The organism is Rhodobium orientis (genome assembly GCF_003258835.1).
GTDB lineage: Bacteria > Pseudomonadota > Alphaproteobacteria > Rhizobiales > Rhodobiaceae > Rhodobium > Rhodobium orientis.
Genome location: NZ_NPEV01000005.1, coordinates 57,672 through 141,696, shown reverse-complemented (window position 1 = coordinate 141,696; position 84,025 = coordinate 57,672). Strand labels below are relative to the sequence as shown.

Genomic DNA, 84,025 nt, shown 5'->3' with positions numbered 1-84,025 from the left:
AGTCGTTTGGTTGGGCGTTGGTCACGATCCTGGTTCTGGCGGCAGCCGGCTATCTGGTCGTCGACCGGCTGAGGAAACGGATGAAGACCCGGCGCGAGGTGGTGCTGGGCGAAATGATGGACCGGCACGGCCTTGAGATGAAGCGCATCGTCGACGGCGGCCTCGAAGAGGAACTCGTCGCCTGCGCCCGTCAATGCATGAACTGCCAGCACTACGACACCTGCCTGGAGCGCATGGAGACGGAGGAAAAGCCGGCCTATTGCGACATTTGCCCCAATGCCGATTTCCTCGACGGCCTGAAGGGCCAGCAGGCCTGAGCGGCGTCCCTCACCCGCCGAAGGCCGGCTCCGGCCGCGGTGCCGCCCGCTCCTGCACGACCAGATGGGCGATGGCCGAGAGCACGCCGAGGGCGATCGCCAGGTACCAGACCTGGTCGTAGCTGCCAGTGCGCTCGAAGAACACGCCACCGAGCCAGACCCCGGCGAAACTGCCGAGCTGGTGGGACAGGAACACGAAGCCGAACAGCGTTCCCATCGCCCGCGGCCCGAACATCGTCAGCACCAGGGCACTGGTCAGCGGCACGGTGGAAAGCCACAACACCCCCATGACGAGCGCAAAGATCATCACCGAGGCCGGCGTCACCGGCAGCGTGATGAAGGCGAGGATGACGACGGCCCTCAGTGCATAGATTGCGGCCAGCACATAGGGTTTTGGGAACCGCGTGCCGAGCCGCGAGGCGAAGAGCGTGCCGAAGATGTTGGCAAGCCCGGCGAGCGCCAGCGCCCGTAAGCCCAGCGCCCGCAACTCCGCGGCCGAGGCCGTCGACATACAAAAATTCTGCACATAGTTCGGCAGATGCGCGGTGATGAAGGCGAGGTGGAAGCCGCAGACGAAGAACCCGGCGGCCAGCAGCAGATAGCTTGAATGCCCGAAGGCCTGGCGGATGGTCCGCGTCATCTTCTCCGCATCGGCGGGTGCCGCCGCCGGACCCGTCCTGACCTTCAGGAACGGGATGCAAAGCGCCATCGGCGCCAGCATCGCGGTGATGACGATGAGCGTCATCCGCCAGTCGAGGAACTCGATCAACCAGGCGACCATGAGCGGCAGGGCGACCTGGCCGGCCGATCCGATGGCCGATGCAATGCCGAGATAGCTGGCGCGCTTTTCCTCCGGCGCCGAGCGACCAACGACGGCAAGGACTGTGCCGAATGCGGTTCCGGAAATCCCCATGCCGACGAGGACGCCCGCCCCCATGTGCTGGGCGAACGGCGTCGTGCCGATAACGCAGATCAGCATGCCCGCCACATAGCAGCCAAATCCGAGCCACAGCGCGCGCCGGTCGCCGAACCTGTCGGCGACGATGCCGAACGCCGGCTGGGCGAGCCCCCAGACAAGGTTCTGGATCGCGATCGACAGCGAAAAGACGTCGATCCGGCCGCCGAAGAGATCGTTGGACAGGGGCTCGACAATGCCGCCGAAGACCGATCGCACGCCGAAGGCGAGCGCCAGCACGATGCCGCCCGCAACGACGATCGTCATGGCGTCCCGGTTGTTGTCCGCTGCAGTCCCCGACGTCGTCGCCATGTCCTTGGTGCCGCTCCTCGCCTTGCCCGGGCCGGAGCACCCGAAGGCCGCTCCGCGATATTGACCGCAAGGCTAGCAACATCATAGACTTTCGAATAGCGAAAATGATTGAACTCAGACATTCGGTTTCCTGAAGTGAACTCCACCTTCGACATCGACGCCCTGCGCACCATGGTCGCCGGCATCGAGCTCGGCAGCTTCGCCCGGGCGGCCATACAGCTCGGCCGGTCGCAGTCGGCGATCAGCATGCAGTTGAAGAAGCTGGAGCAGCAGGCCGGCACGCGCCTCTTCGAGCGCAAGGGGCGAGGCCTCGTTCCCACCGAGGCCGGCGAGGCGCTCGCCGCCTATGCACGGCGGATCGTCGCCCTCAACGACGAAGCGGCCCGCGCCCTCGGTGCCGCGGCCGTGCCGGCGACGGTGCGCCTCGGCCTGCCGCAGGATTTCTTCGACGACATCATGCCGGCAACGCTCGCGGCATTCGCCGAGCGCCATCCGGGGGTCCATGTGGACGTCCGCGCCGGCCCGAACCACCTCCTGCAGGACCACGTCCGCGCCGGCCGCCTCGACGGCGCCATCGCCTTTTTCGCCGAAGGCGCAGCCGGCGACGGCGAGCGCCTCGGCACGATGCCGATGCGTTGGCTCGCCCATGAGACATACGCTCCGGCGGCCCCCCCTGTCCCCCTCGTCCTCTTCGACCACCCCTGCCTGTTCCGCCAGGCGGCCCTTGCGGCCCTCGACCGGGCGGCAACGCGCTGGCGTGCCGCGGTGACGACGCCAAGCCTGCCCGGCATCTGGGGTGCGCTTCGCTCCAGCCTCGGCATCGCCGTGCGCACCGGCCACGGCCTGCCGGACGATATGATCTGCCTTGGCAAGGATGCCGGCCTGCCGCCCCTTCCCGCTATAGACCTCAGGATGCTCCGCTCCGACAACCCGCAGGAACCGGCCGGCGACCTCTGCACGCTGCTGAAAGCCGAGACGCTGGCGCGGGTCATTCCGGCCTGACCTCTCCGAAAGAAACCGAAAAGACCCGCATGCCCGATATCGCGACCACAAGCCCTCATCCCTACCCCATTCCGGCGACCATCGCCGCCGTCTGGCACGAGGACCGCATCCTCCTCGTGCGCCGCGCCAATCCGCCCGATGCCGGCCGCTGGGGCTTTCCCGGCGGCAAGATCGAGGCCGGCGAGCCGATCGAACGCGCCGCCGTCCGCGAACTCTTAGAAGAGACCGGGATTGAGGGCCGCGCGCGCCAGGTCTTCACCGCCGTCGACGCCTTCGACAAGGACGACGACGGACGGCTGCGCCGGCACTACGTGCTGATCGCGGTCCTGTGCGATTTCGTTGCCGGAACGCCGGTCGCCGGCGACGACGCGCTGGAGGCGCGCTGGTTCCAACTCGACGATCTGGAGGACGCCGGCCTCGCGCTCAGCCTCGACGTCGCCGACGTGGCGCGCCAGGCCGCCGCCCTCGCCGGCGCCTAGCGGCGTCGCCGTCGTCCCGCGGCGTCAACACAATCGCAACCAGTTCGCCCCTCACACTGGCCGCATCGAAACATTGCCAGGGAGAATCGCCCATGTCTTTCGCCACGCCCACTCGTGTCCTCGCCCTCGCCGCCGTGCTCGGCACCGCCATTGCCATTCAGCCGGCCCCGTCCTTCGCCGGCAACAATCAACAGGTGTTCATGGAGCGCGCCATCCAGCACCTGCTCGAGGCCCGCAGGGAGCTGGAAAAGGCCAGCCGCAACAAGGGCGGCCACCGCGTCAAGGCGATCCAGTTGACCGACATGGCGATCGACGAGGTCAAGCGCGGCATGCGCTTCGCCAAGAATCACTAGCCGGAACAATCGGCGGGCCAACGGGCCGGCGAAAAGCGCCGGCCCGTTGGCCCGTTGTCATGCGCGCGGGCCGTCCGCCTTCGCCCCCGCGTAAAGCCGGCCGAGGATCAGCGGCGTCAGGTACATCGGGATCTGGTAGCAGCCGATGAAGAGGAGCAGCGGATCGGTGATGGCGGCCGGCAGCGCGGTCAGGAAGAGCGCGATGTTGCGATTGCCGGCGACGATGGAAAACGCCACCCGCTCGCGGCTGACACCCAGCGCGCCGAGGACGACGAAGGCGGCGATCTGAAGTCCGAAATTGGCGGCAAAGGCAAAGGCGAGCGTGCCGACGAGGCGCAAGGGCTCTTCGCGCAGCGCCGGACCGACGGCCGCCATCAGGCCGATGACGGCGACCGCCAGTGCCAGCGCCGAAATGCCATCGACGACCTGCAGCGCCTCCGGCGTCGGGGTTTTGAGGATCAGCCGGCGCAGGACAAAGGCGGCCGCACCGGCCCCGACGATCAGGATGAGAAGCCTCAGGGCGGCCGCTGCGACGACCCCGGCATCGCCGAGCGCCGGCGTCGCCCAGAAGACGGGCACGACCGTCAGAGGCACGGCAGCGGTGCCCATCAGCAGGAGCCGCAGGGCCGGCGCCGGATCGCTGCCGGCAAGCAGCGTCAGGTTCGGGCTGCCGGAGATCGAGGGCGCTGCCGCCATCAGCACGAGGCCCGCGGCGAGCGGCGCGGAAATCCCAAGGAACAGAAAACCGAGGGCAAGGCCGAGCGGCAGCAGGAGTTGGTAGAGCCCGACGATGCCGGCGCCGGAACCGAGGTCGCGCAGCTTTCCCGCCGCCTCGCGCGGGCCGATCCGGAACGCGGCGATGAAGAGGAGCCCGGCGACGATTTCCGGCAGGTACGGTTTCATCGCCGCGGCAAGGCCGGGAAAGGCGACGCCGCAAACCAGCCCGGCGACCAGCACCAGGCGCCCGTTCGCCGCCACAAGGCGCAAGAGACGGGCGATCATTGCCGGCCGCGCCGACAAACAGCCCCGTTCATGTGCCGTGCCCCCATCGTACTAGCCGCCCGGCCGCGTGCGCATATTGTCCGGCAGCCAGGTGGCGAGATCCGGAAAGGCGATCAGCACGAAGACCATCACCACCATGATCAGGAACATCGGAAAGGCGGCGCGGGCGATGACGTTCATTTCGTGGTCGGTCATGCCCTGCAGGACGAAGAGGTTGAAACCGATCGGCGGCGTGATCTGCGCCATCTCCACGACGACGACGATGAAGATGCCGAACCAGATGACGTCGATGCCGGCGGCGCGGATCATCGGCTCGATGACGGCCATGGTAAGGACGACGGAGGAGATGCCGTCGAGGAAGCAGCCGAGTACGATGTAGAAGACGAGCAGCGCCATCAGCAGTTCGAACCGCGTCAGCTCCATGGAGCCGATGAAGGCGGCGAGCCCGCGCGGCAGCCCGGTAAAGCCCATGGACAGCGACAGGAAGGCGGCGCCGGCGAGAATGAGCGCGATCATCGCCGAGGTTCGGGTCGCACCCATCAGGCTCTCGATGAAGGTCGAGAACGTCAGCGAGCGCTGGCCCGCGGCAAGGGTCAGGGAACCGATGACGCCGAAGGCGGCCGCTTCCGTCGCCGTGGCAAAGCCCAGATACATGGAACCGATGACGAGCAGGATGAGGCAGATGACCGGGATCAGGAAGCGCGAGTTCTTCAGCTTCTCCCAGAGGCTCATCTCCGGGTCGGGCGTCGGGTCGAAGTTGCGCGCCACTTTGGAGTAGACCGCCACATAGGTCATGAACATCGCCGCCAGCACGATGCCGGGAAGAACGCCGGCCATGAACAGCTTGGTGACGGATTCGTTGATCGAGACGCCGTAGACGATGAGCGTCAGCGAGGGCGGGATCATCAGCCCGAGCGTGGCGGCGCCGGCCAGCGTGCCGATGATCATGTGTTCGGGATAGTTGCGCTGGCGCAGCTCCGGGATCGACATCTTGCCGACGGTGGTCAGCGTCGCCGCCGACGAGCCGGAGACCGCGGCAAACACCGTGCAGCCGACGATGTTGGTGTGGATCAGCCCGCCCGGCAGCCGCGCCATCCATGGCGACAGGCCGCGGAACATGTCCTCCGACAGGCGCGTGCGGTAGAGGATCTCGCCCATCCAGATGAACAGCGGCAGCGCCGTAAGCGTCCACGACGAGGACGACGTCCAGATCGTCGTGATCATGGCATCGCCGGGACCGCGGCTGGTGAAGAGCTCCATGCCGACGAACGCGACGCCGAGCAGCGCCAGCCCGACCCAGATGCCGGTACCGAGAAGCAGGAAGAGGACGAAAAGGAAGACGGCAATCGGCGCAAGCTGTTCCATAGGTCCGCCCCTATTCGCCGTGGCTCTGGTCGACCGTGTCGGCCGTGATGCCGTGCTGGCCGGTGAGGATGAGGCGGATCAGGTGGTCCCAGAACGCGACCGCCAGAAGCACCGTTCCGGCCGCCATGGAGAGCTGCGGGATCCAGACCGGCGTCGCGTCGAGCCCCTGGCTGATGTCGTTCAGCTTGTGCGACCAGTAGGTGCCGCGGACGGCGAACCAGGCGAAATAGCTGGCCGTCGCCGCGCCGATGGCAAAGCACCAGATCTCCAGCCAGCGCCTATGCTTGCCGAGCGCGTTGAGAAGGATCGAGACGCGGATATGGGCGCCGTGGTTGAGCGCATAGGCAAAGGCGAAGAACGACGCCCCGGCCATGCAGTAGCCGGCATAGTCGGTGGCTCCGGGAAAGACGTGGCCGGTCCAGCGCGCCAGCATCTGCAGGACGATGATGACGAGGATGGCGATCATGAAGAGCGCCGCGATGACGCCGCCGCCGAGATAGAGAAGGTCGAGAACGCGCCTCAACGTCCGGCCGATCGCCGCCATGAAACCCCCGTCCGGTTTGAGATGGTGTCCGCCCAAAACGGGGCCGGCGGCAAAGCGCCGGCCCCGAAAAAAGCTGCGCGGTCACATGGCCTTGTAGGCGTCGATGACGGCCTTGCCTTCGTCGCCGGCGCTTTCCAGCCATTCGTTGGTCATGGTATCGCCGATCGCCTTGAGATCCTTGACGAGCTGGTCGCTCGCCGGACCGACGGTCATGCCGCCTTCCTTCAGGCCATCCAGCGTGAACTGGGTGTAGTCCTTGGCGCGCTGCAGGCCGTTGGCCTTGGCCGTCGCGGCGCAGTCGGTGAACACGGTCTTTGTCGCCTCGTCGAGACCGTCCCAGCTATCCTTGTTGACGAAGATGGCGTTGCGCGGCAGCCAGGCGTCGACCTCGTAGAAGTGCGACAGGTGCTCCCAGACCTTGCGGTCGTAGCCGGTGGCACCGGACGAGATGAAGGCCTCGGCAACGCCGGTGGCGAGCGCCTGGCTGAGTTCGGCCGCTTCCACCTGCACCGGCAGCATGCCGGTCAGCTCGGCCATGCGGGCGGTGGCGGTGGAATAGGAGCGGAACTTGATGCCCTTGAGGTCTTCCACCGAGTCCACCGCCTTGTTGACGTAGAGCCCCTGGGGCGGCCACGGCACGGAATAGAGATAGACGAGGTTCTGCTCTTCCAGGGCCTTCTTGACGGTGTCCTGGGCCGCCTTCCAGAGCTTTTCGTGGGCGTCGAACGAAGTCGCCAGGAACGGAATGGAATCGACGCCGAAGATCGGGTTCTCGTTCTGGTGGGCGGACAGGAGGCGCTCGCCGATGGGCGCCTGGCCGGTCTGCACCGCGCGCTTGATCTCGTTGCCCTTGAACAGCGAGCCGGACGGATGGGTGACGACCTCGATCGCGCCATCGGTGCCCTTGGTCACGCAGGCGGCGAATTCGGCGGCGTTCTCCGAGTGGTAATTGGTTGCCGCATAGGCGAGCGGCATGTCCCACTTCTCCGCCAGGGCGGACGTGGCGCCGACCGCGACGAGTGCTGTCGTCGCAAGAAGCGTTGCGAGTCGTTTCATCGGTGTTCTCCCTCTGTTGGACGGCATACTGGTCCGCCTGATCCTATTGAAATCGCGAAGGCGCATAGGGTGCAAGGTCGATATTCGGCGTCTTGCCGGAAATCATCTGCGAAATCAGCCGTCCGGTCTTCGGCCCGCCGGTCAGGCCCACATGGTGGTGGCCGTAGCCGAGATAGGCGTTTTCAACGCCCGGAACCGGGCCGATCAGCGGGATGGAGTCCGACGGCGCCGGCCTGTGGCCCATCCATTCCTCGGTCTTTTTCCAGGTCAGGCCGGGGATCGCCGCCGTGATGTTGCGCATCAGGAGATCGAACGGAGCGCGCGAGGGCGAGGCCTCAAGGCCGCCGAATTCGACGATACCGGCAAGCCGGAGCCGGCCTTCCATGGGCGTTGCGACGAACTTGCCGGACGCAATCATCGACGGCGACTTCGGCATCATGCTCGGCTCGAAGAGCTCGATGTGGTAGCCGCGCTCGCTTTCCAGCGGCACGGTAAGGCCGAGCTTGCCCGTCAGGTCCTTCGACCAGGAGCCGGTCGCCAGCACGGCGGCCTCGCACGGGATCGTCTCGCCGCCGGCGCGGACACCCGTCACCCTGCCGTTCTCACGGGAAAAATCGGTGACCTCGGCGGTGATCCGCCGCCCGCCATTGGCGACGAAATGGGCGGCGAGGTCCTTCACATAGCGACCCGGATCGGCGATCCGCCCGTGGTTCTTCAAGACCGCGGCAAAGCCGATTTCCTTTGCGAACACCGGGTCGTAGGCCTGGAATTCCGGTCCTTCCAGTTCGTCCCATTCGAAGCGGTGGACCTTCCGGACCGACCAGCCGAAGGCGTCTTCCTCGAAATGGGCGCGGTCGCGGTAGAGGTAGAGATAGTCGCTCGGCACCAGCCATTTTTCCGCCGGCGTGCCGGCGGCAAGCGCCTGGTGGTCGGCAAGGCTGTCGCCGATGATGGGGCATAGCGCCTCGGCGATGCGCTTGGTGTCCTTGGCGTTGGCGTGGCTGATGTAGCGCAGCAGCCAGGGCATCAGCTTCGGCAGGTACGACCACTTCAGGAACAGCGGCTCGTTGGGGCTGAACAGCATCTTCGGGGCCTTCAGGAACAGCCCCGGCACGGTCACCGGCACGACGGCGCAGGACGCCAGAATGCCGCCATTGCCGTAGCTGGTGCCGTCGCCCGGTTCGCCCCTGTCGATCAGCACCACGTCGTGGCCGTCGCGCTGCAGCCACAGCGCGCTCGCCACCCCGACGATCCCCGCACCGACGACCGCAACGGTCTTGCGGCCGGTTTCCCGGTCTTGTCCACCCTCAGCCATGTTGTTCCCCTGGCGCTTTTGCGCCTATTGCGGTCATGGTATCACCGATCGGTATTTTAACAACAAATCATCGACATATTATCGATGAATACTGTCGCACCGGATCACGCCACCCATTCCGAGACCGGCGCCGCCGCTTCGTGCAGCGGCTGGGAAATCACGTCGACGAGCGTCGGCCCGTCATGGGCGAGTGCCTCGCGAAGGACGCCGGAAAGCTCGGCCGGATCCTCGACCCGCCAGGACTTGATGCCGTAGGCGGCCGCCACCGCGGCATGGTCGGTGCTCGAAAAGTCGACATTGTAGAAGCGCTGGCCGAAGCCGGAATTCTGGCCGGCCTTGATCCAGCCGAAGACCGAATTGGAAAAGACGATCGAGGTGATCGGCATCCGGTAGCGCGTGATCGTCTCGAACTCGCCGACGCAGAAGCCGAACGAGCCGTCGCCCATCACCGCCACCGTCCTGACGTCCGGCCGGCCCACATGGGCGCCCATGGCGGCCCCGAGGGCATAGCCCAGTCCGCCGTGGCCGCGGTTGGTGATGAAGTGGCGCCCGGCCTTGCGCCAGCGGTAATGGGCCGAGAAATAGGGGCACGGCGTTCCCGGATCGGCGACGATGATGGCATCGTCGTCAAGGAGCTCGGAAAGCGCCTGGATGACCCGCTCCGGGCGGATCGGCGTCTCGGTGCTTGCCGCCAGCGGCGCGAAATCGGCCAGCTTCGCCTTCCAGGCGGCGGCGGCCCGTGCCCGCCCGTCCTGCGGCTCTGCTGCGCCCATCGCCTCCAGTTCGGCGTTGAGGGCGGCCAGCGCCAGCCTGGCATCGGCGGCGATGGCGACCTCGGTGGGGTAGTTGGCGCCGATCACCATCGGATCGCTGTCGATATGGATGACCGGGCGGCCCGGCGGCGGCGAGCGCCAGCGCTCCGTCGTCACCGAACCGGTGCGGCAGCCGACGAAGACGACGAGGTCGGCGGCATCGACGACGGCGCGGGTCGCCGCCACCCCGCCATTGGAGCCGACGACGCCGAGCGCCTGGGGATCGGTTTCGGCGATCGCCCCCTGGCCGGACACCGATGTGGCGACCGCCAGGTCCAGCCGGTGGGCAAGCGCCTTCAGTTCGGCCTCGGCACCCGAAATCACGGGGCCGCCGCCGCAGACGAGGACGGCGGAGCGGGCATTGGCGAGAAGCTTCGCCGCCTCCCGGATGGCCGCCGGATCGGGCGCTGCGGGTTCCGCCGGAAAGGTCCTGTGCCGTTCGTCGACCCAGATCTCCTCCCCGTCGACCGGCCCCTTCTGGGTGTCGAACGGAAACGCCAGATGCGCCGTTCCGGGCCGCCCGGTGGTCATCGCCCGGAACGCGGCGCGCACCATCGCCGGCAGCCGGCCGGCATCGTCCAGCGAGGCGTTCCACTTGGTCAGCGGCCGGAACAGCGCCGTCTGGTCGAGTTCGGTCAGCGGATAGCGGCCGCGCGCCGTCGTCGAGACGTCCGTGGTGATGGCAAGGATCGGGATCGAGCTTTCATTGGCTTCCACGACGCCGGGAAGGATGTAGGTCGCCCCGCCCCCGGACGGGCCCTCGCAGACGCCCGGCCGTCCGGTGACCCGGGCATAGCCGTCGGCCATATAGGCGGCATGGCGTTCGTCGCGGGTCAGGAAATGGGTAATGCCGTGGTCGAGCCGGGAAAGCGCATCGTAGAACGGCAGCGTGGTGTCGCCGCACAGTCCGAACATGTGCTTCACGCCGTGGCGCTGGAGCATGAGGACCATCGCCTCCGCCCCGGTCAACTGATTGGAAAAGGCCTGGCCCATGTGACGCTGGAACTCCTTATGTCCTGACCTTTTGGTGGTATCGTTAAGCTGGACCATTGAGAGTAGGCACGGCCTTGGCCATGGGGTCAAGCAACTGAAAGGAGTTCCCATGAGGGTAACGGGTGGCAAATCGATCTATGGCGCTTCCGTCGGCATCCTGATGCTGGATGCCAAATTTCCGCGCATCCCCGGGGACATGGGCAATGCCGAGACGTGGCCCTTCCCCGTGCTCTACCGGGTCGTGCGCGAGGCCTCGCCGGACCGGGTGGTGCGCAAGCGGGCGGAGGGCCTGCTCGATGCCTTCATCCGGGCGGCCCGCGACCTGGTTGCCGACGGCGTCGACGGCATCACCACCAATTGCGGCTTCCTGTCGCTGTTCCAGCAGGAGCTCGCCGATGCCGTGGAGGTGCCCGTTGCCACCTCGTCGCTGATGCAGGTCAACCTCGTCAACCAGCTCCTGCCGAAAGGCCGGCGCGCCGGCATCCTGACGATTTCCGGCTCGACGCTGACGGAGGAGCATCTGTCAAAGGCCAATGTGCCGCTCGACACGCCGATCGGCTCGACCGAGCGCGGCCGGGAGTTCAGCCGGGTCGTCTTGTCCGACGAAATGGAAATGGACGTGGAGGCCGCCCGCCGCGACAATGTGGAGGCCGCCCGCGACCTGCAGGCGGGAAATCCCGACCTCGGCGCCATCGTGCTGGAATGCACCAACATGATGCCCTATGCCGACGACATCCGGGTCACCACCGGGCTGCCGGTGTTTTCGATCGAGAGTTTCGTGACCTGGTTCCAGGGCGGGCTGCGGCCGCGCCGCTATCCGCTCAACCACCTGTAAGAGCGCTCGACACGACACGTCAGGGCCGGGCGGCGGCAGCCACCCTCCCGTCGCCGCATCGGCCCTTCCGTCACGATATCCGATAAGAGATGGGACCGCAGCGGGACCCGGCGCTTGGCGTCAGGCCGGTTCCTTCTTCTTGGCGAGGATGTAGTCGCGGTACTTCATGTCCTCGGTCATGATGTGGTTGCGCAGCCATTCCACCAGGAAGTCGTTGACCACCTCGCCGACCTGGAACGGGCTTTCCGCCGCCCGCCGATAGGTCTTCTTGATGGTCTCAAGCCATTCCACGAACGCCTTGTGCTCCTCGATGTGGTGCTTGAGGTCGGGGAAGCCCTCGTCGCGCATATAGATCTCTTCGCGCGCGAAGTGCTCTTCCGCGTAATCCTCCAGCTCGGCGATGATTTCGGCCATGTCGATCTCGCTGCGATCGGCATGCTGCAGCATGTCGATGAGCTGGAACAGACCCTTGTGGTCGTCGTCGATGGCCTCATCGCCGACGCTGTATTCCTGTGACCATTTGGATTCGATCATATGATGAAATCCTAGAGCAATCCGAGCGCGAGCCAAGGGAAGAGGATGAGAAGACCGAGCCGAACCATGTCGGAAAGGACGAACGGGAAGACGCCCTTGAAGATTTCGCGGATCGGGACTTCCGGTGCAACCGTCTTGATGACGAAGACATTCATGCCGACAGGCGGCGTGATCAGGCCGAGTTCCACGGTGATGACGGAGATGACGCCGAACCAGATCGGATCGAAGCCCGCCGCCGTCACGATCGGGAACACGACCGGCACCGTCAGGAGCAGCATGGCGATGCTGTCCATGACACAGCCGAGCAGCATGTAGAGCAGCAGGACCGCCAGCAGGATGGCATAGGGCGGCAGGCCGAGGCTGCCGACGAACTCGACCAGCGTGAAGGAGATGCGCGACACCGTCAGGAAGGTGCCGAAGATCTCCGCGCCGATGATCATGAAGAAGATCATGGCGGACAGGAACAGCGTCTCCTCGATCGCCTCGCGGAACTGGACCAGCGACAGGCCGCGGACAAGGGCGATGAGGAAGGTGCCGGCGGCGCCGACGGCGGCAGCCTCGGTCGGCGTGAAGAAGCCGCCATAGATGCCGCCGATGATGAAGGCGAAGATGCCGCCGAACGGGGCAAGGCCCTTGAGGCCGACGATCTTTTCCTTGAGCGTCGTCGGATCGCCGGGGGTCGCAAGGTTCGGCCGGACGGCGACGAGGATGGCGATCGCCACGCAGTAAAGGATGAGGCCGAGGATGCCCGGCATGATGCCGGCAATGAACATCTGGCCGACCGACTGTTCGGTGATCAGCGCGTAGAGCAAGAGCGCGATCGAGGGCGGGATCATGATGCCGAGGGTGCCGCCGGCGGCAAGCGTTCCGGTCGCCAACGACGAGGCATAGCCGCGCTTTCGCATCTCCGGCAGCGCGACCCGGGCCATGCTGGCGGCAGTCGCCAGCGACGAGCCGGAAATCGCGGAAAAGACGCCGCAGGAGGTAACCGCGGCAAGCGCCATGCCGCCCCGCCAGCCGCCGAACAGCGTTCGCGCCCCGGAGAACAGCTCCGCCGACATCTTCGCCTTGGAGGCAAACACCCCCATCAGGATGAACATCGGGATCGGACTGAAATCGAAATTGGTGAGCGTTTCGAACGGCCCGGTATCGAGGATCGAAAAGGCCGGCGGGAACGCCACGATGAGGCCGAAACCGACGAAGCCGGTTGCCGCCATGGCCAGCGAGACCGGGCAGCGGACCGCGATCAGCGCCAGCATGCCGGCGATACAGATATATCCAATCACCGACGCACTCATGAGGTCTTCAGCCCTTTGCCGATCTCATCGATGGCGACGAACAGCCCGCGCAAGCCGAGCATGAAGGTCGCAAACGCGCTGATCGCATAGATGTAGGTGAGCGGGATCAGCAGGTCCTGGGTGGTCTCGCCGGTCATGGCGACCCGTTCGACGCTCTCGTAGAAGCGGGTGGCCATTGCGAACCCCAGGAAGCTGAACCCGAGCGTATAGATGCCGGCGAGCAGCATCTTCAGCCGCTCGCTCATGTTTTCGGTAAAGAGGTCGACGATGACCTGGCCGCGGCTGACCGAATAGGGCAGTGCAAACAGCACCATGAACAGGAGGCTGTAGCTGACGATCTCCACGCCGCCGCGGATGGTCAGATCGAGGCCGCCGTCCGTCATCCCGAACAGGGCGCGGGTAACGACCTCGATCAAGACCGTCACGGCCATGACGATGAGGAGAACGCCGGCCACCATGTGCATGGCGTGCGCAATACGGCGGATGACGTTCGTCAGGAGGCGCACGATCGCTTAACTCCCCTCGTCCGGCTGCCTAGCGGCAGCTCTGGGCCAGTTCCAGGGCCCGGTCGTAGACCTTCTGGCCGGGCAGGCCCTTGTCTTCGAGCTCCTTGATGTAGGCCTCGGTCGCACCGGTCAGCGCCGGCTTCCAGTCCGGATTGTCGATGCCGCCCTCGATCTCGATGATCTCGTGGCCGGCCTCCTCGGCCTGCTTGCGGCCCTTGACGTCGAGCGCGTCGAAGACCGCGCCGCCCTTCTCGGACCATTCCTTGCCGCTGTTGGCGTCGATGATCTTCTTCAGGTCGTCCGGCAGGCCGTCATAGACGCTCTTGTTCATGGCGACGACGAAGGAGAGCGTATAGAGGCCACCGACCTCGGTGTGATGCTTTGCCAGTTCGTTGAGGCGGAACGCCAGCGCGCCCTCCCAGGGCAGCGCCACGCCGTCGATGACGCCGCGCTGCATCGACTGGTAGGAAGCCGGGGCCGGCATGCCGACCGGCTGGGCACCGAAGTCCTCCAGCAGCTTGGCGACGACCGTGGTCGGCCGGCGGATGCGCAGGCCGGCGAGATCGGCCGGCACCTTGACGGCCTTGTCGGCGGTATGGATCAGGCCGGGGCCGTGCGTCATCAGGAACAGCGGATGGGTGTCGGCATATTCGTCGGCGAGTAGGCCTTCGTCGTACAGGCCCTGCAGGATGCAGGAGCCGTGCTTGCCGTTCTTGGCAAGGCCCGGCAGCTCCACGATCTGGGTCAGCGGAAAGCGGTTCGCCGAATAGCCCTGGATGGTCATTGTGGCATCCATGATGCCGGTCTTCACCGATTCGTACTGAGCCGGCGGCTTGGCCAGGGTCGACGAGGGATAGATCTCTACCGAGATACGGCCCTCGGAGTCGGCCTCGACCTTCTCGCCCCATTTCGCCAGGAGATCCTTGTGGATGCCGGCGACCGACGGCCACAGATGGCCGAGGCGGAGCGTGACGTCGGCGGCACTGGCCGGCGCGAAGCTGGCGAGCGCAACGGCCGTGGCCGCTGCGGCAGTCATCAGGATTTTCTTCATCGTGCTCTCCCTTTGGGTTTCCTTGATGTCATCCGGCCGGTTTTTTTCTTGGCGCGTCCGACCGGTCGTATGGGATCGTCAGACTTCGCTTTGCGCGAACTCCTCCGTATCGATTTCCTTTTGCGTTCCGGCCGGATAGCGCGGACCGTGCACCGTCTTTTCGTTGATGAGCGCCTCGCAGCGGGCAATCGTCTCCGGCGAGAGCGTCACGTCCGCCGCGCCTGCATTCTCGGCCAGATGGTCGAGGCGGGTGGTGCCGGGCAGCGCGATGATGTGGTCGCCCTTGGCCAGCACCCAGGCAAGCGCCAGCTCGGCCATGGAACAGCCCGCGTCTTTCGCGATCTCCGCGAACCCGTCGAGCAGCGCAAGGTTCCTGGCATAGGTGTCCGGCTGGAACCGCGGCATGCCCTTGCGCAAATCCTTGTCCTCAAGCACGGCGACGTCCCGCAGCGTGCCGGTGAGGAACTTGCGGGCCAGCGGCGAGAACGCGACGAAGGCCGCGCCGATTTCCGCGCAAGCCTCGATGACGCCGATTTCCGGGTTCCGCGTCCACAGCGAGTATTCGGACTGCACCGCGGTGACGGGGTGGACGGCATGGGCCTTCTTCACGGTGGCGGCCGAGACCTCCGACAGGCCGATCGTCCTGATCTTGCCTTCGCCCACCATGTCGGCGAGCGCACCGATGCTCTCCTCGACCGGCACGGACTTGTCCCAGCGGTGCAGGTAGCAAAGGTCGAGGACGTCGGTCTTGAGGTTCCTCAGCGAGTTCTCCACCGTCCGGCGCAGCACGTCCGGCCGGCCATTGATCTCGCGCTTTCCCTCCGCGTTCTTGTCCATGCCGCACTTGCTGGCGAGCAGGAACGCGTCGCGCCGCGCCGACAGCGTCCTGCCGACCAGCTTCTCGTTCTCGCCGAAGCCGTAGAGCGCGGCCGTGTCGAACAGCGTGTAGCCGAGATCGAGCGCCTTCAGCAGCAGCTCGGACCCCGCCTCCTCGCCCGGCGGCGTGCCGTAGGCGTGGGACAGGTTCATGCAGCCGACGGCGACCGCGGAACTGTCGAAGGGGCCGAGTTTGCGCTGTTGCAAGGCTGTCTCCGCTGTTTCGCTGCGACTGGCTCGCCTAGGACTGGAACGACTTCTCGATCTTGTCCAGAGTTTCCATCGCCGGCAGGCACTGGGCAACCGAGCCATTCGGCTCACACCCCTCGGCGATGGCGGAGACGAATTCCCGGTCGATCAGCTCGATGCCGTTGTTGGAGACGGCGACGCCGGAAAGGTCGATCTGTTCTTCCTTGCCGTTGAAGAGGTCGTCGTAGCGGGCGATGTAGGTGCCGTTGTTGCAGATATAGCGGAAATAGGTGCCGAGCGGGCCGTCATTGTTGAAGGACAGCGACAGGGTGCAGAGCGCCCCCGACGGCACCTTCATGACGATGCCCATGTCCATGGTGATGCCGAGCTCCGGATGCACCGGCCCCTGCACGCCCATGGCCTCGGAAGCCGTCTCGCCGGTCTGGTACTGGAAGAGGTCGACCGTGTGGCAGGCGTGGTGCCACAGCAGGTGGTCGGTCCAGGTGCGCGGCTCGCCGAGCGCATTGAGGTTGGAGCGGCGGAAGAAGAAGGTCTGCACGTCCATTTGCAGCACCTTGATCTCGCCGGCCTCGATCTTGTTGTGGATCCACTGGTGGCTCGGATTGAAGCGCCGCACATGGCCGGCCATGGCGGTCAGGCCCGTTTCCTGCTGGACCTTCACGACTTCCCGGGAGTCCGCCAGGTTGTCGGCCATCGGGATCTCGACCAGCACATGCTTGCCGGCCTTCATGCACTGGATCGCCTGGGCGGCGTGGATCTGGGTCGGGGTGGCGAGGATCACGGCCTCGACGTCGTCGCGCGCAAGGCTATCGGCGAGATCCTTGGTGGCGTGCGGAATGCCGCGCTCGGCCGCGAAGGCGTCGATGTCGTCCGGTCCGCCGCCGACGACGGAGACGACCTCGACCTCGTCGATCTTGGCCAGCGCATCCAGATGCTTTCGCCCGAAGGCTCCGGCGGCGCCTGCAACACAGATTTTCATCGAAAAGACTCCACTTGAATTCTTTGACTTATTTCGGTTCCAGCACCAGGTGCCCGACGGCCGTGTTGGAGGCCGGGACGTGATAGTGCCGGTGCAGCTCCTTGACGTCATCGCCGAGCGCGCCGCGCATCACCAGCCACATGACCAGTTCGATGCCCTCCGAGCCGGCATCGCGCAGATAATCCACATGGGGGATCGCGGCCGCCGCGTCCGGATCGTTGACGAGCAAGTCCAGAAAACGCTGGTCGAATTCCGGGTTGATGAGGCCGGCGCGCTGGGCCTGGAGCTGGTGCGACATGCCGCCGGTGCCGAAGACGACGACCCGCATGTCGTGCGGGAAGCTCTCGATCGCCTTACGGATCGCCTTGCCGAACTGCAGGCAGCGGTTGCCCGTCGGGGGCGGATACTGCACCACGTTGACGGCGAGCGGAATGACCGCGCAGGGCCAGGCATGCGGCTGGCCGAAGGCGAGCGACAGCGGCACGGTGAGCCCGTGGTCGACCTCCATGTCGTTGACGATGGTGATGTCGAACTCATCGAGGATGACCGACTGGGCGATGTGCCAGGCAAGCTCCGGATGGCCGTGCACCGTCGGCACCGGCCGCGCGCCCCAGCCCTCGTCGGCGGGGGCGTATTCCGCCGCGCAGCCGAGCGCAAAGGTCGGGATCAGTTCCAGCGAGAACGCCGTCGCATGGTCGTTGTAGACGACGAAGACGACGTCCGGCTTCACCTCCTCGATCCACTTGCGCGACCACTCGTAGCCGGCAAACACCGGCTGCCAGTACGGCTCCTCGGTCTTGGCCTGGTCGATGGCAACGCCGATCGCCGGCACATGGGAGGTGGCGTATCCGCCGACAATCTTAGCCATTGTCCCAGTCCCCCTTCGTCCGGTTGCCCTCGATGGGCCGCCCGCCGGCAAGCATCATCTCGCGATAGGCGTCGCGGTCCATGCCGGTCATGATCGCGGCGAGGTCCTGGAAGGTGATGCCGTCGGTCGCCGCCAGCTTCGAGGTGTAATAGATGTTGCCGCCGAGCCGCAGCATCTCGTTCCAGTCGCGGCTCAGCACCGCCTGGCGCTGCTCGGCCGTCATCGGATAGCGGTCGAGATAGGCCGCCTCGTCGGCTAGGAACGCCTCGCGGTTCTTCGCCTGCCTCAACGACATGCAGAACATGTTGAGGTGATAGCCCTGCCGGGACTGTTCGGCGTCGAACACGAAGGTCCCCGGGATGTCGTGGTAGTCGTTGCCGCTCATGCCGCGTCCTCCCTGGATATCAGCTTGGCGATCAGCGCATCGGCGAGCGCCTGGTAGTCCCCCTGCCCGTCGGCTTTTATTCCGAGCTCGCCGACCTGCTGTTGCCAGTCGACGGTCGCCCGGGCCATCCGGCCGGTCAGCCCCAGCTCGTCGACGGTCAGCGCCACCTCGCGCATTTCGGCAGCCCGGCGAAGCCCGTGCGTCGCCGACCGCTCCAGCATGTAGGCCGCGCGGCGCGCGAACCCGAAATCGGGGAACGTGTCATCGAGCGAGGCCAGAACCACCTCGTCGACGCCTGCACGCCGTCCGGACAGGACGCACTCCAGAAACAGCGCCTCCAGCCCCTTCATCATGACGGAACGGATCATCTTGATCGACGAGGCCGCCCCGACATCGCCGTCGACGACGGTCGCCGCCATGCCGAGATCGGAAAGCACGGCAAGTCCGGCCTCGGCATGCGGGCCGCTGATCAGCATCGGTGCCTTGTGGCGCTTCGGATAGACCGGTGCCACCACAGCCGTGTCCACATAGCGACCGCCGGCCGCCTCGATCGCCTCCGCCGCCTTCCTCTTGGCGCCCGGCGAGCAGGAATTGCAGTCGAAATAAAGAGCGCCCCCGGCGATATGCGCCGCGGCGCCCTCCGCGACGATCAGCGCCTGGTCGGCGGTCACGGTGGAAAAGACGAGCGCCGCGCCGGAGAGCGCTTCTGCGGCGCTGTCGCATCCGACGATGCCGACGCGGGCATAGTCGGCGCGCTTGCCCTCGGCAACGGCCGCCTCGCTGCTGTCGGTCTTGATGTCATAGGCGCGAACGGCGCCCGCATCGACGCCCTCGTCCGACAGCCAGCCGGAAGCGAAGGCCTCGCCCGCTTCGCCGAACCCTATGAATGCCGCTGGATGTGTCGTCGTCGGGGCCTGTCGCACCGCTGTCTCTCTGGTTGTGGAACGCGATCCGCCAAAAAACTTTTAGGACTTTCCGGGACGTTCCTATCAGTCTTTTAGCATTCAAACTTTCAAGATCGAAATTGATTAGGTTTCCTCGCTATTCAAATTTTGAATAGAGAAAATGTTATCTGCCGTATCTTTTTGCAGCCCTTTGCAGGCTTTGGCAACCCTCACGCGACCTCCGCTCCGCCGCTGAGACGCCCCGCCTCGCGCAGGCAGTCGAGGAACCGGCTCTGGGTCACCGTCGGCCGCCAGCCGCGCCTCAGCGTGACGCCGATCGGCCGCCACATCCCCGCCGGTAGGTCGACATTGAGCGGGGATAAGAGCCCCATGCTGCGCTCGTGGCGGATCTGGTGGGCGGAGGTCAGGGTCAGCCGGTCGCTTTTCAACAGGAGCTCACGGATCAGCACCATGGAGCTCGATTCCACGATCGATGCCGGCATCGGCCGGCCGGAAAAGAGCCGGTCGAAATAGGCTCTGGTCGGCGTGTTTTCCCGCGGCACGGCCCAGGGGTAGGCGGCGAGATCGTCGAGCGTGATCTTCGCCTTGCCGGCCAGCGGATGGTCAGTGCGCGCGACCACCAGCAGCGGATCGGAGAACAGCGCCTCCTGCGAGACGTCGTCGATTGGCACGGGATCGCGCAGGGCCCCGACGAGAAGGTCGATCTCGCCATGCCGGAGATCGTGCAGGAGGTCATTGTAGGGCCCGTCGACGACACTTACCCGCACCTCTGGCCGTTCCTGCGTCAGAAGGTTGATCGCCGCCGGCAGCACATAGGCACGCGGCAGCGGCAGCGCGCCGACGACGATGGTCGCAGCATCGATGCCGAGCGTTTCCTCGATTTCCGAGAAACCCTGCTCCAGCTCGGCAAAGGCGAGCTTGACGGCCTGGGAGAGCGCCACGGCGGCCGGCGTCAGCTCGATGCCCTGGCTGGTCTTTGAGAACAGCGTCAGGCCGGAGAGCCGCTCCAGGTCCCGCGCGGCGCGGTGCAGCGTCGGCTGGGAGATGCCCACATTGCGCGCGGCAAGGCTGAAATTGCCGGCCCGCGAGACGGCGACGAGTGCGCGAAGCTGCGCCGTCGTCAGCAACTGGTCGAAATTGGCAAAGCCGCGCCCGCCCTTCTTGGCGCCGATCCTGACCGCTTCGCGCGCGCCGGTGCGAATAAGTCCGAGCGCCCGTTCCGAACGTCCCAGAAACATCTCACCCGTCTCGGTCGGGATCATGCCGTCGCTACGCCGCTCGAACAGGGCCGTACCGAGCTGTTCCTCAAGCTTGGCGATCGCCTGGGTGATCGCCGGCTGCGACAGGTGCACGCGGCCGGCCGCGCCGCTGACGCTTCTTGTGGCGGCAACCTCGCGAAACGCGCGCAGGTGCCGGAAATTGGGAACCCTCATATTCATTTTTTCTTGAGTGCCTAAAAAGTGCCAACTCCGTATTCACTCGTATATAGCAGTTTCTTATAGCGGATGAAAAACAATCAAATAGCTTTTCCGCCCCGATTGCGGATGATAGCGATCGCAAAAACCCCGCCGGCCGCAACCGCCGGGGATAAATGCAGGGACGATCCGGACCCTGCCCCGCAAAACAGAAGAGGCGTCGATGACCGACAAAAAAACCGCCCTCGTAATCAGTGCCCACGCCGCCGACTTCGTCTGGCGCTGCGGCGGCGCAATCGCGCTCCACCAGGAAAAAGGCTACGAGGTCACCATTGCGTGCCTCTCCTTCGGCGAGCGCGGCGAGTCGGCAAAGCTGTGGAAGCAGGACGGCATGACGCTGGATCAGGTGAAGGTCGCCCGCAAGGGCGAGGCCGAAGCCGCCGCCGCCGCCCTCGGCGCCCACGACATCCAGTTCCTCGATGCCGGCGACTATCCGCTGGACCTTGATCGCGACCAGAAGTTCAAGCTCGTCGACCTGATCCGCAAGGTCCAACCGAGCTTCATGATGAGCCACTCGCTCTACGATCCCTACAACACCGACCACATGTACGCGACCAACGTCGCCATGGAGTGCCGGATGATCGCCCAGGCCTGGGGCCACAATCCGGGCGAGAAGGTGCTGGGCGCGCCGCAGCTCTACCTGTTCGAGCCGCACCAGACCGAGCAGATGGGCTGGAAGCCCGACGTCTTCCTCGACATCACCCCGGTCTGGGACAAGAAGCGCGCGGCCATCGAATGCATGCAGGGCCAGGAGCACCTGTGGACCTACTACACGAACGTCGCCGAAAATCGCGGCAACCACTTCCGTCGCAATTCCGGCGGCCAGGCGGGCGGGCGCGCGGCGAAATACGCCGAAGGCTTCCAGTCGATCTATCCGCGCACCGTGGACGAGCTGTGATGGGTGGCGTCGTCGTTCAGAACGTGCCCCGTGCGCCCCGCGAGATCGTTGAGGCGCTCGGCAAATGCGGTGTCGCCACCGTCCATGAGGCGCAGGGCCGCAAGGGCCTCCTCGCCCCCTACATGACGCCGATCTATGCCGGTGCCCGGCTCGGCGCCTCGGCCGTCACCATCTCCGCGCCCCCGGGCGACAACTGGATGGTCCATGTGGCCATCGAGCAGGTCAAGGACGGCGACATCCTCGTCCTTGCCCCGACCTCGCCCTGCGAGGACGGCTATTTCGGCGATCTGCTCGCCACCTCCATGCGCGCCCGCGGCGGCCTCGGCCTCGTCATCGATGCCGGCGTGCGCGATGTGCGCGACCTCACCGAGATGGGCTTTCCGGTCTGGTCGAAGGCGGTCCATGCACAGGGCACGGTCAAGGAGACCGTCGGTTCGGTTAACATTCCGGTCGTGTGCGCCGGTGCGCTGGTCAATCCCGGCGACATCGTCGTCGCCGACGACGACGGCGTCTGCGTCGTTGCCCTTGCCGAGGCCGAAGAGGTCCTGAAGAAGGCCCAGGACCGTGAGGCCAAGGAAGAGGACAAGAGAAAGCGGCTGGCGGCCGGCGAACTCGGCCTCGACATCTACGGCATGCGCGAGCGGCTCGCCGAAAAGGGCCTCAAATATGTCTGATGGCATTCGCTGCATGTGGATGCGCGGCGGCACGTCCAAGGGTGGCTACTTCCTGGCCGACGAACTACCCGCCGACCTTGCCGCCCGCGATGCGTTCCTGCTCGGCGTCATGGGCTCGCCCGACCCGCGCCAGATCGACGGCATGGGCGGCGCCGATCCCCTCACCTCCAAGGTCGGCGTGGTCAGGAAATCGACGCGCGACGGCGTTGATGTCGACTATCTGTTCCTGCAGGTTTTTGTCGACCAGGCCATCGTCACCGACACCCAGAACTGCGGCAACATCCTTGCCGGCATCGCCCCCTTCGCCATCGAGCGCGGCCTCGTTGACGCCGAGGACGGCGAGACGCCGGTCACCATCTATATGGAAAACACCGGCCAGATCGCCGTCGCCAGGGTCCAGACCCCCGGCGGCACTGTCACCTACAAGGGCGATGCCTGCATCGACGGCGTGCCGGGAACGGCAGCCCCCGTTCCGGTCTCCTTCCGGGACACCGCCGGCTCCACCTGCGGCGCGCTGCTGCCGACCGGCAATGCGGTCGATGTGGTCGAGGGCGTCGAGGTCACCATGATCGACAACGGCATGCCCGTCGTCGTCATGCGCGCCGCCGACCTCGGCATCACCGGCACGGAAAGCCGGGCCAAGCTCGACGACGACGAGGCCCTGAAGGCGCGGCTGGAGAAAATCCGCCTTGCCGCCGGGCACCTGATGAATCTCGGCGACGTGACGGAAAAGTCGGTGCCGAAGATGACCATGGTCTCCAAGGCGACCAAGGGCGGGGTTCTCTCCACCCGGACCTTCATCCCCCATCGTTGCCACGCCTCCATCGGCGTCCTCGGCGCGGTCAGCGTCGCCACCGCCTGCATGCTGCCGGGAAGCCCGGCGGCAGAGATCGCCGAGATCCCGGAGGGCACACGCAAGACGCTCGAGATAGAGCACCCCATCGGCGCGATGTCCGTCGTCGTCGAGGTCGACGGCGACGGTGCCATCCTCGATGCCGCGATCCTGCGCACGGCGCGAAAATTGTTCGACGGCGAAGTTTTTGCGCCCTGAGCGCGACGGAGTTTCTTGATGAGCTACATGCCCTTTCACCCGAACCCGTCGAAACCGGCCTTCACGCCGCCCGTCGGCGCGGTCGATGCCCACTGCCACGTCTTCGGGCCGGCGGACAAATTCCCGTTCGCGCCGGAGCGCAAATACACGCCCTGCGATGCATCCAAGGACCAGCTTTTTGCACTCCGCGACCATCTCGGCTTTTCGCGCAACGTCATCGTCCAGGCGACCTGCCACGGCAAGGACAACCGCGCCCTCGTCGATGCCCTGAAGAGCGCCGGCGAACTTGCCCGCGGCGTTGCCTCGGTCGGACCGGACGTCACAGACGCTGAATTGCAGGCTATGCACCGCGCGGGCGTGCGCGGCGTGCGCTTCAATTTCGTCAAGCGCCTGGTCGATGCCACCCCGAAGGAAGTGTTCCTTGGGATCGCCTCGCGGATCGCCGAGCTCGGCTGGCACGTGGTGGTCTATTTCGAGGCCGAGAATCTGGAAGAGTTGATCCCGTTCCTCAAGGAAATCCCGACGACCATCGTCGTGGATCACATGGGCCGGCCGGACGTCGCAAAGGGCGTCGACCATCCCGATTTCCAGCGCTTCGTCGACCTGATGGCCGATGAGCAAAAAATCTGGACCAAGGTGAGCTGCCCGGAGCGTCTCAGCGTCGAGGGCCCGCCCGACTACAGCGACGTCGTGCCGTTCTCGCGGCTCCTGGTCGGACGCTTCACCGACCGGGTGCTTTGGGGCACCGACTGGCCGCACCCCAACATGAAGAGCCACATGCCGGACGACGGCAAGCTGGTCGACGTCATCCCGAACATTGCGCCGGAAAAAGACCAACAACAGGCGCTGCTCGTCGACAACCCGATGCGCCTTTACTGGAGCTGATGAGGATCAAACGGAGAGGAACCGCCATGACCCACAACAAGGAGCCGATCCCGGGCACCGTCATGTTCGACGGAACCCAGGCCATGAAGGGCTATGCCCTCAACAAGATGTGCTACTCGTTCAACAACAAGCAGAACCGTGAGGAATTCCTCGCCGACGAGGAGGCCTACATGGACAAGTACGGCCTCAACGATGAGCAGAAGCAGGCCGTCCGCGACAAGGTCGTGCTCGACCTGATCGCCGCCGGCGGTAACATCTACTACCTCGCCAAATTCGCCGGCATGTACGGCCTCAACGTCCAGGACGTCGGAGCCCAGCAGACCGGCATGTCGGTCGAGGATTTCAAGGAAAAACTGCGGCGCGCAGGGGAGTAACGACCATGGCACGTATCGTCGGTGGACTGACCACCTCCCACATCCCGGCAATCGGCAACGCCATTGCCCGCAAGATGTTCGAAGACCCGTACTGGAAGCCGTTCTTCGACGGCTACCCGCCGGTGCGCGAATGGCTCGACGAGGTCAAGCCGGACGTCGCCGTCGTCATCTACAACGACCACGGCCTCAACTTCTTCCTCGACAAGCAGCCGACCTTCGCGATCGGTGCGGCGCCCGAATACCGCAACGACGACGAGGGCTGGGGCATCCCGACGATCGCCCCCTTCAAGGGCGACCCGGCATTCTCCTGGCACCTGATCGACAATCTCGTCCATGACGATTTCGACCTGGTGACCTGCCAGGAAATGCTGGTCGACCACGGCTTCACCGTGCCGATGCAGCTTTTCTGGCCGAACTATGCCGACATCGGCATCAAGACCGTGCCGCTGGTCATCAACACCGTGCAGCACCCCCTGCCCTCGCCGCGCCGCTGCTACAATCTCGGCAAGTCGCTCGGCAAGGCGATCGAGTCCTATCCTGAGGACCTGAAGGTCGTGATCCTCGGCACCGGCGGGCTGTCGCACCAGCTCGACGGCCAGCGGGCCGGCTTCATCAACAAGACCTTCGACCGGATGTGCATGGAAAAGATCGTCGACGATCCGGAGCACTTCCTCGACATGTCGATCCGGGACCTGGTCGTGGAAGCCGGCGCGCAAGGCGCCGAGTTTATCCTCTGGCTGGCCATGCGCGGCGCGCTGACCGGCAAGGTCACGGCCCGGCACAGCAACTACCACATCCCGATCTCCAATACGGCGTCCGGCCTCCTCTGCCTGGAAAACGCCGCCTGAGCGGACCGTTGCCGCACATTTTTCCGCCGGGCGGTCCGTAACGGGCGCGCCCGGCGTTTTTGTTTTGAAAAAACCGATGGAGACGCCGCCATGGTCACTCGCAGCCACATGATCGAGAGCATGACGCTTGAGGCTGCCCAGATGTTTGCCGACACCGCCGTCGACGTCGCCCTTGAAAAGGGCCTCAAGATCCACGTCACGGTGGTCGATGCGGCCGGCCACGTGCTGGTCTACCAGCGCATGGTCGGCGCGCCGTTCCCGGCCCGGGAGTTTTCAGAGAAGAAGGCCTACACCGCCGTCAGCTTCAAGAAGCCGACCTCGGCCTGGAAAGACCGCCTCAACGACAACCCGCATCTGGCCGCCGGCCTTTCCCAGCACCCGAAGGTGGCAATGATCGGCGGCGGCGCCCCGGTGTTCTACGGCGACGAGTGCATCGGCGCCGTCGGCATCGCCGGAGGCCTTGAAGGCGACGACATCGAGGTCGTCAAGGAAACGCTGAAGCGCACCGGTCACGAGACCTGACCGATCTCGCCCGTCACCGGTGCAGGATCGCCGGCGCAGACCGCCCGCACCACGTCGCGAAACCAGCGATGGGCCGGATCGGCATCGAGCCGCGGATGCCAGAGCATGGAGATCGTGAACTCCCTTGACGCTACGGGAAGCGGGAAACTCGCCATCCCGGCGCGGAGCGTCTCGGTGTGGCGTTCCGGAACACAGGCGACAAGGTCGGTGGCACGGGCAAGGCTGAGGGCGGTGGCAAAGCCGCCGACGACGATCGCGGCCTTGCGGGCAAGGCCGAGGGGCTCCAGCGCCGTGTCGATGTCGTCTGTCTTGCGCCGGCGCCGGGCGACCAGGATGTGGCCGGCGGCGGCGAAACGCTCCGCCGTGACGACGCCTGAAGAGAGCGGATGGCCGCTTCTGACGACCCCGATGAAACGGTCTCGGAACAACGCCCTTGCGCGCAGCTCCGGCCCCATGTCGGAGCCGATGACGCCGATTTCCAGATCGATGATGCCATCGCGCAAGAGCGAACTGTCCTTGTCCGGCTTCGGCTGCAGCCACAGGCGCACGCCCGGCGCCTCAAGGCCGATGCGCGCGATCAGTGCCGGCCCGAAGGTCTCGGCGAACCCCTCCCGGCTGCGCATGCTGAAGGTGCGCTCCAGCCGCGCCGGGTCGAGCCTTTCTGCCGGCCGCAGCGCGGCCAGGGCGCTGTCGACCAGCGGCCCGACCCGTTCCTTCAGCTCCAGCGCCCGCGGCGTCGGCACCAGGCCGCGCCCCGCCCGCACCAGAAGCGGATCGCCGGTCGCGGCGCGAAGCCGGGCGAGCGAGCGGCTCATCGCCGACGGGCTGAGCCGCAGCCGCCGCGCGGCGCCGGCAACGCTGCCCTCGGCAAGGAGCGCGTCAAGGGTGACGAGGAGGTTGAGATCGGGATGGTCCATGGGACCAGACTACCACGGCAGGCCGCAAATGACATGGCGCTCCATGCACTGATTGAATGCAAACGATGCGCCTTCCGCAATTGAGGATGTGTCCATAGCTTCCAGGAGTCCTGATCCTTTCCAAGATGGAGACCTCCTTGAAGCCGATACCCGCCGAACAGACCATGGCGACGGACGGCGACACGTCCGTCCCGACCCGATGGGCGCTCGCCAGCCTGGCGCTTGCCATGCTGATGTCCTCGCTCAGCATCAGCAGCGCCAATGTCGCCCTGCCGACCATCGCCCAGGCCTTCGCCGCCTCCTTCGGCACCGTGCAATGGGTGGTCCTGGCCTATCTCCTGGCGGTCACCGTCTTCAGCGTCGGCGCCGGACGGCTCGCCGACATCGTCGGCCCGCGGCGGGTGCTCCTTGCCGGCATCCTGGTCTTCACGGCGGCCTCGGCCGCTTGCGCGGCCGCCCCCACCCTCGCTGTCCTCGTCGTCGCCCGCGGGCTCCAAGGCCTCGGCGGCGCCGTCCTTCTGGCGCTGACCGTCGCAATGGTCCGCGCAACGGTCCCGCGGCAGCGAACCGGTAGTGCCATGGGCCTGCTCGGAACGATGTCGGCGGTCGGCACGGCGCTCGGCCCCTCCCTCGGCGGCGCCCTCATCGCCGGTGCCGGATGGCGGTCCATCTTCCTCGTCATGGTGCCGATGGGATGTCTCGCGGCCGTCCTTTGCCTCAGACATCTGCCGCGCGACCGGCAGGCGGGCCGGCCGGACCGGAAGGCCTTTGACGCAACCGGCACCCTCGTTCTGACGCTGACCCTCGTCGCCTATGCCCTGTCGACCACGACGGGGATCGACATCGGCGGCGGCACGACCGTGCTTGTCGCCGCCTCCATCGCCGGTGCCATCCTGTTCCTGCGCATCGAAGCGCGCGCGGCCTCGCCGCTGATCGATCCGAAGACCTTTGCCGACCCGGCGCTCCGGTCCGGCCTTGCGGCCAATCTGCTGGTGTCCGCCGTCATGATGGCAACGTTCCTGGTCGGCCCGTTCTACCTGTCGCGCAGCCTCGGGCTGGGCGAGGCCACGGTCGGCCTCGTCATGTCGGTCGGCCCGACGGTCTCGGCGCTGACCGGCATTCCCGCCGGACGCATCGTCGACCGCTTCGGCGCGCCGCGGGTGGTCGTCTTCGGGCTTGTCGAGATGGCAACCGGCGCCCTGTTGCTGGCCCTGTTGCCGGGGATCGCCGGCGTTGCCGGCTACGTCACGGCGCTTGCCGTCCTGACGCCGGGCTACCAGCTCTTCCTGGCCGCCAACAACACAGCCGTCATGACCGGCGGTGCGGAGGATCGCCGCGGCGTCGTCTCGGGAATGCTCAGCCTGTCGCGCAATCTGGGCTTCATCACCGGCGCCTCGGTTCTCGGCGCCGTCTTCGCCTTCGGGGCGGCAGCACCGGTCGCCTCGGCCTCGGGCGAGGCTGTCGCCGCGGGCTTGCGGCTGACGTTCCTGGTCGCGGCAGGTCTGATGGCTATCGCCTTGGTGCTCATGCTCCGCAGCCGGGGTGTGGATCGCCGCGCGACATCGGCGCCGGAAGACGCCTGATCCCGGCCGGCGGCCGCCCTCTCAGCTCAGCTCTTCCGGAAGGCAGACGACGAAGACTGTCGCCTGAAGAGCCGTCGGACAAGGGCGGCATCACGCCGCTAGCGCGATACGTTGCCCAAGACGTGTTCCCGCTAGTTGTTTTTCTGAACGCAATCCCAGACGCCCAGCAGCGCATTCTTCATGGCGCCATTGGGAAACTTCCAGGTCATCGTCCGCTTGCCCTGCTTGATCCGGATCGCCCTCTTGGTGTTCAGAAAGGCCGAGGTCTCCTTGTCGAAGACGACCATCGTTAACTTCTCGTCATTGAACAGCATCGGCACGGAGTGCTTGCGAAAGACCAGGCGCTGCTTGCCATCGAGGATCACGGTGACCGGAAAGGGTGCCACGCCGGTAAAAGACGCGTTCCCCGTTCCCCTCGGGCTCTTGAAATGGAAGCTCTTGCTGCCCCCTTTCTGCAATTGGAAGCGCAATTGCCCGGACTTTGAGCGGATCGTTGCGCTGCACCCGGTGAAGCCATTTCCCAAATAGTCCTTGTTGACCTTAAAGGGGCCGAAGGACTTGTAGTAGAGGTGGCCGACCTGGGCGCTCGCCGTCGTGGCAGCAAGCGTGGTTGCGAGACAGCCGAGTAGCACGACGCATTTTTTCAACATCGATATTCCCCCCTTCAGCGCATCTCCTTGCGAAACAATCGCGGACCGATTGGAGACGGCGCAGATGAAACATGTCCGCATTTCTCCGACCGGGCCGAAGAAACGGGATGAGTTTTATTGGGACCGCGTCTTGATGAGACCGCGTTCGGATGATCTGCCGTGGCAGGCACAAGAGGACAGCGGAATGTGGATGGTCATCGTTGAAATCTTCGAGTCATCGCGGAGCGGATCGGCCGGAAATTTCGACCGCCACAACCAGACCACAAAAGCCTATGGGCACTGGAAGCTTTTCACAAGTGGAATTGTAATAATACCGGTTCCAGTTGACACCCCTCGCACGGGATCTCACCCGGATCCGTCGCAAATCAGCTCTGCTCTTCCGGCAGGCGCACGACGAGGCCGTCGAGGTCCGGCGTCATCTTGATCTGGCAGCCGAGGCGGGAATTCGCCTCGCGCTGGGCCACGGTGCAATCGAGCATCTCGTCTTCCGCCTCGGCAATCTCCGGCAGCCGGTCGACGAACGCCTCGTCGACATAGAGATGGCAGGTGGCGCAGCCGCAGGAGCCGCCGCACTCGCCCTCGATGCCGGTGACGCCGTTCAGCAGCGCCCCCTGCATCAGGCTCCAGCCCTCCGGCAGGTCGACCTCGAACCGGCGGCCGTCATGTTCGATATAGGTTACCTTCGGCATCGATCGGTCTCCGAAATAAGCGGATCGCTCCGGGCGACGGCGACCGCCGCCCGGCGCATCGATCCGCCGTCGCTGCCTCAGGCGGCGGCAAGATCCAGCTTCATCGGGCTGCGGAAGTTGGAGGACGGCACCCACTTGGTGGTCTCGCCGACGCGCTCGAACTCCGGATAGCGGCCGAGGAACTCCTCGAACGCGATCTTCGTCGCCACCCGCGCCAAGGCCCCACCGAGGCAGGCATGCACCCCGCCGCCGAAGCCGAGATGGCCACGCGGCTTGCGGGCGATATCGAAGACGTCCGGGTTCGCAAAGCGCCGCTCGTCCCGGTTTCCAGAACCGTAGACCAGCATGATGAAGTCGCCCTCTTTCATGATCTGGCCGTGGTTTTCCACGTCTCGCGTCAGGCAGCGGCGGAAGCGCTGGGCCGAGGTGTTGAAGCGCAGCGACTCCTCGATGGCATCGGGGATCAGCGACGGGTCGGCGACCAGCGCCCGGCGCGCATCGTGCTGTTCCGCCAGATTGTAGGCCATCATGCTGAGGAAGCCGGAGAGCGACTCCACGCCGGCCATGATCAGCGTCGTCACCGTCATCTGGATTTCCCGGTCGGCAAGGCTCTCGCCGTCGATTTCCGCGGTGATGAAGTTGGACAGGAGATCCTCGCCCGGCGCCTTCTTGCGCTCGGCAATCAGCTCGTTGGCGTATTTCGCCATCCACTCATAGGCACCGATGTGCTCCGGCCCCTTCTGGCGGGTCACCGGATCGGTCTGCACCATCAGTACGGCGTTGTCGCGCACGGTCTGGCGGCCGGATTCCGGCATCGCGAAGAGGTCGAACAGGAGATCGACCGTCACCTTGGAGGAATATTCGGCAACGAAGTCGAAGCTCTTCCTGCCGTCCAGCGCATCGAGGTGCTTCTTGCACATGCCGCGCGTCGGCTCGACGATGACGTCGAGGGCACGCTTGGTCATCGCCTTCTGGATCAGCGCGCGCAGCCGGTCGTGGCGCGGCGGATCGGTGGTGCCGAGCGTCGCGCCAGCGCGGTTCGGCAATTCGTCGACGAGATTGCCCTTGGCCGAGGAATAGGTCTGCCAGTCGTTCAACGCCGCGATGATGTCGTCATAGCGCGAATAGACCCACATGCCGGCCTCCTCGCACCAGAAGGCGGGATATTCGTCGCGCAGCGTCTTGTAGGCATCGAACGGATCGGCATCGTTTGCCGGAGAATAGGGATCGAAGCGGAACACGCGTGTTTCCTCCCGGGATCGTTGTGCAATTTCTTCTTGTTCCACTTTGAACGTTATGGACGAACGGGCCGCCGTGGAATGGACGAAATGGAATATGTCTTGTACTTTTCGAACGTTTTAGCAAAAGGCGATCCGCCATGGCCCGACACGATCCGGCGCTAGCGACCATTTCCCATTATGTGCTTTTCGGCGACGAGCAGCCGGACGACGATCCCCAGTTCATCCATATCGAGGACATCCGTACCCGCTCGCGGCTCTATGAGTGGCAGATCACGCCGCACACCCACCGGCGGATGTTCCAGATCGTCTTTCTGACTACCGGATCGGCGGGCGTCTGGATCGACGACCGCATGGAGACGGCCGACGCGCCCGCCGTCGTCTGCGTCCCCGCAGGCGTCGTCCACGGCTTTTCCTTCGAGCCCGAAACGGTCGGCTGGGTGCTGACGATGTCGGAGCTCCTCCTGATCGATGCCCGCTACCGACGCAGCCGCAAGCTCTTCGAGCCGCTGTTCGGCGAGCCGACGATCCTGTCCTTCGCCGACAACGAGGACGGCGCAAGGCTGATCTCGGCGACCCTCGACGAGATGCTGCGCGAGTTCCAGTGGCCGCAGCTCGGCCGCGGCTCCATGTTCGAATGGATGGTCCGCATCGTGCTGATGGCGATCCGGCGCGAGCACGATCGCCAGCAGCCGCTGCGCCAGCCGGTGGAGGAGCGGCGCGAGCTCTTCACCCGCTTCCGCCACCTGCTTGAGGACAACTACAAGCACCACTGGCCGGTCGCCGACTACGCCTCTTCCCTCGGCGTCAGCCAGGCCCGTCTCAACCGGATGTGCCGGTCCTTCGCCGGCAAAGGACCGAGCGATCTGATCCAGGACCGGCTGGTGCTGGAGGCCCAGAGGCACCTGATCTACACCTCGGCAACAGCCTCCATGATCGCCTACGAACTCGGCTTCCAGGACCCGGCTTACTTTTCGAGGCTGTTCAAGCGGCGCACCGGGCTCGCCCCCGGCCGGTTCCGCGAGGAAAAGATGGCCGAGCCCTTCCCGCACTGAAGGACCGGCTTACCAGCCTTCGAAGCCTTTCAGCTTGGCGTCGTCTACCCGTCCGGCCGCGGCATCCGAAATGGCTTGCGAAATGATTGCGACCGCCTCGTCGGCCTCCGCCGCCGACAGCGTCAGCGGCGGCGTCAGCTCCAGGACGTTGGAGTTCATGCCCACATAGTAGACGACGAGGCCGAGCTCGAAGGCGCGGTAGACGACCTTGGCGGCAAGCTCTTTCGCCGGTTCCTTGGTCGCCCGGTCGGTGACGAGTTCGACGCCGATAGCAAGCCCCCGTCCCCGCACCTCGCCGATCTCGGCGTGTTTTTCTTTCAAGGCTTCCAGCGAGGACAAGAGACGCGCGCCAATGGTGGCGGCGTTGTCGATCAGCTTCTCGTTCTCGATGGTGTCGAGCACCGCATGGGCCGCGCCGCAGCAAATGGCGTTGCCGTGCAGGGTCTGCATGGAAAAGCAGACGGCGAAGTCGAGGATTCTTGCGGGCCCGATGACCGCGGAAATCGGCACGCCGCCGCCGAGACCCTTGCCGCAGACGACGATGTCGGGCGTGAAGTCTTCATGCATGTAGCAGTGCAGCCGCCCGGTCCGGCCCATGCCGACCTTGACCTCGTCGCTGACGGTCAGGATGCCGTAGCGCGCACAGATCTCCGCGAGCCGCTTGAAGAAGCCCGGCGGCGGCACGATCAGCCCGCCGTCCGACTGGATCGGCTCGATGAAGAAGGCCGCCGTCTCCTCACCGGGACAGGGGCCGGCTAGCAACTCCTCGATCTGGTCGAGGAGCGCCGCACCGCTCGGATCGTCGGCGAATGGCCGGTAGGGATCGGGAAACGGCACCAGCGTCAGGCCATCCGCCTTGTCGGACCCTTCCTGCGCCGAATGGCCGGAGACCGCCATGGAGCCGGCCGTGCCGCCGTGATAGGCCCCCGTGAACGACATCAGTCGCCTGCGGCCGGTGGCGGCGACGACGGCGCGCGCCACGGTCTCGTTGGCGTCGGACCCGGAATGGCCGAGCCAGACCCGGCGCTCGCCCGCACCCGCCGTCAGGGCAAGCAGGCGCTCGCCGAGCCGGATCGCCGGCGCGCTCGCCGCCGACAGGATGCTGGCGCCGGCCGGGTTGGACGCCGCCGCGGTGATGGCTGCCACATAGGCCGGATGGCCGTGCCCCAGGCTCGCCGCGCCCCAGGAGGCGGAAAGGTCGAGCAGCTTGCGGCCGTCCTCGGCCGTCACGTAAGACCCCTTGCCGCCGGTCACGGCAAGCGGAAAGAAACGCAGGTTCTGCAGCTTGGAGAGCGTTTTCTGGTCTTTTTCGTAGAGCGGAAAAGACATATCAGTAGACTTCCTCATAGGCGGCGCAGACGTCGCCCTCCTTGCGGCCCTTGAGGTAGTCGATTTCGCCCTTCTTGTGCTTGGCGTAGACCTCGGCGAACCGACCCGGGAACCAGCCGGTCACTGTCTCATCGCCGGAAAAACGCTCAAGTGCTTCTTCAAGAGATTGCGGCAAGCGTATGAATCCACGCTTGTTGAGCTCTTCCGTCGACAGCAGAGAGAGGTCCTCTTCGGTGGCCGCCGGGGGCGTCAGCCCCTCCTCGATGCCCTGGACGCCGGCATGGACGATGGCGGCCAGCGCCAGATAGGGGCTTGCCGCCGCGTCGCCCGCCCGGAACTCGAAATTGAACTGCTCGGCAACCGCGATATCGCTCATGCCGGAGACCGGGCAGATGCGCACCGAGGCCTCGCGGTCGCGATAGCCGAGATTGTTGAAGGCCGCGCTCCAGCGGTGCGGCGTCAGCCGCGTGTAGGAGATGACGCTCGGCGCGGTGATGGCGACGATGCGGTCGAGATAGGCGAGCACGCCGGCGACGAACTGGCCGGCGACCTTGGACAGCCCGTGCGGGCCGTCGGGATCGTAGGTGGCGGGTGTGCCGTCCGCGTGGCGCATGCTCATATGGATGTGCACGCCGTTGCCGACGCCGGCCGGATCGCGCAGCGGCGTGAAGCTCGCCTGCCGGCCGACGCGGTCGGCGGTGATCCGCACCAGTTCGCGCAGGATCACGGCATGGTCGGCCCCGGAGATGCCGGCCGCCGGCTTCATGGTCACCTCATACTGGTCGACGCCATATTCCTTCATGATGGTGTCCGGCCCCAGATGCGCCGTGCGCATCGCCGCCGTCAACGCCTCGGCAAAGTCCCGTTCGGCGCGAAAGCCGGAGGCGCTGTAGGCGGAGCCGAGCGGGCAGTTGCCGCCCTTGAAGTGGAACTCGTGCTCGAAGGCCGAGACCAGCGAGACGCCGGCGACCCGCTCCAGCCGCTCCAGCGCCCCCTTCAGGATCGAGCGGGTGCAGCACTCCCAGGCATCGCCGGTCGTCTCGCGGATATCGCCGAGGACGAACCGCTCCGGAGGGCGCTCGTCCATATAGTCGGCGACCACCATGGTGTCGGGATCCGGGATCATGACGAGGTCGCCGAGCGCGCCATAGGGGCTGTCGGCGATCGCATCGAAGCAGGTGATCTGCACATTGGTCGGCGTCCAGCCGATGCCGCGCTTCAGGCGCTTTTCGAAATCGCTTTCGGGAAACGCCTTGCCGCGCACCTTGCCGGCGATGTCGCTGGTGCACAGAAAAACCAGGGATTCCTGCTTCACGGATCAATCTCCTCAATGTCCATGTCCGGTCCGGGCGGCCCGAGCGTGATGCGGGCGTCGTCCCATTGTTCGATGCGTTTGCGCGTCGCCTCCCAGTCGCGCTCCGAGATCGCGACGATCATCGCCTCGATCAGCGTGACGGCGGCGGCCTGGCCGTCCCAGGCGGTGCCGGTCTCCGTCGGCACGACGAGCACATGGCCGGCATGGCGCGAGGCCGGCGCCAGCCATTTGTCGGTGACGACGACAACCTGCGCCTGGCGGCGCTCCGAGACGAGCCGGGCAAGCTCGGTCAGGCTCGGCTGGTAGCGGCGGAAGTCGAAAAGGATGAAGACGTCCTGGCGTCGGATGCGCAGGACGTAGTCGGGCCAGATTTCCGGGTCGAGCGGCAGGTGGTGGATGCGCCCGCGGATCTGCCTGAGATGCATGGAGAGCATCCGCGCGATGGTGTCGGAGATGCGCCCGCCGATGAGGAAGATGTTGCGGGACGGGTCGGCGATGAGGTCGCAGACGGCGTCGAACTGCTGCTGCGGGATCGCGGCCGCCATGTCCTTGATGAGAGTTGCCAGGCGATCGGCATAGTCGGCGAGGAACCGGTCCGGCGTCGCCGGGTTTTCCTCCGGTTTCAGATCGACCGGCGAGCGGTGGCTTTCCTTCAGCTCCGCGATCAGCCCGCGCTGGAACGCCTGGTAGCCATGGTAGCCGAGCTTGGCGACGAAGCGCGTGATCGACGGCGCGGAGACCTTTGCGCGGTCGGCGAGTTCCTGGATGGTCTGCAGCCCGGCGAACGGATAATCCGCCAGAATGACGGTTGCCACCTTCCGCTCGCTGGAGGTCAATTCGGGGACCATTTCCTCGATCCTGCCGCGCACACTCACCAACATCTACCCTCCCCGATGCCGTTTTTCATCGTGTTTTTAAGCGTTTCGCACCGCCGCATTGCATTATTGAAAATGAAAATTTTTTGTCAATGCGCACTAAACTATTGACTTTGAAATTTTCCTTTTGCTGAAATGTGACGGTAATTCCGGCGGTCTGACGCCCCCTCCCAGGCGAAACGGCGAGCCCAAGAGATGATGGCCAACGAGATGGTGGCATGACGGTACTCCCCTGGCGCTTTCTGGCGATCGCCGTTCTCGTGCCGGTCCTCCTGGTGATCGCGGCCGCAATGGTCGGCGCCAATGTCGGCGGCGGCGTCGAGCGCACCCTGATCGTCTTCTTCATCAACCTGGCCGCTGTTGCCGGCATGGGGCTCTACTGCGGCAATTCCGGCATTCTCAGCTTCGGTCACCTCTCCTTCATGGGCATTGCGGCCTACACCTCGGCGATCCTGTCGCTGCCGGTGGCCATGAAGAACATGACGCTGCCGAACCTGCCGCCGGTCCTCGCCGCCATCCACCTCGATTTCGTGCTGGCCCTACTCGTCGCCATCGCCTTCTCCATGCTCGTCGCTTATGTCGCCGGCCTGGTCATCGCCCGGCTCGAAGGCGCGGCGGCAACCATCGCGACGCTTGCTCTCCTCATCATCGTCCACGGCGTCATCATCGGCGCCCGCGACATCACCCGCGGCAGCCAGTCCTTCTTCGGCGTGCCGCGCGAGACCGACATCTGGGTCGCCGCCGCCGTCTGCGCCGTCGCCCTCGTCATCGTCCGCCTGTTCCGGGATTCCGTACCCGGCCTGAAGCTGAGGGCCGCCCGCGAGGACCTGATCGCGGCCAAGGCAAACGGCATCGGCGTCAAGCACGAGCGGATGCTCGCCTGGGTGCTCAGCGCCGGCCTCGTCGCGCTCGCCGGCGTCGCGCTCGGGCACTTCCTCGGCGCCTTCTCGCCGAAGAAATTCTATTTCCACGACACCTTCGCGCTGCTCGCCATGCTCATCGTCGGCGGCATGACGACGATGACCGGAGCCGTCGTTGGCGCCGTCTCCATTACGCTGGTCTCGGAGATCCTGCGGCGACTGGAAGGCGGCATCGACCTCTTCGGCTACCAGCTCCCGGAGGTCTTCGGCACCACCCAGATCGGCATCGGCCTCATCATCCTCCTCGTCATGTTCCGCCGCTCTGACGGCCTTGCCGGCCTCGACGAATGGGACGAACGGCTGCTGCCGTGGCTGTTCCGACGAAAGATGCCGGAAGGCGACGACGCGCCAAAACTGGCGGCGACGAAGAACGAGGACACCCTTGTCGCAGACACCGTGACCAAGCGCTTCGCCGGCCTCATCGCCGTCGACAAGGTCTCCCTGTCCCTCGCGCCCGGCGAGATCGTCGGCCTGATCGGTCCGAACGGCTCCGGCAAGACGACGCTCCTCAACCTCATCTCCGGCGTCCTTCCGGCAACCAGCGGCGTCGTCACAAAGGGCGACACCGTCATCACCGACATGCCGGCGCACAGGATCGCCGGCCTCGGCATCGCCCGCACCTTCCAGAATATCCGCCTGTTCCGGACCCTGAGCGTGCGCCAGAACGTGCTGGCCGCCGCCCTCAACGCCTGGCCGAAGCGCAGCGTCGCCGAGGCGGAAGCCGCAAGCGCCGCCGCCCTCGACTGGATGGGCATCGCCGACAAGGCGGAATCGAAGGCCAACACCCTTTCCTATGGCGACCAGCGCCGGGTGGAGATCGCCCGCGCCCTGGCGCTGGAACCCGACTTCCTGTTCCTCGACGAGCCGGCCGCCGGCATGAACCGCGAAGAGACCGATGCGCTGATGGAGACCCTGCGCAAGCTCCGCGACACGCTCGGCCTCGGCCTTCTCGTCGTCGACCACGACCTGCCGCTGATCGTGCGGCTGTGCGACCGCGTCGTCGTCCTCAACGAGGGCAAGCTCATCGCCGAGGGCGCTCCCGGCGACGTGCAGAAGAACCCCGATGTGATCACCGCCTATCTGGGCCGCAAACGCCAGGACGACATCGCGGCCTGACCGGAAAAGAGACACCACCTCCGCCCAAAAGAAGGGAACCGACATGAAGAAGTTTCTGACACCGCTCATCCTCGGCACGGCGCTGGCATTGCCCGCGTTCGGTGCCGCTTCGGCTGCCGATGACACGCTGACCATCGGCGTCGCCACCGCCCAGACCGGCAGCCTCGCCCCGTTCGACGGCCCGGTCATCGAGGGCTTCAAGATCGCCGTCGACGAGATCAACGAGGCCGGCGGCATCGACGGCAAGATCAAGATCGAGACCATCGACAAGGACGTGCGGTCCGACGCCGCCCAGACCTCGATCGCCACCCAGGAACTGGTCGATGCCGGCGTCGACGTGCTGGTGCTGCCCTGCGACGCCGATCCGGCATTTGCCGCCGCCTCGATCTCCGGTGCCGCCCAGATCCCGGCCTTCTCCACCTGCGCCTCCTCGCCGACGCTGCCGGTAATGGGCGGCGACTACATGTTCGCCAACTTCCCCGGCGACAACGTCCAGGCGACCGTCTCGGCCAAATGGGCCTTCGACCAGGGCCACCGCTCCGCCTACCTGCTCTATTCGCCGGACACCCAGTACACCACCCTGCCGCTCTATTTCGGCGACGTCTTCGAAGCGCTTGGCGGAAAAATCCTCGGCAAGGCCACCTACAAGCTCGACCAGCAGGACTTCTCCGCCGAGGTCACCAAGATCAAGGCGCTCGATCCCCAGCCGGACGTCATCATGACGTCGGCCTATGAGCCGAACTTCCCGGCTTTCATCAAGCAGCTCCGCGCCGCCGGCGTGAGATCCCAGGTGATCGGCTCCGACGGCATCGATTCGCCCACCACCTTCTCGCTCGGCGAAGCGGCCGAGGGCGTCGTCTTCTCCACCGCCGGCCACCCGACGGCAGGCAGCCCGCTGGAGAAGTTCAACAAGCTCTACGAGGAGAAGATGGGCAAGAAGTCCGAGACCGTCTTCAACGCCATCGGCTACGACCTCGTGAAGGTCATCGCCGCCGCCGTCAAGGAAGCCGGCACCACCGATTCCGTCGCGCTGCGCGATGCCATCGCCAACCTTGAGAACGTCCAGGGCGCGACCAGCCTGATCACCTACAAGGGCACCATGGGCATGCCGGTGCGGGAAGTCTCGCTCGTGCGCGTCAAGGACGGCAAGCGCGAACTCGTCGGCCAGCCCTCGCCGGATGCGGACCTCATCCCCGCCCCCCGGATGCAATAAGCGACAACGGAAAGTCCCCGGCATGCCGCTCCTGACCGTCTCCGATCTGAAAGTCCGCTACGGCCCCGTCGAAGCGGTCAGGGGCGTATCGCTCAACGTCGAGGAAGGCGAACTCGTCGCCCTCCTCGGCGCCAACGGCGCCGGCAAGTCGTCGACGCTGAACGCCATCGTCAGCCTGGTGCCGGCGGCGGAAGGATCGATTTCCTTTCGCGGCAAGGACGTCACCAAGCTGCCGACGGAAATGCTGGTGCGCCGCGGCATCACGCTCTGCCCGGAAGGCCGGCGCGTCTTCTCCGGCCTGACGGTCGCGGAGAACCTGCGCCTCGGCTCCTACGGCCGCGCCGACACCTCGACCTTGTCCGACAGCTACGACCAGGTCTTCGAGCTGTTCCCGATCCTGAAGGAGCGCGAGCACCAGTTCGCCGGCACCCTTTCCGGCGGCCAGCAGCAGATGCTGGCGATCGCCCGCGCGCTGATGATCGATCCCAAGCTCCTGCTCCTCGACGAGCCCTCGCTCGGCCTTGCGCCGCAGATCGTGGAATCGATCTTCGAGCTGATCGCCAAGCTCAGGGCCCAAGGCATCACCATCCTCTTGGTGGAACAGAACGTCGCCATGTCGCTGGACATCATCGACCGGGGCTACCTGGTCGCCGGCGGCGCCGTCGTCGCCTCCGGCACCGCGGAGGAGCTGAAATCCTCCAACATCGTCGAAGAAGCCTATCTGGGAGCCCACTGACCCCATGGAACTGTTCCTGCAGCAGACGGTCAACGCGGTGGCGCTCGGCGGCACATACGCGCTTCTCGCCCTCGGCCTTGCCATCGTCTTTTCCGTCATGGGGATGATCAACTTCGCCCATGGCGAGCTGATGACCATTTCCGGCTACACGCTGATGTATTGCGGCATTGCGGGCGTGCCCTTCGTCATCTCCGTGCCGCTGGCGATCCTGGCCGCCATCCTTGCCGCCGTGCTGATGGAGCGCATCGCCTTCCGGCCCGTGCGCAATGCCTCCGGCGCGACCATGCTGGTCACCAGCTTTGCCGTCGCCACCATCCTGCAGATCCTGTTCCAGAACCTCATCGCCACCCGCTCCAAGCCGGTGGCGCTGCCGGAAGGCCTTGCCCAGAGCGTCGCCTTCGGCGACTTCCTCATCGGCGTCAACAAGCTGGCGGCGATCGGCGCGACCATCGTCATGCTGATCTTCCTCAACTGGTTCCTGAAGCGCACGTCGGTGGGCATCGCCATGCGCGCCGCCGCCGAGGACTTTCCCGTCGCCCGCCTGATGGGCGTGAGGGCCAACGCCGTCATCGCCGGCGCCTTCGCGCTCTCCGGGCTGCTTGCAGGTGTCGCCTCCGTGCTGTGGGTCTCCCAACGCGCCTCGGTCGACCCGCTGATGGGCTTCGTGCCGGTGCTGAAGGCCTTCATCGCCTCCATCCTCGGCGGCCTCGGATCGCTCACCGGCGCCGTTGCCGGCGGCTTCCTGCTCGGCTTCATCGAGATCTATTCCACGGCCTTCCTCCCGGAGAGCCTGCAGGAGTTCAAGGAGCCGATCGGCCTTGCCGTTGTCGTGCTGGTGCTGCTGTGGCGGCCGAACGGCCTCATTCCCTCGGCCAATTTCGGCACGGAAAAGGTCTGACCGATGGGAGAAGCTTCGCGCAATGCCGGCGCGGTCGCCACCGCGCCCCTTCTCGGCCCTGACGAGCCGAGGCCCTTCGAGGTGGCCAATCCGACCGGCGCTTCGCCGGTGTTCCTGACCTGCGAGCACGCCGGGCGCCGTATCCCGCGCGCCCTCGGCGATCTCGGCATCGCGCGCCAAGAGATGGACCGGCACATCGCCTACGACATCGGCGCGGAGGACCTGGCGCGGCGGCTCTCGGCCCGGCTCGATGCCCCGCTCGTCCTGCAGCCCTACAGCCGCCTCGTCGTCGACTGCAACCGCCCGCCGGAAAGCCCGCAATGCGTGCCGGAGGTGAGCGACGGAACGGCCATCCCGGCCAACCGGGGCATCTCGCCCCTCGCCCACCGCCGGCGCGTGGAGGAGGTCCATACGCCCTTCCACGGCACGGTCGCGAGCCTCCTCGACGAACGGCGGGCCGCCGGACAGCCGGCCCTCCTCGTCGCCGTCCATTCCTTCACTGCCGAGCTTGCCGCCAAGCCCGAGCCGCGGCCCTGGCATGTCGGCCTTCTCTACAATCGCGACGACCGGCTGGCGCGGCACCTGATGGCGGGGCTCGACGTCCACGCCTCGGCGTACCTTTCCACCTTCAACGAGCCCTATACGGTCGAGGACGACAGCGACTTCACGATCCCCGTCCATGGCGAGAAGCGCGGCATCCCGCACGTCCTCCTGGAAGTGCGCAACGACGAGATCGCAACACCGAAGGGCCGCGAGACCTGGACGGAGGTCCTTGCCGCCGTCATCGACCACGTGCTTGCCAACCAGAAGGGACTCCTATGACCGCTGCCGAAGGCCTGACCCGCGAGGTCCCGCTCGTTGCCGCAGAGGCGGCGCTCCTCTTCATCGACGTCCAGAACTTCGCGGTGAAACGCGACGGCGCGGAGTTCAAGGACATCCCCGACGCGGAGATCGCGACCAAATACGCCTATTATTTCGAGCGCCTGAAGTCGCTCGCCATCCCCAACATGCAGAAGCTCCAGGCAGCGTTCCGCCAGGCCGGCATCGAGGTCCTCTATACGACCATCGAGAGCCTGACCAAGGACGGCCGCGACCGCAGCCTCGACTACAAGATCTCCGGCTTCAACGTCCCCAAGGGTTCCTGGGACGGCAAGGTCATCGACGAGCTCGAACCGACCGACGACGAGATCTGGCTGCCGAAGAGCTCGTCCTCCGTCTTCGTCTCCACCCACATCGACTACATCCTGCGCAATCTCGGCGTGAAGCAGCTCGTCATCGCCGGCCTAGTGACCGATCAGTGCGTGGAAAGCGCGATCCGCGACGCCTGCGACCTCGGCTATCTGGTGACGGAGGTGACCGACGCCTGCGCCACCTACACCCAGGAACGCCACGACTTCTCGCTGCGCGCCATCAAGGGCTATTGCCGCCAGGTGACGACCGAGGAGTTGATTGCGGAGATTTCGTGAGACGGCGCTGTCGCCGGGGTTCGAAAGGCGGTCCTCTGCGAAACCGCCCCATGGATTGCCGCGTCGGCCTGACGGCCTCCTCGCAATGACGTTGATAGGCCTCAGGAATCTCCGCCGTCATTGCGAGCGCAGCGAAGCAATCCAGTTCGGCTTTGCAGACCAATACTTTAGATAGTGCGAACACTCGGCCCAAGCCGTGAACGGCGTCGGAGGGCCGAGCGCCCCCACTCACCCGCCCTAGAGCCGCATCACCCGCGGATCATCCGAATAGAGCAACTCCACGAGGTCGGCGCGGTTGTCGATGGCCGCGCGCTGGTTGATGTAGCCCTTGTCGGTGATCTCGTTTTTGTCGATCGACGGCGGCGTCGTCATGATCAGCACCCGGGCGATGCGCAGGCTGGAGCCGGCATGGGTCTGGTTGTAATGGCCGATCCCGCGCCGCAGCTTGTCGCGCACCGCTTCGGCGACGACCAGTTCGTCGAGCGGGGTGCTCGGCTCCCGGCCAGAAAGCTTGGCACAGCCGGCAACGTTGGGAAAGACGAGGATGCCGACCTCGTCCCGGTCGTGGCCGGTGACGACGCAGTCCTGGATCACCGGCGCACCGGCGGCAATGGCGGCAACGCGGATGTTGCCGACGCTGACCCAGGAGCCCGACATCAGCTTGAAGTCCTCCGCGACCCGCCCGTCGAAGACGACGCCTGCTTCCGGATTATCCGGATCGGCCAGCCGGCCCGCATCGCCGATGCGATAAAACCCGTCGTCGTCGAAGGCCGCCTTGGTCAGGTCGTCGCGCAAATAGTAGCCGGGCGTCACCAGCGGCCCGCGCACACGCATTTCCAGCTTGTCGCCGTTCGGGGTGAATTTGAGGTCGACCCCCGGCAGCGGCAGACCGATCACCCCGGCCCGCTCGATCGGAAAATGGGCGTTGGTGACGGCCGGCGCCGTTTCGGTCGCGCCCCAGGACGAGGTCATCGGGATTTTCGAGCCGCGCGCGGCGACGGAGAGCTGTTCCAGCCGCTCCCAAAGATTCTGCGGCAGGGCGGCCGCCGCATAGAAGATGAGATCGAGCTCGGAGAAGAAATAGTCGCGCAGCCGCTCGTCCTCTTCCAGGTACGGCAGCACCATGTCGAAGCCGCGCGGCACGTTGAAATAGAGCGTCGGGGCGACGTCGCTGAGATTGGCGATGGTGCGGTCGATGAGGCCCGGCACCGGCTTGCCGTGGTCGATGAACAGCGTGCCGCCATTATAGAGCATCATGTTGAAGTTGTGATTGCCGCCGAAGGTATGGTGCCAGGGCAGCCAGTCGAGGATGACCGGCGGGCGCCGCTCCAGGAACGGCCAGACCTGCAGCATCATCTGCTGGTTGGAGACCATCATCCGGTGGGTGTTGATGACGCCCTTCGGCTGGCCGGTCGAGCCCGACGTAAAGAGGATTTTTGTTGGCGCGTCCGGCCCGGCGGACCGGTAGGCGGAATCGACGGCAGCGCCGGGCACGGCCTCCAGAAGCTCCGAGAAGTGCGTTGCCGGCCGCGCCTCGTTGGCGGCGATGACCAGTTCCACACCGGTCAGGTCGAGGCTCGACAGCGCCTTTTCAAAGCGCGCGCCGTCGGCGGCAAAGATCAGCTTCGGCCCGACCAGGTCATAGATATAGTTGAGCTTTTCGTGGTCCTCCGACATCAGCGAATAGGCCGGCGAGACCGGCGTTGCCGGAATGCCGGCATAGATCGATCCGAGCTGTAAGAGCCCGTTCTCGATGGAATTGTCGGAAAGCAGCATCACCGGCGTGTCGGCCGTGATGCCGCGGGCAAGGAGCGCGGCCGCAATCGCCCTGACGCTGTGCAGCGCCTCGGCATAACTCACCCGCCGCCAGGCGCCCTCGCCGTCCCGTTCGGCAAGGAAGGTGCGGTCCGGAACCCTTTCCGCCCAGTGGTGCAGGCAGGCGCAGACGTGGTCGGGATAGGAGGCGAGCGGCATCGGCGAGGACAACACGAAGCCGCCATCGGCAAGCTCGGTGCGCTCCACACGGGCGGGCGCGAATTCCAGGCTGCCGCGCTCAACGATTGCCATTCTTGGTCCCCTCGAATGCCCGATCGGCGCAACCTTCGGCGGCCGCCCCGATCAGCGTTGCGGGCAACTATGGCAAGCCGAACCGGCCCTGTGAAGGGGCTGGATACAATCGCCAGTGCACGACTCGCCGCCCGTTCAAAAAGGCCGAAAAGGCTGGCCGGACCGGCCAGTCAGCGGCTCTCGACCTTGAGGACGACGGCCATCGCCGTATCGCCGGCCGCGCAGCCCTCAAAGAGCCCGTAGCCGCCGCCCCGGATCACCAGTTCCTCAATCAGCTCGACGATGGAGCGGAGCCCCGTCGGCGCCTGGGGATGGCCCCAGATCAGCGACGAGCCGTAATTGTTCATGGTCGAAAGGTCGCAGCCGGTCTCGCGGGCAAAGACGATGTCGTTGACGGCAAAGGGGTTGTGAGACTTGATGGCCGCCATTTCGGAGATACCCAACCCTGCCTGGTCGAGCGCGCGCCGTGCGGCCGGAATGGTCGCCTCGGGCATATGGGCAAGCTCCGTGCGCGCCTGGCCGAAACCGAGAAGCGAAATCCGGATGGACGGATCGCGGGACAGCTCCCGCGCCCTCTCCGCACCGGCAACGACCACGGCAACGGAGCCGTCGGCCGGATGGGTCTGGCCGCCGAAGGTAACGGTGCCGCCGGGAACCACGGGCTTGAGGCGCGCAAGGCCTTCGGCCGTCGTCGCCGCGATCCCCTCGTCGCCGGCGATGGTCGTGGCGATTTTCTTGAAGTTCGGTGCCGGCACCTCGAACGGCAGCGTCATGTAACGGCGCTGGAAGGCCCGGTCGTCGGCGGTCGCCATCGCGTATTGCTCGTGGCGGCGGAGCACGACTTCATGCTGCTCCTCCGTTGAAATCCCGTGCTTTTTCGCAACGTTCTCTGCGGTCGTCACCATGGCGTGGCCACCGAGCGGATCGCAGCCGAAATTGTCCATGACCCAGTCTTCCGAGGCCCCGGTGCCGCCGGGCCCCCGCGGGTTGGGATAGTAAAGGTGTGGGCCGTTGGAGGTCCGATCGCAGGTGGCGATGAGGCTGACGCCGGCCATGCCTGAACCGATCTCCAGGGCGCCGGCAAGCAGTGCCCGTGCGCCGGTGGCGCAGGCCTGCATGACGGTCGGGCCGCCCACATGGCCGGCGCCGATCAGCCCCATGAACCAGGGCGCGCCGTAGAAGGAATGGTGCTGCGGCACGCTGATGCCCAGCACCGCATGGTCGAAGACGCCGGGATCGATCTCGCGCCGCGCCAGCTCCTGCCGCGTCACATGGGCGCCGAATTCGACGCTGTTGAGGGACGCGAACGCTCCCTGCCACTTGGCGAACGGCGTCGACCAGTAAAGGCCGTAGGGAATTTCCGCGAGCGCTGTCACCGGCGCGTCTCCTCAAATCGATCAGTCAACGGCAATCGGCCGCCACTGTGCCGAGGCCCGCAACACAACGCAACCGGCTGAGCAGAGACTGCGCCACGCCCCCCAAAAGAAAACGGGCCGCCCCGATCGGAACGGCCCGTTTTCCCGGTGCAAGGACCCGGCTCCGCAGCGGCCCTCAGGGCCGCGCGGATCGGGCGCCAACGGTTCAGCCGTTGACGGAATCCTTGAGGCCCTTGCCGGCCTTGAACTTCGGCGTCTTGGACGCCGGAATCTTGATGGTCTCGCCCGTGCGCGGGTTGCGGCCTTCGGTGGCGGCACGCTGGGTCACGGAGAAATTGCCGAAACCGATGATGCGGACCTCGTCGCCCTTCTTCAGGGCATCGGTCACCGCAGCAAAGGTCGCATCGACGGCTTCGCCGGCAGCGGCCTTCGTCAGCCCCGTGCGCTCGGCAACGTCGGCGATGAGTTCGTTCTTGTTCATCAGAAATCCTTTCGTGTCTTGCGGGCGTGCCTGATTCGCCGCTTGCCCGCCAAGGTTCATACTTCTGGGGAAAAGCCGACGAAAGCAAGGCTGTTTCTCGCAGAAATCTGCGGTTTTTCACCATTTTCGATAAAAAACCCCCGGCCGGACGGCCGGGGGCACGTGGGTGTTGCAGCTTTGTCGCTTAATGGGCGGTTAAAGCGGCGCTGTCGTCGTCGGAAACGGCAGGATTCTGCTCCTCGTCCGCCGCGTCCCATTCGATCGGTTCGAGCTCGCCGGCAAGGGCGTTGGCCAGCACCTCGTCCATGCGACCGACCGGGATGATCTCCAGCGCGTTCTTCACGTTGTCCGGGATCTCGGTCAGGTCCTTGGCGTTCTCATCCGGGATCAGCACTGTCTTGATGCCGCCGCGCAGGGCCGCAAGGAGCTTCTCCTTCAGGCCGCCGATCGGCAGCACCCGGCCGCGCAGGGTGATCTCGCCGGTCATGGCAACGCTCTTCTTGACCGGAACCCCGGTCATCACCGAGACGATCGCGGTGACCATGGCAACGCCGGCCGACGGGCCGTCCTTCGGTGTCGCGCCTTCCGGCACGTGGACGTGGATGTCGCGCCGGTCGAAGAGGCTCGGCTTGATGCCGAAATCGACCGAACGCGAGCGCACATAGGACGCCGCCGCCGAGATCGATTCCTTCATCACGTCGCGCAAATTGCCGGTCACGGTCATCTTGCCCTTGCCGGGCATGTCGACGCCTTCGATCGTCAGGAGCTCGCCGCCGACCTCGGTCCAGGCAAGGCCGGTGACGACACCGACCCGATCCTCGTCCTCGGCCTCGCCGTAGCGGTAGCGCGGCGCACCGAGATACTCCTCGAGTTTCTTCGGCGTCACCTTGATGCTCTTCTTCCTCGACGTCAGCAGCTCCTTGATCGCCTTGCGCGACAGGGTCGCGATCTCGCGTTCCAGGTTCCGCACGCCGGCCTCGCGGGTGTAACGCCGGATCAGGGTCTTCAGCGCGGCTTCCGTGATGGAGAACTCGTCGTCGGCAAGGCCATGATCCTTCTGCGTCTTCGGCATCAGGTGGCGCTTGGCGATCTCGACCTTCTCGTCCTCGGTGTAGCCGGCGATGCGGATGATCTCCATGCGGTCCATCAGCGGCGCCGGGATGTTGAGGGTGTTGGCCGTGGTCACGAACATCACGTTTGAGAGGTCGTATTCGACCTCCAGATAGTGGTCCATGAACGAGGAGTTCTGCTCCGGATCGAGCACCTCAAGCAGCGCCGACGACGGATCGCCGCGGAAGTCCATGCCCATCTTGTCGATCTCGTCCAAGAGGAACAGCGGGTTGGACTTCTTGGCCTTTTTCATCGACTGGATGACCTTGCCGGGCATCGAGCCGATATAGGTCCGCCGGTGGCCGCGGATTTCCGCCTCGTCGCGCACGCCGCCAAGCGACATGCGCACGAACTCGCGGCCCGTGGCCCGCGCGATCGACTTGCCGAGCGAGGTCTTGCCGACGCCCGGAGGACCGACCAGGCACAGGATCGGCCCCTTCAGCTTGTTGGCCCGGCTCTGCACCGCCAGGTACTCGATGATCCGCTCCTTGACCTTTTCCAGGCCGTAGTGGTCGGTGTCGAGGACCTCCTCGGCATAGCCGAGGTCGTTCTTGACCTTGGAGCTGCGCGACCACGGAATGCCGAGCAGCCAGTCGAGGTAGTTGCGCACTACCGTCGCCTCGGCCGACATCGGGCTCATCTGGCGCAGCTTCTTGATCTCGCCGAGGGCCTTTTCCTTGGCTTCCTTGGTCAGCTTGGTCTTGGCGATCTTGTCTTCCAGTTCCTGGATCTCGTCGCGCCCGTCCTCCGAGTCGCCGAGTTCCTTCTGGATCGCCTTCATCTGCTCGTTGAGGTAATACTCGCGCTGGGTCTTCTCCATCTGGCGCTTGACCCGGCTGCGGATGCGCTTTTCGACCTGCAGCACGGAGATCTCGCTCTCCATCAGGCCGAGGATACGCTCCAGCCGGCCGCCGACGGAGACGATCGACAGGATTTCCTGCTTCTCCGGGATCTTGATGGCCAGGTGCGAGGCGACGGTGTCGGCGAGCTTGGAATAGTCGTCGATCTGGCCGATGGCGCCGAGCACCTCCGGTGACACCTTTTTGTTCAGTTTGACGTAGTTTTCGAACTCGTTGACCACGGAACGGGCAAGCGCCTCGGCCTCCACCTCGTCGCCCTCGTCCTCCGGCAGCACCTGGATGCGCGCCTCGAACAGGTCGTCGCGGTCGCTGAATTCGACGATCTCTGCCCGGTCGCCGCCTTCCACCAGCACCTTCACGGTACCGTCCGGCAGCTTCAGGAGCTGCAACACGGTGGCCAGCGTGCCGACCTCGTAGATCTGGTCGGTCGACGGGTCGTCGTCGGAGCTATTCTTCTGCGTGGCAAGGAGAATCTGGGTGTCGCCCTGCATCACTTCCTCAAGGGCGCGGATCGATTTCTCGCGGCCAACGAAGAGCGGGACGATCATGTGCGGGAATACGACGATGTCGCGCAGCGGCAGAACCGGGAACACGTTCTCGTCTTGCTTCTTTTCCGGAGAGCTCGAATCAATGGCGGACATCGGATCATCCTTTTCCTGAACGGTGACGAACGTTGCACGAGACGTGCCAACAGTCCGCGCACCCGCGGCAATGTAAGCGGTGTCGGGAGGAAATCGGCAGGCACCAGATGCCCCGGTACGGGCGCATCCGGCGTCTCCGGCACTGCCGCTTGTTCGTATTAGGTGGCGCTCGGCCCTATGGGTGTCAAGGCACGTGAACGGCGATGCCTCGACCTATCCCCGAAAGTTACGCGGACGTGGCGGAATTCTCCGCACGATCCTCGTAAATGTAGAGCGGGCGCGCCTTGCCGTCGACGACCTCGGCGGCAATCACGACTTCCTTGACGCCCTCAAGGCTCGGCAGCTCGAACATGGTGTCGAGGAGAATCGTCTCCATGATGGAGCGCAGGCCGCGGGCGCCGGTCTTGCGCTCGATCGCCTTGCGGGCGATCGCGCGAAGCGCCTCTTCCTGGAAGGTCAGCTCGACCGACTCCATCTCGAACAGCCGCTGGTACTGCTTGACCAGCGCGTTCTTCGGCTCCGAAAGGATCTCCACCAGGGCGGCCTCGTCGAGGTCCTCCAGCGTGGCGATGACCGGCAGGCGGCCGACGAATTCCGGAATGAGGCCGAACTTCAGAAGGTCTTCCGGCTCCACGCCGCGGAACAGCTCGCCCGTCCTGCGGTCTTCCGGCGCCAGCACCTGGGCCTTGAAGCCGATGGAGGTGGACCGGCCGCGGTCGGAGATGATCTTTTCAAGGCCGGCGAAGGCACCGCCGACGATGAACAGGATATTGGTGGTGTCGACCTGCAGGAATTCCTGCTGCGGGTGCTTGCGGCCGCCCTGCGGGGGAACGCTGGCCACCGTGCCTTCCATGATTTTCAGAAGCGCCTGCTGCACGCCCTCGCCCGACACGTCGCGGGTGATCGAGGGGTTGTCGGACTTGCGGCTGATCTTGTCGACCTCGTCGATATAGACGATGCCGCGCTGGGCCCGCTCGACATTGTAGTCGGCCGACTGCAGCAGCTTCAGGATGATGTTCTCGACATCCTCGCCGACATAGCCGGCCTCGGTCAGGGTCGTCGCATCGGCCATGGTGAACGGCACGTCGAGGATGCGCGCCAGCGTCTGGGCGAGCAGCGTCTTGCCGCAGCCGGTCGGGCCGATCAGCAGGATGTTGGACTTCGCCAGCTCCACGTCGTTGTTCTTGGACGCGTGGTTGAGGCGCTTGTAGTGATTGTGCACGGCAACCGACAGCACCTTCTTGGCATGGCTCTGGCCGATCACATAATCGTTCAGGACCGTCGCGATCTCGTCCGGACTCGGGATGCCGTCGCGCGACTTCACCAGCGAGGTCTTGTTCTCCTCGCGAATGATGTCCATGCACAGCTCCACGCATTCATCGCAGATGAAAACCGTCGGACCCGCGATCAGCTTGCGCACCTCATGCTGGCTCTTTCCGCAGAAAGAACAGTAGAGCGTGTTCTTGTTGTCGCCGCTGACCTTGCTCATTCAATCATCCTCACGTCGTGGGAAGGCAATGCGCCTTCCTTGTCGGAATGGAGGGCCGGACCGGGAGGCGATCCTGCTCCTTTCGTGCCATCCCACACGTCTTCGAACGTCCGCCGTCGTCGAACGCATGATGCGATGACATCATGTTAGACGGCCAACACTCAAGAGAAACTTAATGGCCCTTACGCTAAAGAATAGAGGCCTGCGGCACAACATCCGAGATTTTCCGTAAGGTGCGCCCGCAAGGGCACACCCGCTTTCGGCAATCCCGGCCCGGTACGCCGCCATTTCCGGGCCCCTGCAACGCCGTCCCGGCCGGCCGCCGGGCGATCAGCTTTCCGCACCGCCGGATATCATATCGCGGTCGGAAATCACCTGGTCGACGATGCCGAACTCCTGCGCCTTCTCCGCCGTCATGAAATTGTCGCGCTCCAGCGCCGCCTCGATCTTGTCGAGCTCCTGGCCGGTGTGCTTGCCGTAGATCTCGTTGAGGCGCTTCTTCAGCGCCAGGATCTCCTGGGCGTGCAGCATGATATCGCTGGCCTGGCCGCGGAAGCCGCCGGACGGCTGGTGCACCATGATGCGGGCGTTGGGCAGCGCAAAGCGCATGTCCTTCTCGCCGGCCGCCAGCAGGAGCGAACCCATCGAGGCGGCCTGGCCGAAGCACAGGGTCGAGACCGCCGGGCGGATGAACTGCATGGTGTCGTAGATGGCAAGGCCGGACGAGACGATGCCGCCGGGCGAATTGATGTAGAGCGCGATTTCCTTTTTCGGGTTTTCCGATTCCAGGAACAGGAGCTGGGCGCAAACCAGCGTCGCCACCGTGTCCTCGATCGGACCGGTGATGAAAATGATGCGCTCCTTCAAAAGGCGCGAGAAAATGTCGTAGGCCCGCTCGCCGCGGTTGGTCTGCTCGACCACCATGGGGACCAGGGAATTGACGGTGTAATCGACGGGGTCGCGGTCGGCCATAAACAGTCCTTGTCGTCGTCGCGGCGGGGCGGTCCCCCGCCTTGCGCGGTGCGATCGGGGATGCCCCGATTCGGATCGGTGTCTGGTCCTATTTAGTCAAACCCCGTCCGATAAAAAAGCGTCATTCGACCGCCGTGGTTAGCGGCCCGGCCGCGCGGCACCGGGAACGCCCGCAAAGAGCGCCCGGGCGAAAGCCGTTCGGGCGCCCTGCCGATGGCGGTCACTTCTTGGCGTCGTCCTCGTCCTCGGCAAAGAGCTCGTCCTTGGTGACGGTCTTTTCCTCGACCTCGGCGAGCTCCAGCAGATAGTCGATGACCTTGTCCTCGTAGATCGGCGCCCTGAGGCTGGCCATCGCGGTCGGGTTCTGCTGGTAGTACTCCACGACCTGCTTTTCCTGGCCCGGAAACTGGCTGACCTTCTCGTAGAGGGCCCGCTGCATTTCCTCTTCGGTGACCTTGATCTCGTTGCGCTCGCCGATTTCCGACAGCACCAGACCGAGGCGGACGCGGCGTTCCGCGATGGTCATATACTCCTCGCGCGCCTTTTCCTCGGTGGTGTCCTCGTCCTCGAAGCTGTGCTTGGCCTGGGCCATGTTGTCGGTGAGCTGGTTCCAGATCTGCTCGAACTCGCTCTCGAGCAGCGTCGGCGGCAGCTCGAACTTGTGCAGCGCGTCGAGCTTGTCGAGGAGCTGGCGCTTGACCTTCTGGCGGCTTTCGCCGGCGAACTCGTTCTCGATCTGCTGCTTGACGGTCTCGTTGAGCTTGTCCATCGACTCAATGCCGAAGCGCGAGGCGAAGGCATCGTCGAGCACGACCTCTTCCGGCGCCGCCACTTCCTTGATGACGATGTCGAATTCGGTTTCCTTGCCGGCCAGATGCTCGGCCGGATATTCCTCGGGGAAGGTCACCTTGATGGTCTTTTCGTCGCCCACCTTGGCGCCGACGATCTGCTCCTCGAAGCCCGGAATGAAGCGGCCGGAGCCGAGCACGATCTGCCCGTTCTCGTCGCTGCCGCCCTCGAAGGCCTCGCCGTCGAGCTTGCCGACATAGGACATGGTGACCCGGTCGCCGTCCTCCGCGCTGGCACCCTCTTCGCGCGGCGCGAAGGTCTGGTTGCCTTCCGCGATCTGGCGGACCCGGGCCTCGACCTCCTCGTCGGTGACCTCGGCCACCGGGCGCTCGATGTTGATCGACTTGAAGTCGCCGAGTTCGAACTCCGGCAGCACCTCGTACTTGATCTTGAAGGTCAGGTCGCCGTCGCCCTTCAGGACGTTGTCGAGGGTCTCGTTCTCCACGTCGACATCCGGCTGGAAGGCCGGCTTCTCGTCCTTGCCGTCGATGGAGGAGCGAATGGTTTCGGTGATCGTCTCGTTGACGATCTCCTTCATGGCCTCGGTGCCATAGACGCGCTTCAGATGGGCGAGCGGAACCTTGCCGGGCCGAAATCCCGGCAGCCGGACGCGGTCCTTCAGGTCGTCCAGGTATTTGACAAGACGGCTGTCCAGTTCGTCGGCGGGAACGACGACGGAAAGCTCCCGCTTCAGCCCCTCGTTCAGGGTCTCGTTGATCTGCATTACGTGCTCTATCCTTGCGTATCGCGCGTCTGAATGTTCGCCGAACCGCCCGACCGGCCCATGGGGCCGTGGGGTTCGCTCGGGAGCAGCTTGGGGGTACCGGCGGACAGCTTGGTGCGGGCGGAGGGATTTGAACCCCCACGGCTTGCGCCACCAGGACCTAAACCTGGCGTGTCTACCAATTCCACCACGCCCGCAACGGGCGCCCGAACCGACCGAAGCCGAGGCGCCGCCTCTATATCACCCGATGTTCGGCCATCAAAGGAAAAACGGCGCTTTTCCATCAGAAAAGGGCCGCAGGGCAGCCGCGCGGCGCACGGCAGCGGGGCTCCTGGGGCGCCAGTTCGAACGCAAAGCGTTCGCAAGCCCGAACGGGCGCCGGCCGGCCGGCCGCCCTTGTCGGAGCGGTGAGCGAAGCGAACCCGCGTGAGATCCAAAAAATACCGCGGTTCAGATCTTGGCCAGCGCCCAGATGACACCTGTGGTGGCAACCGCGAACCAGACAAGGGTCATCGGCAGCCGGTCGACGTCGAAACCCGCCTCGTAGAACAGCACCGCGCCGATGGCGACGGCGATCGCTGCAAAGAATTTCATGGTCCTCGCGCCTCCCGTTCGAAAACGGAACACTCCGTTGATGATGGGCCAGAAGCTGCAATGCCCGCGCCATCGACGGCGCTGGTCGCGGCCGGCTTCACCAAAGGACAAACGAAGCGTTGACGGGATTTTCGAAAGGTGCGGTAGCCGCTTAATCGGCGAGGCCGAGAAGGTCGGCGAACACCGCCGGAAGCGCCGGGGCAAGGTCCTCCGCGATCATGCCGGGACCGAAGCGCGAGGCCGCTTTTCCGTGCATCCAGACCGCCATGGCCGCCGCCTCGAAGGGCGGCATCTTCTGGGCAAGAAGCCCGGCAACGATGCCGGTGAGCACGTCCCCGGAGCCGGCAGTCGCCAGCCACGGCGGCGCGTTGGCGTTGATCGCGACACGCCCGTCCGGCGCGGCAATGACCGTATCGGGACCTTTGAGGACGACAACGGCGCCGCTCCTGGCCGCCGCGACGCGCGCCCTGTCCGGTTTCGAGACACCGCAAGCACCTCGGTCGCCGCCTCCCAGGTCCGGAAAAAGCCGGGAAAACTCGCCCTCGTGCGGCGTCATCGCCACGCCCGGCCCGGAGTGTCCCGCAATGGCACCGAAGAGGCCTTGTGGCTCATTCCGGTATGCCGTCAGCGCGTCGGCATCGAGCACCACGGCCCGCGTACCGACGAGGCAGGCGCCAACGAGGTCTTTGGTCCCGGACCCTGTCCCGATGCCCGGACCGATGGCAACGGCGTTAAGCCGGGCGTCGGACAGCAGCTCCGCGAGCCCCTGCGCGCCGCGGAAGGATTTGACCATCACGGCCGTCAGGTGCGCGGCGTTGACGAGCACGGCGCTCGGCGGCGAGGCGAGCGAGACGAGCCCCGCCCCTGCCCTCAGCGCCGCCATCGCCGCAAGCCGTGCGGCCCCCGTGGCGGATGCCGGCCCGGAGACGACGACGGCATGGCCGCGCGCATATTTGTGGCCCTCGGCGACCGGCGGATGCCAGCGATCGCGCCACAGCGCCGGCTCGTTGGCAAAGGTTTTTGGGCCGATCTCACCGAGGACGCTAGAAGGAATGCCGATGTCGTGGACGTCGACGGGTCCGCAAAGCCCGCGTCCGGGATAGAGCAGATGCCCGGGCTTCTTGCGGAAGAAGGTGACGGTGGCGTCGGCGCGGATGGCGGCGCCCTCGGCCAGCCCGGTCTCGCCGGAGACCCCGCTCGGCAGGTCGACGGCAAGGACGGCGGCCGGATCGGCATTGACGGCTTCGATCAACACGCCGGCGGCCCCCGTCACCGGCCGGGCGAGCCCGGCCCCGAACAGGGCGTCGATGACGAGGTCGTGGCCGGTGACGCAAGCCGGCGTCGCCGCACCGACCGCGCCGCCCCAGGCCGCCGCGGCAAGCGCCGCATCGCCCTTGAGTTTGGCCGCATCGCCGAGCTGGCAGACAGTGACGGCGCAGCCGCGCCCGGCCAGCAGCCGCGCCACGACATAACCGTCGCCGCCATTGTTGCCGGGACCTGCAAGGACGAGGACGCGGCGGGCGTCCGCGAAGCGGTTGCTGACGGTCTCTGCGATCGCCTGTCCCGCCGCCTCCATCAGCGCGATGCCGGGCGTTCCGGCGTCGATCGCCGCCGCATCGGCCCGTCCCATCTCCTCCGGCGTCAACAGCTCGATCACGGCACGGCCCTTCCCTCACCCAAAAACAAGCGCCGCCATTGTCGGAGGCACCGCCTGACTGTCAAGGCAGGTGCCAGCCGGACTGGTCGGACAAAAAAACAAAAAAATGGGCCGGAGCGCTTGCGCTCCGGCCCGGCTTTCCCCTCTGACGGCGACAGTCGTTGCTGTCGCCGGAAATGCGATGCTTAGACCGAGTAGTAGAGGTCGAACTCGATCGGATGCGGGGTCATCTCGTAGGCGAGGACCTCTTCCATCTTCAGTTCGACATAGGCATCGATCTGGTCGTCGTCGAAGACGCCGCCGGCCTTCAGGAACTCGCGGTCGGCATCGAGGCACTCGATGGCTTCGCGCAGGCTGCCGCAGACGGTCGGAATGTTCTTCAGCTCCTCCGGCGGCAGGTCGTAGAGGTTCTTGTCCATGGCATCGCCCGGATGGATCTTGTTCTTGATGCCATCGAGGCCGGCCATCAGCATGGCGGCAAAGGCGAGATACGGGTTGGCGGCCGGATCCGGGAAGCGAACCTCGACGCGCTTGGCCTTCGGCGAGGTCGCAAACGGAATCCGGCAGGAGGCCGAGCGGTTGCGGGCCGAATAAGCCAGAAGCACCGGCGCCTCATAGCCCGGGACCAGACGCTTGTAGGAGTTGGTCGACGGGTTGGTGAAGCCGTTCAGGGCCTTGGCATGCTTCAGGATGCCGCCGATGTAGAACAGGCATTCCTCGGACAGGTCGGCATACTGGTTGCCGGCGAACACCGGGGCGCCGTCCTTCCAGATCGACTGGTGGCAGTGCATGCCCGTGCCGTTGTCGCCGAACACCGGCTTCGGCATGAAGGTCGCGGTCTTGCCGTAGGCATGGGCGACCTGATGCACGACGTATTTGTACATCTGCATCTTGTCGGCGTTCATGGTCAGGGTATCGAACATGATGCCGAGCTCGTGCTGGGCGGCGCCGACCTCGTGATGGTGCTTTTCGGTCTTGATGCCCATGTCGGCCATCACCGAGATCATCTCGGAGCGCATGTCCTGGGCCGAGTCGACCGGCGGCACCGGGAAGTAGCCACCCTTGGTGCGCGGACGGTGGCCGAGGTTGCCGGCGTCGTATTCGGTGCCGGAATTGATCGGCAGCTCGCCGGAATCGATGATGAAGCCGGTGTCGTAGGGATCGCGGGAGAAGCGGACGTCGTCGAAGACGAAGAACTCGGCTTCCGGACCGAAGAAGACGGTATCGCCGATGCCGGTCGACTTCAGGTAGGCCTCGGCCTTCTTGGCCGTGGAGCGCGGATCGCGATTGTAGTCCTCGCCGGTGGACGGCTCCAGAATGTCGCAGAAGATGGCGAGCGTCGACTGGCCGAAGAACGGATCCATGTGCGCGGTCGTCGGATCCGGCATCAGGCACATGTCGGACTCGTTGATGGCCTTCCAGCCGGCGATCGACGACCCGTCGAACATGGTACCGTCGGCGAACATGTCCTCGTCGACGATGCCGACGTCCATGGTCAGGTGCTGCATCTTGCCGCGCGGATCGGAGAACCGCAGGTCAACAAATTTAATGTCTTCGTCCTTGATCTTCTTAAGGACGTCGCTGGCAGTGCTCATCTGCTACATTCCTTCACGTGTTGGATTGGTCTTGTCTGGTCCCGTGCGAAAATTGTCGGCCGGGACCGGTCAGTTGAGAAAGCAGGCGGGGTGCGCGAGCGGTATCCTAGACCGCTTCGAGGCCGGTTTCACCTGTTCTGATGCGGATAGCCTGTTCGACCTGCGAGACGAAAATCTTGCCGTCGCCGATCCGCCCGGTCTGGGCGGCGCTGCGAATGGCTTCGACGGCCTTGTCCACCAGATCGTCGGCAAGGACGATCTCCACCTTCACCTTCGGCAAAAAGTCGACCACATATTCCGCGCCCCGGTAGAGCTCGGTGTGACCCTTCTGCCGGCCAAACCCCTTGGCCTCGATTACCGTGATGCCCTGCAGGCCGACATCCTGCAGCGCTTCCTTCACCTCGTCGAGCTTGAAGGGCTTGATAATTGCTTCGATCTTCTTCATCGCCTCCGCCTTTTCCCACATCCCTTAATCGTCGCCGCGGCCGTGAGTGGGGAAACCCCGGCGCGATCGCCCCCGTCCTAGCACGCGGCATGCCAATTCGAAAAACCGCGCCCAGGTAAAAAACATCCGGCAAACCGCCGCTTTGAGCGGCGTCCCGGCGCCCGATGGAGCACTGCTGATGGCCAAATTTGTTGCAGTTGCCGAATTGTTAGTCAAACCCGTTCCGCCGGTCGGGGAAAACCGGCGCAGGACGGGTCGCAGGAGCAATCGCCAGGACCCGGATTGAGTATCTTAGTTGCTCGACTGAACTGGTCTGCGGCGAAACGCCCGACCGCAAAAGGAAACGATGCAATGGAGAAACGGGCAGGCGTCCTGATTGCCGGACTGTTCGTGTTAGCACGGCCGAGGCCCGCCGCCGAACCGGCTCGGCGCCGGGCCTGTCTTCGCCGTTTGCTTTAGTCCGTCCCTAAAACGCGGAACCGGCTCGCACAGCTCGCCGGCTATGTGGGCACGGTCGGGAACGACTGCACGCAGCCGATGACCATCTTGCCTCAGTTGTTCTCCGGATCGGTCTCGGCTTGAAAAGCCATAACGGTGGCTTTGACGAGGCCGTAAAGGCTCGGAACACCGACCAGGGTACCCAGAACGATCGTCGGCACCATCCCCAGCCCGAAGAGGCTAGAGATCGACCAAACCACGGCCGCACCGGCAGCGGCGATCTCGGAGGCCAGGAAGACAGCGACGGAGATGAAGCCCAACAGGCTCCAGAAATTAATGACACGTTTCATTGGAAATCCCCTGCACCCACGCGGGCGCGATGAGAACGGCAGCCATACAGACGGCCGACCAGGCAGGCGCGCAGCGCATTCGGCGCGCCATTTGTCTTTCCGATGATGTCGGATCTTCAGGCGAACAGCGGCGGCGCTCTCGCCCGGTGAACGGAGGAAGTGGCGGAAAAGCGGGGCTTTTCGGGACGTGCGGGCGCACGCCTCGGTTTCGACACCTGAGTCGACCGAAGGAAGGATCCGACGGGAAGCGCTACCGCGCTTCCCAAGCCGTTTTCGCTTGCCGCATCCTTGTCGCGGGACAGTGAGCCGACATGAGTGACGGCCTCCCGGAGGATCGCAGAAACGTCATGCGATCCTTGCTGGGCAAGATTGGCTTCGTCGAGGGCCGATATATTCGGCGGAGAGTAGCAGGCATCCACCCCTAGCCAGAAAACGGCCAAGAGCAGGAAGCAGGCGCGCTCGAATGGGACCGACTTCACTGAAGACTGTTCCGCAGAGTATCGCCGATTTCTACAACGGATCAGGGTGTTTGGCGAGATGGATTATCTGGCTTGCCCGCGCATTTTGAAGAATGGCATTGACCTGGACTAAGCCCCGAGACGGCCCCGCGCCTCGACCATCTTGGCGCGAAGCTGGACGAACTCCTCGCGCTTTTCGCGCTCGCCCTCGACCACCTCTTCCGGCGCCTTGGCCAGGAACTGCTCGTTGCCGAGCTTCTTGTCGATGCGGGTGATGTCGCCGTCGATCTTCTTCAGTTCCTTGTCCAGCCGGGCCCGCTCCGCATCGAGATCGACGACGCCGGCAAGCGGCAGACAGATCGTCGCAGCCCCGATGACGATCTGGGCGGATTCCGCCGGCGCCGTGTCGGCAAATGCCAGGTCGTCGACCCGGGCAAGCCGCTCGATCGCCGGCAGTTGGGTGTCGAACCGGGCCTTGAGCGCCTCATCCGCCCCGAGCACCACGAGCGGCGTGCGGGCACCGGCCGGCACGTTCATCTCCGCACGGACCGAGCGCACGGCCGAGATCACCTCGACCAGCCAGTTGAGTTCGTCTGCCGCATCGGTGTCGGCAAAGTCGAGCTCCGGCCAGGCCGTGTGGATCAACATGCCCTCGCGGGCCGGACCGTCCTCGCCGGTGCGCTGCCACAGCTCTTCCGTCACGAACGGCATGAACGGGTGCAGGAGTTGGAGGATGCGGTCGATCGCCCAGGCAGCGGTTGCCCGCACCTCGTCCTTGGCCGCCCCGTCGGGGCCGGTCAGGATCGGCTTGGCCAGTTCCAGGTACCAGTCGCAGAAGGTGTTCCAGACGAAGCGGTAGAGCGAGCCGGCCGCCTCGTTGAACTTGTAGGTCTCAAGCCCGTCGCGGACGGCGGCGGCGCAGCGCGCCGTCTCCGTCGCGATCCAGCGATTGACCGGCTCCTTGGCCGTCGCCGGATCGAAGCCGGCAACCCGGACGCAGCCGTTCATCTCGGCAAAGCGGGTGGCGTTCCACAGCTTGGTCGCGAAGTTGCGATAGCCGGCGACCCGTGTCGGCGCCAGCTTGATGTCGCGGCCCTGCGCGGCCATCGCGGCCAGCGTGAAGCGCAGGGCGTCGGCGCCGTATTCGTCGATCAGCTCCAGGGGATCGATGACGTTGCCCTTCGACTTCGACATCTTCTGGCCCTTCTCGTCGCGGACCAGGGCGTGGATGTAGACGGTGTGGAAGGGTTCTTCATCCATAAAGTGAAGACCCATCATCATCATCCTGGCAACCCAGAAGAAAATGATGTCGAAGGCAGTGATCAGAACGTCCGTCTGGTAGTAGCGCTGCAGCTCCGGCGTCTGGTCCGGCCAGCCGAGCGTGGAGAACGGCCAGAGCGCAGAGGAGAACCAGGTGTCGAGGACATCGGGATCTCTCCAATATGGATATGAGATCGGATCCGTACTGCCCGGCACATATTTTTTTGCAGTCTCCCGCAAGACCTGTTCTGCTTCAGATGGAGACGAAACCTCTATCCATTCGATCTTCCGATCACCGAAAGTCTGAGCAAACATTTTGTCCGCAGTCGACAGCGCATCCGCTTCGGTTTGTTCCACAAAAAAAACGGGATCGTGCGGGAAAAATAACAGCTTCCCGTTATCAATGCGGGGCGCAGGAGCGTACCAGGCCGGGATCTGGTGCCCCCACCAGAGCTGGCGCGAGATGCACCAGGGCTGGATGTTCTCCATCCACTCGAAATAGGTCTTTTCCCAGGTCTTTGGGACGAACGCCGTGCGCCCTTCGCGGACCGAGGCGATGGCGGGCTTGGCCAGCGTCGCCGCATCCACATACCACTGGTCCGTCAGATACGGCTCGATCGGCACGCCGCCGCGGTCGCCATGCGGGACCATGTGCGTGTGGTCCTCGATGTGGTCGAGCAGCCCGGCAGCATCCATGCGCTCCACGATGACCTTGCGCGCCTCGAAGCGGTCGACGCCATGAAGCTTCAGCGTCTCGGCAAGCTCGGCGCTCTCTTCCAGGCTGGCAAGGAAATCGCCATTGCCGTCGAGCACCAGGTTGGCCTCGATGTCGAGAATGTTGATCTGCGGCAGGTCGTGGCGCTTGCCGACCTCGAAGTCGTTGAAGTCGTGGGCGGGCGTGATCTTGACCGCGCCGGAACCGGCCTCCGGGTCGGCATGGTGGTCGCCAACGATCGGGATGCGCCGGCCGGTGAGCGGCAGGACGACGTTCTTGCCGATCAGGTCCTTGTAGCGCGGATCTTCCGGATGGACCGCAACGGCCGTGTCGCCGAGCATGGTCTCCGGACGCGTCGTCGCGACGACGATGTAGTCGCGGGTCTCGAACGCGGTCGGCGTTCCTTCCTCGTCCCAGGCGACCGGCGCCTCGTAGGTCGCGCCGCCCTCCAGCGGATAGCGCAGGTGCCAGAGATGGCCCTTCATCTCGACCTGCTGGACTTCCAGGTCCGAGATCGCCGTGTGCAGCTTCGGGTCCCAGTTGACCAGCCGCTTGTCCTTGTAGATGAGGTCGTCCTTGTGGAGCGCCACGAACACCTTGAGGACGGCCTTCGACAGGCCCTCGTCCATGGTGAAGCGCTCGCGGCTCCAGTCGCAGGAGGCGCCGAGGCGCTTGAGCTGGTTGATGATGGTGCCGCCGGAATGGGCCTTCCACTCCCAGATCCGCTCCACGAACGTTTCGCGCCCGAGAGTGCGTCGGTCCGGCTCCTGGCGCTCGGCGAGCTGGCGCTCGACGACCATCTGGGTGGCGATGCCGGCATGGTCGGTGCCCGGCTGCCACAGCACGTCCTTGCCGCGCATGCGCTCGAAGCGGATCAGCACGTCCTGCAGGGTGTTGTTGAGGGCGTGGCCCATATGCAGCGAGCCGGTGACGTTCGGCGGCGGGATGACGATGCAATAGGTGTCGTCGCCGCCCCGCGGTCCGGCGCCGGCGCGAAAGGCGCCGGTGTCTTCCCAGAGGTCGTAGATGCGCGACTCGATCGAGGCCGCGTCATAAGTTTTGTCGAGCATGAAATCCGGTCCGCGAAGAAGGTCCCTTGCCGCAAGGCCCTGACAGCGCCGCAAGGCACTGGCATTGCTGCACGGCGCTGGTAAAGCGAATGGGCGGGGCGAAGTCAACCGCCCCACCCATGCGTTCGCGTCGCGGCAGGCCCCGGCGCGGCGAAACGGACGGCAAATCCCCGACGGACGCGACCGTCCGCCGGCGGCGAATGCCTCGGATCAGCGGCCGCGCGAGACTCGTTCGATCTCCTGGCGCACGAGGCGTTCGACCAGCGCCGGCAAATTGTCGTCGAGCCAGGTCTTCAGCATCGGCCGCAGCATCTCGCCGACGAGATCCTCCAGCGTGCGGGCGTTGTTGGACAGGATCGTGTGGGCGAGATTGCCGAAGGCGGCTGAAACCGCCGCATCGGAGGTCGGCGACAGCAGCGGCTCGTCCGGCGCCTCGGCGCGCGCGGCCGAGGCAAGAGCCGCGAGATCCGGCTGCGGTTGCGGCTCCGGTTCAGGTTCGGGCTCAGGTTCCGGCTCGGCTTCTGCCTCCGGCTCTTCCGCTGCCTCGAACTCGGCGAATTCCACATCGAAGCCGCCGTCGTCCGTCTCCACCAGGTCCTCGGTCAGGTCGAGGACATCGGTCTCCGGCTCCGGCTCGGGTTCCGGCTCAGGCTCAGGCTCCGGTTCGGGCTCAGGCTCCGGTTCGGGTGCTGTCGGCGCGTCGAACAGGGCATCGAGATCGTCCTGGGAAAGCTCGGTGTCCGGCTCCGGCTCGGGTTCCGGCTCAGGCTCCGGTTCCGGAGCAGGCGTATCGAACAGGGCGTCCAGGTCGTCCTGGGACAGGTCGGCATCAGGCTCCAGATCGGGCTCCGGCGGCGATGCCTCGGCAACGGCAGCATCGCCGGGCGCAGGAGCGCTCTCGTCGTCGGAAATGATCCGGCGTATCGACGCCAGGATCTCCTCCATCGACGGCTCTTGGTCCTGATTGACTTTGGCCATTTGCCCGCTTGCTCCCGCGCTACTCTTTCCACTTACCCACCGATGCTTTCGGCGATTCGGTCAACCCACACTATAGACGCCGCACCGGCGGTAAGGAATCCCGCCGGCCGGACGGCCCACATGTATTCACCGGAATTCTTTGTTGTGGAAAAGCGCGCTTTGCGGGCCCCGCGACAGGCTCAGCGACCGTCCGGAGTGCGCAGGCCGAACCACTTGTCCTCGACCTTTTCGAAGTGCGCCTCGGGGTTGTAGGCCGTGACCTGAAGCCCGAGGCTTTCCGCCTTGAGGCGGCCGACCGTGGACAGCAGCGCATAGGCGGCGACCACCTTGTTGCGCTCCGCCGTGACCAGCGACACGCGGGCGTTGATCAGCTCGCGCTGGGCGTCGAGCACGTCGAGCGTCGTGCGCTGGCCGACCTTCTGCTCCTCGATGACGCCGTCAAGGGCGAGCTGGTTGGCGGCGACCGCTGCCCGCCCGGCGACGATGGAGGCCATGGCGGCCTGCAACTGGCCCCAGGAGGCGACGATGTTGGCCTGCACCAGATCGCGGTTGACGTCGAGCTGGATGCGGGCAACGCCGAGCTCTTCCTTGGCCTGGCGCACCCGCGCCGAGACGCCGCCGCCCTGGTAGAGCGGCACCCGGATGCGGCCGTAGATGGAGGCGGTATCGACGCGGCCGTCGAAGCTCGACGACGGCTGCCACTGGCGGCTGAGATTGCCTTCCAGCGTCATCGTCGGCAGCATTTCCGCCTCGACCACCTTCACCGCATAGAGCGCGGCGTCGATGTTCATCTCGCTGGCGCGGATCGCCGGGTGTTCCGCGCGGCCGATCTGCAGCGCGCCGTCGACCGATTTCGGCAGCGTGCCGTAGACCTTGGTGCGGCCGACGAGCCGCTGCGGCTTGATGCCGATGATCTGCTGGAACACCGCCCGGCTGGTCGTCAAATTGGCGCGCGCAAGGTTCAGCTCCGAACGGGCGCTGGCGGCGCGGGCCTGTGCCTGGGAGACGTCGGTGCGGGTGCCCTCGCCAACCTCGAAGCGGTCGCGCGAGGCGCCGACCTGCTCGTCGAGGAATTCCAGGTCGCGCTCGCGAAGCTGCACGATGGCGCCGTCGCGGATAACGTCCATATAGGCGGTGACCGCGTCGAGCAGCACCTGCTGCTCGGTGTTCTTCAGGGACTCGCGCTGGGCGAGAACCGACGCCTCGGCCTGCTTGATGCTGTTGCGGGTCCGGAAGCCCTGGAAGATCGGCTGCACGATCTGCAGCGCCACGGTCGAGGGATTGTAGTGCGAGGAATAGTGCGGCAGGCCGTTGCCCGGCGACGTCGACCAGCTCGACACATGGCCGTGTTCCAGCGATGCGGTCGCCGTCGGCCGACCCGTCGACTTGGCGATCGGCACGCCCTCGTCGGTGACCCGGAGCTGGGCCCTTGCCTGGTTCAATGTCGGGTTATTGTTGTAGGCCTCTGCCAGCGCCTGCATCAAGGTCTGGGCGCGCGCGCCCTGGCCGACGGAAAGGGCGACGGCAAGGGCGAGAAGCAATGTCAGGGTGGCCGTTTTTACGCGCAACACGGAAGCGAACCTCACGCAGACTCATTCAGCCGGGGCAAAAGCACCGCCTCCTGCCCCTTCGTCTGTCACTGGGGGATACAATAATGAAAAGCCGCAGTACCCGAAACAGGCACCTTAAGGGCATCTTAAGAAATCGTCAGGTGTGCGGCTAAAGCGCAACAGGTCGATTCGCCACAGACCGCAACCGGGCGCCCCGCCCCCGATATCGATAGGCCGAGTGTCCGGGACAACCGCAAGAAATCGCGATTACACCGTACTAGAACGTGAATTCCGGCTCTTTCTCGAAGCCCGGCAGCGACCGCAACGCCAGATTGAACCCGAGCCGTCCGCTGACCTCGTCGTCGGAGCGGGTGTAGACGATCGCCTTGCCGGCAAGGCCGTGGCCCTCCACGGCAACAAGGCGCCCGTCGTCCTTCAACTGGTCGAGCAATCCGTCGGGCAGCTTGTCCACGGCGCCGTCGACCAGGATAACGTCATAGGGTCCCTCGCCCGGCCACCCGGCCTGGAGCGGCCCGACGACGACGGCCGCATTGTCGATGCCGAGTTCGTCCAGCGTCTTGCCGGCTTCCTTGGCCAGTTCCTCGTCGCATTCCAGCGCCACCACGGCACTGACCATCTTCGCCAGAACGGCAGCGCCATAGCCGCCGCCGGCGCCGACCAGAAGCGCGACGTCGTCGGCCTCGGGCGCAACGAGCTGCACCAGCCGGGCGAACGGCGCCGGCCGCGTCAGGTAGCGCGCCGGCTCGCCGGCATCGGCGTCCTTCAAAAGCAGGTCTTCGTCGATATAGGCGAGCGAGCGCTGGGCCGCCGGCACGAAATCCTCGCGCGGCACCTCGCCCATCGCCGCCAGCACCCCGTAATGGGTGACGTTGCTGGTGCGAAGCTGGCTGTCGACCATCTTCCTGCGCGCTGTGGTGAAATCGACCATCTGGGGTCTCCGCCGCTTGCCGGAGCCGCCGGCGGTGCCGGTGACGTCCCTCGCCTCAACCGATCGTCCGGAGGAAAAGATGCCGCAGCGCCCCGTTCCGGCGATCCGGCCGTCGCCGGCCGTGCCCGATTGATTAGCCCCGCCAACGGCCGCTGGCAAGAAGAAGCCGCAATCCCGCCGGCCTCGATGCCGCCCGGCCATTTGCCGCATCGGCCGCGAAGGGTCCGTTTCTTCACCTTGTGAGTTTTTGCGATTGAGGTCGGACACAAGCTTTGATAATGACGCTGCTACCATTGCTGTTTCACGAACGTGTGAACGCGACGGCCACGTGGCGGAGTGGTGACGCAGCGGACTGCAAATCCGTATACCCCGGTTCGATTCCGGGCGTGGCCTCCAATTTTCCTTTCCGGTTTTCCAAAGCCTTTGCCGATTGTCCGGCGCCGTCGCGGCGCGCGTCCGGACTGCGGGTTTTTCCGCTTTTGCCAGGCGCGCCGATGCACTAACGAAGGGCGAAATCCTGCAAAGCCGGCCCCAGGACCTCCATGTTTCCCGAAACGCTCGCAGCCCTTCTTCTCGCCCTCATTGTCGATGCGCTTGTTGGCGATCCGGATCCGGTGTGGCGCCGCCTGCCCCACCCCGTGGTGCTGTTCGGACACCTGATCGACGTCCTCGACCGCAAGCTCAATCTGGAAGACGCCGCCGACGGCCGCCGGCGCGGCGGCGGCGTCCTTGCCGTCCTCGTTCTCCTCTGCGTCGCCGCAGGCATCGGCATCGCCCTGCAGATGGGGTTGTCCCGCCTGCCTTTCGGCGATTTCGCCATCGGCCTCCTCGCCTCGATCCTGATCGCCCAGCGCGGGCTCTACGAGCACGTCGCCATTGTCCGCGACGCGCTGTTGGCCGACGGGCTCAAGGGCGGCCGCGAGGCGGTCGCCAAGGTGGTCGGCCGCGATCCCGACCGGCTGAACGAATCGGGCATCGTGCGTGCGGCGACCGAATCGCTGGCGGAAAATTTCTCCGACGCCGTGGTGGCGCCGGCCTTCTGGTTCGCGATTTTCGGCCTGCCCGGCCTCCTTGCCTATAAGGCGCTCAACACGGCCGATTCCATGATCGGCCACCGCAACGCCCGCTATTCGGAGTTCGGCTGGGCCGCGGCCCGGCTCGACGATACCGCCAACCTCGTGCCGGCCCGGCTCTCCGCCCTCGTCATCGCCGGTGCAGCCTTGCTCGCCGACCGCGCGGCCGCGAAAAAGGCGCTCCGCACCGCGCTCCGCGATGCCAGGAAACACCGCTCGCCGAACGCCGGATGGCCGGAGGCCGCCTTTGCCGGCGCCCTCGACATCGCGCTTGCCGGCCCGCGCGTCTATGCCGGCGTCGTCATCGACGACGACTTCGTCAACGACAGCGGCAAGAAGGAACTGGCGGATGGCGACCTCAACCGGGCCCTGGGGCTTTTTGCCGCCGCCAGCGTCTTCCACGCCGGCATCTATGCGGTGCTGATGATCGGCGCCCTTGCCCTCGGCGCGACGGTGCTCATCGCGCCCTGAGGCGACATTTCGCTCAAGAGCCGTTTTCGCGCGCGGTCCAGCGGCCCTTCTCGGTCTCGCCGTTGCGGCGCCGGCGACGCTTTTCCCACCACACCTCGACGCGCCGCCGGAGCCGGCGGACCGGCGCCAGATCGATGGAAAGCACCAGGATGCCAAGCGGCAACATCCAGAACCCGACGACGGGCAGGAAGCCGAGCACGCCGCCGATGACGAGGAGCACGCCGATGACGATGCGGGCAATGCGCGATCCCGGCAGCGAGATGCTGCGATTGCCGAGGCGGACCTTCGTCATGCATTGACCTTTCGACAGCAGCCCGCCCGGCCAGAAAACCGGCGGAAGGGACGTCCGCCGTCCTTGCAGGTGGAAAACGTTTCGCTGTGAAAAAACATGGCGATTTGGGCCTTGGCAATTGCGACGGGGATTTGATATAGGACGGGCCTCGGTCGTTCGCGACCGTCTGTTCCCCGGTAGCTCAGTTGGTAGAGCAAGCGGCTGTTAACCGCTGGGTCGCTGGTTCGAGTCCGGCCCGGGGAGCCACCTTATCTCCCAGACCCTCCAGACATCTTCCGCTCGGCCCCTGCGAGCGCTTTCGCTCGGCGCCTATTTCTTGGCGTCGTAGCGGGCCTGCGCGGCCTCGATCCGGGCCATGTTGCGGAACGCCCAGGTGCCGACGGCCTCGATCGGTCCGGCGAGCGAATGGCCGAGTTCCGTCAGTTCGTAGTCGACCCGCGGCGGGATCGACGGCGTCACCGTCCGCGTCACCAGGCCGTCGCGCTCCAGATTGCGTAGCGTCAGGGTCAGCATGCGCTGGGAAATGCCCTCGATGCCCCGCTTCAGTTCGCTGAACCGGAGCGGGTGCGTCCTGAGCAGCATGATGACGAGCACGCTCCACTTTCCCGCAATGCGCGACAGCACCTGCGAGGCCTTCATGCAGTCGGCCGTGTGGCGGATGGGCATTTCGGTTCCGTGCATGTGACCCCGGTATCACCTCTGTGCCGTCTTGCGGCGCCTGATCAGAGCCTAATATCTATACCGAGTTACAAAGAAGAACCAAGTGCTGATCCGGAACGAACGCATGCCGTTCCCCGTTCACCGCACTTCCAGGAAAACGTCAGGACGAGGCAAGACATGACCGAAACGAGCAAGACAGTGGTACTCGCGGGGGCAACCGGTGACCTGGGCTCCCTGATCGCAGAGCAGCTTCTGGCAAAGCCGGAGGTGAAGCTGCGCGTCCTCGTCAGGCCCGAAAGCGTCGCCAAGGTCGCGGCCCTTCGCGAGCGCGGTGTCGAGGTCGTCGAACTCGACCTGGCGACCGCGGACCAGGGCGCCGCGCTGGAAGAGGCCGTGGGCGGCGCCTTCACGGTGATCTCGGCCGTCCAGGGCGGTCCCGACATCATCGTCGACGCCCAGCTCCGCCTGCTGGAGGCGGCACGAAAGGCGGGCGTGCGCCGGTTCATCCCGTCCAACTTCTCCTACAACATCTTCGGCCTCGACGAGGGCGACAACATCAATTCCGACGATCGCCGCGCCTTTGCCCGCGCTGCAGAAGACGCGCGCGGCGACGTCGAAGTCGTCCAGATCCAGATCGGTGCCTTCAACGACAAGAAGGTCACCTTCGGCTTCCTCGGCGCCTTCGATCTCGGCGAAGGCCGCGCCTTCCTCTGGGGCGACGGCGACAAGGAAATGGACTTCACCACCTACGCCGACGCCGCGCGCTTCACCGCCGAGGCCGCCGTCGACGACGCGCCGCTGCCGGGCGTCCTGTCGGTCGCCGGCGAAACGCTGGATTTCCATGGGCTGGTCAAGGCCTATGAAGAGGGCTCGGGCAAATCCATCACCGTCGAAAAGATGGGCAGCCTCGCCGATCTCGACGCCGAACTGGAACGGCGCCGGCAGGCGGAGCCGGCAAACATGTACGCCTGGCTGCCGCTGATGTACTGGCGCGCGATGCTGTCGGGAAAGGCCAAGCTGCAGTCGATCGCCAACGACCGCTATCCGCACATCCAGCCGACCGGCGTCGCGGAGTACGTGCGCAGCGAAGGCCTGTGAGATGGCGGAGATCATCGACCTTGCAAAGGCCCGTTATCCCGACCTTGGCGACCGGCGCGTCGTCATCGCCGGGGGCACGGGCGATGTCGGCGAAGGCATCGTCCGCGCCTGGCTGAAGACCGGTGCGCACGTTGTCGTACCGTCGCGCACCGAGAGCAAGGTGGAGCGCTTCCGGCAGGTGCTGTCCGACCTCGGCCGGCCGGAACGGCTCGATTTCGTGGTCGGCGACTACACCGGGTTCGAGGCGGCCGACGCGGCGGCCGAGCGGATAACGACCGACTTCGGCGCCGTCACGGACGTCGTCGCCTCGATCGGCGGCTGGTGGCAGGGCAAGCCCTTGTGGGAGGTCTCGCAGGACGAGTGGCAACGGTATTTCGTCGCCATGACCACGGCCCATATGGCGACGGCCCGGGCCTGGGTCCCGCGCCTGCCCCGCGCCGGCAGCTACCAGGTGATCCTCGGCGGCAGCGCGGTGACGCCCGTGAAGGACGCATCGATCATCAGCATGCAGCAGGCAGCGCTCCTGATGATGCGCCAGGTCCTTTCCGTGGAAGCCGGCGACGGGCCCCGCATCGCCGCACAGGTGCTGGGTCCGGTGATCACCTGGGCGCGCAAGCGCTACCAGCCGGACTGGGTCTCGAACGAGGAAGTCGGACTGGTCACGGCGGCCATCGCCGCCGACCCCGGCGCGACGGACAAGGACTTCGTCAGCCAGGACAAGAACGAGATGCTGAAGACCCTGCAAGGGCTGAACGTCTATCCGGCTTGATCGCGGCGGAGCCGGCGCCGCGGCTTAGCGGACCCTGCCCGACGCCAATCGCGGCTGCTTGTGGTTCGCCGCCGCAATGCGCAAATTCTGTCTGCCATCCGTCGGCAGCAGCGCCTCAGGCACATTGCGTTTTTTCTCAAACACGCAACATGCCTTAGGTTTTTGTTTGGAGGCGATTTCTTCTCCAAAAGGTCTGTCAGCTTTTTGGGAAAGCGCCTAGATCGCCCGCAACCGAACCCTGTTTCCCCAGGGGTCCTCGACCTCTATCCCTCCGGCGATGGGCTTGAACGAGACGCCCGCCGCGCGCAGGCGCGCTTTCCGATCCTCCAGCGCCGAGCGGCCCGCAATTGCGACCGAAAACCACGACAGTCCGAGTTCGGCCTCGCCGCGTTGGCCCGCACCCTGGCTCTCCCAGATATTCACCGCCACATGGTGATGGTATTTGCCGGACGACATGAAGACGACGCCGGGCGCGCGCCGGGTCGCCTCGAAGCCGATCAGGCCGGAATAGAACCGCTCGGCCGCCGCAAGCTCGCCGACCCGCAAATGGATATGGCCGATGCGCATCGCCGCCGGCGCACCCGAATACGCGTCCTCACTCCGGTCGACCAACTCTAAGAGCGGATCGAGGTCGAGGTCGAAGACGCCCATGGCGACCTGCCCGCCCGCCCACCTCCATTCCGCCTCCGGCCGCGAGGCGTAGACCTCGATGCCATTGCCCTCCGGATCGTCGAGATAGACGGATTCGGTCACCCGATGATCGGCCAGGCCCGACACCGGAAAGCGATGCCTGGCGGCATGGACGATCCAGCGCGCCAGATCCGGCCGTGTCGGCATCTCCAAGGCGAGATGGTAAAGGCCCGCCGCCCCCGCCGGCACCGGCGTCCCCCCGGGGTCCCGCACCAGCTCGAGGAGCCCCACACCGCCGGTGCCGAGGACGGCACCCTGCTCGGTCCGACTGAGGACCTCCAGCCCGATGACCTGTCGGTAGAAGAGGATCATGCCGTCCAGATTGCGCACCCGCAAACCGGCACGATCGATGCACATCGGTCGCCGGTGGGAGGGGATGCGATCCGCCCTGCCCGCCAGCGCCCAGCCCGTCCCATGGACCCCGGTCAGGACGCCCGCGCACAGGGCGCTCGCGGCTGCCGCGAGCACCGATCGGCGGGTCGTCATGCGTTTGCCCGTTGCCGGCATCGCCGTTCTCCTTTCGCGCGGTTCCGCCGGATTCAGCTCGTTGCCGGCGTGGCGGGCAACACGACAACCTTCGTGCCGACCGGCACACGCCGATAGAGATCCATGATGTCCTGATTGAGCAGCCGGATGCAGCCCGACGACACGGTCGTGCCGATCGTCCATGGCTCCACCGTGCCATGCAGCCGGTAGTAGGTGTCGCGGCCATCCCGGTAGAGATAGAGCGCACGCGGGCCGAGCGGATTGCCAGCACCCCCCGCAAGGCCGTCCTTCAAGGGGCCGTACCTCTTGGGATCGCGCTTGATCATGTCCGGCGTCGGGCGCCAGCCCGGCCATTCGGCCTTTCGGGCAATCGTCGCCTCACCCCGGAAATTGAGCGCTTCCTCCTTGCCGACACCGACGCCGTAGCGAAGCGCACGGCCGTTCTCCAGCACCAGATAGGCGTAGCGCGCGGCGGGATCGACGACGATCGTACCCGGCCATTCGTTTGTCCGATACGCCACCTCGCGGCGTAGGAACTTCGGTTTGACTTTTCTCAGATCGATCGCGGGCACGGGGAACGGCTCCGTGTCGACCGCCGCGTACATGGAAACGTAGGAGGACCCGATGGCCGGTTCTGCCAGGGACTGCCGACCCGTGGTGCAGCCGGCCAGGACGAAGGGAATTGCGGCCACAAAGCCACGTCTGCTGATAGTCATGCCGCGTCTGCACCTCATGAGAGCCAAAAATCCCGGCGATCAGAAACAGATGGCGCAAGGCGCGTCTATACGTTATGAGGTAATTGCATTCATAACCAATGGCTATGATAGAGCAGTACGATGGGGCGGGCGGTGCGACCCAACGCGCCGGGCGGATGTTCCGGGCGCCGTCGCGCATCGCCTGCAAGCCGGGACATCGAGGTCAGAACCGATGGATATCGCCGCGGCACTGAGAGCTTTCGTCCGCACCGTCGAGCGCGGCTCCGTGACCGCCGCCGCCCGCGACCTCGGGGTCTCCCAGCCCGGCGTTACCAAGCACCTGCGCAATCTCGAACGCCATGTCGGCGCACGTCTGCTTGAGCGCTCGGCACGGATCGTGCGGACCACCCCCGAGGGCCAGGCCCTTTACGACACCAGCCGCGAGGCGCTGGCCACCATCGAGGCCGCGCTTGAGGGCGTTCGTCGCGACATGGGCGCGGTCGAAGGAAATCTACGCGTTCACGCTCCGTCGTGCCTTGGGGCGAAGCATCTCCATGGCATCGTCATGGCCTTCCAGCGGCGCCATCCGGATGTCACGGCCGATCTCGTTCTCGACAATCGCGACGTCGACCTCGTCTACGAGAATTTCGATCTCGCGATCAAATACGGCCGTCCGGTCGATCAGGAACTCATCATCCGCCGTCTTGGCGCGGTCCGCCGCATCCTCGTCGCCTCGCCGGACTTTCTCGACCGGTCCGGCCCGATCGACACCGTGCAGCGGCTGTCGGAGGTCGGCATCATCACCAACGCCGCCCTCCTCGCCTCGCGCGATGTCCTCCCGCTCCGGCATCGCGACGGCCGGCTGGTCGACGTTCCGGTTCGCGCCGTTCTGCGCACCAATAATGCCGAGGTCATCGCCGCGACGCTGATCGAGGGCCATGCCGCAGGTCCCGTGCAGCAGCTCCTCGTCAACGACGAGCTCGCAGAGGGCCGTCTCGTGCGCATCCTGCCGGACTATGAGGTCAGGCCAACGGAGGCGTTCCTTGCCTATCCATCCGTGCGTTTCATGCGGCCGGTCGTGCGCGCGTTCACCGACTTCGCGGTTCCGGAGCTGCGTTCGGTCGACGGCATCGTGAGCGCAGGGGAAAGTCCGCCGAGCGAAGAGTGCCCGCAGAGTTCAATGGCGGCAAGAACGGCAGCCGACGTCTGAAAACGGGAGTTACCGGCAGAGGCCAAGTTTTGCGGCCATTCTCACTTCATCCGCACCTCGGAGACGGTGCGGGCCGAGATCATTCCCACTCGATCGTCCCTGGCGGTTTCGACGTGACGTCGTAGACGACGCGGTTGATGCCGCGGACCTCGTTGACGATGCGCGCCGACACCCGGCCGAGGAATTCCATGTCGAAATGGAAGAAATCCGCGGTCATGCCGTCGACAGAGGTGACGGCCCTAAGGCCGCAGACGAACTCGTAGGTCCGCCCGTCGCCCATGACGCCGACGGTCTGCACCGGCAAAAGCACGGCAAATGCCTGCCAGATGGCGTCGTAGAGCCCGGCCTTGCGGATCTCGTCCAGATAGATGGCGTCGGCCTGGCGCAGGATGTCGAGCTTTTCGCGTGAGACCCCGCCCGGGCAGCGGATGGCGAGCCCCGGCCCCGGGAACGGATGGCGGCCGACGAAGGCCTCGGGCAGGCCGAGCTCGCGCCCGAGCGCGCGCACCTCGTCCTTGAAGAGTTCGCGGAGCGGCTCCACCAGCTTCATGTTCATGCGTTCCGGCAGGCCGCCCACATTGTGGTGCGACTTGATCGTCACCGACGGTCCGCCGGTGAACGAAACGCTCTCGATGACATCGGGATAGAGCGTCCCCTGCGCCAGGAAATCGGCGCCGCCGATCTTCTTGGCCTCTTCCTCGAAGACCTCGATGAAGAGCCGGCCGATGGTCTTGCGCTTGGTCTCCGGGTCGCTCTCGCCCGTGAGCGCGTCGATGAAGGTGTCCGCCGCGTCCACATGGACGAGCGGGATGTTGTAGTGATCCCGGAACAGGCCGACGACTTCCTCGGCCTCGTTGAGACGCATCAGGCCGTGGTCGACGAAGATGCAGGTGAGCTGCTCGCCGATCGCCTCGTGCAGGAGCACCGCGACGACGGAGGAATCGACGCCGCCGGAAAGCCCGCAGATCACCCGGCCGTCGCCGACCTGGGCGCGGACCTTGGCAATCGCCTCGTCCCGGAACGCGGCCATCGTCCAGTCGGCCGTGCAGCCGCAGATATCGACCACGAAGCGCTTCAGCAGCGCCGCGCCGTCCGGGGTGTGGTAGACCTCCGGATGGAACATGGTGGTGTAGATCCTGCGGTCCTCGTCGGTGGCCACCGCAAAGGGCGCGTTCGGCGACGTGGCGCGCACGGCAAAGCCCTCCGGCAACCTTGTCACCCGGTCGCCATGGCTCATCCACACCTGGTGCCGCTCGCCGACCGACCAGATCCCCTCGTAAAGGGTCGACGGCTCGTGGATTTCCACGAAGGCGCGGCCGAACTCCGCCGCGTGGCCGCCCTCCACCATGCCGCCGAGCTGCAGGCAGGTGGTCTGCTGGCCGTAGCAGATGCCGAGGATGGGAAGACCGGCCTCAAAGACGATGGGAGGCGCCGAAGGCGCGTTCTCGTCCAGCACCGAGGCAGGCCCCCCCGACAGGATGACGCCCTTCGGCTTCAGCCGCTCGAAAGCCTCGCCAGCGCTCTGGAACGGAACGATTTCGGAGTAGACCCCGGCCTCGCGCACGCGCCGCGCAATGAGCTGCGTCACCTGGGAGCCGAAGTCGATCACAAGAACGGTGTCTGTCATGGACATCGCATAAGCGAGCTTCGGCCCGTCCGCAAGACCGAGGGGCCGGCTGTCACGCGTTTTGTTTTCGCAGTGCGGTATTGGTGGAGCGGCCGGTCATTCCGCTCGCTGCATGAGGGCAACGAAAAAGCCGTCGGTTCCGCTCGTTGCCGGGGTGAGTCGCGCGCAATCGCCACGGTCGCCGACGGCGGCCCGCAGACCCTCGGGCATCGCCTCTCCGGTCGCCGCCAGCCAGGCATCGCCGGGCGCCGCCAGCCGGAAGCCGGGATTGGCATCGAGAAAGGCAGCGATGCGGCCCTCGTTTTCCGCGGCAAGCAGCGAGCAGGTGGCATAGACGAGGTGACCGCCGGGCTTGACCAGCCGCGCCGCCTCGGCAAGCACCGCCTCCTGCTCGGCAATCCTCAGCTCCAGGGCTCCCGGCGCGACCCGCCATTTGGCGTCCGGCCGCCGGCGCCAGGTGCCGGTGCCGGTGCAGGGCGCATCGACCAGCACCGTGTCGGCGCGGCCCTCCAGGTCTGAGAGCGTGTCGCCGTCCGGACCGCGAAGCTGGACGTTGCGCACGCCCGCCCGCTTCAGCCGCTCGCGGATATCGCCGAAGCGTCGCTGGTCCGCGTCGTGGGCGTAGATCTGGCCGGCGTTGCGGGATTGCGCGGCGAGCGCCAGGGTCTTGCCGCCGGCACCGGCGCAATAGTCCACCGTCTGGCCGCCGCCGAGCCCTCCGGCAAGCAGCGCGGCGAGCTGGCTCGCCTCGTCCTGGATCTCGAACCAGCCCTTCCTGAAGGCGTCTTCCGACTGCACATGCGGCAGCCGCTTCGGCCCGTCGGGCGCGGCGATACGCAGCCCCACCGGCGACAGCGGCGTCTCAACGGCGCCGAACCGGGAAAGCGCCTTCATCACCTTCTCACGGTCGGCCTTCAGCGTGTTGACGCGCAGATCCAGCGGCGCCCGGTCGGCAAGCGCCCTGCCCTCGTCGACGGCGCGCTCCCCGAAGGCGGCGACGAATTCCGGCCACAGCCAGTCCGGCACGTCCGCCAGCACATGGTCCGGCGCGCCGTCCCGGACCTCGCCGGCAAGCGCCGCCCGTTCCGCATCGCCGAGCGGCTCCGGCGCGTGACGGTCGTCGCCGAGCACCGCATCGAGGTCGGCAAGGTCCTTACCCCACATCGTCACATAGGCACCGAGCACCAGCGCGCGCCCATTGTCGTCACCCATGCGCCAGGCGAGCGACAGGCGCCGGCGCAGCGCGTCGAAGACGAGATTGCCGATCGCCGCCCGGTCGCCGGAGCCGGCAAACCGGTGGGCAAGGCCCCAGTCCTTCAGCGCATCGGCCGCCGGCCGGCGCCGCGAGAGGATGTCGTCGATGATTTCAATCGCCGCCATCAGGCGGCCGCCGTCCTTCATGCCGGGTCCCTTTTGTGTGGCGGCGGGAACGAAGGGTCACCCGGCGCAGGTCTCTGCCACCGCCGGTATCGGCTCTGGCGAGCAGCGGTCAAGAAGCTTCTTTGATAAGCCGTCCGAATCCGGTCAGAAAACATTGCAGCGCCCGTGAAATGGGCATCGACTAACTTTGCCCTTGTAATAAACAAGAATGCTTCTAAAATTATTTGCTAGGTATAAATCGGGAGCCTCCCATGCAGCGCCTCGCCCTTGAGCGCCTGTTGCGCAAGGCCGGCCTCAAGCCGACCGAGAAGCGCATCGCCATTGCCGGCCTTCTTTTCGACGGGCCGACGACCAAACACGTGACAGCCGATGACGTCATGGAAACGGCGCGACGCGCCCGCGTGCGCGTCTCCCAGGCGACCGTCTACAACACCCTCAACCAGTTCTGCGCCGCCGGCCTCCTGAAGCGCATCGTCATCGACAACTCCAGCACCTTTTTCGACACCAATACGGACGATCACCACCACATCTACAACGAAGACGACCATCACCTGGTCGACCTGCCGATGATGGCGATCGATACCGACAAGCTCCCGCCCCTGGGAGACGGCGAGACCATCCGCTCGGTGGATATCGTCGTGCGCGTCGGCAACAAGTAAGCCGTCCCGGACTTTCCCACAGCTCTGCGACATGGAGTAGCCGAAGGCGGGCAGTCGCCGCCTTCGTGCGAAGATGGCTGCCGTCATCGCAAGGCATTGCCGGCGCACATCTGGACCGGAGATCGGACAACGCTCGACGGCGGTATCCGATGCGGCGTGGCTTAGCGGGTGATCAGGTCGACCGAACGGGCCGAGGTAATACCCGGCTGGATGATGTTCAGGAACTTGCCGAATTCGGCCGTCGGATGATTGGCGACGTAGAGGATGTCCTTGTCGCGCAGTTCGAAATAGCGCGCGTAGAAGAACGCTTTCGGATCTTTGAAGTTAAGCCGGTAGACGACAGGAACTTTGTAGCCGGACACGGCCTGCAGATCGACCTTGTCGCTGAGTTGACGCGCAACTTCCACGTCCTCGAAGCGGAACAGGAACACGCCGCCCGCATCGGCCCGCTTGTCGTCCAGGCCGCCGGCTCGTGCCAGGGCCTCCGCCAGCGTGATGGTGCGCGATTCGAACCTGTACTCCTTGGTGGAATCGACCGCGCCAAAGGCCGTGAAGCTGCGCGGCGCGTGGGCCAGGAGGATGTTGTCGTTCGGCGACAGGAAGATATTGTTTCCCGGATAGTCGAAAAGGTTCTCAAGCACGGTGGTCGCGGTGCGGTCCTTGCGCTTCAGCGTCACCACCGTCTCGTAGGTCGGATATTTCGATCCGCCCGCACCGGCGATCAGATCGAGAATCCGCGTGCCGCGCAGCGAGATCGGATAGCGGCCTGGCTTGGAGATGTCTCCGACGATGACCGCGCTGTTGCTGACATTGCCCTTCACGTTCACCAGAACCTGCGGCTGGATCGCCTTGTCGACCAGATTGGCCTCGATGTTCTGGCGCACCGTTTCCACGGTCCGTCCCGCCACGCGCATCCGCCCAGCATAGGGAATGAAAATCATGCCGTTCTCGTCGACGACGGATTCGACATTCGTGTTCTTGCCGTTGACCGTGGAGAACAGGCCGTTCTCGCCCGCTTCCCAGATCGTCACGGCGATCCGGTCACCGACGCCGAGACGCTGGCCGTTGCCTGGCGCGCCGACCTTGAAATTGCGGGAGAACTCCGTCAGCCGGTATTGGCCGGCCACGTTCGCGCTGTTGGCGTCAATCGGGACGAAGATGTACTCGGTCTGCGGCAGCGACTCGATGTCTGCCGCGCTGATGTCCATCGCCGACGGCCCTTCGCTCGGAAGCCCCGAACAGCCGCCCAGAATCCCGACAATGGCAAGCGCGAAAAGGAGTTTGTGATGCATGGGTTTATATCGTTATTGCACGCCGTTGCTTACCACCGTCATGGCGCATCCGCCATATCCGCGAATTTAGTCGGACGGGTTTCCGAGATCCCCGTTGCAGCGGCGCCACACTATCGCGCCCACCCTCTTTGCCGTCGTCCCCGCAGGTCGCAAGAGACGGTTATTTTCGGATCGGCGCAAGGCGTTTTTTCCAAAAAAGGCGATGCGCCGCCGATGATCCCCACGCCCAGTGTCACCGCATCCTGGTTAGCATGCGGTGAAGGGAAAAGGTAAATGCCATATGAACCGCCTGTCCAGGAACGCCGGACGGCGAACCGTCAAATCATGTGATCGCGGACACTGGCGATCGCCAGCGAGCCGACACCCCAGATCAGGAAGGCGCCGCCGAAAATGATCAACGTCCAGCGCAGGCGTTCCGGATAGAGGGCGTCCTGCGGCAGCCGCGGATTGACGAACACGGCCAGATAGCGCTGTTGCCGGTCGGCCTCGATTCGCGCGCGCTCCAGCGATCCCAGCGTCGACACATAGGCCTTCTGGGCGAACTCCTGTTCGGTAACCAGCTCCTCGTAGCGCTTCAGGTTCTCGTTCAGGGATTCGCCGCCGGCAGAATCGCGAAGCGCCAGTTTCGTCCGCTCGTCGAGAATCTGCTTCTTCAACGCCTCAATCTGGGTCCGCATGTGGATGACGCGCGGCGCCGTGTCGCCCATCGACATCAGCGCCGTGCCCAATTCCGTTTCACGCTTGGCCAGCTGGCCCTCGAGCGAGGAAACGATGGCGTGCTCGGTCTTGGCCGTCATCGACGGGTCGATGATCTTGCTGACCTCGCGGAAACGGGCGATCGCGACGCGCGCCAGGCGCAGCCGGTTTTCGGCTCTGGCCACTTCGGAGCGTGCTTCGTTGACCGCATCGTCCCGTATCTTGCGGGAGAGCTCGTTGATCAGCCGTTCGCTGCGACCGATCACGTTCTCGGCGACCAGCTTGGCATCGGCCGGCGTGAACGCCCGCACTTCCAGGAGGATGATCCCTTCGGTCGAGTCGAAATAGACGCTGACCATGCTCTTCCAGTAGTCCATGAACGACTCGACCGACCGGTTGTCGCCGGCCCGGGCGAGGAAGTCGGCCTCGTCGCGATTGTAGATCTGGCGCAGGTTGATCGCCTTTTCGAGCTCGTCGACGAGTTCGCGCGAATAGATGTACTCCGTCACGATATAGGCGTCGGATGCAGTCGACGACGTGCTGCCGACGCCGGCGAGGAGACCGCCGATGAGGTCCGGGCTACCGCCGGATTCTGCGCTGCGGATCGCGAACCGCGCTTCAGCCGCGTACTGGTCCGAGGCGATGAAGAAAAAATAGATCGCGGCGAGCAACCCCGGTACCACGACGAACAGCGCCAGCGACTTGCTGACCGAAAGGCGCGGCTTTTTCTTGCGCTGGGTCTTTCTGCCGGCGCGCTTGCGTTCCGGCTTCATCCGCGCGTCGTCGTTCTTCTTGGCGTCGGTGGTGAAGACCGACGGGTCCAGTGCCAGCCGTTTCAGCCTGTCGGCAGAATTGGGGATTTCCAGCATGAGCTAAAGGGCCTTGTAGATTTCGATCGCCTCGTGGAGATCGTCATAGAACTCCAGCCGGCCGTTGTTCAAGACAGCCGCGGTATCGCAGTAGGAAATGATCGTCTGCACCGAGTGCGAAATCATGATGACGTCGGCCGTCTCGCGCCGGGCGGAGAACTCCGCATGACATTTGTCCCTGAAGCGCTTGTCGCCGACCGCGGTGAGCTCGTCGATCAGATAGCAGTCGAACTCGATCGCCATGCTCATGCCGAAGGCCAGACGCGCCTTCATGCCCGATGAATAGGTCTTTACCGGCATGTCGAAATAGTTGCCGAGTTCGGCGAAACTCTCAACGAAGTCGATCACTTCCTCCGGATCCGCATTGTAGATGCGGCTGATGAAGATGCAGTTTTCCCGGGCCGAGATGTCGCTGGCGAAGCCGCCGCCGAAGCCGAGCGGCCACGACACACGGCCGCCGCGCCGGATCGAGCCTTCGGTCGGATGCTCGACGCCGGCCAGCAGGCGCAGCAATGTCGACTTGCCGGTACCGTTCTGGCCGAGGACGGCGAGGCTGCGGCCGCGGTTGACCTTGAAGGTGGCGTCGCGAAGGATGGTCTTCGTGCCCTTCTTGGTCCGATAGGTCTTCGTCACCCCGTCGAATTCGACGATGTAATCGTTCCGCTTCTCGCGTCTGCGGACCGGCGACAGGTAGCCGATCTTGCCGGCGAACGCGCCCACCTTTTCCCCGATGGCAGCGCGCTTTTCGACAATTGGCGCAAACCGTTCGACGCCGCTCTGAAGCAGGCGCGTCGCATGATTCCTGGCGCTTTCAACGATCGCGTCGGCCAATAATGCCCCCTCGGAGTACGATTTGTAGGTGATGCCGATCGCATATTCGCCAGACGATCATGACCTTACGATGGCAGCCGCCACCTCACCTAACCACGAGAACCCAAAGAAAGGATTACAACATTACCCGCCCGCCCGTCCACCGTCGCGGGCGGCAACAAGCCGGTCAGCCCGAAAAAAACAGGTGCAAACGGGCGGCCCGCAAGGCCGGTCAGACGCCGAGATAGGCCTCGCGGACGCGCTCGTCGCGCATCAGGTCGCCGGCCGGACCGGAAAGCGTGATGTCCCCGGTCTCGATGACATAGCCGCGGTCGGCGATGTTGAGCGCGGCAAAGGCGTTCTGTTCGACGAGGAACACGGTCGTGCCGGCATCGCGCAGCCGTGTGATCGCCTCGAAGATCTTGTCGACCAGGATCGGCGCAAGACCCATCGACGGTTCGTCGAGGAGAAGGAGCTTGGGATCGCTCATCAGCGCGCGGCCGATCGCCAGCATCTGCTGCTGGCCGCCGGACAGGCCGGCCGCAAGCGACTGGCGGCGTTCGCGCAGCACCGGAAAGCTTTCGTAGACGTGCTCAAGGAATGCCGTCGTCGCGCCGCGGTTGCGCCGGTAGGCGCCGAGCCGGAGATTGTCCTCGATCGTCAGCGAGCCGAAGATCTGCCGGCCCTCCGGGACCTGGGCAATGCCGCATTCGACCCGCCGGTGCGGCCCCAGCCGGGTGATGTCGGCGCCCTCAAAGAGCACCTTGCCCCGGGTGACCGGCTGCACCCCGGAAATGGCGCGCAGGAGCGTCGTCTTGCCGGCGCCGTTGCCGCCGACGAGCGAGACGATCTCGCCTTCGTTGACGGCGACGTCGACGCCATGCAGCGCCTCGATGCGGCCATAGGCCGAGCCGAGCCCCTCAACCGAAAGCACGGGCGGCCTCCTTCGATCCGTGGCTGCCGAGATAGGCGGCGATGACGTCCGGGTTCCGCCGCACGGTCTCGGCCGTTCCCTCGGCCAGCGTGCGGCCGTAGTCCAGCACGTGCAGCCGGTCGGAAATGCGCATGACGAGCTTCATATCGTGTTCGACGAGGACAACGGTGACGCCGTCCGCGGCAATCTGGTGGATAAGCGCGTCGATTTCCTCCGTCTCGACCGGATTGCAGCCGGCGGCCGGCTCGTCGAGCAGGAGAACCTTGGGGTCCGCGGCGAGCGCCCGGGCGATCTCCAGCCGCTTCAGCGCGCCATAGGGCATGGAGCCGGCGACGGTGTCGGCGTATGCGGCAAGGCCGACGCGCGACAAGAGCGTCAGCGCCGCCGCGCGCGTCGCCTCGTTCTGGCGGGCGACAGAGGGCAACGCCAGGAGATGTGCGAAGACGTTCATCCGTTCATGCCGGTGACAGCCGACCATGACGTTTTCCAGCGCCGTCATGCGAAAGAAGATCTGCAGGTTCTGGAAGGTGCGCGACAGGCCCTTGCGGGCAAGCAGATGGGGCCCAACGCCGGTGACGTCGCGGCCTTCCAGGAGCACCTTGCCGTGCTTGGGCGTGTAGACGCCGGAGATCAGATTGAAGAGCGTCGTCTTGCCGGCGCCGTTCGGGCCGATGATGGAAAACACCTCGCCGGCCTCGACCGCAAAGCTGACATTGTCGACGGCCTTGAGGCCGCCGAACTCGATACCGAGGTCTTCCACGGACAGAATGCTCATGCCGCGCCCCTCCCGGCAACGAGCGCCCGCAGGCCCGGCACGATCCCGGCCCTCAGGAAAATCATGAACACCATCATCAGGAGGCCGAGCAACAGGTGCTCGTAGTCGTGGAACATGGTCAGGAGCTGCGGCAGCACGACGAGGACGGCGGCGCCGACGACGGAGCCGAGGATCGAGCCCATGCCGCCGAGCACGACCATGGTGACGAGCTCGATGGAGTGCAGGAACCCGGCGGTGTCCGGCGTGATGAAGCCGTTGAAGAGGGCGAGCGCCGATCCCGCGAGCGCGGCATAGACCGCCGAGACCACGAAGACGACGAGCTTCATGCGGGCAACGTCGATGCCGGCGACCCGGGCCGCGATCTCCGAATCGTGCACGGCGCGCAGCGCCCTGCCCGTCGGCGAATCGACCAGGTTGACGGCGACCCATGCGCCGACGACGAGCATGGCGCCCGCGATCCAGTACCAGAGCTCGGCCGTCTTCACCTTCAGCCCGAAGGCGGATTTCAGCAGCTTCTTGATGCCGAGGGAGGCAACGGCGATGCCGTCCGGACCGCCGGTGATCCACGCCTCGTTGTTGATGACCATGGCAACGAGGATGCCGAAGCCGAGAGTGGCGACCGCCAGATAATGCCCCTTCAGGCGCAGAATCGGACGCCCGACCAGATAGGCGATCAACGCCGAGGCAACGGCGCCGATGACAACGGCGAAAATGCCGGGAACGCCCAGTTGCGCCGGCAGCACCGCGGCGGCATAGGCGCCGATGCCGAAGAAGCCGGCATGGCCGAGGCTGACCTGGCCGGCATAGCCCATCAGAAGGTTGAGCCCGATGACGGCAAAGGCCGAGATCCAGACCAGCGTCGCGATGCGCAGGTAAAAGCTCGACGGCAGCACCAGCGGCAAGAGCGCGACGAGGACGATGAGCACGGCCGGCACGGCGAGGCGATGGTTGAGGAGCGCAGACATCTAGACGCGCTCCACGCTGGCCCGGCCGAACAGCCCGGTCGGCAGGACGAAAAGGGTGATGAGGATGACAACGAAGGCGATCGCGTCCTTGTAGTCGGACGAGAGATACCCGGCACCGAAAGCCTCCAGGAGGCCGACGACGAGCCCGCCGACGACGGCGCCGAGCGGATGGCCCATGCCGCCGAGCATCGCTGCGGCAAAGCCCTTCAAGGCCAGCAGCGTGCCGACCTCGTAGCTGGTCAGCGTGATCGGGGTGACGAGCACGCCGGCAACGGCGCCGATGGCCGCCGACAGCGCAAAGGCAAGGCTCATGATCATGCCGGTGTTGATGCCGACGAGCTTGGCGGCCAGCCGGTTGGCGGAGGTGGCGAGCACCGCCTTGCCGATCAGAGTGTGATTGAAGAAGGCCCACAAGAGGACGACGATGACGACGGCGCCGCCCATCACCCAGAAACTCTGGGGCAGGATCGAGGCGCCGCCGACGACGATCGGTGTGTCGCCGGAGAACGGCTGAAGGGTGTGGAACTGCTTGTCGAACACCACCTGGGCAAGGCCGCGGAGAAAAATCGAGGCGCCGATGGTGATGATGATGAGGGTGACGGACGACGCGCCGCGCGCCGGCTCGATGGCGAGCCGGTGCAAGAGGAGGCCGACGACGACGGCGCCGAGGATCGCCAGCACGACGGCGAGCGGGATCGGCACGCCGAGGGCGGTCAGGAACACCGTCGCCATGCCGCCGATCATGACGAACTCGCCTTGCGCGAAATTCACCACGTCGGACGCGTTGTAGATGATCGTGAAGCCGAGCGCGACGAGCGCATAGACGGCGCCAACGGTCAGGCCGGAGAAGGCGAATTGCAGGAATTCGGCCATCTCTTCCCCCTTACGGAAAAGCGGATTGCGGAAATGCCAAGGAAAACCGCGGACCGGCGGCTGGTGAAGGCGCCGGCCCGCGAGATGGCCCCAAAGGGGCTATTCGGCGATCGTCCAGTCGCCGTTCTTGACTTCCAGCATCCGGAATGCCGTCAGGTCGAGGCCGAGATGGTCGTCCGCGCTCATGTTGACGACGCCGGCCGTTCCCATGAAGCCGGAGGTCTTCTCGATCTCGTCGCGGATCGCGGCCGGATCGGCCGAACCGGCCCGCTTGATCGCCTCGACCAGCATCATCAGGCCGTCATAGGCATGGCCGCCGAAGGTCGAAACCGGCTCGCCGGTGGCGCCCTCGTACTTGTCCTTGTAGCCGACGACGACGGATTTCTGCGGATCGTCATCCGGCAGCTTATCGGCGACCAGGAGCGCGGCAGCCGGCAGGCGCACGCCCTCGGCGGCATCGCCGGCAAGCTCGATGAAGCTCTTGGAGGCAACGCCGTGGCTCTGGTAGAGCGGCACGTCGATGCCGAGCTGCTTGTAGTTGCGGGTGACGATCGCCGGGCCCTGGCCGAAGCCGGGATTGACGACGGCCTCGAGCCCCTCGGTGTTCTTGATGTTGGTGAGCTGCGGCGTCATGTCGGAATCCTTGGCGCCGTAGGTCTCGTCGGCAATGATCTCCACGTCGTAGTTGCCGGCAACGTCCAGGCACTGGTCCCGCATCGACTTGCCGAAGCCGCCGGTGCCGGAAATCATGCCGACCTTGGAGATGCCCCGCTTCTGCATGTCCTCGAAGATCTTCTCGCAGGCCATGCGGTCGGTATGCGGGGTCTTGAACACCCATTTCTTCACCGGATCGATGATGACGACCGCGCCGGCGAGCGAGATGAACGGGATCTCGGCATCCTCGAAGACCGGGATCATCGCCATGGTGGTGCCGGTGGTCGAGCCGCCGACGACCGCGACCACTTCGTCCTCTTCCACGAGGCGGGTGGCGAAGGTGCGCGCCTTGCTGGCATCGACGCCGGAATCATAGGCGACAAGTTCCAGCTCGTTGCCGTCGACGCCGCCGGCCGCGTTGATCTCCTTGACGTAGAGTTCGAGCGTCTTCATCTCCGGATCGCCGAGGAACGACGCCGGACCGGTGGCAGACAGCACCGTGCCGATCTTGATGGTGTCGGCGGAAGCGGCAAGCGCCCCCATCGACAATGCCGCGACCGACACCGCGGCAGCTCCCAGAAGGTTGGTCAGTTTCAGGGTCATTTTTTTCCTCCCAAATGCCCGTTATTGGACTTTATTGGTCTTATTTTTAGCGACACGCCGGGGCGAAAGCCGTGCGGCGCATCGTCTTAAGCGGGTACGCTCCGGCTTTATGCCTGGCGGCGCACCGTGGCAACGCG

At 65.4% G+C, this 84,025-nt stretch carries 80 protein-coding genes and 3 tRNA genes (1 of these 83 running past the window's edge); 27 read left to right on the top strand and 56 right to left on the bottom strand.

Annotation, left to right across the window (positions count from 1 at the left end; translation table 11 throughout):
- Window positions 1-317 (top strand): DUF6455 family protein (locus CH339_RS24575; RefSeq protein WP_170138400.1); only part of this gene is annotated, 317 nt, incomplete at its 5' end.
- A 10-nt stretch (window positions 318-327) separates the two neighbouring features.
- Here the strand turns inward: CH339_RS24575 and CH339_RS04345 are convergent.
- Complete coding sequence (locus CH339_RS04345) at window positions 328-1,584, bottom strand: MFS transporter (RefSeq protein ID WP_111433054.1); 1,257 nt, start codon at window positions 1,582-1,584, stop codon at window positions 328-330.
- Between the two features lie 108 nt (window positions 1,585-1,692).
- On the opposite strand from CH339_RS04345, the gene CH339_RS04340 reads away from it, so the two are divergent.
- From CH339_RS04340 to CH339_RS04330, 3 genes are all read left to right on the top strand, one after another.
- A complete protein-coding gene (locus CH339_RS04340) occupies window positions 1,693-2,586 on the top strand; it encodes a LysR substrate-binding domain-containing protein (protein WP_201240908.1) in 894 nt (297 codons plus the stop codon).
- Window positions 2,587-2,615: 29 nt separating this feature from the next.
- Window positions 2,616-3,065, top strand: a complete 450-nt coding sequence (locus CH339_RS04335; protein ID WP_111433053.1) for an NUDIX hydrolase — start codon at window positions 2,616-2,618, stop codon at window positions 3,063-3,065.
- Between the two features lie 92 nt (window positions 3,066-3,157).
- Window positions 3,158-3,418, top strand: a complete 261-nt coding sequence (locus tag CH339_RS04330) for a hypothetical protein (RefSeq protein WP_111433052.1) — start codon at window positions 3,158-3,160, stop codon at window positions 3,416-3,418.
- A gap of 57 nt (window positions 3,419-3,475) precedes the next feature.
- On the opposite strand, the gene CH339_RS04325 is transcribed toward CH339_RS04330, so the two are convergent.
- The 6 genes from CH339_RS04325 to CH339_RS04300 form a co-directional block, all read right to left on the bottom strand.
- Window positions 3,476-4,420, bottom strand: a complete 945-nt coding sequence (locus CH339_RS04325; protein ID WP_111433051.1) for a hypothetical protein — start codon at window positions 4,418-4,420, stop codon at window positions 3,476-3,478.
- 51 nt (window positions 4,421-4,471) lie between these two features.
- Window positions 4,472-5,785 (bottom strand): TRAP transporter large permease, encoded by a 1,314-nt coding sequence (locus CH339_RS04320; protein WP_111433050.1) that lies wholly within the window; start codon window positions 5,783-5,785, stop codon window positions 4,472-4,474.
- 10 nt (window positions 5,786-5,795) lie between these two features.
- Window positions 5,796-6,329 (bottom strand): TRAP transporter small permease, encoded by a 534-nt coding sequence (locus CH339_RS04315; protein WP_111433049.1) that lies wholly within the window; start codon window positions 6,327-6,329, stop codon window positions 5,796-5,798.
- An 81-nt stretch (window positions 6,330-6,410) separates the two neighbouring features.
- Window positions 6,411-7,385 (bottom strand): TRAP transporter substrate-binding protein, encoded by a 975-nt coding sequence (locus tag CH339_RS04310; RefSeq protein WP_111433048.1) that lies wholly within the window; start codon window positions 7,383-7,385, stop codon window positions 6,411-6,413.
- Between the two features lie 43 nt (window positions 7,386-7,428).
- Window positions 7,429-8,700 carry an NAD(P)/FAD-dependent oxidoreductase gene (locus CH339_RS04305; RefSeq protein ID WP_111433047.1) on the bottom strand — a complete coding sequence of 424 codons (1,272 nt, stop codon included), beginning with the start codon at window positions 8,698-8,700 and terminating at the stop codon, window positions 7,429-7,431.
- 104 nt (window positions 8,701-8,804) lie between these two features.
- Window positions 8,805-10,505 (bottom strand): thiamine pyrophosphate-binding protein, encoded by a 1,701-nt coding sequence (locus tag CH339_RS04300; RefSeq protein ID WP_111433046.1) that lies wholly within the window; start codon window positions 10,503-10,505, stop codon window positions 8,805-8,807.
- Between the two features lie 109 nt (window positions 10,506-10,614).
- On the opposite strand from CH339_RS04300, the gene CH339_RS04295 reads away from it, so the two are divergent.
- Window positions 10,615-11,340: an aspartate/glutamate racemase family protein gene (locus tag CH339_RS04295; RefSeq protein ID WP_111433045.1), complete on the top strand. Its 726-nt coding sequence runs from the start codon at window positions 10,615-10,617 to the stop codon at window positions 11,338-11,340.
- A 120-nt stretch (window positions 11,341-11,460) separates the two neighbouring features.
- Here CH339_RS04295 and CH339_RS04290 read toward each other — a convergent pair whose 3' ends face one another.
- From CH339_RS04290 to CH339_RS04245, 10 genes are all read right to left on the bottom strand, one after another.
- Window positions 11,461-11,874 carry a bacteriohemerythrin gene (locus tag CH339_RS04290; protein WP_111433044.1) on the bottom strand — a complete coding sequence of 138 codons (414 nt, stop codon included), beginning with the start codon at window positions 11,872-11,874 and terminating at the stop codon, window positions 11,461-11,463.
- Window positions 11,875-11,885: 11 nt separating this feature from the next.
- Complete coding sequence (locus tag CH339_RS04285) at window positions 11,886-13,160, bottom strand: TRAP transporter large permease (RefSeq protein WP_210207369.1); 1,275 nt, start codon at window positions 13,158-13,160, stop codon at window positions 11,886-11,888.
- An 8-nt stretch (window positions 13,161-13,168) separates the two neighbouring features.
- Window positions 13,169-13,678 carry a TRAP transporter small permease gene (locus tag CH339_RS04280; protein ID WP_201240909.1) on the bottom strand — a complete coding sequence of 170 codons (510 nt, stop codon included), beginning with the start codon at window positions 13,676-13,678 and terminating at the stop codon, window positions 13,169-13,171.
- Between the two features lie 28 nt (window positions 13,679-13,706).
- Window positions 13,707-14,729, bottom strand: coding sequence for a TRAP transporter substrate-binding protein (locus tag CH339_RS04275; protein ID WP_111433041.1), 1,023 nt, complete (start codon window positions 14,727-14,729; stop codon window positions 13,707-13,709).
- 78 nt (window positions 14,730-14,807) lie between these two features.
- Window positions 14,808-15,812, bottom strand: a complete 1,005-nt coding sequence (locus tag CH339_RS04270) for an aldo/keto reductase (protein ID WP_111433040.1) — start codon at window positions 15,810-15,812, stop codon at window positions 14,808-14,810.
- A gap of 34 nt (window positions 15,813-15,846) precedes the next feature.
- Window positions 15,847-16,794 (bottom strand): Gfo/Idh/MocA family oxidoreductase, encoded by a 948-nt coding sequence (locus tag CH339_RS04265; RefSeq protein WP_111433039.1) that lies wholly within the window; start codon window positions 16,792-16,794, stop codon window positions 15,847-15,849.
- Window positions 16,795-16,822: 28 nt separating this feature from the next.
- Window positions 16,823-17,662, bottom strand: coding sequence for a class III extradiol dioxygenase subunit beta (locus tag CH339_RS04260; RefSeq protein ID WP_111433038.1), 840 nt, complete (start codon window positions 17,660-17,662; stop codon window positions 16,823-16,825).
- The gene (gene ligA, locus CH339_RS04255; protein ID WP_111433037.1) at window positions 17,655-18,047 is read right to left on the bottom strand and encodes a protocatechuate 4,5-dioxygenase subunit alpha; all 393 of its coding nucleotides are present in this window, start codon (window positions 18,045-18,047) and stop codon (window positions 17,655-17,657) included. The genes CH339_RS04260 and ligA overlap by 8 nt, the downstream gene beginning before the upstream one ends.
- Window positions 18,044-18,970 (bottom strand): NAD(P)-dependent oxidoreductase, encoded by a 927-nt coding sequence (locus CH339_RS04250; protein WP_111433036.1) that lies wholly within the window; start codon window positions 18,968-18,970, stop codon window positions 18,044-18,046. Before CH339_RS04250 ends, ligA begins: the two co-directional genes overlap by 4 nt.
- 191 nt (window positions 18,971-19,161) lie before the next feature.
- A complete protein-coding gene (locus CH339_RS04245; RefSeq protein ID WP_244668977.1) occupies window positions 19,162-20,385 on the bottom strand; it encodes a LysR family transcriptional regulator in 1,224 nt (407 codons plus the stop codon).
- A 205-nt stretch (window positions 20,386-20,590) separates the two neighbouring features.
- Here CH339_RS04245 and CH339_RS04240 point away from each other — a divergent pair, with 205 nt between their 5' ends.
- The 7 genes from CH339_RS04240 (at window position 20,591) to CH339_RS04210 (ending at window position 25,679) form a co-directional block, all read left to right on the top strand.
- Entirely contained in the window at window positions 20,591-21,325 is a 735-nt protein-coding gene (locus tag CH339_RS04240; RefSeq protein ID WP_111433034.1) for a PIG-L deacetylase family protein, read from the top strand.
- The gene (ligK, locus tag CH339_RS04235; RefSeq protein WP_111433033.1) at window positions 21,325-21,999 is read left to right on the top strand and encodes a 4-carboxy-4-hydroxy-2-oxoadipate aldolase/oxaloacetate decarboxylase; all 675 of its coding nucleotides are present in this window, start codon (window positions 21,325-21,327) and stop codon (window positions 21,997-21,999) included. Before CH339_RS04240 ends, ligK begins: the two co-directional genes overlap by 1 nt.
- Window positions 21,992-23,050 carry a 4-oxalomesaconate tautomerase gene (locus CH339_RS04230; RefSeq protein WP_111433032.1) on the top strand — a complete coding sequence of 353 codons (1,059 nt, stop codon included), beginning with the start codon at window positions 21,992-21,994 and terminating at the stop codon, window positions 23,048-23,050. The genes ligK and CH339_RS04230 overlap by 8 nt, the downstream gene beginning before the upstream one ends.
- Before the next feature lie 18 nt (window positions 23,051-23,068).
- Window positions 23,069-23,935, top strand: coding sequence for an amidohydrolase family protein (locus CH339_RS04225; protein WP_111433031.1), 867 nt, complete (start codon window positions 23,069-23,071; stop codon window positions 23,933-23,935).
- Between the two features lie 26 nt (window positions 23,936-23,961).
- The gene (locus CH339_RS04220; RefSeq protein WP_111433030.1) at window positions 23,962-24,309 is read left to right on the top strand and encodes a protocatechuate 4,5-dioxygenase subunit alpha; all 348 of its coding nucleotides are present in this window, start codon (window positions 23,962-23,964) and stop codon (window positions 24,307-24,309) included.
- A gap of 5 nt (window positions 24,310-24,314) precedes the next feature.
- Window positions 24,315-25,157 (top strand): class III extradiol dioxygenase family protein, encoded by an 843-nt coding sequence (locus tag CH339_RS04215; RefSeq protein WP_111433029.1) that lies wholly within the window; start codon window positions 24,315-24,317, stop codon window positions 25,155-25,157.
- A gap of 90 nt (window positions 25,158-25,247) precedes the next feature.
- On the top strand, window positions 25,248-25,679 hold the full coding sequence (locus tag CH339_RS04210; RefSeq protein ID WP_111433028.1) for a GlcG/HbpS family heme-binding protein: 432 nt from the start codon (window positions 25,248-25,250) through the stop codon (window positions 25,677-25,679).
- Here the strand turns inward: CH339_RS04210 and CH339_RS04205 are convergent.
- Window positions 25,667-26,596, bottom strand: a complete 930-nt coding sequence (locus tag CH339_RS04205) for a LysR family transcriptional regulator (protein WP_111433027.1) — start codon at window positions 26,594-26,596, stop codon at window positions 25,667-25,669. The two genes, CH339_RS04210 and CH339_RS04205, sit on opposite strands and share 13 nt — an antisense overlap.
- A gap of 164 nt (window positions 26,597-26,760) precedes the next feature.
- Between CH339_RS04205 and CH339_RS04200 the strand changes: the two genes are divergently transcribed.
- Window positions 26,761-28,179 carry an MFS transporter gene (locus CH339_RS04200; RefSeq protein WP_244668987.1) on the top strand — a complete coding sequence of 473 codons (1,419 nt, stop codon included), beginning with the start codon at window positions 26,761-26,763 and terminating at the stop codon, window positions 28,177-28,179.
- A gap of 131 nt (window positions 28,180-28,310) precedes the next feature.
- Here CH339_RS04200 and CH339_RS04195 read toward each other — a convergent pair whose 3' ends face one another.
- The 3 genes from CH339_RS04195 to CH339_RS04185 all read right to left on the bottom strand — a co-directional run bounded on the left by CH339_RS04195 (window position 28,311) and on the right by CH339_RS04185 (window position 30,759).
- Window positions 28,311-28,829 carry a hypothetical protein gene (locus CH339_RS04195; protein ID WP_146610109.1) on the bottom strand — a complete coding sequence of 173 codons (519 nt, stop codon included), beginning with the start codon at window positions 28,827-28,829 and terminating at the stop codon, window positions 28,311-28,313.
- Between the two features lie 365 nt (window positions 28,830-29,194).
- Window positions 29,195-29,518: a 2Fe-2S iron-sulfur cluster-binding protein gene (locus tag CH339_RS04190; protein WP_111433024.1), complete on the bottom strand. Its 324-nt coding sequence runs from the start codon at window positions 29,516-29,518 to the stop codon at window positions 29,195-29,197.
- Between the two features lie 77 nt (window positions 29,519-29,595).
- Window positions 29,596-30,759, bottom strand: a complete 1,164-nt coding sequence (locus tag CH339_RS04185; protein WP_111433023.1) for a cytochrome P450 — start codon at window positions 30,757-30,759, stop codon at window positions 29,596-29,598.
- A 137-nt stretch (window positions 30,760-30,896) separates the two neighbouring features.
- Between CH339_RS04185 and CH339_RS04180 the strand changes: the two genes are divergently transcribed.
- Window positions 30,897-31,811 carry a helix-turn-helix domain-containing protein gene (locus CH339_RS04180; RefSeq protein WP_111433022.1) on the top strand — a complete coding sequence of 305 codons (915 nt, stop codon included), beginning with the start codon at window positions 30,897-30,899 and terminating at the stop codon, window positions 31,809-31,811.
- Window positions 31,812-31,820: 9 nt separating this feature from the next.
- Here the strand turns inward: CH339_RS04180 and CH339_RS04175 are convergent, their stop codons facing one another.
- Genes CH339_RS04175 through CH339_RS04165 form a run of 3 tightly spaced genes read right to left on the bottom strand, consistent with a single transcriptional unit; the run spans window position 31,821 to window position 35,336 of the window.
- Entirely contained in the window at window positions 31,821-33,140 is a 1,320-nt protein-coding gene (locus CH339_RS04175) for an aspartate aminotransferase family protein (RefSeq protein WP_111433021.1), read from the bottom strand.
- A gap of 1 nt (window position 33,141) precedes the next feature.
- Window positions 33,142-34,455, bottom strand: coding sequence for a glutamine synthetase family protein (locus CH339_RS04170; RefSeq protein ID WP_111433020.1), 1,314 nt, complete (start codon window positions 34,453-34,455; stop codon window positions 33,142-33,144).
- Window positions 34,452-35,336, bottom strand: coding sequence for a MurR/RpiR family transcriptional regulator (locus CH339_RS04165; protein ID WP_207189552.1), 885 nt, complete (start codon window positions 35,334-35,336; stop codon window positions 34,452-34,454). The genes CH339_RS04170 and CH339_RS04165 overlap by 4 nt, the downstream gene beginning before the upstream one ends.
- Window positions 35,337-35,548: 212 nt before the next feature.
- Here CH339_RS04165 and CH339_RS04160 point away from each other — a divergent pair, with 212 nt between their 5' ends.
- Genes CH339_RS04160 through CH339_RS04135 form a run of 6 tightly spaced genes read left to right on the top strand, consistent with a single transcriptional unit; the run spans window position 35,549 to window position 41,679 of the window.
- Window positions 35,549-37,366 carry a branched-chain amino acid ABC transporter ATP-binding protein/permease gene (locus CH339_RS04160; RefSeq protein ID WP_111433019.1) on the top strand — a complete coding sequence of 606 codons (1,818 nt, stop codon included), beginning with the start codon at window positions 35,549-35,551 and terminating at the stop codon, window positions 37,364-37,366.
- A 43-nt stretch (window positions 37,367-37,409) separates the two neighbouring features.
- Complete coding sequence (locus CH339_RS04155; RefSeq protein WP_111433018.1) at window positions 37,410-38,579, top strand: ABC transporter substrate-binding protein; 1,170 nt, start codon at window positions 37,410-37,412, stop codon at window positions 38,577-38,579.
- A gap of 22 nt (window positions 38,580-38,601) precedes the next feature.
- Complete coding sequence (locus tag CH339_RS04150; RefSeq protein WP_111433017.1) at window positions 38,602-39,315, top strand: ABC transporter ATP-binding protein; 714 nt, start codon at window positions 38,602-38,604, stop codon at window positions 39,313-39,315.
- A gap of 4 nt (window positions 39,316-39,319) precedes the next feature.
- Window positions 39,320-40,213, top strand: coding sequence for a branched-chain amino acid ABC transporter permease (locus CH339_RS04145; protein ID WP_111433016.1), 894 nt, complete (start codon window positions 39,320-39,322; stop codon window positions 40,211-40,213).
- A 3-nt stretch (window positions 40,214-40,216) separates the two neighbouring features.
- A complete protein-coding gene (locus CH339_RS04140) occupies window positions 40,217-41,035 on the top strand; it encodes an N-formylglutamate amidohydrolase (protein ID WP_111433015.1) in 819 nt (272 codons plus the stop codon).
- Window positions 41,032-41,679, top strand: a complete 648-nt coding sequence (locus tag CH339_RS04135) for a cysteine hydrolase family protein (protein WP_111433014.1) — start codon at window positions 41,032-41,034, stop codon at window positions 41,677-41,679. Before CH339_RS04140 ends, CH339_RS04135 begins: the two co-directional genes overlap by 4 nt.
- Before the next feature lie 237 nt (window positions 41,680-41,916).
- Here CH339_RS04135 and CH339_RS04130 read toward each other — a convergent pair whose 3' ends face one another.
- The 17 genes from CH339_RS04130 to CH339_RS04055 all read right to left on the bottom strand — a co-directional run bounded on the left by CH339_RS04130 (window position 41,917) and on the right by CH339_RS04055 (window position 64,307).
- Window positions 41,917-43,746 (bottom strand): feruloyl-CoA synthase, encoded by a 1,830-nt coding sequence (locus tag CH339_RS04130; RefSeq protein WP_111433013.1) that lies wholly within the window; start codon window positions 43,744-43,746, stop codon window positions 41,917-41,919.
- A gap of 170 nt (window positions 43,747-43,916) precedes the next feature.
- On the bottom strand, window positions 43,917-45,122 hold the full coding sequence (locus CH339_RS04125) for a thiolase family protein (RefSeq protein ID WP_111433012.1): 1,206 nt from the start codon (window positions 45,120-45,122) through the stop codon (window positions 43,917-43,919).
- A 205-nt stretch (window positions 45,123-45,327) separates the two neighbouring features.
- Window positions 45,328-45,603: an HU family DNA-binding protein gene (locus CH339_RS04120; protein WP_111433011.1), complete on the bottom strand. Its 276-nt coding sequence runs from the start codon at window positions 45,601-45,603 to the stop codon at window positions 45,328-45,330.
- 184 nt (window positions 45,604-45,787) lie between these two features.
- Window positions 45,788-48,214, bottom strand: coding sequence for an endopeptidase La (gene lon / locus CH339_RS04115; protein ID WP_111433010.1), 2,427 nt, complete (start codon window positions 48,212-48,214; stop codon window positions 45,788-45,790).
- Window positions 48,215-48,440: 226 nt separating this feature from the next.
- Window positions 48,441-49,703: an ATP-dependent Clp protease ATP-binding subunit ClpX gene (gene clpX / locus CH339_RS04110; RefSeq protein WP_111433009.1), complete on the bottom strand. Its 1,263-nt coding sequence runs from the start codon at window positions 49,701-49,703 to the stop codon at window positions 48,441-48,443.
- A 330-nt stretch (window positions 49,704-50,033) separates the two neighbouring features.
- Window positions 50,034-50,675, bottom strand: a complete 642-nt coding sequence (locus CH339_RS04105; RefSeq protein ID WP_111433008.1) for an ATP-dependent Clp protease proteolytic subunit — start codon at window positions 50,673-50,675, stop codon at window positions 50,034-50,036.
- A 220-nt stretch (window positions 50,676-50,895) separates the two neighbouring features.
- Window positions 50,896-52,248 (bottom strand): trigger factor, encoded by a 1,353-nt coding sequence (tig, locus tag CH339_RS04100; protein ID WP_111433007.1) that lies wholly within the window; start codon window positions 52,246-52,248, stop codon window positions 50,896-50,898.
- A gap of 112 nt (window positions 52,249-52,360) precedes the next feature.
- Window positions 52,361-52,445 (bottom strand) — tRNA-Leu (locus CH339_RS04095).
- Window positions 52,446-52,698: 253 nt separating this feature from the next.
- Window positions 52,699-52,842: a hypothetical protein gene (locus tag CH339_RS24570; protein WP_170138398.1), complete on the bottom strand. Its 144-nt coding sequence runs from the start codon at window positions 52,840-52,842 to the stop codon at window positions 52,699-52,701.
- 151 nt (window positions 52,843-52,993) lie between these two features.
- Window positions 52,994-54,472, bottom strand: a complete 1,479-nt coding sequence (locus CH339_RS04090) for an NAD(P)H-hydrate dehydratase (protein WP_184443294.1) — start codon at window positions 54,470-54,472, stop codon at window positions 52,994-52,996.
- A gap of 212 nt (window positions 54,473-54,684) precedes the next feature.
- Window positions 54,685-56,094: a type I glutamate--ammonia ligase gene (gene glnA / locus CH339_RS04085; protein WP_111433006.1), complete on the bottom strand. Its 1,410-nt coding sequence runs from the start codon at window positions 56,092-56,094 to the stop codon at window positions 54,685-54,687.
- Between the two features lie 106 nt (window positions 56,095-56,200).
- Entirely contained in the window at window positions 56,201-56,539 is a 339-nt protein-coding gene (locus tag CH339_RS04080; protein ID WP_111433063.1) for a P-II family nitrogen regulator, read from the bottom strand.
- A gap of 551 nt (window positions 56,540-57,090) precedes the next feature.
- Window positions 57,091-57,327 carry a hypothetical protein gene (locus tag CH339_RS04075; RefSeq protein ID WP_111433005.1) on the bottom strand — a complete coding sequence of 79 codons (237 nt, stop codon included), beginning with the start codon at window positions 57,325-57,327 and terminating at the stop codon, window positions 57,091-57,093.
- 587 nt (window positions 57,328-57,914) lie between these two features.
- The gene (locus CH339_RS04070) at window positions 57,915-60,830 is read right to left on the bottom strand and encodes a valine--tRNA ligase (RefSeq protein ID WP_111433004.1); all 2,916 of its coding nucleotides are present in this window, start codon (window positions 60,828-60,830) and stop codon (window positions 57,915-57,917) included.
- Between the two features lie 210 nt (window positions 60,831-61,040).
- Entirely contained in the window at window positions 61,041-61,808 is a 768-nt protein-coding gene (locus CH339_RS04065; protein ID WP_111433003.1) for a PopZ family protein, read from the bottom strand.
- Between the two features lie 179 nt (window positions 61,809-61,987).
- On the bottom strand, window positions 61,988-63,394 hold the full coding sequence (locus tag CH339_RS04060; RefSeq protein WP_245408096.1) for a TolC family outer membrane protein: 1,407 nt from the start codon (window positions 63,392-63,394) through the stop codon (window positions 61,988-61,990).
- A 241-nt stretch (window positions 63,395-63,635) separates the two neighbouring features.
- Window positions 63,636-64,307, bottom strand: coding sequence for a protein-L-isoaspartate O-methyltransferase family protein (locus CH339_RS04055; protein ID WP_111433002.1), 672 nt, complete (start codon window positions 64,305-64,307; stop codon window positions 63,636-63,638).
- Window positions 64,308-64,629: 322 nt separating this feature from the next.
- Between CH339_RS04055 and CH339_RS04050 the strand changes: the two genes are divergently transcribed.
- Window positions 64,630-64,703, top strand: a tRNA-Cys gene (locus CH339_RS04050).
- A gap of 146 nt (window positions 64,704-64,849) precedes the next feature.
- Window positions 64,850-65,851 carry an adenosylcobinamide-phosphate synthase CbiB gene (gene cbiB / locus CH339_RS04045; protein ID WP_111433001.1) on the top strand — a complete coding sequence of 334 codons (1,002 nt, stop codon included), beginning with the start codon at window positions 64,850-64,852 and terminating at the stop codon, window positions 65,849-65,851.
- A gap of 13 nt (window positions 65,852-65,864) precedes the next feature.
- Here the strand turns inward: cbiB and CH339_RS04040 are convergent, their stop codons facing one another.
- Window positions 65,865-66,143 carry a hypothetical protein gene (locus CH339_RS04040; RefSeq protein ID WP_111433000.1) on the bottom strand — a complete coding sequence of 93 codons (279 nt, stop codon included), beginning with the start codon at window positions 66,141-66,143 and terminating at the stop codon, window positions 65,865-65,867.
- Between the two features lie 170 nt (window positions 66,144-66,313).
- Here CH339_RS04040 and CH339_RS04035 point away from each other — a divergent pair.
- Window positions 66,314-66,389: transfer RNA gene (locus CH339_RS04035), tRNA-Asn, on the top strand.
- Window positions 66,390-66,452: 63 nt separating this feature from the next.
- Here CH339_RS04035 and CH339_RS04030 read toward each other — a convergent pair.
- Entirely contained in the window at window positions 66,453-66,809 is a 357-nt protein-coding gene (locus tag CH339_RS04030) for a winged helix-turn-helix transcriptional regulator (RefSeq protein ID WP_244668978.1), read from the bottom strand.
- Window positions 66,810-66,980: 171 nt separating this feature from the next.
- Here CH339_RS04030 and CH339_RS04025 point away from each other — a divergent pair, with 171 nt between their 5' ends.
- Together CH339_RS04025 and CH339_RS04020 are read left to right on the top strand one after the other, a co-directional pair.
- Window positions 66,981-67,901 carry an NmrA family NAD(P)-binding protein gene (locus CH339_RS04025; RefSeq protein ID WP_111432998.1) on the top strand — a complete coding sequence of 307 codons (921 nt, stop codon included), beginning with the start codon at window positions 66,981-66,983 and terminating at the stop codon, window positions 67,899-67,901.
- 1 nt (window position 67,902) lies between these two features.
- On the top strand, window positions 67,903-68,670 hold the full coding sequence (locus tag CH339_RS04020; protein WP_111432997.1) for an SDR family NAD(P)-dependent oxidoreductase: 768 nt from the start codon (window positions 67,903-67,905) through the stop codon (window positions 68,668-68,670).
- Window positions 68,671-68,886: 216 nt separating this feature from the next.
- On the opposite strand, the gene CH339_RS04015 is transcribed toward CH339_RS04020, so the two are convergent.
- Both CH339_RS04015 and CH339_RS04010 read right to left on the bottom strand, forming a co-directional pair.
- Window positions 68,887-69,867: a VOC family protein gene (locus CH339_RS04015; protein WP_245408095.1), complete on the bottom strand. Its 981-nt coding sequence runs from the start codon at window positions 69,865-69,867 to the stop codon at window positions 68,887-68,889.
- 32 nt (window positions 69,868-69,899) lie between these two features.
- On the bottom strand, window positions 69,900-70,562 hold the full coding sequence (locus CH339_RS04010; protein WP_111432996.1) for a L,D-transpeptidase: 663 nt from the start codon (window positions 70,560-70,562) through the stop codon (window positions 69,900-69,902).
- Window positions 70,563-70,773: 211 nt separating this feature from the next.
- Between CH339_RS04010 and CH339_RS04005 the strand changes: the two genes are divergently transcribed.
- Window positions 70,774-71,751 carry a LysR family transcriptional regulator gene (locus CH339_RS04005; RefSeq protein WP_111432995.1) on the top strand — a complete coding sequence of 326 codons (978 nt, stop codon included), beginning with the start codon at window positions 70,774-70,776 and terminating at the stop codon, window positions 71,749-71,751.
- 79 nt (window positions 71,752-71,830) lie between these two features.
- Here CH339_RS04005 and guaA read toward each other — a convergent pair whose 3' ends face one another.
- On the bottom strand, window positions 71,831-73,378 hold the full coding sequence (guaA, locus tag CH339_RS04000) for a glutamine-hydrolyzing GMP synthase (protein WP_170138397.1): 1,548 nt from the start codon (window positions 73,376-73,378) through the stop codon (window positions 71,831-71,833).
- 96 nt (window positions 73,379-73,474) lie between these two features.
- Window positions 73,475-74,779 carry an RsmB/NOP family class I SAM-dependent RNA methyltransferase gene (locus CH339_RS03995; RefSeq protein ID WP_111432993.1) on the bottom strand — a complete coding sequence of 435 codons (1,305 nt, stop codon included), beginning with the start codon at window positions 74,777-74,779 and terminating at the stop codon, window positions 73,475-73,477.
- A 230-nt stretch (window positions 74,780-75,009) separates the two neighbouring features.
- Here CH339_RS03995 and irrA point away from each other — a divergent pair, with 230 nt between their 5' ends.
- Complete coding sequence (gene irrA / locus CH339_RS03990; protein WP_111432992.1) at window positions 75,010-75,417, top strand: iron response transcriptional regulator IrrA; 408 nt, start codon at window positions 75,010-75,012, stop codon at window positions 75,415-75,417.
- Window positions 75,418-75,578: 161 nt separating this feature from the next.
- Here the strand turns inward: irrA and CH339_RS03985 are convergent, their stop codons facing one another.
- From CH339_RS03985 to paaN, 9 genes are all read right to left on the bottom strand, one after another.
- Window positions 75,579-76,709 (bottom strand): polysaccharide biosynthesis/export family protein, encoded by a 1,131-nt coding sequence (locus CH339_RS03985; RefSeq protein ID WP_111432991.1) that lies wholly within the window; start codon window positions 76,707-76,709, stop codon window positions 75,579-75,581.
- Between the two features lie 317 nt (window positions 76,710-77,026).
- The gene (locus CH339_RS03980; RefSeq protein ID WP_111432990.1) at window positions 77,027-78,274 is read right to left on the bottom strand and encodes a KpsE/RkpR family capsule polysaccharide export protein; all 1,248 of its coding nucleotides are present in this window, start codon (window positions 78,272-78,274) and stop codon (window positions 77,027-77,029) included.
- A gap of 3 nt (window positions 78,275-78,277) precedes the next feature.
- On the bottom strand, window positions 78,278-78,925 hold the full coding sequence (locus CH339_RS03975) for an ABC transporter ATP-binding protein (protein WP_111433060.1): 648 nt from the start codon (window positions 78,923-78,925) through the stop codon (window positions 78,278-78,280).
- Between the two features lie 391 nt (window positions 78,926-79,316).
- Window positions 79,317-80,018: an ABC transporter ATP-binding protein gene (locus CH339_RS03970; protein ID WP_111432989.1), complete on the bottom strand. Its 702-nt coding sequence runs from the start codon at window positions 80,016-80,018 to the stop codon at window positions 79,317-79,319.
- Window positions 80,005-80,793 carry an ABC transporter ATP-binding protein gene (locus tag CH339_RS03965; protein WP_111432988.1) on the bottom strand — a complete coding sequence of 263 codons (789 nt, stop codon included), beginning with the start codon at window positions 80,791-80,793 and terminating at the stop codon, window positions 80,005-80,007. Before CH339_RS03965 ends, CH339_RS03970 begins: the two co-directional genes overlap by 14 nt.
- Complete coding sequence (locus CH339_RS03960; RefSeq protein WP_111432987.1) at window positions 80,790-81,758, bottom strand: branched-chain amino acid ABC transporter permease; 969 nt, start codon at window positions 81,756-81,758, stop codon at window positions 80,790-80,792. Before CH339_RS03960 ends, CH339_RS03965 begins: the two co-directional genes overlap by 4 nt.
- Window positions 81,759-82,631, bottom strand: coding sequence for a branched-chain amino acid ABC transporter permease (locus tag CH339_RS03955; protein ID WP_111432986.1), 873 nt, complete (start codon window positions 82,629-82,631; stop codon window positions 81,759-81,761). It abuts the gene before it with no gap.
- A 99-nt stretch (window positions 82,632-82,730) separates the two neighbouring features.
- Window positions 82,731-83,828 (bottom strand): ABC transporter substrate-binding protein, encoded by a 1,098-nt coding sequence (locus tag CH339_RS03950; RefSeq protein ID WP_420825901.1) that lies wholly within the window; start codon window positions 83,826-83,828, stop codon window positions 82,731-82,733.
- A 167-nt stretch (window positions 83,829-83,995) separates the two neighbouring features.
- Window positions 83,996-84,025: the final stretch of a phenylacetic acid degradation protein PaaN gene (paaN, locus tag CH339_RS03945; RefSeq protein WP_111432984.1), read on the bottom strand. 1,632 nt of this gene lie beyond the right edge of the window; 30 of the gene's 1,662 nt are visible here — the last part of the coding sequence; its start codon lies beyond the right edge, outside the window — the gene reads right to left on this strand; it ends in the stop codon at window positions 83,996-83,998.

Bases quoted from the DNA above. Each gene is read 5' to 3' on its own strand.
- CH339_RS04345 (WP_111433054.1), bottom strand. From the start codon at position 1,584: ATGGCGACGACGTCGGGGACTGCAGCGGACAACAACCGGGACGCCATG.
- CH339_RS04335 (WP_111433053.1), top strand. From the start codon at position 2,616: ATGCCCGATATCGCGACCACAAGCCCTCATCCCTACCCCATTCCGGCG.
- CH339_RS04330 (WP_111433052.1), top strand. From the start codon at position 3,158: ATGTCTTTCGCCACGCCCACTCGTGTCCTCGCCCTCGCCGCCGTGCTC.
- CH339_RS04325 (WP_111433051.1), bottom strand. From the start codon at position 4,420: ATGATCGCCCGTCTCTTGCGCCTTGTGGCGGCGAACGGGCGCCTGGTG.
- CH339_RS04320 (WP_111433050.1), bottom strand. From the start codon at position 5,785: ATGGAACAGCTTGCGCCGATTGCCGTCTTCCTTTTCGTCCTCTTCCTG.
- CH339_RS04315 (WP_111433049.1), bottom strand. From the start codon at position 6,329: ATGGCGGCGATCGGCCGGACGTTGAGGCGCGTTCTCGACCTTCTCTAT.
- CH339_RS04310 (WP_111433048.1), bottom strand. From the start codon at position 7,385: ATGAAACGACTCGCAACGCTTCTTGCGACGACAGCACTCGTCGCGGTC.
- CH339_RS04305 (WP_111433047.1), bottom strand. From the start codon at position 8,700: ATGGCTGAGGGTGGACAAGACCGGGAAACCGGCCGCAAGACCGTTGCG.
- CH339_RS04300 (WP_111433046.1), bottom strand. From the start codon at position 10,505: ATGGGCCAGGCCTTTTCCAATCAGTTGACCGGGGCGGAGGCGATGGTC.
- CH339_RS04295 (WP_111433045.1), top strand. From the start codon at position 10,615: ATGAGGGTAACGGGTGGCAAATCGATCTATGGCGCTTCCGTCGGCATC.
- CH339_RS04290 (WP_111433044.1), bottom strand. From the start codon at position 11,874: ATGATCGAATCCAAATGGTCACAGGAATACAGCGTCGGCGATGAGGCC.
- CH339_RS04275 (WP_111433041.1), bottom strand. From the start codon at position 14,729: ATGAAGAAAATCCTGATGACTGCCGCAGCGGCCACGGCCGTTGCGCTC.
- CH339_RS04265 (WP_111433039.1), bottom strand. From the start codon at position 16,794: ATGAAAATCTGTGTTGCAGGCGCCGCCGGAGCCTTCGGGCGAAAGCAT.
- CH339_RS04260 (WP_111433038.1), bottom strand. From the start codon at position 17,662: ATGGCTAAGATTGTCGGCGGATACGCCACCTCCCATGTGCCGGCGATC.
- ligA (WP_111433037.1), bottom strand. From the start codon at position 18,047: ATGAGCGGCAACGACTACCACGACATCCCGGGGACCTTCGTGTTCGAC.
- CH339_RS04245 (WP_244668977.1), bottom strand. From the start codon at position 20,385: ATGAGGGTTCCCAATTTCCGGCACCTGCGCGCGTTTCGCGAGGTTGCC.
- CH339_RS04240 (WP_111433034.1), top strand. From the start codon at position 20,591: ATGACCGACAAAAAAACCGCCCTCGTAATCAGTGCCCACGCCGCCGAC.
- ligK (WP_111433033.1), top strand. From the start codon at position 21,325: ATGGGTGGCGTCGTCGTTCAGAACGTGCCCCGTGCGCCCCGCGAGATC.
- CH339_RS04230 (WP_111433032.1), top strand. From the start codon at position 21,992: ATGTCTGATGGCATTCGCTGCATGTGGATGCGCGGCGGCACGTCCAAG.
- CH339_RS04225 (WP_111433031.1), top strand. From the start codon at position 23,069: ATGAGCTACATGCCCTTTCACCCGAACCCGTCGAAACCGGCCTTCACG.
- CH339_RS04220 (WP_111433030.1), top strand. From the start codon at position 23,962: ATGACCCACAACAAGGAGCCGATCCCGGGCACCGTCATGTTCGACGGA.
- CH339_RS04215 (WP_111433029.1), top strand. From the start codon at position 24,315: ATGGCACGTATCGTCGGTGGACTGACCACCTCCCACATCCCGGCAATC.
- CH339_RS04210 (WP_111433028.1), top strand. From the start codon at position 25,248: ATGGTCACTCGCAGCCACATGATCGAGAGCATGACGCTTGAGGCTGCC.
- CH339_RS04205 (WP_111433027.1), bottom strand. From the start codon at position 26,596: ATGGACCATCCCGATCTCAACCTCCTCGTCACCCTTGACGCGCTCCTT.
- CH339_RS04200 (WP_244668987.1), top strand. From the start codon at position 26,761: ATGGCGACGGACGGCGACACGTCCGTCCCGACCCGATGGGCGCTCGCC.
- CH339_RS04195 (WP_146610109.1), bottom strand. From the start codon at position 28,829: ATGTTGAAAAAATGCGTCGTGCTACTCGGCTGTCTCGCAACCACGCTT.
- CH339_RS04190 (WP_111433024.1), bottom strand. From the start codon at position 29,518: ATGCCGAAGGTAACCTATATCGAACATGACGGCCGCCGGTTCGAGGTC.
- CH339_RS04180 (WP_111433022.1), top strand. From the start codon at position 30,897: ATGGCCCGACACGATCCGGCGCTAGCGACCATTTCCCATTATGTGCTT.
- CH339_RS04175 (WP_111433021.1), bottom strand. From the start codon at position 33,140: ATGTCTTTTCCGCTCTACGAAAAAGACCAGAAAACGCTCTCCAAGCTG.
- CH339_RS04165 (WP_207189552.1), bottom strand. From the start codon at position 35,336: ATGTTGGTGAGTGTGCGCGGCAGGATCGAGGAAATGGTCCCCGAATTG.
- CH339_RS04160 (WP_111433019.1), top strand. From the start codon at position 35,549: ATGACGGTACTCCCCTGGCGCTTTCTGGCGATCGCCGTTCTCGTGCCG.
- CH339_RS04155 (WP_111433018.1), top strand. From the start codon at position 37,410: ATGAAGAAGTTTCTGACACCGCTCATCCTCGGCACGGCGCTGGCATTG.
- CH339_RS04150 (WP_111433017.1), top strand. From the start codon at position 38,602: ATGCCGCTCCTGACCGTCTCCGATCTGAAAGTCCGCTACGGCCCCGTC.
- CH339_RS04145 (WP_111433016.1), top strand. From the start codon at position 39,320: ATGGAACTGTTCCTGCAGCAGACGGTCAACGCGGTGGCGCTCGGCGGC.
- CH339_RS04140 (WP_111433015.1), top strand. From the start codon at position 40,217: ATGGGAGAAGCTTCGCGCAATGCCGGCGCGGTCGCCACCGCGCCCCTT.
- CH339_RS04135 (WP_111433014.1), top strand. From the start codon at position 41,032: ATGACCGCTGCCGAAGGCCTGACCCGCGAGGTCCCGCTCGTTGCCGCA.
- CH339_RS04130 (WP_111433013.1), bottom strand. From the start codon at position 43,746: ATGGCAATCGTTGAGCGCGGCAGCCTGGAATTCGCGCCCGCCCGTGTG.
- CH339_RS04120 (WP_111433011.1), bottom strand. From the start codon at position 45,603: ATGAACAAGAACGAACTCATCGCCGACGTTGCCGAGCGCACGGGGCTG.
- lon (WP_111433010.1), bottom strand. From the start codon at position 48,214: ATGTCCGCCATTGATTCGAGCTCTCCGGAAAAGAAGCAAGACGAGAAC.
- clpX (WP_111433009.1), bottom strand. From the start codon at position 49,703: ATGAGCAAGGTCAGCGGCGACAACAAGAACACGCTCTACTGTTCTTTC.
- CH339_RS04105 (WP_111433008.1), bottom strand. From the start codon at position 50,675: ATGGCCGACCGCGACCCCGTCGATTACACCGTCAATTCCCTGGTCCCC.
- tig (WP_111433007.1), bottom strand. From the start codon at position 52,248: ATGCAGATCAACGAGACCCTGAACGAGGGGCTGAAGCGGGAGCTTTCC.
- CH339_RS24570 (WP_170138398.1), bottom strand. From the start codon at position 52,842: ATGAAATTCTTTGCAGCGATCGCCGTCGCCATCGGCGCGGTGCTGTTC.
- CH339_RS04090 (WP_184443294.1), bottom strand. From the start codon at position 54,472: ATGGGACGGGCCGATGCGGCGGCGATCGACGCCGGAACGCCCGGCATC.
- glnA (WP_111433006.1), bottom strand. From the start codon at position 56,094: ATGAGCACTGCCAGCGACGTCCTTAAGAAGATCAAGGACGAAGACATT.
- CH339_RS04080 (WP_111433063.1), bottom strand. From the start codon at position 56,539: ATGAAGAAGATCGAAGCAATTATCAAGCCCTTCAAGCTCGACGAGGTG.
- CH339_RS04075 (WP_111433005.1), bottom strand. From the start codon at position 57,327: ATGAAACGTGTCATTAATTTCTGGAGCCTGTTGGGCTTCATCTCCGTC.
- CH339_RS04070 (WP_111433004.1), bottom strand. From the start codon at position 60,830: ATGCTCGACAAAACTTATGACGCGGCCTCGATCGAGTCGCGCATCTAC.
- CH339_RS04065 (WP_111433003.1), bottom strand. From the start codon at position 61,808: ATGGCCAAAGTCAATCAGGACCAAGAGCCGTCGATGGAGGAGATCCTG.
- CH339_RS04055 (WP_111433002.1), bottom strand. From the start codon at position 64,307: ATGGTCGATTTCACCACAGCGCGCAGGAAGATGGTCGACAGCCAGCTT.
- cbiB (WP_111433001.1), top strand. From the start codon at position 64,850: ATGTTTCCCGAAACGCTCGCAGCCCTTCTTCTCGCCCTCATTGTCGAT.
- CH339_RS04040 (WP_111433000.1), bottom strand. From the start codon at position 66,143: ATGACGAAGGTCCGCCTCGGCAATCGCAGCATCTCGCTGCCGGGATCG.
- CH339_RS04030 (WP_244668978.1), bottom strand. From the start codon at position 66,809: ATGCCCATCCGCCACACGGCCGACTGCATGAAGGCCTCGCAGGTGCTG.
- CH339_RS04025 (WP_111432998.1), top strand. From the start codon at position 66,981: ATGACCGAAACGAGCAAGACAGTGGTACTCGCGGGGGCAACCGGTGAC.
- CH339_RS04020 (WP_111432997.1), top strand. From the start codon at position 67,903: ATGGCGGAGATCATCGACCTTGCAAAGGCCCGTTATCCCGACCTTGGC.
- CH339_RS04015 (WP_245408095.1), bottom strand. From the start codon at position 69,867: ATGCCGGCAACGGGCAAACGCATGACGACCCGCCGATCGGTGCTCGCG.
- CH339_RS04010 (WP_111432996.1), bottom strand. From the start codon at position 70,562: ATGACTATCAGCAGACGTGGCTTTGTGGCCGCAATTCCCTTCGTCCTG.
- CH339_RS04005 (WP_111432995.1), top strand. From the start codon at position 70,774: ATGGATATCGCCGCGGCACTGAGAGCTTTCGTCCGCACCGTCGAGCGC.
- guaA (WP_170138397.1), bottom strand. From the start codon at position 73,378: ATGACAGACACCGTTCTTGTGATCGACTTCGGCTCCCAGGTGACGCAG.
- CH339_RS03995 (WP_111432993.1), bottom strand. From the start codon at position 74,779: ATGAAGGACGGCGGCCGCCTGATGGCGGCGATTGAAATCATCGACGAC.
- irrA (WP_111432992.1), top strand. From the start codon at position 75,010: ATGCAGCGCCTCGCCCTTGAGCGCCTGTTGCGCAAGGCCGGCCTCAAG.
- CH339_RS03985 (WP_111432991.1), bottom strand. From the start codon at position 76,709: ATGCATCACAAACTCCTTTTCGCGCTTGCCATTGTCGGGATTCTGGGC.
- CH339_RS03980 (WP_111432990.1), bottom strand. From the start codon at position 78,274: ATGCTGGAAATCCCCAATTCTGCCGACAGGCTGAAACGGCTGGCACTG.
- CH339_RS03965 (WP_111432988.1), bottom strand. From the start codon at position 80,793: ATGAGCATTCTGTCCGTGGAAGACCTCGGTATCGAGTTCGGCGGCCTC.
- CH339_RS03960 (WP_111432987.1), bottom strand. From the start codon at position 81,758: ATGTCTGCGCTCCTCAACCATCGCCTCGCCGTGCCGGCCGTGCTCATC.
- CH339_RS03955 (WP_111432986.1), bottom strand. From the start codon at position 82,631: ATGGCCGAATTCCTGCAATTCGCCTTCTCCGGCCTGACCGTTGGCGCC.
- CH339_RS03950 (WP_420825901.1), bottom strand. From the start codon at position 83,828: ATGGGGGCGCTTGCCGCTTCCGCCGACACCATCAAGATCGGCACGGTG.